Annotated in this window: 92 protein-coding genes (1 of these 92 running past the window's edge); 44 read left to right on the top strand and 48 right to left on the bottom strand. The window is 70.2% G+C overall.

Annotated elements, in window-relative coordinates:
* Positions 1–63, bottom strand: partial view of a CDP-diacylglycerol--serine O-phosphatidyltransferase gene (gene pssA / locus FL344_RS05620; RefSeq protein ID WP_141593433.1) — the 5' portion only. 804 nt of this gene lie to the left of the window's left edge; only the first 63 of its 867 coding nucleotides appear in the window; the start codon lies at positions 61–63; its stop codon lies off the left edge, out of view.
* Between the two features lie 93 nt (positions 64–156).
* Here pssA and FL344_RS05615 point away from each other — a divergent pair, with 93 nt between their 5' ends.
* Positions 157–1320, top strand: coding sequence for an alpha/beta fold hydrolase (locus FL344_RS05615; protein ID WP_141617796.1), 1164 nt, complete (start codon positions 157–159; stop codon positions 1318–1320).
* A 40-nt stretch (positions 1321–1360) separates the two neighbouring features.
* On the opposite strand, the gene FL344_RS05610 is transcribed toward FL344_RS05615, so the two are convergent.
* On the bottom strand, positions 1361–2977 hold the full coding sequence (locus FL344_RS05610) for a hypothetical protein (protein WP_228564803.1): 1617 nt from the start codon (positions 2975–2977) through the stop codon (positions 1361–1363).
* Positions 2978–3302: 325 nt separating this feature from the next.
* On the opposite strand from FL344_RS05610, the gene FL344_RS05605 reads away from it, so the two are divergent.
* Positions 3303–3572 (top strand): HU family DNA-binding protein, encoded by a 270-nt coding sequence (locus FL344_RS05605; protein ID WP_002635502.1) that lies wholly within the window; start codon positions 3303–3305, stop codon positions 3570–3572.
* 66 nt (positions 3573–3638) lie between these two features.
* Here the strand turns inward: FL344_RS05605 and FL344_RS05600 are convergent, their stop codons facing one another.
* Positions 3639–4601 (bottom strand): M23 family metallopeptidase, encoded by a 963-nt coding sequence (locus FL344_RS05600; RefSeq protein WP_141617794.1) that lies wholly within the window; start codon positions 4599–4601, stop codon positions 3639–3641.
* A gap of 101 nt (positions 4602–4702) precedes the next feature.
* A complete protein-coding gene (gene ltaE, locus FL344_RS05595) occupies positions 4703–5728 on the bottom strand; it encodes a low-specificity L-threonine aldolase (RefSeq protein ID WP_141617793.1) in 1026 nt (341 codons plus the stop codon).
* 68 nt (positions 5729–5796) lie between these two features.
* Here ltaE and nth point away from each other — a divergent pair, with 68 nt between their 5' ends.
* On the top strand, positions 5797–6513 hold the full coding sequence (gene nth / locus FL344_RS05590; protein ID WP_255508170.1) for an endonuclease III: 717 nt from the start codon (positions 5797–5799) through the stop codon (positions 6511–6513).
* Here the strand turns inward: nth and def are convergent.
* The 6 genes from def to galU form a co-directional block, all read right to left on the bottom strand.
* Positions 6467–7000 carry a peptide deformylase gene (gene def / locus FL344_RS05585; RefSeq protein WP_140873620.1) on the bottom strand — a complete coding sequence of 178 codons (534 nt, stop codon included), beginning with the start codon at positions 6998–7000 and terminating at the stop codon, positions 6467–6469. The genes nth and def overlap by 47 nt on opposite strands.
* Before the next feature lie 89 nt (positions 7001–7089).
* Entirely contained in the window at positions 7090–12582 is a 5493-nt protein-coding gene (locus FL344_RS05580) for a DnaJ domain-containing protein (RefSeq protein ID WP_141617791.1), read from the bottom strand.
* Between the two features lie 15 nt (positions 12583–12597).
* Positions 12598–14985: a primosomal protein N' gene (gene priA / locus FL344_RS05575; RefSeq protein ID WP_141617790.1), complete on the bottom strand. Its 2388-nt coding sequence runs from the start codon at positions 14983–14985 to the stop codon at positions 12598–12600.
* 134 nt (positions 14986–15119) lie between these two features.
* On the bottom strand, positions 15120–15746 hold the full coding sequence (locus tag FL344_RS05570; protein ID WP_011551544.1) for a glutathione S-transferase family protein: 627 nt from the start codon (positions 15744–15746) through the stop codon (positions 15120–15122).
* Positions 15747–15854: 108 nt separating this feature from the next.
* Positions 15855–16610, bottom strand: coding sequence for a hypothetical protein (locus FL344_RS05565; protein WP_090484501.1), 756 nt, complete (start codon positions 16608–16610; stop codon positions 15855–15857).
* A complete protein-coding gene (galU, locus tag FL344_RS05560) occupies positions 16607–17509 on the bottom strand; it encodes a UTP--glucose-1-phosphate uridylyltransferase GalU (RefSeq protein ID WP_141591695.1) in 903 nt (300 codons plus the stop codon). Before galU ends, FL344_RS05565 begins: the two co-directional genes overlap by 4 nt.
* Positions 17510–17569: 60 nt before the next feature.
* Here galU and FL344_RS05555 point away from each other — a divergent pair, with 60 nt between their 5' ends.
* Positions 17570–18418, top strand: a complete 849-nt coding sequence (locus FL344_RS05555; protein WP_141617789.1) for a hypothetical protein — start codon at positions 17570–17572, stop codon at positions 18416–18418.
* A 1-nt stretch (position 18419) separates the two neighbouring features.
* Here the strand turns inward: FL344_RS05555 and FL344_RS05550 are convergent, their stop codons facing one another.
* Positions 18420–22943 carry a hypothetical protein gene (locus tag FL344_RS05550; protein ID WP_141617788.1) on the bottom strand — a complete coding sequence of 1508 codons (4524 nt, stop codon included), beginning with the start codon at positions 22941–22943 and terminating at the stop codon, positions 18420–18422.
* 24 nt (positions 22944–22967) lie between these two features.
* On the opposite strand from FL344_RS05550, the gene FL344_RS05545 reads away from it, so the two are divergent.
* Positions 22968–23987, top strand: a complete 1020-nt coding sequence (locus FL344_RS05545; RefSeq protein WP_141617787.1) for a glycosyltransferase family 2 protein — start codon at positions 22968–22970, stop codon at positions 23985–23987.
* A 4-nt stretch (positions 23988–23991) separates the two neighbouring features.
* On the opposite strand, the gene FL344_RS05540 is transcribed toward FL344_RS05545, so the two are convergent.
* The gene (locus tag FL344_RS05540) at positions 23992–24924 is read right to left on the bottom strand and encodes an RluA family pseudouridine synthase (RefSeq protein ID WP_141617786.1); all 933 of its coding nucleotides are present in this window, start codon (positions 24922–24924) and stop codon (positions 23992–23994) included.
* 173 nt (positions 24925–25097) lie between these two features.
* On the opposite strand from FL344_RS05540, the gene FL344_RS05535 reads away from it, so the two are divergent.
* Entirely contained in the window at positions 25098–26618 is a 1521-nt protein-coding gene (locus FL344_RS05535; RefSeq protein WP_194863000.1) for a peptidase M3, read from the top strand.
* An 18-nt stretch (positions 26619–26636) separates the two neighbouring features.
* Here the strand turns inward: FL344_RS05535 and FL344_RS05530 are convergent, their stop codons facing one another.
* Both FL344_RS05530 and FL344_RS05525 read right to left on the bottom strand, forming a co-directional pair.
* Positions 26637–26984 (bottom strand): hypothetical protein, encoded by a 348-nt coding sequence (locus tag FL344_RS05530; protein ID WP_020477748.1) that lies wholly within the window; start codon positions 26982–26984, stop codon positions 26637–26639.
* Between the two features lie 227 nt (positions 26985–27211).
* On the bottom strand, positions 27212–28246 hold the full coding sequence (locus FL344_RS05525; RefSeq protein WP_194862999.1) for a hypothetical protein: 1035 nt from the start codon (positions 28244–28246) through the stop codon (positions 27212–27214).
* Positions 28247–28351: 105 nt separating this feature from the next.
* Between FL344_RS05525 and FL344_RS05520 the strand changes: the two genes are divergently transcribed.
* The 3 genes from FL344_RS05520 (at position 28352) to FL344_RS05510 (ending at position 31807) form a co-directional block, all read left to right on the top strand.
* A complete protein-coding gene (locus tag FL344_RS05520; protein ID WP_141617783.1) occupies positions 28352–29209 on the top strand; it encodes a DUF2058 family protein in 858 nt (285 codons plus the stop codon).
* A gap of 137 nt (positions 29210–29346) precedes the next feature.
* Positions 29347–30108: an SDR family NAD(P)-dependent oxidoreductase gene (locus FL344_RS05515; RefSeq protein ID WP_141617782.1), complete on the top strand. Its 762-nt coding sequence runs from the start codon at positions 29347–29349 to the stop codon at positions 30106–30108.
* A gap of 139 nt (positions 30109–30247) precedes the next feature.
* Positions 30248–31807 (top strand): PQQ-binding-like beta-propeller repeat protein, encoded by a 1560-nt coding sequence (locus FL344_RS05510; RefSeq protein ID WP_228564802.1) that lies wholly within the window; start codon positions 30248–30250, stop codon positions 31805–31807.
* A gap of 5 nt (positions 31808–31812) precedes the next feature.
* On the opposite strand, the gene FL344_RS05505 is transcribed toward FL344_RS05510, so the two are convergent.
* Complete coding sequence (locus tag FL344_RS05505) at positions 31813–33642, bottom strand: methyl-accepting chemotaxis protein (RefSeq protein WP_141617780.1); 1830 nt, start codon at positions 33640–33642, stop codon at positions 31813–31815.
* 251 nt (positions 33643–33893) lie between these two features.
* Between FL344_RS05505 and FL344_RS05500 the strand changes: the two genes are divergently transcribed.
* Entirely contained in the window at positions 33894–34493 is a 600-nt protein-coding gene (locus tag FL344_RS05500; protein WP_228558098.1) for a hypothetical protein, read from the top strand.
* 6 nt (positions 34494–34499) lie between these two features.
* Here the strand turns inward: FL344_RS05500 and FL344_RS05495 are convergent, their stop codons facing one another.
* Positions 34500–35243, bottom strand: coding sequence for a PP2C family serine/threonine-protein phosphatase (locus FL344_RS05495; protein WP_141617779.1), 744 nt, complete (start codon positions 35241–35243; stop codon positions 34500–34502).
* A 399-nt stretch (positions 35244–35642) separates the two neighbouring features.
* On the opposite strand from FL344_RS05495, the gene FL344_RS05490 reads away from it, so the two are divergent.
* Positions 35643–36788: a hypothetical protein gene (locus tag FL344_RS05490; RefSeq protein WP_141617778.1), complete on the top strand. Its 1146-nt coding sequence runs from the start codon at positions 35643–35645 to the stop codon at positions 36786–36788.
* Between the two features lie 5 nt (positions 36789–36793).
* Here the strand turns inward: FL344_RS05490 and FL344_RS05485 are convergent, their stop codons facing one another.
* From FL344_RS05485 to FL344_RS05475, 3 genes are all read right to left on the bottom strand, one after another.
* Positions 36794–38086, bottom strand: coding sequence for a choice-of-anchor X domain-containing protein (locus FL344_RS05485; protein WP_141617777.1), 1293 nt, complete (start codon positions 38084–38086; stop codon positions 36794–36796).
* A 24-nt stretch (positions 38087–38110) separates the two neighbouring features.
* Positions 38111–38998: a hypothetical protein gene (locus tag FL344_RS05480; RefSeq protein ID WP_194858453.1), complete on the bottom strand. Its 888-nt coding sequence runs from the start codon at positions 38996–38998 to the stop codon at positions 38111–38113.
* A 183-nt stretch (positions 38999–39181) separates the two neighbouring features.
* On the bottom strand, positions 39182–40303 hold the full coding sequence (locus FL344_RS05475) for an aminotransferase class I/II-fold pyridoxal phosphate-dependent enzyme (protein WP_141591680.1): 1122 nt from the start codon (positions 40301–40303) through the stop codon (positions 39182–39184).
* Between the two features lie 112 nt (positions 40304–40415).
* Here FL344_RS05475 and FL344_RS05470 point away from each other — a divergent pair, with 112 nt between their 5' ends.
* Positions 40416–40889, top strand: a complete 474-nt coding sequence (locus tag FL344_RS05470) for a peroxiredoxin (RefSeq protein ID WP_141591679.1) — start codon at positions 40416–40418, stop codon at positions 40887–40889.
* Between the two features lie 15 nt (positions 40890–40904).
* Positions 40905–41951, top strand: a complete 1047-nt coding sequence (locus FL344_RS05465) for an SDR family oxidoreductase (RefSeq protein WP_141617776.1) — start codon at positions 40905–40907, stop codon at positions 41949–41951.
* 25 nt (positions 41952–41976) lie between these two features.
* On the opposite strand, the gene FL344_RS05460 is transcribed toward FL344_RS05465, so the two are convergent.
* Positions 41977–43074, bottom strand: coding sequence for an MJ1255/VC2487 family glycosyltransferase (locus FL344_RS05460; protein WP_011551521.1), 1098 nt, complete (start codon positions 43072–43074; stop codon positions 41977–41979).
* 69 nt (positions 43075–43143) lie between these two features.
* Here FL344_RS05460 and FL344_RS05455 point away from each other — a divergent pair, with 69 nt between their 5' ends.
* Together FL344_RS05455 and FL344_RS05450 are read left to right on the top strand one after the other, a co-directional pair.
* Positions 43144–43452 (top strand): hypothetical protein, encoded by a 309-nt coding sequence (locus FL344_RS05455; RefSeq protein WP_141591676.1) that lies wholly within the window; start codon positions 43144–43146, stop codon positions 43450–43452.
* A gap of 136 nt (positions 43453–43588) precedes the next feature.
* Positions 43589–44503 carry a LysR family transcriptional regulator gene (locus FL344_RS05450; protein WP_141617775.1) on the top strand — a complete coding sequence of 305 codons (915 nt, stop codon included), beginning with the start codon at positions 43589–43591 and terminating at the stop codon, positions 44501–44503.
* Here the strand turns inward: FL344_RS05450 and rsmB are convergent.
* The 4 genes from rsmB to FL344_RS05430 are packed head-to-tail and all read right to left on the bottom strand — an operon-like array spanning position 44497 to position 48305.
* Complete coding sequence (gene rsmB / locus FL344_RS05445; RefSeq protein ID WP_141617774.1) at positions 44497–45813, bottom strand: 16S rRNA (cytosine(967)-C(5))-methyltransferase RsmB; 1317 nt, start codon at positions 45811–45813, stop codon at positions 44497–44499. The genes FL344_RS05450 and rsmB overlap by 7 nt on opposite strands.
* Positions 45810–46733, bottom strand: coding sequence for a type II 3-dehydroquinate dehydratase (locus FL344_RS05440; protein WP_141591675.1), 924 nt, complete (start codon positions 46731–46733; stop codon positions 45810–45812). Before FL344_RS05440 ends, rsmB begins: the two co-directional genes overlap by 4 nt.
* Before the next feature lie 22 nt (positions 46734–46755).
* Complete coding sequence (gene fmt / locus FL344_RS05435) at positions 46756–47694, bottom strand: methionyl-tRNA formyltransferase (protein WP_141591674.1); 939 nt, start codon at positions 47692–47694, stop codon at positions 46756–46758.
* A 29-nt stretch (positions 47695–47723) separates the two neighbouring features.
* The gene (locus FL344_RS05430; RefSeq protein WP_043611740.1) at positions 47724–48305 is read right to left on the bottom strand and encodes a HAMP domain-containing protein; all 582 of its coding nucleotides are present in this window, start codon (positions 48303–48305) and stop codon (positions 47724–47726) included.
* Between the two features lie 103 nt (positions 48306–48408).
* Here FL344_RS05430 and FL344_RS05425 point away from each other — a divergent pair, with 103 nt between their 5' ends.
* The gene (locus tag FL344_RS05425; RefSeq protein ID WP_141617773.1) at positions 48409–50004 is read left to right on the top strand and encodes a HEAT repeat domain-containing protein; all 1596 of its coding nucleotides are present in this window, start codon (positions 48409–48411) and stop codon (positions 50002–50004) included.
* Here the strand turns inward: FL344_RS05425 and FL344_RS05420 are convergent.
* The 3 genes from FL344_RS05420 to FL344_RS05410 all read right to left on the bottom strand — a co-directional run bounded on the left by FL344_RS05420 (position 49958) and on the right by FL344_RS05410 (position 54673).
* Positions 49958–52135 (bottom strand): FUSC family protein, encoded by a 2178-nt coding sequence (locus tag FL344_RS05420; RefSeq protein WP_141617772.1) that lies wholly within the window; start codon positions 52133–52135, stop codon positions 49958–49960. The genes FL344_RS05425 and FL344_RS05420 overlap by 47 nt on opposite strands.
* A gap of 155 nt (positions 52136–52290) precedes the next feature.
* Complete coding sequence (locus FL344_RS05415) at positions 52291–53736, bottom strand: LETM1 domain-containing protein (protein ID WP_228564801.1); 1446 nt, start codon at positions 53734–53736, stop codon at positions 52291–52293.
* A 97-nt stretch (positions 53737–53833) separates the two neighbouring features.
* Positions 53834–54673: a metal-dependent hydrolase gene (locus tag FL344_RS05410; protein ID WP_141617770.1), complete on the bottom strand. Its 840-nt coding sequence runs from the start codon at positions 54671–54673 to the stop codon at positions 53834–53836.
* Between the two features lie 186 nt (positions 54674–54859).
* On the opposite strand from FL344_RS05410, the gene FL344_RS05405 reads away from it, so the two are divergent.
* Positions 54860–56716, top strand: a complete 1857-nt coding sequence (locus FL344_RS05405) for an HSP90 family protein (protein WP_141591668.1) — start codon at positions 54860–54862, stop codon at positions 56714–56716.
* The gene (locus FL344_RS05400) at positions 56716–57840 is read left to right on the top strand and encodes a hypothetical protein (protein WP_141617769.1); all 1125 of its coding nucleotides are present in this window, start codon (positions 56716–56718) and stop codon (positions 57838–57840) included. The genes FL344_RS05405 and FL344_RS05400 overlap by 1 nt, the downstream gene beginning before the upstream one ends.
* Before the next feature lie 12 nt (positions 57841–57852).
* On the opposite strand, the gene FL344_RS05395 is transcribed toward FL344_RS05400, so the two are convergent.
* From FL344_RS05395 to FL344_RS05360, 8 genes are all read right to left on the bottom strand, one after another.
* Positions 57853–60204: a Tex family protein gene (locus FL344_RS05395; protein WP_141617768.1), complete on the bottom strand. Its 2352-nt coding sequence runs from the start codon at positions 60202–60204 to the stop codon at positions 57853–57855.
* 59 nt (positions 60205–60263) lie between these two features.
* On the bottom strand, positions 60264–60821 hold the full coding sequence (locus FL344_RS05390; protein WP_141617767.1) for a GNAT family N-acetyltransferase: 558 nt from the start codon (positions 60819–60821) through the stop codon (positions 60264–60266).
* A gap of 154 nt (positions 60822–60975) precedes the next feature.
* Entirely contained in the window at positions 60976–63201 is a 2226-nt protein-coding gene (locus tag FL344_RS05385) for an alkaline phosphatase (RefSeq protein WP_141617766.1), read from the bottom strand.
* Positions 63202–63365: 164 nt separating this feature from the next.
* Positions 63366–64457, bottom strand: a complete 1092-nt coding sequence (gene recA / locus FL344_RS05380) for a recombinase RecA (protein WP_090484573.1) — start codon at positions 64455–64457, stop codon at positions 63366–63368.
* Between the two features lie 112 nt (positions 64458–64569).
* Entirely contained in the window at positions 64570–65373 is an 804-nt protein-coding gene (locus tag FL344_RS05375; protein ID WP_141617765.1) for a hypothetical protein, read from the bottom strand.
* Between the two features lie 215 nt (positions 65374–65588).
* Positions 65589–67424 (bottom strand): glutamine--fructose-6-phosphate transaminase (isomerizing), encoded by a 1836-nt coding sequence (glmS, locus tag FL344_RS05370; RefSeq protein WP_141617764.1) that lies wholly within the window; start codon positions 67422–67424, stop codon positions 65589–65591.
* 107 nt (positions 67425–67531) lie between these two features.
* On the bottom strand, positions 67532–68932 hold the full coding sequence (gene glmU, locus FL344_RS05365; RefSeq protein WP_141617763.1) for a bifunctional UDP-N-acetylglucosamine diphosphorylase/glucosamine-1-phosphate N-acetyltransferase GlmU: 1401 nt from the start codon (positions 68930–68932) through the stop codon (positions 67532–67534).
* An 11-nt stretch (positions 68933–68943) separates the two neighbouring features.
* Complete coding sequence (locus tag FL344_RS05360; protein WP_011551501.1) at positions 68944–69150, bottom strand: hypothetical protein; 207 nt, start codon at positions 69148–69150, stop codon at positions 68944–68946.
* A gap of 214 nt (positions 69151–69364) precedes the next feature.
* Here FL344_RS05360 and ggt point away from each other — a divergent pair, with 214 nt between their 5' ends.
* The 3 genes from ggt (at position 69365) to FL344_RS05345 (ending at position 74194) form a co-directional block, all read left to right on the top strand.
* On the top strand, positions 69365–71173 hold the full coding sequence (ggt, locus tag FL344_RS05355; protein WP_141617762.1) for a gamma-glutamyltransferase: 1809 nt from the start codon (positions 69365–69367) through the stop codon (positions 71171–71173).
* Between the two features lie 3 nt (positions 71174–71176).
* A complete protein-coding gene (locus FL344_RS05350) occupies positions 71177–71959 on the top strand; it encodes a TatD family hydrolase (RefSeq protein ID WP_141617761.1) in 783 nt (260 codons plus the stop codon).
* Positions 71960–72136: 177 nt separating this feature from the next.
* Complete coding sequence (locus FL344_RS05345) at positions 72137–74194, top strand: M3 family metallopeptidase (RefSeq protein WP_141617760.1); 2058 nt, start codon at positions 72137–72139, stop codon at positions 74192–74194.
* Positions 74195–74305: 111 nt separating this feature from the next.
* Here the strand turns inward: FL344_RS05345 and FL344_RS05340 are convergent, their stop codons facing one another.
* On the bottom strand, positions 74306–74584 hold the full coding sequence (locus FL344_RS05340; RefSeq protein ID WP_090484585.1) for a hypothetical protein: 279 nt from the start codon (positions 74582–74584) through the stop codon (positions 74306–74308).
* Positions 74585–74833: 249 nt separating this feature from the next.
* On the opposite strand from FL344_RS05340, the gene FL344_RS05335 reads away from it, so the two are divergent.
* The 6 genes from FL344_RS05335 (at position 74834) to FL344_RS05310 (ending at position 79947) form a co-directional block, all read left to right on the top strand.
* Positions 74834–75061, top strand: a complete 228-nt coding sequence (locus FL344_RS05335) for a hypothetical protein (protein ID WP_141591657.1) — start codon at positions 74834–74836, stop codon at positions 75059–75061.
* Between the two features lie 14 nt (positions 75062–75075).
* On the top strand, positions 75076–76023 hold the full coding sequence (locus FL344_RS05330; protein ID WP_141617759.1) for an amidohydrolase family protein: 948 nt from the start codon (positions 75076–75078) through the stop codon (positions 76021–76023).
* 159 nt (positions 76024–76182) lie between these two features.
* On the top strand, positions 76183–76560 hold the full coding sequence (locus FL344_RS05325; protein ID WP_011551495.1) for a response regulator: 378 nt from the start codon (positions 76183–76185) through the stop codon (positions 76558–76560).
* An 89-nt stretch (positions 76561–76649) separates the two neighbouring features.
* On the top strand, positions 76650–77471 hold the full coding sequence (locus FL344_RS05320) for an ABC transporter ATP-binding protein (protein WP_020477755.1): 822 nt from the start codon (positions 76650–76652) through the stop codon (positions 77469–77471).
* A complete protein-coding gene (locus tag FL344_RS05315) occupies positions 77468–79123 on the top strand; it encodes a hypothetical protein (RefSeq protein ID WP_141617758.1) in 1656 nt (551 codons plus the stop codon). Before FL344_RS05320 ends, FL344_RS05315 begins: the two co-directional genes overlap by 4 nt.
* Positions 79124–79161: 38 nt before the next feature.
* Positions 79162–79947 (top strand): alpha/beta fold hydrolase, encoded by a 786-nt coding sequence (locus tag FL344_RS05310; RefSeq protein WP_141617757.1) that lies wholly within the window; start codon positions 79162–79164, stop codon positions 79945–79947.
* A 64-nt stretch (positions 79948–80011) separates the two neighbouring features.
* Here FL344_RS05310 and FL344_RS05305 read toward each other — a convergent pair whose 3' ends face one another.
* Positions 80012–81274: a VWA domain-containing protein gene (locus FL344_RS05305; RefSeq protein ID WP_194862998.1), complete on the bottom strand. Its 1263-nt coding sequence runs from the start codon at positions 81272–81274 to the stop codon at positions 80012–80014.
* A 133-nt stretch (positions 81275–81407) separates the two neighbouring features.
* Between FL344_RS05305 and FL344_RS05300 the strand changes: the two genes are divergently transcribed.
* The 10 genes from FL344_RS05300 to FL344_RS05255 all read left to right on the top strand — a co-directional run bounded on the left by FL344_RS05300 (position 81408) and on the right by FL344_RS05255 (position 92304).
* Complete coding sequence (locus tag FL344_RS05300; protein ID WP_090484597.1) at positions 81408–82307, top strand: histone deacetylase; 900 nt, start codon at positions 81408–81410, stop codon at positions 82305–82307.
* Positions 82308–82382: 75 nt separating this feature from the next.
* The gene (locus FL344_RS05295; protein WP_228558094.1) at positions 82383–83099 is read left to right on the top strand and encodes a hypothetical protein; all 717 of its coding nucleotides are present in this window, start codon (positions 82383–82385) and stop codon (positions 83097–83099) included.
* Positions 83100–83335: 236 nt separating this feature from the next.
* Entirely contained in the window at positions 83336–83713 is a 378-nt protein-coding gene (locus FL344_RS05290; protein ID WP_026113834.1) for a peptide chain release factor-like protein, read from the top strand.
* Positions 83714–83953: 240 nt separating this feature from the next.
* Complete coding sequence (locus FL344_RS05285) at positions 83954–84361, top strand: pilus assembly protein N-terminal domain-containing protein (RefSeq protein WP_141617755.1); 408 nt, start codon at positions 83954–83956, stop codon at positions 84359–84361.
* Positions 84358–85065, top strand: a complete 708-nt coding sequence (locus tag FL344_RS05280; protein ID WP_141617754.1) for a prepilin-type N-terminal cleavage/methylation domain-containing protein — start codon at positions 84358–84360, stop codon at positions 85063–85065. Before FL344_RS05285 ends, FL344_RS05280 begins: the two co-directional genes overlap by 4 nt.
* A complete protein-coding gene (locus FL344_RS05275) occupies positions 85062–85616 on the top strand; it encodes a prepilin cleavage protein (protein ID WP_141617753.1) in 555 nt (184 codons plus the stop codon). Before FL344_RS05280 ends, FL344_RS05275 begins: the two co-directional genes overlap by 4 nt.
* Entirely contained in the window at positions 85613–86800 is a 1188-nt protein-coding gene (locus tag FL344_RS05270) for a PilW family protein (protein ID WP_141617752.1), read from the top strand. Before FL344_RS05275 ends, FL344_RS05270 begins: the two co-directional genes overlap by 4 nt.
* 5 nt (positions 86801–86805) lie before the next feature.
* Positions 86806–87303 carry a hypothetical protein gene (locus FL344_RS05265; RefSeq protein WP_141617751.1) on the top strand — a complete coding sequence of 166 codons (498 nt, stop codon included), beginning with the start codon at positions 86806–86808 and terminating at the stop codon, positions 87301–87303.
* 32 nt (positions 87304–87335) lie between these two features.
* Complete coding sequence (locus FL344_RS05260; protein WP_141617750.1) at positions 87336–91820, top strand: PilC/PilY family type IV pilus protein; 4485 nt, start codon at positions 87336–87338, stop codon at positions 91818–91820.
* Positions 91821–91881: 61 nt separating this feature from the next.
* On the top strand, positions 91882–92304 hold the full coding sequence (locus FL344_RS05255) for an HD domain-containing protein (protein ID WP_140788353.1): 423 nt from the start codon (positions 91882–91884) through the stop codon (positions 92302–92304).
* Between the two features lie 98 nt (positions 92305–92402).
* Here FL344_RS05255 and acnA read toward each other — a convergent pair whose 3' ends face one another.
* The 5 genes from acnA to FL344_RS05230 all read right to left on the bottom strand — a co-directional run bounded on the left by acnA (position 92403) and on the right by FL344_RS05230 (position 100227).
* Positions 92403–95132 (bottom strand): aconitate hydratase AcnA, encoded by a 2730-nt coding sequence (gene acnA, locus FL344_RS05250; RefSeq protein WP_141617749.1) that lies wholly within the window; start codon positions 95130–95132, stop codon positions 92403–92405.
* A 167-nt stretch (positions 95133–95299) separates the two neighbouring features.
* Positions 95300–96562, bottom strand: a complete 1263-nt coding sequence (gene clsB, locus FL344_RS05245; RefSeq protein ID WP_228564800.1) for a cardiolipin synthase ClsB — start codon at positions 96560–96562, stop codon at positions 95300–95302.
* Between the two features lie 138 nt (positions 96563–96700).
* On the bottom strand, positions 96701–98272 hold the full coding sequence (locus FL344_RS05240; RefSeq protein ID WP_141617747.1) for an FHA domain-containing protein: 1572 nt from the start codon (positions 98270–98272) through the stop codon (positions 96701–96703).
* 6 nt (positions 98273–98278) lie between these two features.
* Positions 98279–99208 (bottom strand): YafY family protein, encoded by a 930-nt coding sequence (locus FL344_RS05235; protein ID WP_141617746.1) that lies wholly within the window; start codon positions 99206–99208, stop codon positions 98279–98281.
* The gene (locus tag FL344_RS05230) at positions 99205–100227 is read right to left on the bottom strand and encodes a YafY family protein (RefSeq protein ID WP_141617745.1); all 1023 of its coding nucleotides are present in this window, start codon (positions 100225–100227) and stop codon (positions 99205–99207) included. Before FL344_RS05230 ends, FL344_RS05235 begins: the two co-directional genes overlap by 4 nt.
* A 312-nt stretch (positions 100228–100539) precedes the next feature.
* On the opposite strand from FL344_RS05230, the gene FL344_RS05225 reads away from it, so the two are divergent.
* Positions 100540–101010 carry a hypothetical protein gene (locus FL344_RS05225; protein ID WP_225888583.1) on the top strand — a complete coding sequence of 157 codons (471 nt, stop codon included), beginning with the start codon at positions 100540–100542 and terminating at the stop codon, positions 101008–101010.
* Positions 101011–101026: 16 nt separating this feature from the next.
* On the opposite strand, the gene proB is transcribed toward FL344_RS05225, so the two are convergent.
* Positions 101027–102160 (bottom strand): glutamate 5-kinase, encoded by a 1134-nt coding sequence (proB, locus tag FL344_RS05220; RefSeq protein WP_141617743.1) that lies wholly within the window; start codon positions 102158–102160, stop codon positions 101027–101029.
* Positions 102161–102282: 122 nt separating this feature from the next.
* Here proB and hflX point away from each other — a divergent pair, with 122 nt between their 5' ends.
* Positions 102283–103935, top strand: coding sequence for a GTPase HflX (gene hflX / locus FL344_RS05215; protein WP_194858388.1), 1653 nt, complete (start codon positions 102283–102285; stop codon positions 103933–103935).
* A gap of 47 nt (positions 103936–103982) precedes the next feature.
* Complete coding sequence (locus tag FL344_RS05210) at positions 103983–104408, top strand: hypothetical protein (protein WP_011551472.1); 426 nt, start codon at positions 103983–103985, stop codon at positions 104406–104408.
* Positions 104409–104415: 7 nt separating this feature from the next.
* On the opposite strand, the gene FL344_RS05205 is transcribed toward FL344_RS05210, so the two are convergent.
* Complete coding sequence (locus tag FL344_RS05205; RefSeq protein WP_141590345.1) at positions 104416–105423, bottom strand: NAD(P)H-dependent glycerol-3-phosphate dehydrogenase; 1008 nt, start codon at positions 105421–105423, stop codon at positions 104416–104418.
* Positions 105424–105434: 11 nt separating this feature from the next.
* Complete coding sequence (locus FL344_RS05200; RefSeq protein ID WP_141590346.1) at positions 105435–106343, bottom strand: hypothetical protein; 909 nt, start codon at positions 106341–106343, stop codon at positions 105435–105437.
* A gap of 401 nt (positions 106344–106744) precedes the next feature.
* Between FL344_RS05200 and FL344_RS05195 the strand changes: the two genes are divergently transcribed.
* Positions 106745–107329, top strand: a complete 585-nt coding sequence (locus tag FL344_RS05195; RefSeq protein ID WP_141617742.1) for a hypothetical protein — start codon at positions 106745–106747, stop codon at positions 107327–107329.
* Between the two features lie 24 nt (positions 107330–107353).
* On the opposite strand, the gene FL344_RS05190 is transcribed toward FL344_RS05195, so the two are convergent.
* Positions 107354–109363, bottom strand: a complete 2010-nt coding sequence (locus FL344_RS05190; protein ID WP_141617741.1) for a c-type cytochrome — start codon at positions 109361–109363, stop codon at positions 107354–107356.
* A 249-nt stretch (positions 109364–109612) separates the two neighbouring features.
* Here FL344_RS05190 and FL344_RS05185 point away from each other — a divergent pair, with 249 nt between their 5' ends.
* Entirely contained in the window at positions 109613–111142 is a 1530-nt protein-coding gene (locus FL344_RS05185; protein WP_141590349.1) for a cell wall metabolism sensor histidine kinase WalK, read from the top strand.
* Positions 111139–111837, top strand: coding sequence for a response regulator transcription factor (locus FL344_RS05180; protein ID WP_011551466.1), 699 nt, complete (start codon positions 111139–111141; stop codon positions 111835–111837). Before FL344_RS05185 ends, FL344_RS05180 begins: the two co-directional genes overlap by 4 nt.
* 7 nt (positions 111838–111844) lie before the next feature.
* Here FL344_RS05180 and FL344_RS05175 read toward each other — a convergent pair whose 3' ends face one another.
* Positions 111845–112543 (bottom strand): bifunctional 2-polyprenyl-6-hydroxyphenol methylase/3-demethylubiquinol 3-O-methyltransferase UbiG, encoded by a 699-nt coding sequence (locus FL344_RS05175; RefSeq protein WP_194862997.1) that lies wholly within the window; start codon positions 112541–112543, stop codon positions 111845–111847.
* A gap of 209 nt (positions 112544–112752) precedes the next feature.
* Between FL344_RS05175 and FL344_RS05170 the strand changes: the two genes are divergently transcribed.
* A complete protein-coding gene (locus tag FL344_RS05170) occupies positions 112753–114393 on the top strand; it encodes a hypothetical protein (RefSeq protein WP_228564799.1) in 1641 nt (546 codons plus the stop codon).
* Between the two features lie 78 nt (positions 114394–114471).
* On the opposite strand, the gene FL344_RS05165 is transcribed toward FL344_RS05170, so the two are convergent.
* A complete protein-coding gene (locus FL344_RS05165; protein WP_141617738.1) occupies positions 114472–115053 on the bottom strand; it encodes a hypothetical protein in 582 nt (193 codons plus the stop codon).
* Between the last annotated feature and the right edge of the window lie 290 nt (positions 115054–115343).

Here is a 115343-nt window from a genome sequence, read left to right as displayed (position 1 = left end):
GAAAATGGACGTGACGGTGAAGAGATTCGGCAGCACGAACATCAGTTTCCGCAACTTCATCATTCCCTCGACTTCCTCTGATGGCCGTGACTTCCCGGCGGCAGGACGGCGGGTGAACCGACCTTAGCAGGGTTTTATTTTTGAAGAGGAGGATGCATGGATGCTTCGCGGTGGGTGGTGTGGGTACTGGTCGCCGGGGTCGCACTCGTTCTGTGGAACGTCCTTTGGGTCGTGGCCGTGCGACGATGGTACCGACCCAGGGCGGAGTTGCCCCAGGTCCTCCGCGCCCGCTGCGAGGACGGATGGGAGCTGGTGATTCACGCGCGACGCGCGGCCGTGCGCCGATTCGAGGAGCCCGTGCTGCTGTGTCACGGGCTCGCGGCGAACCGTTTCACCTTCGACTTCGAGCCCCCCTATTCCGTCGCGCACTACCTGACCGAAGCGGGCTTCGACTGCTTCAGCGTCGAGTGGCGCGGCACCGGGCACTCACGCAGGCCGCCTCGAGGTCGGAGGTACACGGACTTCACCATCGACGACCACATCCTCCAGGATGGACCCGCGCTGCTGGAGCTGGCGTTGAAGGAGACGGGTGCGAAATGCGCCTTCTGGCTCGGCCATTCCCTGGGCGGGCTGGTGGGCTACGGCGTCGCGCAAGGCCCGCACGGGGAGAAGCTTGCGGGGTTGCTCGCGCTGGGCGCTCCCGTGCACTTCAAGTCGGAGCCCTTCCTGCGCACGCTCATCTCCATGGGCGTCCGTGCCGCCTGGCCCGCACGCTTCCGGCAGGAGTGGATGAGCGCCAGCCTCGCGCCGTTCCTGGGCTACATCACCCTGCCCCTGTCGGACCTGCTGGTGAACCCCAAGCACATCCCCCCGCGCATCCAGCGGCAGGTCTACGCGAACATGATGTCGTCGATGAGCCGCAAGGTGCTGCTTCAGTTCCAGGACTGGATTGAGCACGACATGTTCCGCTCCTTCGACCGCACAAAGGACTGGCGCGCTGGCATCGCACAGCTCCAGCTTCCGCTGCTCATCATGGGTGGCAGTTCGGACCGGCTGGCCACACCGGCCAACGTGGAGTCGCAGTTCGCGCTCGCCACCGCGCCCGACCGCACACTGCATATCTTCGGCACGGACCATGGCGACAAGATGAACTACGGGCACGGGGACCTCATCTTCGGCACCGGCGCGCCGTCGGAGGTCTATCCCGTCATCCGCGAGTGGCTGGAGCGCCATGCCTCCGCCCTGCCCGCCGCCATCACCGCCCCCGCTCTCAACCCAGTGGAAGAAGAGCCTCGCGAGCCGGAGCGCTCCGTCCCGTAAGCATCTAGCGGGAGGGAGTAACCGTGGCTGTCGTGCCGGTTCACTTCGGACTGGCGTGGACACAGCGCGCCGAGAGGCCCCGCGTGTCCTCAGAGCGAAATTTCTTCAGGTACACCTGCGTGGCGCCTTCGCACTCGGCATGGACGAACCCCGTCTCCAGGCCACTCGCGGAGAGGGATTCCACACGCAGCTCTCCGTCTCCCAGAGCGCCCAGCGCCGTCGCCGCCCCTTGAATGTCCACGTTGACGGCGTTCATACGCGCCAGGGTGTCCGATAGCAGGCCCACGTACCCGCAGGTCTCCAGCTTCGCGCCCCGCAGTGACACGCGGGCATTCTGCGCCGCGAGGACACACGCCCCCTGTGCATCTCGCACCACGACGCCCTCCACGTCCGCTTCGACCTGACGCAGGTGCAGGCCATCCCCGGTGACACCGTCCGCCGTGTGCACCCGGCGGATGTCCACGTCACGAAGCCGCAGCTTCCCACGCAGCACCATCACCCCGTACTCGGCGGCGCCGTCCACCCGAACGCCCTGGACGTCCAGGTCCCCGCCCGAGAACTGAAGCCCGCCATAGGCGCCGCTGTCCCGCACCACGATGTCCCGGAGCCGGACGCGTGACATCAGCAGCCCCATTCCGGCCCGAATGGCCCGCACCGACGTGAAGCGGTGCACATCGAGCCTGCGTGCTTGCATGGCGGACACGCCGTACTCGTGCCCCGTCACGGAGACCTCATCCAGGATGAGGGTGCCGTCCATCACCGAGAAAGCCGCCGCCTGCCCGCCTTCCGCAGTGGAGCGCCGCACCTCAGCGTACGCACCGTCCACGCCGACTGCTGTCGCGGCACCCGTGAACTGGAGGTCCTCCAACGTGGCCCGCACGTCCGCGCCGCGCAGCCGCACGGCTCGACGGTAGGGGCCGGTGAAGGAGCTTCCTCGGATGTGCGCCTCCACGGTGGCTCCGGCATGTCTCGGGCCTTCCTGCTGCGCTCCAGCATCCGTGGCGGCCTCGCTGTCGTGAGGTACGTGCATGGATCCGTCCGTGTTCGACAGCACCTCGGGCTTGGACGAGGCGCCGCGCGGTGCCGATTGCTCGCCACCCTCCGAAGACGAGGCCCGTCCGCTTTCCAGCAATACCCCCACCATGGCCGCTGGCGCCGCCTCGAACCGGCTGTCCTCCACATCCAGCCGCCCGGCCTCCACACGCACCGCTCCCGTCACCTGCCCGCTGAAGCCCACCCGCGCCAGCCGGACGTGGCCGCCGTCCGTGACCTCCATTCCCCACAACCCACCCTGGACGACCAAATCCGACAATCCCACACCCTCACCCACCAGAAGGACCGTGCGAGCAGCGCCCTCTGCTTGCAGCACCACCCCGGGCCCCTGCCCCTCCACCCGAACTCCGGATGGGATCAGGAAGGGCCCTGTGTAGCGCCCAGGGGCTACCCGCACGGTCAGGACTCCGGGCCGCGCCAGTGCCTCGCCGAGCTGGCGCAGCGGGCGCTCACGCGAGCCGTCGCCAGGCTCCACGCCAGCCGCGTCCACCCAGAGGGTGCCAGAGGCCGGGGACGACGCGGCTGGTTGCGCCCCGCGATGCGGAGTGCTCCGGCAGGCGCTGGCGAGCAGCAGGATCAAAGGCAGGAAGGTTCGAAAACGCACGCAAGCGAGCATCCTAGCGCCTTCCCGCCGGGGCTCACGCGACCGCGATCAGCCCCCCTTCGCAAGTGATCAATATTCCAAAGACTTTCTCCAAAACACGATCACACACAGCCTTTTTCCAATTCACTGCGGATGGGTCGTGATGATGTATCGGAAGCGACTCTCCACCCTCTTCCTACGCCCGGTGTTTCAGAGGGCCAACTTTTCGTCTGGAGGCCGATTTTCCGGCCTCAAACCGCGGCCGGCATTGACAGGGAAAAGAGCGATTTGTTACCACCAGCCGGGTTAAAGCACTTCAAGGCCAGACAACGGACGGAGGGGCGTAATGACCAAGGCAGAACTCGTCGAGGTGGTGGCGGCGCAGACACGTCTCACCAAGAAGTCGGCGGCGCAGATCCTCGACATCGTCTTCACCAATATCGGTAAAGCGGTGAAGAAAGACGCCCGCTTCAGCTATCCCGGCTTTGGAACCTGGTCGGTTCGGTCGCGCAAGGCTCGCAAGATTCGCAACCCCCAGACCAACGAGATGATGAAGCTCAAGGCGTCGAAGACGATCGGCTTCCGGCCCGCCAAGGAGCTGAAGAACTCCCTCTAGGCCATCGCCGAGGGATTTCGCTCAGGGGCGCTCACCTGGAAGGGGGCGCCCCTGTTGCATTGCGGGCTAGCGGCTTACGGGCCCACGGGCCACCGACGGCACGGGCTCCGGAGGCGGCTCCGCGTCCACCAGCGCCTCCAGCGGGTCCATGGGCTGGCCGTCACGCCACAGCTCGAAGTGGAGGTGGACGCCGGTGGCCAGCCCTGTCTCCCCGGCGAGCCCCACGGCGTTGCCTCGCTCCAGCACCTCGCCAGGGTCCACCAGCACGCGGGACAGGTGGCTGTAGCGCGTCACCCAGCGCCCCTCATGCTGGACCTCCACCTGGAGGCCATGGTCGCCATTGTGGCCCGCACGCAGCACCACGCCCTTGTCCGCCGTGTAGATGGGCTGGCCCTGCGTCGCGGCCAGATCGACGCCCAGGTGGCGCCGGTGCACGCCTGTCACGGGGTGCCAGCGGTAGCCGAAGAGACTGGTGACGGACACCGGATCCACCGGCCAGGAGAAGCGCGGAAGCGACTCCTCGGCAGGCTCGGGCGGCTGCTCCAGGCGGCGCAGCTCGGCGGTGCGCAGCGCCAGCCGGCCCACACGCAACACCACCGCCTCGGCCAGCGGGGCCGGCATGTCGCCATAGGTGAAGCCGTCCCGCTCCAGCTCGGCCTCCAGGACGCTCTGGGCCTGCAGCAAATCACCCGAGCCGACGCGCGGCGCCGCGGGACGCGACAGGAAGCCGTCCAATGCGAAGGTCACCTGCTCCCAATTCTCCACCTGGGCGGCGGGCATCGTCCCGCCTCGCGCCACCTGCTGACGAAGGCCCTGTGCTCGCGACGCGAAGGCGGCGAGCACGGCATGCAGCTCCGGAGCCGTCTCCGGCGCGGGCGGGCGCACTCGGAGGGGCGCAGGCGCTGCATCTGGCGCGCGTGATTGCGAAGCCGAGGTGGCGTAGAGCTCCTCGAAACTCATCTTCGGCTCCGCGCCACGGGTAGCGCAGGCACAAGCTGTAACGAAGGCGAGGAGGCTGAGGCGGCGCACGGCGGTGCGAGCCTACCATGGCCCGCCCGGAGCGCTCCTTCCCCACCCCGTGTGCGCGCCCAGGGATGTCCACGGACGCGCGTTTCACCCCAAGGGTGTGCTCAACCCACGGCGCGGCGGATGCGCTGCAGGGCTTCATCGATGTCTGCAGTGGACACATCCAGGTGGGTGACGAGGCGCAGCGTCCGAGGAGCCCCCGCGGGGTTCGTCAGGACCCCGTGCTGCTCCAGCCGCGCCACCATCTCCAGAGCGGACCGGGAGAACTCCGCGAAGACCATGTTGGTCTCCACCCGCGAAGCCTCCACCTTCACGCCGGGCAGCTCCGCCAGCCCCGCGGCCAGCCTGCGGGCGTTCGCATGGTCATCCGCCAGCCGCTCGACATGGTGCTCCAGTGCATGCAGCGCGGCCGCCGCCAGGATGCCTGCCTGCCGCATGCCACCGCCCAGCCGCTTGCGCAGCCGGCGCGCCTCGCGAATGACGTCCGCGCGCCCCGCCAGGGCCGAGCCCACCGGAGCGCCCAGGCCCTTCGAGAAACACACGGACGTCGTGTCCGTCAGCGCGGCCCAGGCGGACACCGGCACGCCCAGGGCGACACCGGCGTTGAAGAGCCTGGCTCCATCCAGGTGGACAGCCAGCCCCGCCTTGCGCGCCGCTTCCACGACGGCTCGGAAGCGCTCCACCGGCCATACCGAACCACCACCCCGGTTGTGCGTGTTCTCCAGCGACAGCAGGCGCGTGCGCGGGTTGTGGATGTTGTCCTCGCGCACGGCCGCGCTCACGTCCTCCGGCGACAGCAGACCGCGCTGTCCTGGCAGCGGCTGCGGCTGCACGCCCCACAAGGCGGGCACCGCGCCCCCTTCGTAGTGGAGGATGTGGCTGCCTGCTTCGGTGAGCACCTCGTCGCCCGCCCGGCAATGCGCGCCGATGGCCAACTGGTTGGCCTGCGTCCCCGAGGGCACGAAGACGGCGGCCTCCAGGCCGAGCCGCTCGGCCACTCGTGCCTCCAGACGGAGCACGGTGGGGTCTTCACCGTAAACGTCATCCCCCACTTCGGCTTCGGCGATGGCGCGCCGCATGGCGGCCGTTGGCTGAGTGACGGTGTCGGAACGGAAGTCGATGCGCTTCATGAATCTCCCCGAATGGGTGCGTCCAACCGGTGCTTGGGCTCGCAGCCGGTGTGACATACAACGGCGCCGTGCCTGGACGTGAGACAGTCGCCGAGAAGCGAAAGCGCGCGTTGCTGGTGATGGACCGCCTGGCTGCGGACATGCCGGATGCCCGCATCGAGCTGGACTATCGGACGCCCCTGGAACTGCTGGTGGCTGTCATCCTCTCCGCGCAGTGCACGGACAAGCGCGTCAACATGGTGACGCCGGCCCTCTTCCAGCGCTTCTCCAACGCCCTGGCCTATGCGGAAGCAGAACCGTCGGACGTGGAGCCCTTCATCCGCACCTGCGGCTTGTACCGCGCCAAGGCGAAGAACATCGTCGCGGCCGCGCGGTCGCTGGTGCAGGAGCACGCCGGGCAGGTTCCCTTGAAACGGGACGCGCTGGAGAAGCTGCCAGGCGTGGGCCGCAAGACGGCGGGCGTGGTGTGCATCCACCTGGGAGGCGACGTGGCCTTCCCCGTGGACACGCACGTGAAGCGGCTCGCCTTCCGGCTCGGGTTCACCACGAAGGCGGACCCGGACAAGGTGGAAGCTGACATGCAGTCCGTGCTGCCGTCGGAGCGGTGGGCCCTGGGCCACCAGCTCCTGGTGTGGCACGGGCGGCGGACCTGCTTTGCCCGCTCGCCCGCGTGTGAGCGCTGCGTCGTCGCGGACCTGTGCCCGAAGAAGGGCGTGAAGGTCCAGAAGGACGCCGGCGCTACGGAGACGCCGGCGCGCTCGCCTCGCGCTCGCGCGAAGTCTTGAGGCGCTTCATCCGCTTGCGGATGAACTCACGCTTCAGGGACGAGATGTGGTCCACGAAGACGGTGCCGTTGAGGTGGTCCGTCTCGTGCTGCACCGCGATGGACAGCAGCCCGTCACAGCGCAGCGTCTGCTCCTGACCGTCCGGGTCCAGGAACTTCACGGTGACCACGGCGGCCCGGTCGACATCCGCGGCCTCGCCAGGGATGGACAGGCAACCCTCGTTGTAGGTCGTGTCGCCTTCCATGGCGATGATCTCCGGATTGATCATCGCAATGGGCTTCAGCTCCGGCTGGCTGTGCGTGGTGTCCAGCACAATGACGCGCTGGAGCACGCCGATTTGCGGGGCGGCCAGGCCCACGCCTTCAGCGGAGTACATCGTTTCGAACATGTCCTTCACCAGCGTGCGGGTGGAGTCATCCACCTTCGCCACCGGCTTGGCCTTCTGCTTCAGGACAGGGTCGGGCCAGATGAGGATCTCACGGACCATGGACGCCGTCTTAATCTCACCGGAGCGGACGGGCAACCGCCCCGGGTGGGCCGCCCTGCACTCCCGGGAGGCCGTCCGTCCGACGGGCGTCAGTCGAGCAGGCTCCGGGCGTACTCCGCGCGCAGCCGGTCGTCTCCCAGGGCCTGGGCGGCCTCGGCGAGCACGGTGCGAATCTGCTGCGCACGGTGCTGGAGCGCCGGGTCGGGATGCCCCGCGAAGCGCAGCGGGTGGAACTCGGCGGCCAGCAGCTCGTAGGCGCGTTTGACCTCCTCGCCCCCCGCCGAGCGGGCCAGCCCCAGCACCGCGAAGTAGTCCGCGTCCTGGATCTCCTCGAACTTGGCTTCCAGGCGCCGGACGTCCAGCTCCGGCGGCAGGTCACCCGCGTCTTCATCCGTGGCGGGCTCCAGCGAGACGAGCCCCAGCGTCCGCGCCACCGCGAGCGACTTCAAGGCCGAGTCCTGCGGCAGCCCCGCGCCCAGGAGCAGCGCCTCCAGCGTGTGCTCTCCGTCCACCTGGGACAGGAGCTGGAGGTCCCGCGAAGGCAGGCCGAAGTCATCCGGGGCCAGGTGGATGTCGCCGCGCGTGACGCGCGCGCGCAGGCTCCCGGCGGCCTCCAGCAGGGATTCGGAGGTGAGGGTGTTGCGCAGGGCCTCGGCCAACAGGTGCAGCGGCGGACGCGTGGCGGCGGCGAGCGCCACCTCGTGCGGCGCCGGCTCCGGCACCAGGCGGTAGAGCGTCGAGGGCTCCGCCAGCGCGTCCAGGAAGACCTGCTCGGTGTAGCGCTGGACCAGGGGCACGGCTTCGGACTCCCGCAGGTAGCCCCGGCCCCGCAGTGCGTCCAGCAGCGCGGCCGTGGTGGCGCTGCGCACCAGCCGCAGCTCGCCTTCCTGCCGCGCGTCGATGAGCCCGTCCGCGCGGGCCCGGTCGACCAACGTCTCCCCCTGCGCGGAGGAGACGGCCCCCACAAGCGCCCCGTCCCGCAGCCAGAGGACGCGCAGGGCGTTCATCACCTTCAGCTCCAACCGCATCTCCATGCGGGCCTCACAGAGCCGGAGCACCAGCTTCGTCAGGCCATCCTGGGTGACGCTGCCACTGCGGGCCACGGCCAGCTCGGGTCTGCCGGGAGGTGCTTCCAGGGGCAGCATGGATGCCCGGGCCTGGGCGGCGGCTTCCTCCGCGTCTCGGAGCGCGCGCTCCTCCAGCTCCAGGCGCTCGCGTTCGGAGCGGGCCCGCTGTTCGGCGGACTCGGTGCGCAGTGCCTCCAGGGATTGCTCGAGGGACTCGCGTGCTTCACGCTCTTTCGCCAGGTTCTCTCGGGACTGCTGGTACTCCAGGCGGAGCTCGGCGAGCTCCTCGGAGATTCTGGTGTTCTCCGCGAGGAGCCGGGACTCGGACTCGCTGCGGGCGCGGGACTCTTCTTCGAGCCGGGATTCCAGGGTCGTGCGCTGCGTTGCCTCCGCGTCCAGGCGGACTTCGAGGGCCGTTCGGTGGCGGCCTTCGGCCTTCGCGCGGGCGGTCGCTTCGGCTTCGGCCTGGGCGGATTGCTGGACGCGAGCTTCGGCCTCGGCACGGCGCTTCGCCTCGGCTTCGGCTCGGGCTTCCGCCTCCTCGGCGGACTTCAGGGCAGCTTCGGCGCGGGCTTCCGCTTCGCGCCGTGCCTGGGACTCGGCTTCGGCTTGGGCGGCGGCGGTGACGCGGTGTTCTTCTTCCGTTCGGGCGCGGGCCTTCTCGGCGGCGAGGGACTCTCCTTCTCGCCGGGCCTGTGCCTCTGCTTCGGCGCGCTGCTGGGCCTCCTGCTCGGCGCGAGCTTCCGCTTCGGCACGGGCCTGCGCTTCGCGCTCGGCGCGGGCTTCGGCTTCGGCGCGGGCCTGCGCTTCACGTTCGGCTCGGGCTTCGGCTTCGGCGCGGGCCTGCGCTTCACGTTCGGCTCGGGCTTCGGCTTCGGCGCGGCGCTCCGCCTCCGCGGTAGCCTGTGCTTCCGCCTTCTCGCGAGCCTGGGTCTCCGCCTTCGCGAGCACCTCGGCTTCGGCGCGCAACGTGGCCTCGTGCTCGGCACGCGCCTCGGCTGCGGCTCGGGCCTCGGACTCACGAGAAGCACGCGTGTCCGCATCAGTTCGCGAGGACGCCTCGCTCTCCGCACGGACCTCGATTGCCGCACGCAACTTCGCCTCGCGCTCGGCGCGGGCCTCTATTTCGGACCGTGCGGCGACCTCTGCTTCGGCGCGGGCCTCGGCTGCGGCTCGTGCCTCGGCCTCGACTGCCGCGCGGGCTTCGGCTTCTTTCAGCGCAGCCGTCGCGCTCTCAGCTCGGGCTTCGGCTTCTTTCAGCGCAGCCGTCGCGCTCTCAGCTCGGGCTTCGGCTTCTTGCAATGCGGCTTCTGCGCCCTCAACTCGGGCCTCGGCTTCTTTCAGCGCAGCTGTCGCGCGCTCAGCTCGGGCTTCGGCCTCAAGTCGTGCAGCGGCGTCTTGCTCCGCTCGAGCTTCGGCCTCCGCCCGGGCCGCAGCCTCGCGGTCAGCCTGTGCCTCTGCGTTTGCACGTAGCTCCGCTTCTTGCTGAGCCCAGGCTTCCGCCTTCTCCGCGCGGGCCTCTGCGTTCGCACGGGCCTCCGCTTCCTGTCCGGTGCGCGCATCAGACTCGGAGGTGACGCGGGCTTCCGCCGCCTGGCGAGCCAACGCCTCGGCTTCAGCACGCGCCTCAGCTTCCACGCGCGCCGTGGCCTCAACCTCGGCCCGGGCTTCAGCTTCCACGCGCGCCGTGGCCTCAACCTCGGCCCGGGCTTCTGCCTCGGCACGCGCCGTTGCTTCAATCTCGGCTCGGGCCTCGGCCTCGGCACGCGCCGTGGCGATGGACTCCAGACGCGCCTCGGCGTCCACGCGAGCCGCGGACTCCATCTCCGCCCGGGCATCCGCCTCAGCCAGAGCCGTCGCGACCGATTCCAACCGGGCGTCGGCTTCGGCGCGCGCCGTGGCCTCAATCTCCGCTCGCGCGGAGGCCTCGGCAAGCGCCGCCTCCGCTGACGCCAGCCGTGCTTCGGCATCCACACGGGCCGCGGATTCAATCTCGGCTCGGGCCTCGGCCTCGGCCAGCGCCGTGGCCACGGACTCCACACGGGCGCCCGCACCGAGCTCCGCCTGCACACGCGCCTCGGCGTCTGCCAGGGCCCGTGCAATCAGTTCCGATTGGGCTTCCGCCTCTGCCAACGCACGCGCCGCCAGCTCCGCGCGAGCCTCTGCCTCCGCCTGGGCACGCGCCGCCAGCTCCGCGCGGGCCTCTACTTCCTCAAGGGCTCGCGACAGGCGCTGCGCACGCGTGTCCGCTTCGAGCCGCGACTGGGCCTCCACCTCGGCGCGGGCCTCCGCGGCCTCGCGGGCACGGGCCTCCGCGTCGATGCGCGCTTCCGACACCGAGGTCAGGTCCTCGGCGGACTCGACCCGGCGCTCCGCGGCCTGACGCGCCTTGGACTCCGACTCGGCGCGAACCTCCGAAACGACGCGCCCCGCGGCCTCCGACTCCAGGCGCGCTTCGAGCGCCTGCAAGGCCTGCGTGCTCGCCGCAGCGCGAAGCTCCGCTGCCTCACGGGCCTGCGTCTCGGCCTCCGCGCGGGCCTCCGCGTCGATGGCCCGCAGCTCCGCCTCGGCGCAGGCATCCTCGAACCGGCGGACCTGGGCCTCGACCTCGGCGGTGAGCGTCTCGGCTTCCTCGCGGAGCCGGACTTGCGCTTCCAGTTCCTCGCGCAGCGCCGCGAGGTCGCCAGTCTCCTGCGCATCGCCCGCCAGGGCCGCCCTGGCGGCGCCCCTGGACGAAGGCGACTCCCGCTGACGGAGCCCTTCCAGCGCCGCTTCGGCTTCCGCCCGCAGCAAGGACTCCCGCGAGCGCTCCTCTTCTTCCGCCGCGAGCCGCTCCTGGAGCCCCTGGACCTGCCGCTCGAGTTCGCGGCGCAGCGCGGCTTCCCGCTCCAGCGCCTCGGTGACAGAGCTCACACGCGCGTGAGCTTCCTCGAGCTGGCGCTCCGCCTCCTCCTGCTGGGCTTGCCACTGCGCCATCAGCGCGGGGACCGCGAAGCCTCCGGCGCCTGGGGCAGGCGTCTCGGCGACGGGCGGCGCCTCTGGCGCGGGGCTCGACGCCTCCGCATCCGAGTCGAACCAATCCTCCCCGATGCTGCGAGGCTCCTCCTTCGGCGTCTCGGTGGACTCCTCGTCGAACCAGTCATCCCCCACGCCCGACGCCTGCGGCTCCTTGTCATCCCGGGACTGGGCTGACGCGGCTTGCAGCTCCGCCTCCAGCAACTCCCAGTTGGACGCGGAGACCGCCGCCGCGTCCGGCTCCTCAGCGGCCTGTTCCGGCTCCGGCGTGCCCGCGGGCTCACCGAGCGCCGCCTCCGTACCCCACGTGTCTTCCGTCTCCGATGACGGCGCTTGCAGCTCGGCGTCCGCCGCCTGCTCGGGCTCCGTGGACGGCGCCTCACCGGATACATCGCCCGCGCCATCCGCCCCCGAGCCCACGCGCCCCGCGTGCTCCATCTCGGGGTCCGGAGCCAGCTCCGTCCAGGGCGAGCCCTCCGTGCTCACGGAGTCGAAGGAAGGCCCGCCGCGCATGGCGGCCAGCTCCGCCTCCGCCGCGGAGAGGGCATCCCCCGCCGGGGCCACGGGCGTGTCGACGTCGAAGAACCCCTCATCGCCCAACCGAGGCGCCAGGGCCGCCGTGCGCATCGAAGGCTGAGAAACAGCCTCCTCCGTCCAGGCCAGTTGTCCCACCGGCGGAGCATCCTCGGTCGGCGCGGCGTCTTCTCCCTCAAGCCCCGCGGACGCGCCCTGCGCGTCGTCTCCGGCCGGCTCACCGTCCACCGACGAGCCCCAGTCCTGCCCCGGCGAAGACTCACCCCACCCATCCGCAGAGTCCGGAGCCAGCGCCGAGTCGATGGAGGCCATCGCCTGGGCTTCCACCTCCAGGTGCGCCCGCTCCATGGCGGTATCCAGGTCGCGCGTGCTCTGACGCTCGCGTTGCTGCGCCGCCTCGTGGGCGGAGCGCTCCGCGTCCGTCATGGCCGCCAGCTCCCAGTCCGTCTGGTGCAGCGGCGCCAGGTCCCCGAAGAGCGCATTCGCCAGCGCGGGGTCGCCCGCCACCGAGGGCGGCGGGGTCGCGTGCCAGGACTCCATCTCCGACCCCGTGGCCTCCGAGACACCACCACCCGACGGAGGCAGCTCCCGGTTCTCCACCACGTGCCAGGCGTCCGCATCCGCGGGGGCCTTGACCAGCGAATCCACCAGCTCGACGAAGGCCGCCCCCTCCAGGGGCAGCTGGGCCACGGGGGCGCTGAAGCCAGGGATGGACTCGCCCAGGAGCAGCACCCGGGCCGACTTGCCATCCGGATGCTGGAGCAACTCCTCCAGCACGAGGTGGCCCCGGCCACTCTCCACGCCGGGCGCGAGCACGAGCAGCACGGGCAGGTGGTGCCCGTACGCAATGAGGGCATCCGCGGCGGAGGTGGCGAGGATGACCTCGTACCCTTCACGCGTGAGCAGGCGCCGCACGGCGGCGATATTGGCGATGTCGTCGTGGACGAGAAGAACCGGTGCGCCCATGGGGGGGCACCGAGTCTACAGCATGGCCCCCGGATCCACGTCGATCACGACCTTCACCGCGGAAGGAACATCGACCAGGGCCGCTTCCAGCCGGGCGAGCAGCGGGGCGAGCGCCGTATGCGTTGGCCCCTTCAAGAGGAGCTGCCAGCGCGTCTTGCCACGGATGCGGGAGATGGGGGCCAGGGCCGGCCCCAGCATGCGGACCCCGGCGGACGCAGGGGGCATGTGCCGGGAGACGATGTTCCCCAGGGAGCGCGCCACACTGGCCGTCTGTTCGGGGTGCTCCCCCTCCAGGCGGACGGCGGCCATGCGTGAATAGGGAGGGTAGGCCAGCGCCTTGCGCCACTCCAGTTCTTGATTGGCGAAGCCGTCGAAGTCGTGGGCCAGCACGCGCCGTACCGGCTCCGCGTCCGGATTGTAGGTCTGCACCAGCACCCGGCCCGGGTCCTTGCCCCGGCCCGCGCGGCCGGACACCTGGGTGAGCAAATGGAAGGTGCGCTCGGCGGCACGGAAGTCCGGGATGGAGAGGGATGTGTCCGCCATGACGACACACACCAGCGTCACGCCTGGAAAGTCGTGCCCCTTGGCCACCATCTGCGTGCCCACCAGGACATCCAGCTCCCGGCGCGCGAACGAGGCCAGCATCTCCGTCAGCCGCTCGGCGCTGCTGGCCGAGTCCCGGTCCAACCGGGCGACGCGCGCGGCGGGGATGCGCTCCAGCACCTCCGCCTCCACACGCTCGGTGCCGATGCCCAGCTTGAGCATGGGGCCCGTGCACTCCAGACACTGCTCCGGCACCGGCATGGCCAGGCCGCAGTAGTGGCACACCACCCGGTTCTGCGAGCGGTGGTGCGTGAGGCACACGTCACACTCGCTGCACTTGAGCGACAGGCCGCACACCTCGCACAGGAGGACGGTGCTGTGGCCCCGGCGGTTGAGGAAGAGGATGACCTGCTGACCGCGGCCAATCGTCTCCGCCATCGCCTCCAGCAACGGAGGACTGAGGATGGGCGCCTCTTCCGTCACCACGCCCTCGCGCGGACGCTCCACGCGCAGGTCCACCAACTCGATGGTGGGCATGGGCCGATCATCCACGCGGTGCTTCAGCTCCAGGAGCTGGTAGCGCCCGCGCTTCACGTTCTCCAGCGTCTCCAGCGCGGGCGTGGCCGACCCCAGCACCACCACCGCGCCGGCCTGCTTGCCGCGCACGACGGCCAGGTCGCGCGCCTGGTAGCGCAGCTTCTCCTCCTGCTTGAAGGACGGGTCGTGCTCCTCGTCCACGACAATGAGCCCCAGGTTGTCCACCGGCGCGAACACCGCCGAGCGCACGCCCACGGCAATCTTTACGTCGCCGCGGCGCAGCGCCTGCCAGTGGAAGAGCCGCTCCCGGTCCTTCAGCGCCGAGTGCAGCACCGCCACCTCCGCGCCGAAGCGGCTGCGGAAGCGGCCCACCAACTGCGGCGTCAGCGCGATTTCCGGCACCAAGATGAGGCTGCCCTTCCCCAGCGACAGCGCATGCTCGGCCGCGCGCAGGTACACCTCTGTCTTCCCGCTGCCGGTGACGCCGTGCAGGAGGAAGGGCTGGAAGGTGGCCGCGTCCAGGGCCGCGCGCAGCACCACGCCCGCCGCGTCCTGCTCCGGCGTGAGGTGGTCCGGACGGCCCTGAATCAGGCCCTCCTTCACGCTGGCCTCCACCGTCTTCTCCTCCAGCCGGGCGAAGCCGCGCGTGGCCAGCTTCTTCAGCGTCTCTCGCGCGCCTGGAATCGCGTGGGCGACCTCTTCCAGCGGCGCGCTGCCTCCCACGGCCAGCAGATACGCGAGCGCGGCGGACTGGGCGGGCGCGCGCGACAGCTCCGGCGGCACCTCGTTGACGAGCGCCACCGCGAAGTGCTGCACGTCCGGCCTGGCTTCCTTCTCATCCACGGCCTTCGACAGGCCGGGCGGCAGCGCGCCGCGAATCACCTCACCCAGCGGATAGCGGTAGTGCACGGCCGCGAAGCGCAGCAGCGCGATGAGGTCCTTGGGCAAGGACGGCGAGTCCTCCAGCACGCGCTGGACGGCCTTGAGCCGCACCTTCTCGCTAGTCGGCGGAGATGCGGGCCCCAGGTAGAAGCCCAGCGCCGTACCCCGGCCGAAGGGCACCAGCACGCGCTGCCCCGGCTCCAGGCGGCCCGCCAGCTCGTCCGGCAGGGTGTAGGTGAACTCGCCCCGGACGGGGCGGCCAACGGCGATGGAGGCCAGGACGGGAGTGCTCACTTCGGCGCGCACTGTAGCGGCGACGGCGGGCTCGGACAGTTCCCGGCGGCTTTTCACACCGGAGGTGCGCACCGCCCTGGAACCCCGCGTCGTGGGGGCCTTCGCGGGCGCCGCGTCCGCCCCGCTCCACAAGGGTCGCTGTTCCATGACACTCCCTTCAACCACCACCCCGGCCCCATCCGTCCTGCTACCGGGGTCCACAGTGCGCGAAGGGTCTGACATTCCCCGCCGGGTCCCGCCCGTGAGACGAAACCCGGCGTGTCAGGAGGCTACTTCGGGGCTCAGGCCCCGGTGACCTTCTTCCACGAAGGACGGCTCCGGACGCGCTCCCACCAGGCCGCCACGTTCGGGTATTTGCCGACGAGCTCCGCGCCGCCCGCGGCGACGAAGAAATCCATGTAGGGCATCCACGTCACCTCGGCGAGCGAGAAGCCGTCTCCCGCCAGGTACTGCTGCTTGCCCAGCACCGGCTCGATGATGCCGAAGACGCGCTCGACGCCCTGCAGGCCCTCGCTGATGCGCGCCTCGTCCGGCGTGCCGCCGCCCATCACCTTCTTGAAGAGGCGCTCCCAGATGACCTTCATCGCGGAGGGCGAGAAGTAACACTGCTCCACGCTGATGAACTGCTCCATGCGCGCGTACGCATGCACGTCGGACGGCGTCAGCGAGGGCCCCGGCAGCTTGCGGTCCAGATAGCGGATGATGGCGCGCGACTCGTAGAGCTTGAAGCCGTCATCGTCCTCGAAGGCGGGGATGACGCCGAAGGGGTGGTGCTCCATGTACGCGGGGCTCTTCTGCTCCCCCTTCGTGAGGTCGACGACGACAAGCTCCGCCTCCTGGCCCTTCTCCGCCAGGGTGGTGAGGACCGAACGCGTGGCAGTGCTCATCGGGAGGCCGTACACCTTCATGGGACATTCCTCTGCGTGGCGAGCCGGGGAAAGTCCCGGCCAGGCGGGGCCAGACTCTTCATGGCCGCCGCCAGCGCCGCAAGGAATTCAGGAAAGTGGCGGCATTGACTACAGGGTGAAGAGCGAGTCGGGCAGGCTGGCCCGGTTGTCCCCCTTCAAGGCGGTGAAGCGCAGGTTGCGCTGACCGCCGCGCCACACCTCGATGGTGCGGGGCAGCCACTCTCCCGTGGCGGGCGAGTTGTAGTCCAGGAAGCGGACGTCCCAGGCCGTCCCCGACGCGTCCGAGTAACGCAACCGGGCCGGGCGGAAGGAGTCCTTGTAGACCCAGAACTGCGGGCGGCCCTCGGCCATGTCGCCGATGACGTAGGCCACCTCGCCGCCGAAGCGCGCCAGTCCGGTCCGCCCCGTCTCGATGCCCAGGTTCTGGAGGTGGCGAATCACCGCTTCCTTCAGCTCCTGCACGTTGCCGCTGCCCGTGGCGAGCAGCGGGCACACCTGCGCGACGAGCGCCGACATGGAGGGAATCTCGGTCCCCTGCACGCGACGGCGGCCACCCGACTGGACCACCGCGGATTGGGCGTTGCCGTCGGGCACGGAGGCCTCGAAGCGGCAGCGGCCGGGCACGCGGATGGACAGCACGCCGTCACCCTGCACCTCCGGGCGGTCCGTGGGCGTCCCCAGCGCTGCGCCGGCCTCCTTGACGGCCGGACCTCCGAAGCTGAGGGAGCCTTCCACGCGCAACGTGGACAGCCTCAGCTCGGCGCGCTCCGCCGACATGCGGCGGATGATGGAGCTGCCGGGCAGCACGTAGGCCGCCGCGGCGAAGGAGACCAGGACAGCGAGGAGTGCAACGGTGCGCTTCACGGCTTCTCCGTCTTCACGACTTCACGCATGTACTCGAGCAGCCCGGCACGCAGGTCCGGACGCTTGAGCGCGTAGGCGATGTTGGCCTTCAGGTACCCCACCTTGTCGCCCGCGTCATAGCGCTGACCCTTGAAGCGGTAGCCGAGCAGCCCCTTCGACTGCTGGAGCGTGGCCAGGCCATCGGTGAGCTGGATTTCACCGCCCACACCCGGCGTCTGGTTCTCCAGAATGGGGAAGATGTCGGGCGGCAGCACGTAGCGGCCGATGACGGCGAGGTTGGAGGGCGCGGTGCCCTTCTTCGGCTTCTCCACGATGCGGTCGATGCGCATGACACCATCACCCAGGTCCGTGCCCGCGGCGATGCCGTACATGTGCGTCTCACTCTCCGGCACTTCCATGAGCGCGATGACCGCCTGGTTGTACTGGCGATACACCCGAGCGAGCTGGCGGATTCCCGGCTCCTCGGCGTCAATCATGTCGTCGCCCAGCAGCACGCCGAAGGGCTCGTCGCCGATGACGCTCTTGGCGCACAGCACCGCGTGGCCCAGTCCCTTGGGCTCCTTCTGACGGATGCTGACGACGCGCACGAGGTCCGCGATGGCGCGCAGCTTGTCGGCCTCGGACTCCTTGCCGCGCGCACGCAGCGTCGTCTCCAGTTCGAAGCCGATGTCGAAGTGGTCCTCGATGGCGCCCTTGCCGCGGCCATTGATGAGGACGACATCCTCGATGCCGGCGGATACCGCCTCTTCCACGATGTACTGGAGCGTCGGAGTATCGACGATAGGCAGCATCTCCTTGGGAACCGCCTTGGTCGCCGGCAGGAAGCGCGTGCCCAGGCCGGCTGCCGGGATGACACACTTGCGGATGAGGGGCTCTACCTTCGAGGTTTTGGAGGCCATGAGGGCTGGGAATCTATTGATGGCCCCTGACCCCATCAAGCTGGATAGGATGGACTTGTCATGTTGCTTCGCGCCTTGGTGCTGATTGCCCTTTGTGTGTCCACTACCGCTCTGGCGCAGCCCGCCGAGGACCTTCGCGATGTCATGAGCGCACGCGCCTATGGCATGGGCGGCGCCTACCGGGCCCTGGGGCTGGGCACGGATGCCATCATGGGCAATCCCGCGGCGATGGTCCTCTACCCGTCCTACCGGGTCGAAGGCACCGGCGCGTGGGATACGCGGCGGAAGGAAGGGTTGCTGGGCGTCTCCGTCGTCGACGCCGCCACGAGCCGCCTGGGGATGGGCGTGGACTACCACTGGGTGAGCGTGGGGCGCGGCGGCGCGCGCGCCAGCGCCCACCTCAGCTCGATGGGCGTGGGACTGCCCATCAGTCAGGCGCTCATGCTCGGCGCCACGGTGCGTTATCTGCGCATGAGCGGCCAGTCGCGGTTCGCCAACTCCGTCACCGGCGACGCGGGCCTGATACTCCGGCTGTCGCCGTCACTGATGGCGGGCTTCTCCGCGCACAACATCGTGGACACTGGCAATGAGGAGCTGACGCGCTACTACTCGGCGCACGTCGGGGTGATGACGGGGCTGCTGACGCTCGCAGGCGACGTGCGCGCGGACTTCACGACGAACGACACCAGGACGTTCACGTACCACGGCGGTCTGGAGTACATCCTGGGCGAGCTGTTCCCGGTGCGCATGGGCTACTCCTACGACGGCTTCACGCGGACGTCGCAAATCAGCACGGGGCTCGGCTTCATGTCCGAGGGCGGAGGCGGCCTGGACTTCGGCTACCGCCACGACCTGGGCGGCCCCAAGGGGCGCATGCTGGCGCTCACCATCAAGCTGAACATGAACTGAGTCAGCGCGGCGCCCGGAGCGGCAGGTAGCGCTCCGACGCGGCGAAGCGCAGCAGCTCCACCAGCTCCGCCTCGTTGCCCCGGCGCGTCCGCAGGACGGACAGCGCGGGGCCAATGCTTCCGCAGGCCACCAGGCCCGCGCGGTTGGCGGAATCCCGCGCGGCGTCTGCGAGCGCCGAAGCCTTGAAGTTCTGGGTGCCGGGCTCCAGCAAGGCCATGGCGCGCTCCAGGGCGCGCGGCGACAGGGACTCGCGCACCACGCGGGCCTCGGCTCCGGAGGCACGCGGGTCCTTCAGCACGGTGGCCAGCAGCGCCAGGGCGCGGAGGAGCTGGCCCCCCTTGAGGGCCCGGAGCGCGAGCAGGTCCGGCGACAGGGACAGCAAGGCGCGGCCCACGTGGAAGCGCAGCTCCGGGAGCGGCATGGGCTCACGCAGCAGGAGCCGGCCCACGAGGAGGCGCGGGTGGCCCGCGTGCACGGCGGTGAAGGGCGGGCCGTCGTCCTCTGCGAGCACGAGTTCGGGCAGGTGGACGTCCAGCATCCGCGCGGCGGTGTGCAGCGCGTCGAGCACGGCGGGCGCGCAGGGGCCCGCGGTGGCGCGCAGCAGCTCCGAGGAACCGGCGGCGCGGCCCTCCGCTGGGAACAGGCGGCAGAGCGCGATTCCGGTGCAGGCCAGCAGTTCGCCCGAGGGCGTGCGCAGACCAGGGTGACGCAGGCCAGCGCGCTCGTCGGAGGTCAGCGGTGGACGCTGGCCGCGCGGCGCGGGAGTTTCGAGCCCGTCGAGCGCATCGGCGATTTCGCGCATGAGCGAGGCACGCGCCGGGTCTCCTCGCTGGTCGAAGTACTCGGCGAGGAGTCGATAGGGCTTCGCGTCGAGCGGGCGCTCTCGGATGTGCCGGAAGGCATCGGGCTCGGTGTCCGGTGGCGGCACATAGGCGGGCGCGGGTGATTCGCGCGGGTCCATGACGCCGGGGACCGGCCGCGGAGGCTCGGGCGCCGCGGGTGGCTTCGCGATGAACGTGCGGCCCGGCGCCGGGGCGGAAACCGTGCCCTCCGGGCGCGCGCGGACGACGCGGCGCACCGGGTCCATCCGGCCGGGCGGCGCTTCCCAGGAGATGACGCGGGTCTCCGGGACGGGGGCATCACCGAGGTCCATGACCTCGCCTGTGATGAGGTCGGTGGCCCGAGGACGCTGGGCTCGGGCCTCCGCGTCGCGAGAAGCGGGCCCTTGCTCCGCTTCACTTCCGGACGCGGCGGCGCGTGGCGCGGCCTTGTCTCCGCGCGAGGACGCGGGGGAGCGTTGAGCAGCCGGCGCCTTGGGGGAGACGGCGGCGTCCGCGGACTCGGCGGGAGCGCGTGGCGGCGGGGCTGCTGTGTTGCCTGGGGATGAAGGCGGGTTGCGGGCCTCGCCCCTGGGAGGCGACGCGGCTGCACGTGCTTCTGCCTTGGGTGGCGATGCGGCGAAAGCTTCCACGGGAACGCGCGGTTCGCCTTGCGCTGGCGAGACGGTGGCACGCGCCGCGCCCTTGGGAAGCGGCGCATCCGCGGCCAGCGCACGCGGTTCACCTCGCGCCCCAGCGTCCACTTCAGACGGGGCCTCGCGGCCGGAACGGGCCTCCCGCCTCCCCTTCCGCCCCGAAGAGGCGGGCTCCGGCGAAGCCTTGCGGCCCTGCTCCACCGCGGCGCCCGGAGGATTTCTCCCGACTTCATCGCGGGGTGGCTCCACGCTTTCGGACGCGGGTGGAGCAACCCCGATGTCCGTGGTGGACGCCTCCTCGTTGGCGAGGCGCTGGAGGTTTCCGGACGATTGCGTCAGCACCGGGGGCGCCGCGATGAGTGACGCACGAGGGCCGCTCGACTCACGGCGAGGAGCCGCGGAGCGTGGCGGCTCGGGAGGCGGCACTTCACGCTCTACGCGGGCCTGGCGGATTCCCTCCGCCCGGCGGGCGTAGACCTGCGCGCGCTCGGGATTGCCCATCACCTCGCGCCACAGACGCGCGAGCCGGTCCCAGGTGCGCTCCCGCTCCTCCTCGTCCTCCATGGCGGTGGCCGCGTGCTCCAGGGCCCAAGCCGCCTCGCCCAGGTGGTCGCGTTCGAGGAGACGCTCCACGAGCATCAGCCACGCTTCCTTGTGGCCCGGCTCGTAGCGCACGGCCTGACGCAACTCCTCGAGCGCGGCATCGGCGTCACCCTGGGCATCCAACGTGGCGACCAGCTCCAGCCGGGCCTGACGCGCGGCGGGCCCTCGGGCTTCACGGGCGAGCTGCGCACGCAGAAGCCGGCTGAGCACCGTCGTGTCGCCGAGCTTTCGCGTCAGCGTCGTGAGCTGCACGCGCGCCTGCTCGCTGTCGGGACTCTCCGTGAGCACCTCGCTCCAGGCCCACTGCGCGAGCCGCAAATCGCTCAGCGACTCCTCCGCGACCTGGGCCAGGACGCGCAGCGCTTCCACGCGGTCCAGCGCACGGCGTGGTGCCGCCGCCAGTGCCACCCGGAGCCGTTCCGCGATGGACGGACGTTCCGCGTCCGACACGCAGCGGAGCATCCCCGCGAGCACGGGAAGCAGTCCGGGCGCGGAGGACTCCGCCGCCTCGAAGTCCGCGCGAGCCTTCTTCAGCTCGCCCATGTGGAGCCAGCGCTCGCCCCGCGTGAGCAGAGCCCCCGCGCGTGCGCGGCCAGCGGGCGCGCGCCGGATGGCCTCGTCCAGCGCACGGCGCACGAGGGACGCGTCCCCTCTCGCGGCGAGCAACCGCACCTGATCTCGAAGCGCCGCGCGGTCCCCCGTCAGCTCCACGATTTCCCGGTACATGCGCGCGGCGCCCGCGGGGTCGTGGAGCTCGTTCTCCATCACCTCCGCGAGGCGCGCCAACGCATCGGCGCGCAGGGACGCGTCCTTCGCCCGGTCCGCCCGCTTGAGGTAGAGCTGAGCCAGCTCGGCCCAGGCCCGTCGAGCGATGAGCTGGGCCTCGACCTTCCGCGAGCGGGTCAGCTCCTCGGTGTCTTCTTCCCGAGGCCCCGCGCTCGCCTCGGAAGCGCGGCCTTTCTTGTTCGGTGCATCGCCAGAAGCCGAGGCGAGCGCGGCCTCCAGCTCCGCCAACGACACCTCCATGGTGCCTGAGCGGGCATCCGGCTCGGGTGCGGCACTGGACGTGATGGGCGGAGGCAGCGCCTCGGACGGGGGCGGGGTCTTCCGCCGCTCGCGCTTCGAAGAGGAAGGAGTCTGCTGGCGCGGTGGAGGACTCGATACGTCAGCGCCGACGAGAAAGGGCTGTGCCTCCGAAGTGACTTCACCTTCGTCGTCGAAGCGAGCGACCCGCGCGGGCACGGGCGCGTCGTCGTCTGGGGCATCGGCCCAAGGCACGGGCAGTGGCGCGCGCCCCGGAACAAACGTCTTGGCCACACCTGGAGACGGGGGCACGGCGACGTCCCCTAGCGCGGGCATCTCCACTTCCGTTTTGCGCGCCTCGAAGTCAAATGCCCTCGGTGGCACAACCACCGCCGGCATTTCCACGACAGTCTTGGGTGCTTCGGCAGCAGAGGTGCCACGGGGAGTCACCGAGGGGAGTTCCACCGCCGGCATCTCCAACACCGTCTTGAGCGATTCAGTGAGTGGCGCCTTCACGGGCGATGGACGCGCATCGGCATCGGGCAGCGCTTCGCCCCCCTTGGACGAGGCCGTCGCGCGCACATCAGGCCCAGGCGGCGAGAGCGAACTCGACACAGGCTCACGTTGTTCCGAGACGGGCGGAGCTTCCGCCTGAAGCCCCTCCGCGCCGCGCTCAGGTAACGCGGTCGCAGGCGCTCCTCCACCAGCCTCTGGGCGCTGCGACACCGAAGGCTGCGAACGTGCCTCCGCCGCACCGACCGTGGAAGCTGACGCCGAGGGCGCCCTCGCGGAGAGCGGCGGCCCCACCACGGTTTCGATGAGGTAGACGGCGTCGTCGTTCTCCCAAGAGGCCGCTGCCTGCGTGCCTTCTTTCCGCGCTGGGAGCTTCGCCAACACACCCTGCCCATCCTCATCCACCTTCGGCACGCTCGCACCAGCGTCAGGCACCGCCTTGCCCTCGATGCGCGCACGCAGCACCTGGAGCACGCGCTGGGCACGCCGGTCATCGGGCCATTCCACCAGGAGGGCTTCGAGCGCGGCGGCGGCACGCGGCAGTTGGTCCACCCGTCGCAGTACCCGCGCGAGCTGACGCCGGACCGCGCGCCTGCTGGAGACCACCGTGGGCGCCACCTCCAGCAGGGTGATGGCCGCCGCCTCGGTGCCCGCCAGCAGCGCCATGCGCACAATCCCGGCGGCCAGGCGCGGCGTCATCGGAAGGGTCCGGCTGGCGCGCGCAAGCTCTCCGAACGCGCGCGCGGCGGAGCCCTCTCGCAACTGCCGAGCCGCGGACCGGAAGTGCCGGTCCACCCCTTCGCTGACATCCTCCGCGGGCTTGACGTCGGACGCGCCGGGCTGCAGCGCCTCCTGTCGGACCGCTGCGGGCTCCGGCGTGCCGGCGTTCCTGCCGTTTCTCACGCCACCCATGGGTGCGGCAGTCTACACACAACGATGCCCGTTCCGGCTGTTACTGTCCTCCTCCCCGCGCGAAACGCCGAAGCCACCGTGGCCCGCGCCGTCCGCAGCCTCTTGACGGGCACCTTCCGCGACCTCCGAGTGTTCGCGGTGGACGACGGCTCCACGGACGGTACGCGTGAAGTGCTGACCGACCTGGCGGCGAGCGACTCCCGCGTGGAAGTCCTTGACGGCCGAGGCCGTGGCCTGGTGGCGGCGCTGAACCTGGCGCTGCGTGAAGCCACCTCCCCCTACGTCGCCCGGATGGACGCGGATGACGAAGCCCTTCCCAAACGCCTGGAGGCAAGCCTCACCGCCCTGGAGGCGGAACCCGGGTTGGCCGGCGTGGGCACAGCCGTGGAGCTGTTCCGGGATGACAAACCCGTGAGCCCCTCGCTCCAGGCCTATGCCACGTGGCTCAGCGGGCTGACCACCGCAGAGCGACTCGACCGGGAGCGCTTCATCGAAAGCCCCCTGTGCCACCCTTCCGTCTGCCTGCGCCGGGACGCCCTGGTGGCCGCGGGAGGCTGGCAGGACGGCGACTTCCCGGAGGACTACGCGCTGTGGCTGGAGCTGCTGGACCGGGGCTTCGGGCTGCGCAACCTGCCCGAGGTATTGCTTCGCTGGCGCGACAGCGACGGGCGGATGACACGCACGGACCCGCGCTATGCCGTCAAGCGCTTCTTGTGGACGAAGGCGCGCTACCTGATGCGAGGCCGTGGCCCCCTGGCGGACGGGCGCCCCTGCACGGTGTGGGGCGCGGGCCCGAGCGGCAAGACGCTGACGCACTTCCTCCACCAGGAAGGCGTCCGCGTGCGGCGCTACGTGGAGGTCCACCCTCGCAAGGTGGGCACGCGCATCCATGGCATCCCGGTCATCTCCCCCCAGGAGCTCGGCGCCCCCGGGGATGGACACCTGCTGGTGTGCGTGGGCGTCCGCTGGGCCCGCGCGGAGATTCGCGAGGACCTCATCGGACGGGGCTGGGTGGAGGGCCGCGACTTCACCTGCGCGGCGTGAGGACTCAGTCGGCGCCACGAATGGCGCCCGAGGGCGCCGGCACGCCAGCGGCCAGGAAGAACCGCATCAGGTCCTCCGGCACCGGCGCCTCGATGCGCAGCAGCTTGCCCGTGCGCGGATGTCCCAGCTCCAGCGCCTGGGCATGCAGCAAGCACCGCGCTACCTCCACGCCTTCCGCCCGGGCCGCGCCGCCGTAGCGTGAGTCCCCCAGAATCGGAGCGCCCAGCGCCGTCAGGTGCGCGCGGAGCTGATGCGTCCGGCCCGTGTGCGGCAGCAGCTCGACGACGCAGAACGCCGGCCCCGATGACAGCGTGTGGAAGTCCGTCAGCGCGGGGACACCATTGGCCGCCCGGGTCGCCCGCCAGCGGCCAGGGCGCGACGGGTCCTTGGACAGCGGCAGGTCCACCGTGCCCGACGGGGGCAAACCCGGCCCGGTGGCCGCGACATAGCGCTTTCGCGCCCGTCCCTCCCGGAACTCGGCCGCCAGCGCCGACGTGGCCTCCGCCGTCTTCCCGAACACCGTCACGCCGGACGTCTCCCGGTCCAGGCGGTGCACCAACCCCGCGGGGCGTCCCAGCTTCGCCCCCACCAGGTCCACCAGGCTGTCCCCCACGCGCCCCTCGGTGGGCTGCGCGGACACGCCGGCCGGCTTGTCTACCGCGATGACGTCCGCGTCCTCGTACAGCACACGCAGCTCGGGGGCGGGGGGCGCCTCGGACAGGGGGCTCTGCCCGCCCTCCTCCAACACCACCGTCACCACCTGCCCAGCCGTCAGCCGCGCATTCGCATCCCGGCTCCGCTTGCCCGCCACGTAGACGGCGCCCACCTCCACCAGCCCCCGTGCCCCCGGTTCGGGCAGTCCCAATTCATCCGCGACCGCGCGGGCCACGGCCTTCCCCACCAACGCCCCTTCCACCCGGAACGTCCGGCGCTTCATGCCGCCACCTCACCCACCGGGCGGACAGCCTCAGCGTACGAGCCCGCGCCATGCGCCACGTGCCCCGGCACGCCGCCCCCCATCCCTGTGTCCACCGCAGATGTCATGCGGCGGCACTCTACGCGCGCATGGCCCTTTCGCGCCGCCCGCTTCCTGTTACCTTCCGCGCCCCCATGGACCGTCCCCTGCACTCCGTCCGTACGCGGCTGGACGACTTCCTCGCCGAGCTCGCCACGCTGAACTACCGGCAAGGCGCCGGGCTCGCGCTGGATGTTTCCCCCAGCCAGCTCCACGCCTCCTTCCCCGAACTGTCGTCTCCGGACACCTTCGCCGCCGCCAACGAGGCGCTCGCCAAGGCCCAATCGAAGAACGAGCCCCTCACCGTCCGCCGCATCCGACTGGTGCGTGAGCTGGTGGCCTCGCACGTCGAGGACGCGCTCGCCGCCCGTCACGTGGAGGCCATTGCCTCGCTGGAGGCCGAGGCCCGGCTGATGGCGGACGACCAGACCTGCTCCTTCGGCGAGGCGCTGGGCCGCATTCCCCACGAGTCCGCCCGGGGCCGCCGCGCCCTGCTGGAGCGCGCCACCGGCGAGTTCCTCTGGCAGAACCGCACCCGTTACGGGGACCGGCGCGATGCGGCCCTGCACACCGCGGAGCAGCTGGGCGCGAAGAACTACCCCGCCCTGCGCCAGGACGTCACCGGCATCGACTTCGCCAGGCTGGCCGAGTCCGCCGCGACGTTGCTCGCGCGCACGGAGGACGCGTACCGCGACGTGCTCGCCTACGTCCTCAAGAAGGTGGACCCGCTGCTGCGTCCACTGCCCGGCGGAGAGGCCCGCAGGCATGACCTGCAGGCCGCGCTCCAGGCCCCGTGGATGGACGGCCTCTTCCGGCGCGAGGACGCCTTCCCCGCCGTGGTGCGCTGGCTGGGCGAGTGGGGCCTGACGCCCAACGCCGGAGGCCGCATCCGCATCGACGACGAGGCCCGGCCCGGCAAATCACCGCGCCCCTTCGTCGCCGTGGTGCGCGTGCCGGACGACATCCGCCTGGTGCTCCAGCCTCGCGGCGGCATCGACGGGCTGGCCAGCCTGCTCCATGAGATGGGCCACGCGCAGCACCGCGCCCACGTCTCCGACACGCTGCCCATGGAGCTGCGCCGGCTGGGCGACGCATCCGTGACGGAGGCCCACGCCGCCGTCTTCGAACGGCTGCTCCTGTCCCCCGAGTGGCTCAAGCGCTACCTCGGGCTGCCCACCGTGGCCGCGCGGGACACGGTGCGACTGGCCGCCTTCCAGGCCCTCACGCTGCTGCGGCGTCACGCGGCCAAGCTGACCTACGAGCTGTCCCTCACGCAGCGGGGCGCCTCCACGGAACGCGCGGACGAATACGCCGACGGGCAGCGCCGTGCGCTCTTCGTCGAGCCACACCCTGGCTTCTTCCTCCACGACGTGGACCCGCAGCTGTACGTGGCGCACTACCTTCGGTCCTGGGCCCTGGAGACCCAGCTCACCGCGCGCATCACGGAGCAGTTCAACGAGGACTATTGGAGGAACCCCGCGGCCGCCGCCTGGTTGAAGGGGCTGTACGCGCGTGGGGGCACTGACGATGCGGAAGGACTGGCCACGGAGACGTCAGGCACGCCATTGGCGTTGCCCGAGGCCGGGGAGCGCCTCGTGGCCATCCTCAACCGGTAGGGGACACCCGCGAGACGACTACTTCTTCTTGCGGAGCGCCCGGACAATCTTGTCCTTGGTGGGATTGGCGGCGGCATCCCGCGCGCGCGTGGCGGCGACGGGCTTGCTGCTGGCGGTGGCCGCGGGCTTGCCACCCGCACGAGCGCGCATCGCCTTCATCAGCTGCATCTCGATGAGGAGCAGCTCGTCGCCCAGCTCCTGGTTGTCACCAGCGGCACGGGGCAGCGGTGCACGGGTGCTGGAAGCGCCAGCACCGTGGCGCATACGCAGAACCTTCTCCTCTTCGGCCGAAAGCGTGCGCGCCTTCTCCAGCGCCGCTTTGACCTCCTTGGCCGTCACCGTGCTACTTCCGACCTTGCGCTCCATCGCCGCTCCCTTGCTGTGAAGCCCCGCTGAACATCCGAGCATGTCGGACGCGTCCGGGCCGCAACCGTCGAGGATTCTAGAGGACGCAAGAGTCAGCGCAAATTTTCTTCCAACATCTCGCTGCCGAGATGTAGCGCCGCTCCCACCACCGCCGTCCGGGATACCCCGGAGTCCCGGCCAGCCGTTCACCAGGCAACGGCGCCCGGAAAGGGCGCCGGAACCACGTGTCAGGTGCCCTCTTCGTCCTCGGGCTCCGGGGCCGCCTCCGGGCTGGCCGAATCCGAGTCCGAGGGCTTCTTGCGCTGGATACCGAAGGCGTCGAGCGCGTCGGCGATGCCCTGGGGCTTGTCCGCGTCCGGGAGGAAATCCTCGGGCGGCTGGAGCCGTGGGTCCTTGCCTACCTCAGTGAGGGCGGCCTCCAGCGTCAGGCGCAGCTCGGCCGCCTCGGGCGTCTTGTCGCCGGGCACGCCCATGCGCCCGTCCAGCCGGGCCTTGAGGACCACGGAGGTGGCGGAATCCACCAGCACCTCGCCGTCCAGCGAGCGCGGCAGGCGGTGGGCGAAGAAGTTGGCCCGGCGGACCGTCGTCTCGTCCGCGCCCCCCTTCTTGGCCTGGGGCATGGGCGGCAGGGGCCGGGACGCGTCCGCCTGGGCGGCGGGGGCCAGCGTCACCACGTAGCGCCAGGCCGTGCGGCCCTCATGGGTGACGGTGCCCTCGGGCGTCAGCTTGATGCGCCCCTGGAAGAGGCTGTCGAAGTCGCGGATGGCGCCGGTCAGCTCCGCGCGGGTGCGCTCGGCCATGCCTCGGTCGCGCAGGCGCTGGCGGAAAGGGCCGTACCGATTGCGGGCGAACACCTGCCCACCCACCCGCATCACCTCCAGGCCCTGGTCCCGGGAGTTCTCCAGCACGCCGTGGAAATCCCCGCTGACCCCGCCCGGGCCGGCGCGGAAGGTGCGCGTCTCGGTGAGCTTCACGGGGATGGAGGCCTCGGAGGTCCACTCGTACCCCAGCGTCGCCTGGTAGCGGTGGGGGCCCAGACGCTCGGTCACCTCGGCGGCGTCCATGCCCAGGATGCGGCGCGCCACCTGGGGGTTGTCCGCGACGTCCTCGGGGGGCAGTTTTTCCTTCGCGGACGCCACCACCTTGGGCGGGTCCTCCGGCGAGAAGATGCGTGCCTTGGCCGCCTTGTCGACCGGGTCCGAGCAGCCGGCGGCGGCCAGCGCCACGGCAAGGGTGAAGGCGGACTTTTTCAGACGACTCACGACTCCTCCGGGAGGGTACGACAAGGCCGGCAAGTTACGTGGGGCATACACGAGCAGCAAGCAGTGGCTTGCGTGCGGCCGTGCAAGGGATAGAACGCCCAACTCATGCAGAACCTGCGCGACAAGCTATTGAAGGCGGGCCTCGTCACCGAGGACCAGGCCAAGAAGGTGGAGACGAAGCCCAGCCAGGCGGAAGCCCGGCGGCCCGGACCCCAGGAGGGCGGCCGTTCAGGCGGCAACCGTCCTCCCCCCCGCCGTGATGACAACCGGACACCAGGCGGCCCGCCCCGAGGCGAGGGTGGAGGCCGTCCGAGTGGCGGACGTCCTGGCGGTGGACGCCCTGGCGGCGGCTTCGGGGGTGCTCCCCGGCACGGCGGAGGTCCCCAGCACGGGCGGCCGGCCGCGGCGGCGGCGGAGCGGGCCATCCCCAAGCTTCCCCCCATGCCGGGCTCCAAGGCCTACCAGCGCGCCGAGTCCAAGCGGCAGGTGGAGCTGGACCGCGCCCTGCGCGAGCTGGTGCTGGGCTCCCAGGTCCCCGTCGAGGCGGGCGAGACGGCGTTCTACTTCATGACCCGCAAGGGCAAGCTGCGCCGGCTGGAGCTGAGCCCCGCGCAGGCGAAGCAGCTCGAGGAGGGCGAGCTGGGCGTGGTGGAGCGTCCCGAGCCCGCGCAGATCGAGCACTCGCTGGTGCCTTCGTCGGCGGCGGAGCAGATGTTCGCGCTGTCGAAGAAGTCGGTGCGCTTCCTCAACCGCAAGGAGAACCCCGTCGGCTTCATGAACGACGAGGAGCTCAAGGCCCAGCAGGCCGCCGAGGCGGCGGGCACCGCGCCCGAGCTGCCCGACGAGCCCGAAGGCGGGTCCGAGGCTGAGGCCGCGGCCGAGGCTTCGGCTGAGACTGCGCCCGAGGGCGAGGCGGCCCCGACCGAGCCGAAGGCCAGCAGCGAAGAAGCCCAGAACGGCTGAGCCGGACACCTGCGTTTTCCCACCCTCCCCGCCCCTCGTGGATGTGGGGAGGGTGGCGATGCCGCCCGTGACGGCAGCGCCACGCGGCCTCGGCACGTCCTGCTGCCAGCATGAGGGCCCGGCGCTAGGCTGGTCTCATGACGACGACCTCCAAGACGGTGGTGGTAACGGGCGCGAGCCGGGGCATTGGCCGCGCGGTGGCGCTGGCTTTCGCGAAGGCGGGCCATGACGTGTGGGCCCTGGCGCGTTCGACGGAAACGCTGGAGTCGCTCCGGCAGGAAGGCGGCGAGCGCATCCGGCCGCTCGCGGTGGACGTGGCCGACGAAGCGGCGCTGGTTGCCGCGAGCCAGCGAATCCTCGCCGAGGGTCCTCCGCGTGTGCTCGTGAACAACGCGGGCATCACCGTCTCCGCGCCCCTGACGAAGACGCGCACCGAGGACCTGGCCCGCGTCATGGCCGTCAACGTGACGGCGCCTTTCCTCCTCTGCCGCGAGCTGATGCCGGCCATGGCCCAGGCGGGCGGCGGACGCGTCATCAACATCGGCTCCATGGCCGCGGTGCGGGGCGTGAAGTACACGTCCGCGTATTGCGCGTCGAAGCATGCGCTGCTGGGCCTGACGCGCGCGCTCGCGGTGGAGTACGCGAAGAAGCAGGTCACGGTGAACATCGTGAATCCGGGCTGGGTGGAGACGGACATGTTCGCCGGTGCGACCTCGGCCATCAGCGCCTCCACGGGCCGCAGCGAGGAGCAGGCGCGCGAGGCCCTGGCGTCCATGAACGCCATGGGCCGCATCATCACGCCGGAGGAGGTCGCCGCGCTGTGCCTGTTCCTCGCGTCGGACGCGGCGGGCGGCATCACCGGCACGGCGTACGCCATCGACGGTGGCGAGCTGGGCTGAGACTTCACTCCGATTCCGCCTGACTGCCTGCCCGGCCGCCACCCGTGGCCGGGTGCGTTGCGCAGCGGGAATCCCATCCCCACTGTGCGCGACCACCCCGGCGACAAGCCGCGCGGTGGCCAGCAATCGGGAGGTGGGCGTGAGTGGACTGCGAAGCATGGTGCTGGGCGCGTGTCTGTGGGTGGGCTGTTCGTCGTCCGTGGAGGACGGAGCGGCGCCCACTCTCGAGACACCCGCGGATGTGACGCGAACGCCCACCCCCGGAGCCGAGACGCCCGCTCCGCAGGAGCCCACACCGGAGCCGCAGGTGCCGCCCCCGGCGACATCGGCGGCGTGCTCCGGACCGGATGGCACGGCGCGACTCGCGTGGAGCTACGACGCGGCGTGGAACCGCACAGTGGACTTCCGGGGGACCATGGACGGGGACGGGCACACCTACTGGACGGAGTGCGAGAGCAGCTATTGGGTGGACAAGGACCCGAGCCAGCTGGCGTGTCAGCTCGTCTCCTTCACCTCTGAAGGGACCGAGCGCTACCGGCGTGACCTTCCGCCCCCGGGAGCCTGGGGCGTTCACACGGTGGCGGGGGGACAGCTCTTCGTCACGGGCCGGCTGGCCCTGCTCTCCGCTCGGGACAGCGCCACCGGACAGGAGCGCTGGAGCGTGTCGCTGGGGGCCGTGAAGGACGAAGACCCGCAGGCGCACCATGGGCTTCGCATCGAATCGCTCGTGCTCAGCCCGCCCTATCTGATTGCGCTGGTACACGACACGTTTGGAGGCGCGGGCGCCGAGGACCTGCTCGTCGCGGTGCACGCGGAGACCGGCGCGGTGGCGTGGAAGGAGCCCGTGCCGCCCGTCCATGCGCCGCTGGTGGTGGATACGGAGGGCAACGTCTACGGCGGCGCCTCCGATGTCCTGGAGCAACGGACGGAGCTCTTCTCGTACGCGGCGGATGGGCAGCTCCGGTGGCGGACGCAGCGCACGGGCGTGCTCGAGCCCACGGCCGTGGACGGAGGGACATTGATGCTGGGCCGCGCGGAGCTGGTGGACGCGGCCACGGGAGCGCCGACTGCCACGCTGGCGACTGCTTCCGCTGAGTCCTTCTATTACTCGCTGGGCCGCTCCAGCTCGACCTTCGGCCGCACGGCGATGCAGGCGGACCGGCTCCTGGTCCTGCCCGACATGCGGTGCACCACCGAGGGCTGCCCCACCACCACGCATCCGGGTGGCACGTTCCTCTATGGGCTGGACCCATCGAGCGGCGCGGTGCGCTGGCACCGGGCCGTGGGCACCTGGCCGATGTCACCGCTCCTCACCCAGCGTGGCTCGCTGCTGCTGGTGGACCGGCCCGTGGCCGAGACGTGCGGCGAGCACGCCTGCACCGGTGAGGATGCCGCGCTCGGTTCGTTCCTGCGGGAGCTGGACCAGGACGGGAACGAGCTGTCCGCCTGCGCGCTGCTGGGAAAGGCGCCGTACATCACCCCGCCCGCGCTACACCGGGGACGCGTGGTGCTGGGGGCGTGGACGAACTGGAATGCCAGCAATGACTGGACGCAGCGGCTGAGCATCCGCGCCTTCGACATGACGGCGCCCGATGAGCCTGCCTCCAGCGGCTGGGTGAGCGCGGGCGGCGGCAATGCCCGCTCGGGCCAGACGAAGCCCACTGGCGCGGCGGCTCAGGCGCGAGCCCCAGGCCGATAAGCGGGCTAGAGCTGGTACCGGCCGACGATAGCGCTCAGCTCGGCGGACGCCGCGGAGAGCTGGATGGCGGACTGCTCGCTCGCGGCCATCCGGTCGACAATCTGGTCCGCCAGGTCGGCCATCGAGCTGAGCGCGGCAAACAGCTCCGCGATGCCCGCGTCCTGCTGACTCACGGCCTCGGCGATGCTGCGCACCGTCTTGCCGTTGCTCTGGATGATGCCCGCCAGCGAGCGAAGGCTCTCGCCCGCCGCGCGCACCTGCTCCAGGCCACCTTCCACCTCGCGCGCCCCGCCCTCACTGGTGCTCACCGTCTGCGAGATGGCCCGGCCGATGTCGCTCAGGATGGACTGCACGCGCGTGGTCGCCCCCGCGGACTGGTCCGCCAGCGACCTCATCTGCCGTGCCACCACCGCGAAGGAACGGCCCGAATCACCACTGCGCGCCGCCTCGATGGAAGCATTGAGCGCCAGCACGTTCGACTGGTCCGCCAGGTCCTTCACCGTGCGGGTGATGTCACCCACCTGCCGCGTGCGCTGGTGCAGCTCCGCGACGGTGCGGCCAATCTGCTCCACATGCGACCGGATGTGCGTGAGCCCACCCACGCTGCCGGACACCGCGGCCTCGCCCGCCTCGCCAAAGCCACTGGCCTTGTCCGCCTCCCGCAGAATGACCTCCACGCGCCGCGCCGCCGCGCGCGAGGCTTCCTGGAGCTGCTGCGCCGCAATCTGCGTCTCATGCAGCGCCACCGCCTGCTGCGACACCGCCTCGTTCTGGACGGACGCGGACTCGGTGAGGTGCGTGGACGCCGTTTCGAGCTGCTCGGCCGAATGGCGCAGCGCCATCAACAGCTCGCGCAGCTGCGACATCAACTCGGAGAACGAGCTGGCGAGCTGACCAATCTCATCCTTCGAGCGCACCGCCAGCGTCCCTCGGAAATCCCCCTCCGACACCATCCGCGTGGTGGCCACGGTCAGCTCGCGCAGAGGCTCCATCATCCGCCGCACCAGCAGGAAGATGGCCGTGCCCGCCGCCGCGGTGACGATGAGGCCCAGCAGCACCACGAGCAGCATCGACGCACGGAACTGCTCCGCTTCCTTCCCACCGTCACGCGTGAGCAGCAGCTCCACGCCCGACCCCATCTCCACCCGGCGCAGCCGCAACGACACGCCATTCACCGACACCTCGTCCGGCCGGCCCTTCCCCTCCAGCGCCGCGAGCAACGCATCATCAGGCACCGCGCTCAGCGCGTGCGCCACCGGCTTCCCGCCCACGTTCAACACGCCCTCCACACCGCGCTCGTCACGCAGCGCCTGGAGCTCCACCTCGCCCAGGACCCGCCCCAGCACCACGTACCCCACGGTGCGGCCCTCGGCCGTCATCACGGGCTGCGCCACGGCCTGATGGGGCACCGCATCCACCAGGATGATGCGCGCGCCGCCCTCCTTCACCAGGGCCTCCATCCCCGACAGTGCACCGGGTGGCGTGCCCACGCGCACACCCGCCGCGGTGTCCACCGCGAGCAGCAGGTCCACGCCCAGGAGCGACTGCTGCGCACGCAGCGAGGGCTCGAGATGCTCTCCTCCCTCGGAGCCGCTCGACAGCACGGTCTGCAAGGGCGTGCTGGCCGCGGCGACGCGGGCCAGGGCCGTCAGCGAGCGCACCTCCTGGGACAGGACGCGGCTCCACGCGGCTTCGTCTTGCGCCAGACGGGACGTGACGGCTTCGTGCGACCACGTCCGAAGCGACACGCCCGTGAGCGCGACGCTCAGCGTGGAGAGACAGAGGATGACAAGGGAGAGCGCTGCGGTCAGGCGCGCGGCAAGGCTGTGCGTCATTCGCGACAAGGCCAGGGGATGGGCGGGGGGCGCCCAGTGGGGGATGGCGAGCCTACCGCGACCGCGCCCTGCTGTTGAGCGAGGAACAACAGGTGGCAGGAATGACCCGGCAGCCTGTCTCGCATGACACAAATCGAGACCTACACCGATGCCATGCACCTACGTCCTCGGCGTCGACGCGCGCGGGGCCATGGACACTCACCCTGGCGTTGCATTGACCGGTGTGGAAGCGGCGCGATTGCGTGCGTGTCATGCGCTCGACCTCCATTCCAGCGGCACTGGCCCTGCTTACCCTCGCGCCCAGCGGACTTCGCGCGGAGGAGGCCGCCGGAGAGGCGCGCGCGAAGGCCGAGCCACCTCACACGACGCGCAACTTCGGCAACCTGCGCGTGGGTGGCTCCACGGCGAACGGCAATGGCCGGCCCGACCTGTGTCTGGAGTTGTCCCCCGTGGCGTTCCTGTCCGTGGAGAGCTGTGGCACGGGGAGCGGTTTCCTGCACGGCGACCCCGAGCCGGAGGTGGCGCACTTCCGCGCCAAGCTGCGGCTGGCCAGCTTCGACGTGGAGCGCTGGGGCACCTTCCAGCCCTTCCTCGCCGGGGGCTTCGCGGAGGCCCAGGTGGGCAGCGACGACCCAGGGTTCCAGTTCAAGGGGACCGACCGACGCCGCGTGGCCACGGCAGGGCCCGAGGGGGGCCTCGGGCTGCGCTTCCTCCGCCCGCTGGCCGCGGGCTTCGAGCTGGTGGGCGACTTCAACTTCAGCCTGGCGTGGATGCCCCACGCTCCCGAGCTCATCCAGCCCGGGAACACGTGGCTGCCGTCCGCCAGCCTCTCCTTCGGCGTGGGCTTCTGACGCGCCTCACGCCTCCGCGACGCGCAGCACCACCGCGGTGATGTTGTCCTTGCCGCCCGCCTCGTAGGCGTCCGCGACCAGCGCGTCACAGACCTCGCGCGCGGAGGACATCGTCAGGCGCTTCATCAGGCCCTCCACGCCCAGCGGCTCATAGAGCCCGTCCGAGCACAGCAGGAACACATCACCCGGCTCCGTCTGAAGCCGCTGCACGGTGGGCTCCGCGTTCTCCGTGCCCAGCGCGCGGGTGATGAGGTGACGCAAGTTGCCCGAGCCTCCCGGCGGCTCCATGCCCGCGTCCCGCAGCTCCTCGATGAGCGAGTGGTCGCGCGTGAGCGACTCCAGCTTTCCGCCACGCAGCCGGTACAGGCGGCTGTCGCCCACGTGCGCCACCGCCGCGCCGTGCTCGCTCACCGCCAACGCCACCACGGTGGACGCCATCTCCCGCAACCGGCCCACGCGCTGCGCCTGGAGGTTGCGCTGCGCCAGCGCCGAGCACGCCGCCAACAGGTTCTCTTCACGGCTGCGGCGAGGGTCCGGCACCGTGGGCCACGTCGAATCCCGGTCCTGTCCCAGGCGCAGGCCAAAGCCCACGAAGGTGTCCACGACACACCGGCTGGCGACTTCTCCCCCCTCTTGTCCGCCCAGCCCATCCGCCACGACGAACAGCCCCAGCTCCGGTGCGACGCAGAACGCATCCTCATTGTGCGTCCGCCGACCGATGTGGGTCTGTCCCGCGCTGTCCATTCTCATGACTGCCTCCTCGGGCCTCCCACCAGCAAGCGAGAGGCCAGCGTCCTTCCCCCCGACGGACGCAAGGAACGGATACTCCGGTTCTGGGGATTCCTGGGAAGGGACCGCCACGGCGCCGTGACAACCACCCCTCCCCCGTCCACTGGCAGACGCTGCAAGTGCCCTCCACCCGTCAACAGCCCCCACAGCGTGGGGTCACGACCCCACACCTCCGCCTGGCACCTGGGCCCCGTTCCCCGATGGGGCGCTTGTCCGCCAGGACGCTCCCGTCAGGGTGCGCGAATGCCATGACAACGAAATGAGGAACCCAGCCTGCCCGGGCCTGTTCCCTGGCAACTTCTCCGGTGACGAGGCGACAATTCCGATGCGGCCCGGAGTGTGCGCCGCAGGGAGCCCTTGATGTCGTCCATCCGCCGCATCACCGCGAGCATCTCCAGCGCCATCTCCCGCGCCCGGCTCGACACGAGCCTGGAGTCGGTGTCACCGCTCGCGCCCCGCGAGCCGCTGCAGCCGATCCCCGCGGTGCGGCGTGGCTATGCCGACGAGAGCGAGTTCCAGCCGGAGGTGGATGACCTGGACACGTCGCTCGCCGCGCATGCGCCGATGCTGGCGGGCGTGGACGCCGCGAATGCGGATGCGCCCGAGCACCTGCGCGTGTTCGCCGGCGAGAGCTCCTTCGAAGCGGCCCCGCCGCGGTATTCGCAACTGCTGGGCTCGCAGCTTCCCGCCGCGCTCGGCGCGCCCCGGGAGCCGGTGAGTGGCGCGGCGCAACGGCCCTCCTTCCGAGGGGCCAGCGCCCAGGACATGGGCAGCGACCTGCTCTCGCCGGAGGCCGCCGCGTGGGAGCTGCAGAACCGGGACACCTCCACCGCGCCCACGCCCATGGAAGCGGAGGACGTGCTGTTCATGCTGAATGGCCCCGGCGCCGCGGCTGACCTGGAGCCGCCGCTGGAGCTGGGACTCGAGGACATCTTCGAGGAAGCCCCGCGACTGCACGCCGCGGAAGACGCGCTCTTCATCGCGGGAGCCGATGAGGCTTCAGCGGCCATCTCCGACGCCGCGGAGACCCAGCAGCCGAGCCTCGCCGCCGCACGCTCTGGCGCGCCGGTGAACTTCGCGACCGAGGCCGCGGGCATCGATGCCGTTCCCGCCGACCTGGTGACGGCCGCGGCCGGTGACGCGCGCGTGGATGATGCGCCCGCGGGCTACGCGCTGGGCAGTGCCTACGCGGCCACCTACGGGCAGCAGTTCGCCGTGAGGCAGGCGCTGGACCCGGCGGTCAGCCCCGCGGGGCCGGACGAGTTCCTCGCGGACCCGAATGACTTGAACATGCTGCTGCCGGAGGAGCCGTCCCTGGACGATGCCGCCGTGGCAGGCGTCCTGGGCACCATCTCCGCCAACCCCGCGGCGGCCAGCGCGCCGGTGGCCGCTACCTTCGCCTCACAGGGCGTGGAAGTGGTCGCGGAGGCGTTGGAGCCGGAGCGGCGGCCCGAGGCGAACCCCAGCACCACCGAGGCACCTGCGCCCGAGAATCCGCGGGCCTGAGCCCCTCACGGCCTGGGCGGCGCTTCTTCCTGGTCGATGCCGTCGAGGTACGTCTGCGCCTCGATGACCTCCCGGTTCAGCTCGTCCAGATAGCGCTGCCGCTCCGGACTCTGCCACTCCGCGGCGGAGAAGGACGTAAAGGGATAGTCATTCGTGGTGTGCACGTACCCGCGCAAGCTCGTCATCAGCTCGCGATCCGGGTCTCCCCGCTCCTTGAGGAGGAAGCCCTCCACGTCGCGCAGCTTCAGGGGGAAGGTGGGCACTTCGTCCAGCACCAGGTTGCCGGCGATGGTGAGCTTCACCTCCTGCTCGCCGCGCTTCAGCTCCTCGTTGAAGGACACGTGCGCGAAGGGCATGCCGCTCTCGTCATCCACGCGGCCCGCCACCACGTACCGTCCGGCCTTCTGGACCTGAATCCCAAGGTAGAGCTGAAGCGAGTCTTGCTCCAGCACCTCCCGCACCCGGCCCGTGAAGACTGCCGGAGGCGACGGCGTGTACATGATGTCGAAGAACGCGGTGCCCTCCGCGCTCCCCGAGCGCACCTGCACGTCCACGCGCAGCGTGCCTGAATAGAGGGGGAACCCCTGCTTCGACGGCTGGAAGCGCCCGGTGAAGGTGCCGTCTCCGGAGAGCGCATCGCCCGCGGCGCCGTCGTCGGAGAAGTGGAGGGGGACCGCCGGCATGGCACCCGCGCCGGGCATGTGCTCGGCCTCGTGCGCGGAGGCGGACACCACCTGGCAGGGCCTGGGCATGCGGCGCGCGTCCTCGCAGCCGACGAAGAAGTGCACCACCTCGTCGCCGACGACGAAGACGCGGTCCTGCTTCAGCCGGAGCTGGATGTCGGAGCCGTCCTTGTTCAGCGGACGCGTGCGCTCCGGCTCCGCCATCTCCATCTGGTCCGGGTGCTCACTGGCGGGACGCGACTCCGGCGGATAGCGCGTCGCCTTCATGTACGACTCCAGCGCCTGCTTCGCGCGGGCCAGTCGCTGCTCCCACAACTGGCGCCGCGCGTCCCGCTCCGCTTCCTCCGGGCTGCGGGCCGGGGCCTTCACGGCCACTCCTGGCACGCTCCCCGTCGGCCCGCCCATGCCGCCTCCCGACTTCCGCGGCGCGGGGTTCGGCACTCCAGACGGCGAGGACGCTTCCCATGCACCGTCCTCGCCGGAGGACTCCGGGCCGGCACCTGCTTCCATCCACCACCACCCCACGCCCCCCAGCACCAGCGGGATGAGGGGAATGGCCCACAGGGCGCGGCGCATCCAGGACGCGGGGGCGGAAACGGTGCCAGTCGGAGTCATGTCGCTTCTTGCGGTGGAGGGGGCTCAGTACGCGTAGGTGACCACGTCCTGGCGAACCGGCGCGATGATGCCACCCCAGTTGCCTCCGGCGTAGTGGTTGTACGCCTCCCGGTCGTCGCGCAGCTCCACCGTGTGGTAGCTCCACTTCGCGCGCCCGTCGCTGGTCGCGGCCGTGCCCAGGTTCAGGGTGCCGCCACAGAACCAGTCACCGGGGTTGCACTGCGAGCTGCCCGCGCTGCCCGACACGCCCCCCGTCGAGTGGTACGACACCGCCTCATCGTCCTGGCCGGGGAGCACGCCGGAGTACAGCGTGCCCTTGGCACCCGCGAACATGTAGAACCACACGTTGCGCGTGGTGTTGTGGTTGTACATGGCGCGCGCGGTGGTGGTGACCAGGTCGCTCACCAGCGGCTCACTCACCGCCCACTCGCCAATGTCAGCCAGCTCGCTGCCGCCGCCCGCGCCCGACGCCACGTTCACCCAGCGGATGTTCCAGCCCGTCTGCTTCGCGCCGCTGCTCACGTTGCCACACACGCCGCTGGTGTTGGGGGACGCGTTCTTCACCTCGCGCTGCGAGCCGCCATACATCGACAGCGCGTAGCCAATCTGGAGGTTCCCCGCGCTGTGCGCGGCGACGTAGCACCAGTTGTCCCCCGTGCAGAAGCAGTCCAGCGCGTCGCGGATGCGGTAGTTCTGCGAGCCGATGCGCTGACGGCCGTCCCAGTTGACGGCCTTCTTGTTCACGCCCGCCTCGACGCTCGCCGAGCCCCAGTAACTGAAGTCATTGTAGTTGCCGGGCTGTGTCGTGCCGCCGTTGCGGCCATGAATCCACAGCGTGTAGTTGGCTGCGGCAGCTTCCGTGCCCGCCAGCATCGTTGCGGCGACAATGACCGTACCGAAGAACTTCTTCATGTTGAGCGCCTCCAGCGCTGCATAGGGGGTACCTGCCCGGCGGGGGACCAGGCGGCGGGGCGTACTGTAGAGGCGCGGTGTGTAAAAGGTCGAGGTCACGGAAACCTTGAAGTGCGCGCGAGGACTGACGCAACGCATCACCCGTGGATTCCCGCGAGGGAGATGACATTCGAGACGGCCGCGTCAACGCGATGTGTCGACCACGTAGCGCTCCAGTCGTTCCAGCGCGTCGGGCAGATTCGTGCGGCCCAGCCCCAGGCGGAAGTGGTTGCCGGGGAAGTCGTAGACGTCTCCGGGCAGCAGCAGGACGCCTTCGCGCTCGCGCAACTCCTCGGTGAAGCGGGCCACGGGCGTCTCACGCAGCAGCCTGGGAAAAGCCACGCTGCCCGCGCGCGGGCGCACCCACTGGAAGGTGTCCGGGTGCCGCGCGAAGAAGCCATCCAACAGGGAGAGGTTCGCCGCGAGCAACTCCCGGCTGCGCGCCAGCACCCGCGCCTTCGCGCGCAGCGCGATGAGTGACAGCACCTCGCTGGGCGCGCTGTTGCAGATGGTCGTGTAGTCCTTGTAGGCCGCGCAGCGCCGCAAGAGCTCCACGTCACGGCAGGCCAGCCACCCCACGCGCAGCCCCGCCAGTCCGAAGGCCTTGGACATCACCCCCAGGCTGATGCCGTGCGGCGTGTGGCTGGCCGCGGGCGGCAACGTGTCGCGCGTGTCGTACTCCAGCAGCCGGTACACCTCATCGGACAGCAGGTGGATGCCACGCTCGCGCGACAGCTCGCACAGCGCGTCGAAGGTGGCCCGGTCCAACAACGCGCCCGTGGGGTTGTGGGGGAAGTTCACCACCAGCAGCCGCGTCTGGGGCGTCAGCGCGCGGCGCAGCGCATCCAAATCCAATGCCCATCCGTCCTCCTCGCGCAGGCGCAGCAGCGTCACGTCCGCGCCCGTGGCGCGCGCCACCTCGTGCAAGGACTGGTAGCCCGGCCAGGTGACGACGGCGTGGTCCCCGGGGCCCAGCAGCACGTTGAGCAGGACGAAGAGCGCCTCCTCCGCGCCGGCGAAGGTGAGCACCTGCTCCGGAGAGAGCCCGGGGTACAGGGCGGCAATCTCCTCGCGCAGCGCGGGCAGTCCGGTGGATTCGGTGTAGCCCAGCGTCAGCCCCTCCCAGCGGGCCCGCTCGTCCGGGCCGGCGAGCGCCAGCAGGTCCGCCATCCGCCAGCCCTCGATGTCCGAGGAACACAGCAGGTACGGCGCCGCGAACTCCCAGCGCGCGAAGTACCGCTCCAGCTTGAAGTCGGGGATGCGCATGCCCTGAGTGTCTGCCTGCTTCGCGGCCTGCCGTCCAGCGACGCCCGGAAGCGGCCACGCGTGCCTAGCTTGAGTCGCGTCCTTTCCGAACCCAGGCCTTGTTGGAGCCCCTATGCCCACGCTCGACATTCCCATCACCCTGCTGGACCCGGACGGTGGGTGGATCAACACGCCCGTCCATGTCTCGGAGCTGGATGAGCTCCCCGTCCTCCTCCACTTCTTCTCCGTCAGGCAGCGGGGCGGAGACGAGGACATCGACGCGGTGAAGCGCATCATCGCGGAGTACGGTGCGCGGGGGCTGAAGGTCATCAGCGTGGATGTCACCCACTCCGACAAGGAGCTGCGGGACACCAACGCGGTGGAGGCCTTCGCGCGAAAGCACGGGCTCTACCACCCCATCGCCGTGGACGACGGCTCCATGGCGCGGGCCTACGACGTGGCGGACACGCCCGCGTGGCTCGTCTTCGACGCGGACTCTGGCCGGCTGCGCCACCACTTCTCCGGAAAGAACGCGTCCCCCCACGTGCGCCAGGTGCTGGAGCGCTTCATCCAGGCCAGCGCCGCGGCCCCCTCTCCCGCCCCCTGACTCCAGGAGTTCACCATGCCAGCTCACCGCAAGGATTCTGACTCGTCCCACATCTCGCTCGGCACCGTGGCCGCGGCCGGCATCGGCGCGGCGCTGGGACTGCGCCGCATCCTCCGCTCCCGATTCCAATTCAAGGACAGCACCGTCCTCATCACTGGCGGCTCTCGCGGCCTGGGGCTGGTGCTGGCGCGACAGCTCCTGAAGGAAGAGGCCCGCGTGGCCATCTGCGGCCGGGACGAGCAGACGCTGGAGCGGGCCCGCGAGGAACTGGAGCGCACCGGCGGCGAGGTCTACGCCATCCCCTGCGACGTGCGAAATCCGGTGCAGGTGGAGGCCATGGTCTCCGCCATCCACGAGCGCTGGGGCGCGGTGGACGTGCTCATCAACAACGCCGGTGTCATCCAGGTGGGGCCGCTGGAGTCCATGACACTGGAGGACTTTCAGGAGGCCATCGACACGCACCTGTGGGCGCCGCTGTACACCACGCTGGCCGTGCTGCCGGAGATGAAGCGGCGCGGAAAGGGGCGCATCGTCAACATCGCCTCCGTGGGCGGAAAGGTGAGCATCCCCCACCTGGTGCCGTATTCGGCCAGCAAGTTCGCGCTGGTGGGCCTGTCGGACGGCCTTCGCGCGGAGCTGCGCCAGGACGGCATCATCGTCACCACGGTGTGCCCGGGGCTGATGCGCACGGGCAGCCCACGCAACGCGTACTTCAAGGGCAACCACGAGGCGGAGTACGCGTGGTTCGCCACCGGGGACTCCCTGCCCCTCACCACGCTGAGCGCCGAACAGTCCGCGCGCAAGATTCTGGACGCGTGCCGGCGGGGCGACGCCGAGGCGCTGCTGGGCGCACCGGCGAAGCTGGCCGCCGTGGGCCGCGCGCTGGCCCCCAACCTGACGGCCACCCTCACCGCCTGGGCCAACCGCTTCATGCCCCAGGACAGCAGCCCGGACCGCTACAGCGGCAGCCAGAGCGAGACGCCGCTGACGCAGTCCTGGCTCACCGAGCTGACGCGGCGCGCGGCCGAGCGCAACAACGAGACCGAGGTGCCGCTGCACTGACGGCCCCCGGCGGCGAACGCGGGCGCTAGTCCTGCGCCCTCTCCATGGCCCAGTGGCCCCGGTGCTCGTAGGCCAGGGCCAGTTGTTCGCGCAGGGCGGCCAGCATCCGCGTGTTGCCGTCCTGCTCGTAGCCCTGGAGCGCCTGCTGGCAGCGGGGCACGCGCGTGAGGAACTCCTTCACCGCGTCCACCGTCAGCGCCTTCACGTACATGCCGTACCCCAGCTGCTCCAGGTACAGCGCGTTGATGACCTGCTCGAACTGTCCCTCCAGCGGCACGCTCAGCACCGGCTTGCGCAGGTACACCGCCTCGCTCATCAGCGTGAAGCCGCCGCTGGCCACCACGCCCCGCGCGGTGCGCAGGTCATCGATGAAGCCCTTTTCACTGAAGGGCCGGTACGTGAGGTTGCCGTCCACCAGGTCCTCGGTGATGTCGCGGCGCAGCCCGTACACGCGGCAGGGGATGCCCGCGGCCTTGAGGATGTCCGGCAGCGCCGTGTTCGTCGTCGACGTCTGGTACACGAGCAGGTGCTCACCGGGCTCGGACTTCGCCTCCAGGATTTCGGGGCGCAGAATCGACGGGGCCAACGTGGTGCGCCGCTTGCGGAGCTCCGGGTAGAAGAACGTCGTGACGAGGTAGTGGAAGGCCCCCGGCAGCTTCGCCTTCACGATGGCGCGCGACGTCTCGAAGCTGTCCTCGTGGCCCGCCAGCAGCGCCGGCTCGTGCTTGCACCGGTTGATGACCTGCATGTTGTCCACGCTGATGACGGGCAGCCGGTGATTCCGGGCGAACATGTAGCTGAACGACTCGAAGTCGCTCACCACCACGTCCGGGCGAAAGCCATCCACCAGTTCGAAATACTGGCGGATGTTCTGCGGCCAGCCCTTCACGGCGCCCGTGAGGTTCTGCAGCACCGTCTGCCACTTCTTCACCGAGTTGCCCTCGTACGCGAGCGTCAGCCCCCAGATGCCGTGCACGTTCTGGAAGCGTTTGGCCAGGTAGTCCTGGGCCCGGCCGGAGACGACGATGTGGACCTCGTGCTCCTTCGTCAGCTCCTCGAGGAGGACGCGGGAGCGCGTCGCATGGCCCATGCCTTCGCCGACGACACCGTAGAGGATTCGCATGCCCGGCAGCATACGCGCCCGCCACGCCCCCGTTGAGCCCGCCACGCCCTCGCGGCTATAGCTGCCCGCATGCCCTCCTCTCCGGAGCCCTCCTCCCCCCAGCGGCCGTCCCTGGGCCGCTCCGCGGCGACGGGCCTGCTGGGCGGCCTCCTCCTGGGCGGCCTGGGCCTGCTCGCCGTGGGCCTGAGCAACAGCTTCGCCGCCCCGAGCTGCGATGGCCTCACCGGCCCCGAATGCCAGCTGTTGACAGACGCCACGCGGGAGGTCGGTCGCACCCAGCTGCTCGCCGGGGGCGCCCTCACCGCGCTCGCCGCCTCCCTCTTCGTCCTGTTCCGCCCGCGCCCTCCGGCCCCACCCGAGGGGCCCGAGCAGTCCTGAGCCCCGTCCGCAATCCTCCTGTCGTCCGATGAGTGGCCGGTGGCCGCCCTGGCGGGTTAGGTAGTTTGGCGGCCAAGTAAAGGCATTCTAATTATCTCTGGCCTAATCATTGGATTTGAGGGTAGGAGATGACCTTATGCAGCTCGAATCCTTGAAGATGTTCTGCGACGTGGTCGAGACAGGCTCATTCTCCCGCGCCGCGCAGCTCAACCACGTCACGCAATCCGCGGTGAGCCAGCAGATTCGCGCGCTGGAGAACCGGTACGAGCAGAAGCTGCTGTCGCGCAGCGCGCGCCAGGTGACGCCGACGCCGGCCGGGGAGCGGCTGTTCCGCGGGTGCAAGGAAATCCTCGCCCGCTTCGCCGAAGTGGAGCAGGAGATTCGTGAGCAGGCCGCCGAGGTGGCGGGCACCACCACGGTCTCCACCATCTACTCGGTGGGACTGCACGAGCTGAACTCGGTGCAGAAGCAGCTGCTCAAGTCGCACCCCAAGGTGAACATGCGCCTGAACTACCGGCGCAACGACCAAGTGTACGACGACGTGATTCTGGGCGCGGCGGAGATTGGCATCGTCGCCTATCCGCAGCCCCGCGCGGGCGTGGACATCCTCCCCTTCCGCGACAACAAGCTGTCGGTCGTCTGCGCCCCCGGCCACCCCTTCGCCACGAAGCAGAAGGTGAGCCTCACCGCGCTGTCGGGCGTGCCCTTCATCGCGTTCGACCGCGAGGCGCCCACGCGCAAGGCGCTGGACCGGCTCTTCCGTGAGAAGAGCATCGACATCAACCCGGTGATGGAGATGGACAACGTGGAGACCATCAAGCGGGCGGTGGAGATGGGCCTGGGCGTGGCCATCCTCCCCATGTCCACGGCACAGGGCGAGGTGAAGGGCGGCACCCTGGTGGCCAAGCCCTTCGCGGAGGGGCCGGTGTCACGCCCCATTGGCCTGCTCATCCGCAAGGGCAAGTACCTGGACCGCGCGTCCGCCGCGGTGTTGGAGGCGTTCAAGGCCGCCTCCAACCTGCCGCCCGCCGACGAAGCCGAGCGTCAGTAGAGCTTCCGGAGGCGCGCGGCGAAGAACCCGTCGAAGCCCTCCGGTCCCGGCAGCGTGCGCAGGTACGCCTGGGACAACGGCAGCTTGAGGCCGGGCAGCACGGGTGGCTCGGCCGTCCACTCCGGGTGGCTGCGCAGGAACATCTCCACCTGGTCCTGCCCCTCCTGCGGCTCCATGGTGCACACCGCGTACACGAGCAGCCCCCCGGGCGGCACCGCATCCTGGCAGTTCTCCAGGATGCGCCGCTGGAGCGTGGCCAGCCGGGCGATGTCCTCCTCCTTGCGGCGGTAGCGCAGCTCCGGGTGGCGGCGCAGCGTGCCCAGCCCCGAACACGGCGCATCCACCAGGAACGCGTGGAACTCTCCCCACTCCTCCGGGAAGGGCTCCGCGGCGTCGTGCGCGTGGGCCTTCAGGCGCGACTGCAGACCCAGGCGCCGGGCCTCCGCTTCAATCTTCCGCAGCTTGTGCGCGTGGAGGTCCACCGCCACCACGTCATGGGACTGCGCCTGGTGGCAGGACTTGCCGCCCGGCGCGGCGCACGCGTCCAGCACGCGCGCCGTCTCCGGAATCGCCCCGTAGACGCCCACGAGTTGCGCGGCCTCGTCCTGCACCTGCCACAGACCCTCCGCGTAGCCGTACACGTCCTCCACGCGGCCCACGGACGGCAGCGTGATGCCCACCGGCGACACGGTGGTCGCCTTCGCGTCCACGCCCATCTCCTGGAGTTGGGCGAGCAGCGCGTCGCGTGTCACCTTCGCGGTGTTGGCGCGCACCACCACCGCGGGCGCCTGGTTGTCGGCCACCAGCATCGCTTCGGCGCGCTCGCGGCCGAACTGGCGCAGCCAACGCTCCACCAGCCACTGGGGATGGCTCTCCCGCACCGACAGGTGCAGCGCCACGTCCGACGCGGGCGGCAGCGGCGGCGCGGGCAGGGCCGCCAGCTTGCGGAGGATGGCGTTGGTGAAGCCCGCCGCGCGCGTCAGCCCCACTTCCTTCAGGGCCTGCACCGTCTCCGCCACCGCGGCGCGGGCCGGAACGCGGGTGTGGAATATCTGGTAGGCGCCGATGCGGAGGGCCGCCAGCACCTTGTCCTCCAGCGCGTCCAGCTTGCGGTCGGCGAAGCGGGTAATCGCGTAGTCCAGCGCGAGCTGCCGCCGGGTGGCGCCGTAGGTCAGCTCGGTGACGAGCGCCGCGTCGCGCGGGTCCTTCGGCGGCGACTCGGACAACTGCGTGTCCAATACGACGTTGAGGTAGGCATCCGTCGCGCGGACACGCGCGAGGACCTGGATGGCGAGTGCGCGGGCGTTCATCCTTCGTCGAGCCGGGTCAAGAGGTCCACGAGCTGCTCATCCGAGAGCCGCGTCGCGGGCAGGTTGGAGAGGGTGAGGCTCTGGAGGCTCTCCTCCAGCAGCTCACGGTGGCCATTCTCCGCCGGAGCGCCACGCTGCACCGCCTGATACTGGGAACGCGCCCAGGCGGCCAGCTCGGCAGAGGAGAGCCGTCCCGAAAGCCGGTCTGAAATCTTCTGGCGCACCAGCGCGCGCGTGAGCAGGTCCGCCGCGGGGGTGAGCCCCTTGCCGCCGCCGCGCCCCAGCGTCTTCGCCTGACGGGCCGCGCGCAGGTCCTCCACGGGCGCCAGCTTGCGGCCCAGCGTCTTCGTGGGCCCCGCCGTCTTCACCGCGCGGGCCAGGGACTTCGCCGTCTCCGACGAGCCGTCCTTGCGCGCGGCGCGCTTGAGCACCGTGATGGGCGTCACCTTCGCGCCCTTGGAGGCGCTCCCCTTCTTCTTCCCCAGGGGCTTCTTCGACTCCGGCTTCTCCGTGGTGAAGACGCCGCTGCCGAAGGTCTCCAGGGCCTGGAGGTAGGGCTCGAAGCCGGGCCCGCCATGAATCTGGAGCACGCAGGCCTCACCCACCACGGACTCGCGGGCCGGGGGCTTGAGCAGCACCTCGATGGCGGGCAGCCCGGCGGCCTCCAGCCCCTCCTTGAGGCAATAGGAGCCGAACAGCCCGGCCGGGTTGATGATGATGCCGTCCAGCTCCTCCAGCTCCGCGCCGAGCGTGTCCAGCAGGTCGCCTTCGTGGTTGGACTGCACCACCGTCAGCGCCTGCCCCAGCTCCTCCGCCCGCGCGTGCAGCGCCGCGTCCAGGTCCTCCAGCCGCCCTCCGGACGAGCCATCCCGCACGCCCAGCAGGTTCAGGTTGGGTCCGTGCAGTACCAGCAGTCTCATATGGCCATCACCCGTTCTCCCATCAGCCCGCGACGAAGGGCTGGCTGCCCGGCGCCAGCTTGTGCCCCTGCAGGAAGTCCGCGGCGCGCATCACCCGCTTGCCTTCTGGCTGGAGGTCCAGCAGCACCAGCGAGCCTTCGCCGCATGCCACCTCGATGCCGTCCGGGCCGGACGCCAGCACCGTGCCGGGAGCCCCACTACCACCACTGGCCTGCGCGCGGTGGACCTTCAGCAGCTTTCCGCCCAGCGTGGTGAAGGCCCCGGGCCACGGCGTGAAGGCCCGCAGGCGCCGCTCCAGTTCCACTGCGGGCTTCGTGAAATCCAACCGGCCCTGCTCCTTCTCGATGATGGGGGCCAGCACCATGCCCTCGGAAGGCTGCGGCACCGGCTTCAGCTCCCCGCTCAGGTAGGCCGGCAGGAACTCGCGCAGCACCTCGCCGCCCAGCGCGGCCAGCTTCGGGTACAGCGAGGCGCTCGTCTCGTCCGGGGCAATGGCCATGCGCTTCATCGCCAACACCGGACCGGTGTCCAATCCTTCATCCATCACCATCAGCGACACACCCGTCTCCGTGTCGCCGTGGGCAATGGCCCACTGGATGGGCGCGGCGCCCCGAAAGCGCGGCAGCAGCGAGCCGTGCACGTTGACGCAGCCGTGGGTGGGCAGCTCCAGCAAATCCTTGGGGAGGATGCGGCCATAAGCCGTCACCACACAGACGTCGGGCGCGTACTGGCGCAGCTCCTCCGCGAAGGGCGGCGTGCGCAGCTTGGTGGGCTGGAGCACGGGCACGCCGCGCGACAGGGCCAGCTCCTTCACCGGCGGCGCCGTCACCGTGTTGCCGCGGCCCTTCGGCTTGTCGGGTTGGGTGACGACGGCCACCACGTCTCCCAGTTCGAAGCAGGCGGCCAGTGAGGACACCGCGAACTCGGGGGTGCCCATGAAAACGATGCGGGGTCTGCTCATGGTGTTGCGCTTCTCCTGCGCCGGGCGACTCAGGCCACGGACTTGAAGGTGCTCCCGGTGGGAGTGTCCACCGCCTGACGTTTACGCGTGTGCAGGGCGCTCAGGGTGCCCAACGCCTCCAGGGCCTCAGGTGTGGTGGCCACCGGCCGCAGGGCCTCCAGCACGGTCTCCAGCGCGTAGGCCTCATCCGCCTCACGCTCCCGGATGCGCGTCACCGCCTCGGTGAAGCGGTCGAAGAACTGCTTGAGCTCGTCCCCGCGCCGCAGCGGTCGCATCCGGGGATAGCGGCCGGCCGCCAGCGCCGCGACATACAGGCTCATGACGTGGACGGGGCCCGCCACCCGGTGGGTGAAGACGAGGCCGAAGAGGCCCATCGCCACCGCCGTGCCCAGCGCGCCCACCGCCGTCAGCCACAGCAGCGTCTGCCCGCCGTCCAACCCCAGGGCCGTGGACGACACGTGGACGCGGTGCGCCAACAGCCCGAACACGAGGATGCTGCCGGCACCAATCCCCGCCAGCAGCAGGATGTATTTGAGCTGGAAAGGGCGGTCCAGGATGTACGTCCGGCGGACGTGGCTCGGGCGCACCGTCTTTTGATTGCCATCGGACATGTCGTTGACCAGCGTACCCCAGGTGCCTGGGGCGGTTTGCTTCCTTCCTTGCGCGAGGTTTACACGGAAGACAGGACAACCTCGCAGACGCAATGGAGACCGCATGACCCGCTCTCTGACCGCGTTGTGTATTGCGCTCTCGTTCCTGATGTTGGCTGGGTGCAAGGGGGACCCAGCGACCCCGGAGTACTGGGAGTCAGGCATTCAGCAGAGCCGCAGAGCGGAGGACCGCATCCGCATGGTGGAGGCCATGCGTTCTTCCGGGAAGATGGACGAGCGATTCCTGCCCATGCTCCACGGGCAGCTCGGCACCGAGCGCAAGCCGGAGGTGCGCGCCGCGCTGGCCCGCGCGTTGGGAGACTTGAAGCATGCCTCTTCGGTGGAGCCGCTGACGAAGGCCCTGGACCCGGCGGCGGGCGACATGCCCGCGCAGCTGGCGAACAAGGCCATTGTCGCGACGCTGGGAGCCATTGGTGACCGCAGCGCCATCCCCGCGCTGGTGCCGCTGCTGCGCGCGAAGGACAACTACACGCGCATCGAGGCGGTGCAGGTGCTGGGCGACATGAAGGCGAAGGAAGCGGTGGAGCCGCTCATCACCCTGGCCACGGACGACACCGTGGAGCCTTTCCTCAACAAGAAGGCCATTGAGGCCCTGGGTGACATCGGTGACGGCCGCGCGGCGCCCGCGTTGGTGCGGATGCTGACCAAGGAGCGCAAGGGCAAGTCCTTCTACATGGAGAGCTCCTTCGCGCTGTACCAACTGGGCGCGCCCGCGGCGGACGCGCTGCTTCAAGCGTTGGAGGGCCAGGACGCGGACCTGCTGAAGTGGGCGAAGTCGAACGGCGTCAACCCCGCCAGCTACGCCATGAAGGCGGCGACGGTGCTGGGCGACCTGCGGGAGAAGCGGGCGGTGGCCACGCTGTTGAAGCAACTAGCCTTCACCAACACGGACCCGCAGATTCAGGCGCTGGTGCGGATGCAGGCCGCGGACGCGCTGGCGCGCATGCGCGCACAGGAGGCGGTGAAGCCGCTGGCCGGGCTCGTGTCGGAGACGGACGCCACCGTGAGGGATTCCTACGTGAGCGCCCTAGTGCGCCTGGGCGGACGCGACGCGCTGCCCGCGCTGGAGAAGGCCGCGGGCACCGGAGACTGGTACGCGCGCGAGCTGGCGGTGAAGGGCATCGCCATGCTGGGCGACGCGCGCGAGCTGCCCTTGCTGCAGAAGCTCGCCGCGGCCGAGCCGGCGCGGACGGCGGCGGACTGCAAGCAGGCGGAGGACGAAGGCTGCGATGACGCGGCCGCGCTGGGCAAGCAGCGCGCGGACCAGATTGCGGGCCAGTCCAAGCTGCTGGAGGCGGCGCAGGCGTGCGCGGACAACGCGGGCTGCTGGGTGCAGCGCATGGAGAAGGCGGAGCCGCGGATGCTGGAGCGCGCGGCACTGGAGGTCGGCCGTTCGGGCGCGGCCGAGCACGCGGGTGCGCTGGCCTCGCGGCTGGGAGAGCGCGACACCGAGGCCCGTCTCGCGCTCGTCCTCGCGGTGGGCTGGCTGGTGGAAGGCTCGCAGGACGCCGCGAAGAAGCTGCGCAAGGCGTCCCTGCCCACGATGCGAAAGCAGCTCGCGGACGAGCAGGGCAATACCCGGTTCGTCAGCGTCAACGAGGACCTGCGGCGCCTGGTGACGACGCTCGACCGGCCCTGACGCCCTCCTTGAGCCGCAGCGGTGGGACACGCTCCGCCGCGTGGTGCAGCACGGTGAGCTGTCGCACGAGCCGCTCCACGTGCGCGCGCGACAGCGCATCCGCCCCACCCGCCGGAACCGTGGCGGGTATGGGCGCGGGCCGGCGTTGCTGTTCCATGGCCGCCGCCAGTTCGTCCAACACGCCCCCGGCGAAGCGCACCACCTCGGAGAGTTCCCGGGGGGACTCCGGGTCCGCGCGGCTGGCGGCCAACGTCGTCACCGCCGACGTGAAGCGCCGCGCGTAGACGAGCAGCGCCATCACCGGCTCCAGGTCCTTGGCGGGTCCGGTCCACTCACTCAGCAGTCGCTGGAAGGACGCCTCCGCCGCCAGCAGCGCCAGGCCTATCTTCCGCCGGGCCTCGCGCACCGCGGGCTCCGCGTCCGAGTGCGCGGCGGCCACCGCCATCAGGTATTCGCGGTCCGCGCGCAACGCGAAGGCCACCTGCTCCGGCAGGCGCAGGTGCTCCGGGCTGGGCCACAAGAGCCGCATCCCCGTCAGCGCAATCAGTCCGCCCAGCAGCGTGTTGACGATGCGCACCCCGGCCAACTCCCAGTCCCCGGACTGGAGCTCCGCCAGCAGCACCAGCGCCGGAGTCAGCAGCACCTGGAACGCGGACAGGCTGAGCGGCTGGATGCTCATCGCCACCGCGAACAGCACCCCGATGGCCAGCAGGATGATGGCCGGGTCCCTCACCACCGCCACCAGTCCCGCGGCCAGCGCCGCGCCCAGCAACGTGCCCGCGATGCGCTGCAGGCTCCGCTGGAACGTGAGGCCCGCGTAGGGCTGCAGGACAACGGTGACGGTGATGATGACCCAATAGCCGTGATTCAGTCCCAGCGCCCCGACGAGCGCGGTGGCCAACGCGGCCGCGACGCCGAGCCGCAGCGCGTGACGGAAGATGACGGAGCGGACGTTGAGATTCTCCCGCAGCGGCTCCAGGAGGGCCTGCCGCGGCGCCGCCTCCACCCGCCGCGCGGGCAGCGCCAGGGCGTCCGGCACGGGCGCGCGGCCCTCCAGCCGCGCCGCCACCTCCACCGTCGCGTGCGAATAGTCCCGCAGGCGGTCCAGCAGCGTGTGCACGTATTGATAGCCGGCGCGCACCGGCTCCGGCACGTCACCCGCCGTGTCCAGCGCCGCCAGGGCCCGCTTCACCCGCTCGGCGTTCCACACCGGCTGGGCGCTCACCTCCGTCCCCTTCTCCAGGGCAAACCGGACGCGGCGCAGGTCCGCGGACAGCTCCGCCAGCGAGCGCTGCACCTCCGCCCGGAGCGCGTGATAGCGGGGCACGGCGGGCGCCACCTCCAGCATCTCCGTCAGCGCGATGAGCGTCACCATCATCGAATCCGCGCCTTCGACCAGCACCAGCAGTTGTTCGCCCCGGCCGCTCTCCCCCGCCCGGCCCATGCGCGTGGAGGCCAGCACGGCGCGCGCCTGTTCGATGAGCTGACGCATGCGGGCCTGCCAGGGCGCCTCCGGCAGGACACCCGCGGCGGTGGACGTCCCCCCTTCGAGCGGCCAGCGCCCCACCTCTTCCGCGTGGTCCGCCAGCGCGTCGTAACACCGCGCGATGGCCAGGCGCGCGGGCCGGTAGGGCACCAGCGGCCACAGCATCAGCGCGAGGAACATGGCCCACGCGCCGCCCACCAGGAACAAGCCGGAGCGCAGCAATGCATCAGCCACGTCGTCGGCGGGGAGCGCGAGCGACACCACGAAGTAGTTGGCGAGCACCACGCCCATCAACCCGGGCGTGTCCCCATACGAGCGGGCGAAGCCACACGCCGTCACCCAGAACAGCGTGGCGATGACGGCGGCCCACGCGGGCAGGTGCAGCGCCGCGGCCAGCCCCACCACGGAGCCCAGGAGCGTCATGGCGCCCATGGCGAGCGCGCGGTCCCAGTAGGGCCCGCCCCGGTCCACCAGGGCAACGAAGAGGGCGGCCATACCGACCCACGTGGCCGCGGGAAGGTGCAGCAGGGCCGCGACGGCCATGGGGCCCCCCACCGCGAGCGCGGCGCGCACTCCCGCGCCATACGCGGGACGGCCCGGCTCCACGCGGAGGAAGGCCTGGAGGTGATGACGGAACGGACTCATCGCGCGAGCAATCCCAAACCACTCCGTCCTATGTCACAGGTCCGCGCGCGCATCGACGCATCCATGGAGCCACCCCACGAAGGTGGTGTCCAGGCGTGAACGCGGCCGGGCCCGTTCCACCGGATGGATGGAGGGCGAGCAGCCAGGGGCCCGCGTCAGCCGGCCTCTCGCTCCGGGCCCACGCCCTCGACGTCCTCCTCCACGAGCGCGGCCTCCTGGAAGGCGCTGGGCAGCAGGCTGAAGGGCAGCACCTTCCCCAACGCCGCGAGCAACAGGATGCCGCCGGGCGCCGCGAAGATGGCCAGCGCGGGAATCGCCTTGGCCACGTCGACGAGCTGCGCGCGCATGCGCCGGCGCTCGTCGCCCGTGAGCGCCTGACGCCGGGCCGCCTTCGTCAGCAGCACCGCCAGGTCGCCCGTCTCGCGGACCTCCTGCATCAGCCGGTAGAAGTTCTTCTCCAGCGTCTCCTGGATGCCGGCCACCAGGTCCTCACCCATGGCGCCCGCGGCGTCCGACACGGTGAAGACATCCACGATGGCGCGGTGGCGGGCGTAGAACTCCGCCATCTCCAGCTCCAGCCGGTGCAGCTCCGCGTCCGGGACCTGGAGCGCCTGCGCCAGCTCGCGGATGAAGACGCGCTCGCGCCGCGTCTTGCGGCCATCCACCAGCGCCGCCAGCAACGTCTGCTCCAGCAGGAAGTGGCGCACGTCCACGCTGCGCACCTGGCGCACCACGTCCCGCACCGGGCGGCGGCGGGCGAAGGACTGCTTCACCGCGGCCTTGAGCTCGGACGTCATCGCCGCTGGCAGCCGAAGGGACTCCACCTGCCGCAGGATGGCGCGGCGCGCGGGCAGGCCCGGCACCCGGTCCACACACGCAAGCCCCGTCAGCACGTCCACCAGCAGCGCCTTCTGCCGCGCCGCGAAGTCCAGCCGCCGCTGCGCCCGCTCGCGGTGCAGCGTGCCACGCGAGAAGTAGTCAATGGCCTGCCGGCAGAACAGCTGCGCGTCCGCGTACTGCGCGCCGTTGTGCAGCACCAGCCCGTACACCGGGTCCCCCGCCAGCACGGGCGAGCGCTTCACCAGCGACGCTTCCACCTTCGCCGTCAGCCGCCGGGACACCGGACGCCCCGAGGCAATCGCCGCGTCCACCGTCTCCGCCAGCTCCAGCTCTCCGGTGAGCACCGCGAACAGGACCAGGAGATGCTCGGTGCGAGCGGCCGTTGGGGCCCCCACGAGCCGGCCCAATTCCAGCGCCATCAGCGCCAGCGTCCGCACCACGGCGTGGAAGAGCTGGTCCTCCAGCACGCGCGCCTGGAGCTCGGTGGGCTGCGCCACGTCCGCCGCGGAGGGTGCGTCCGCGGGCGTGCCGTACAGCAGGCCACTGGCGCGCAGCGTCCGCCGCAGGTACGCGCGGGCCCGGGCCCGCCCGGAGCCCAGCGGCGGCGCGGACGGAGCCGGCGCGCCCGCCTCGAAGGCGACCGTCTCCGTCAGGAGTGGCAAGAGCCACCCCGCCTTGGTGAAGTCCAGCACCGGAACACTCCTGGAGCGCCAGGCAAGGCCCATGTGCGGCGCGAAGAATGAGATGTAACCCAGGGGCATCCCGGTTTCCACTCGGCCACGGGACAGGGTCAAGGCCCGGAAGTCAGCGGGCGTAGAACCGCCACTTCTACCGGACCCAACCATCCGCGCCCGGCGCCTACAGCGCGGTCGTCGCGCCGGGCTCCGGGACCACCACCTTGGCCGTGTTGCGCAGCTTCTTCAGCTCGCCGGTCAGCGCGTCCGGGGTGCCCTGGAGCAGCGGGAAGGTGCCGTAGTGCATGGGAATCACGCTCTTGACCTTCAGGAGCCGCACCGCCTGCGCCGCCTCCGCGGGGCCCATGGTGAAGTGGCCGCCAATGGGGAGCAGGGCCACGATGGGCTTGAACTGGGTGGCGATGAGCGACATGCCCTCGAAGGGTCCGGTGTCACCCGCGTGGTACAGCGTGGGGCCCTTGTCGATTTCCAGCACGTAGCCCAGGGGCGCGCCCGCGTACTGCGCCGGCGACTTCGGGTCCGCGGCGTAGCTGCTGGAGTGGACCGCCTCCACCAGGTGGAATGTGACGTCCTTCACCTGGAAGGTGCCGCCCGCGTTGGCGCCCACGGCCTGGGCCTCCGGGAGCCCCAGCAGGTTGATGAGCTCGAAGGAGCCATAGACCTTGGCGCCCGTCTTCTCGGCCAGCGCCTTGGCCTCGCCCACGTGGTCGAAGTGGCCGTGGGTGAGGAGGATGGCGTCCAGCGCCTCCGGCTGCGCGGCGCCCTTCGGGGCCTTGGGGTTGGAGAGCCAGGGGTCGATGGCAATCACCGCGCCGCCCGGGCTGCGAATCACGAAGGCCGCGTGCCCCCACCACGTCACCTCCGTCTTGCCGCGGGGGGTCGCCGCCGGGGCCTTGGTGGCCGCGACCTTCGCGGGCGCCGGGGTGCCCTGCGCCGCTGCCGTTCCGCCGAAGGCCATTGCCGCGCCCGCCACCACTGCCATGAGCTTCGTCCGCATATCCATCCACTCCTGCTTACGAGGTGAAGACCTGCCGCCACCGTGGTGACACGCTCCCCACGGCCGGATTGCCACCTGACACTGACCGGGCGGCCATTCAAGGGCCTGCCATGGATGCCCAAGTGCGCGCCACGTCTCAAGCTCGATTCGGCTGTCGATACGACGGAGGGCGTGCGCTAACGTCGGCTGCACGTGGACCACCGATTTCAAGTCAGCCTCCGCGGGGTCATCGACCTCCTGTCTCATCACCTGTACAGCTCCCCGGGCGTCTACGTACGCGAGCTGCTCCAGAACGCGACCGATGCCATCCGCGCCCGCCAGCTCCTGGAGCCCGGCCACGCGGGCACCGTCCGGCTGGAGCTGATGGAGAAGCAGGACGGCAGCCCGCCCACCCTGCTCTTCAGCGACGACGGCGTGGGGCTGACCGAGGACGAAATCCACCGCTTCCTGGCCACCATCGGTGAGTCCTCCAAGCGCGAGGCCCTGGAGGCCCGCCGCAACGACTTCATCGGCCAGTTCGGCATCGGCCTGCTGTCCTGCTTCATGGTGTGTGACGAGCTGCTGGTGGTGACGCGCTCGGCGCGCGGCGATGGGCGCACGTTGGAGTGGCGGGGCCGGCACGACGGCACGTACGCCGTGCGGCCCTCCGAGCACCCGCTCGCCCAGCCCGGCACCCAGGTGTTCCTGGTGGCCCGTCCGGACATGGCGCACTGGTTCACCGCCACGCGGCTGCGAAACCTCGCCAGCCACTATGGCGGCCTGCTGCCCTTCCCCATCCACCTCACCACGGACCAGGGCACCGAACGGCTGGACACCTCCGGCGTCCCCTGGCGCCGCGAGTACGACAGCGCCTCGGAGCGGCGCAAGGCGCTGCTCGCCTACGGGCGCGAGCTGTTCGACACGGACTTCGTCGACTGCATCCCCCTGCGCTCCACCGCGGGAGACGTGGACGGGGTGGCCTACGTGCTGCCCGCGTCGCCGCACTTCAACTCACGGCAGAAGCACCGCGTGTACCTCAAGCACATGCTGCTGTCGGAGAGCGCGGAGAACCTGCTGCCGGACTGGGCCTTCTTCGTGAAGTGCGTGGTGAACGCCAACGCGCTGCGGCCCACCGCCAGCCGGGAGTCCTTCTACGAGGACGACGCGCTCGCCGCGGCGCGCGAGTCCCTGGGGCAGTCCCTGCGCGGCTACCTGATGGAGCTGGCGCGTGAGGACCCACGCGCGCTCCAGCGGCTGATTGCCCTGCACGGGCTGAGCGTGAAGGCGCTGGCGCTGGATGACGATGACTTCTACCGCCTCATCATCCACTGGCTGCCCTTCGAGACGTCGATGGGGATGATGACGCTGGCGGACTACCGGCGCGCGCACCCCGTGGTGCGCTACACGTCCACGCTGGACGGCTTCCGGCAGATTGCCCAGGTGGCTGGTGCCCAAGGCCTGTGCATCATCAACGCGGCGTACACGCACGACACGTCGCTGCTGGAGAAGCTGCCACACGCGGTGCCGGACGTGCAGGTGGAGCCCTTCTCCTCCGCGGACCTGCCGCAGAGCTTCGAGGAGCTCACCCTGGACGAGCGCGAGGCCACCTTCCCGCTGCTGCGCATGGCGGAGAACGTGCTGGCACCGTTCCGCTGCGGCGCGGTGGTGAAGAAGTTCTACCCGGCGGAGGTGCCCACGCTCTACAGCTCGGATGCGGAGGGCGCGTTCCGGCGCGACGCCGAGCGGGCCCGCGAAGAGTCGGATGACCTGTACGCGGGTGTGCTGGACAGCGTCATGGCGGCCTCGGGCAGCGAGCCGGCACAGCTGTGCTTCAACCTCCACAACCCGGTGGTGCGGCGGCTGGCCGCCGTGGCGGACCGGGACATGCTGAAGCTGTCGGTGGAGATGCTCTACGTGCAAGCACTGCTCTTGGGACACCACCCGTTGAACGCACAGGAGATGGTGCTGCTGAACCAGGGCCTGTTGGGCCTCATCTCCGCGCAACTGGGCGGGGATGGCGGGCGCGGCGGCGAAGGCAGCGGCGGCGCGGGTCCCCGGGGGCTGCACTGATGAGTGGTGACTGGCGCGAGCAGGTGGAGTCGCTCTTCGCCCAGGCGGACGGCTTGGCTGAAGGCGAGAGCAAGGTGCGGCTCCTGGAAGAGGCGGTGCGCCTGGCGGACACGCACAAGGACGTGGGCATGGGCTACCGGATGCGGGATGCCCTCATCGACGCGGCGACCTTCGGCGGCTTCCCGGACAAGGCGCTGGTGGCCTTCGCGTGGTGCCGGGGACAGCAGAAGAAGGACCCGAAGCGCTTCGACCCGGAGGAGATGTTCTGGAAGCAGAAGTGGGTGGTGGGGCGCATCAAGGAGTTCCCTCACATCACCCGCAAGCAGATTCAGGACGCGCTGGACGACGTGGAGCAGTGCTTCAAGGCCACGGACTCCGGGGTGCGCGCGGTGCTGAAGATGCGCTACCAGGCCGCTCGGGAGATGGGTGACGCCGCCGAGGAAGTGGAGCGGCTGTGGAACGCGTGGCTGGAGGCGCGCCGCGACCACCTCACCGACTGCCGCGTGTGCGAGCTGGACGACGAACTGGACCACCACGCCGACAAGGGTGAATGGCAGCAGGTGCTGCGCAAGGCGAAGCCCATCCTGGACGGCCGCAAGTCCTGCGCGGAGATTCCGCACCTGACGCTGGGCACGGTGCTCTACCCGCTGTTCAAGCTGGGTGAGCTGGAGCACGCGCGCGAAATCCACCGCCGCGGCTACGCCATGGTGACGAAGAACCGCGAGTTCCTCTCCACCGTGGGCGAGCACATGGAGTTCCTCGCCCTGACGGACAACCTGTCGCGCGGGCTGACGCTGTTGGAGAAGCACCTGGGCTGGGCGCTGGACCACCCGAGCTACCGGGACCGTTTCACCTTCTACGCCGCCGCCGCCTTCCTGCTGGAGCGGGTGCTGGCCGCTGGAGACAGAGACGTGGTGAGCCTGCGGCTGCCGAAGACGTTCCCCAATCACCAGGCGGATGGCGGCTACGACGTCCGGGCCCTGCACACCTGGACGATGGGGCAGGCCCGGGACATCGCGAACCGCTTCGACACGCGCAACGGGACGGACCGGTTCGCGAAGCTGCTGGCGCGCAACCAGGTGCTGGCGTGGGAAGTCCGTCCCTTCCCCATCGACGCGAAGTGAGGCGGCGCCCCGTCAGCGCTTGAGCTTGCTGAACGGGTTGTTGAACGGCTCCGGGCCCTTCTTCTCACCGGGCCCTGAAGCCGGCTTCGGCCCCGGGCCGGAGACAGGCCGGGCACCCTGACGAGGCCCGCCGCTTCCGCCACCGCGCTCCGTCATGCGGCCCGGCCCCGTGGCACCGCCGACCTGGGGGCGGCCCGACGGCTGCGGCGCTCCACCCTCCTGCACCGCGCGCACGGAGAGCGCCAGCCGCTTGCGCGCCAGGTCCACGGTGAGCACGCGCACCGTCAGCCGGTCGCCCACCTTCACCACTTCGGAGGGGTCCTTCACGAAGCGCGTGGAGATTTGCGACACGTGGACGAGGCCGTCCTGGTGCACGCCCACGTCCACGAAGGCGCCGAACGCGGTGACGTTCGTCACCACGCCCTGGAGCACCATGCCCTCCTTCACGTCCTCCAGCGAGCGCAGGTCCTCGCGGTGCTGGGGCGCGGTGAAGTCGCCGCGCGGGTCGCGGCTGGGCTTCTCCAGCTCCGCCAGGATGTCCTTGAGCGTCATCTCGCCCAGGTCCGGCCCCAGGTAGCGCTTCGGGTCAATCTTGCGGACCAGCTCGGCATTGCCCACCAGCGCGCTCACGGCCACGCCCAAATCCTTGGCCATGCGCTCCACGACGCCGTAGCGCTCCGGATGGACGGCGCTGGCGTCCAGCGGCTCCGTCCCACGCACGCGCAGGAAGCCCGCCGCCTGTTCGAACGTCTTGGGCCCCAGGCCGCTCACCTTCAGCAGCTCGCGCCGCGTGGTGAAGCGGCCCTTCGACGCGCGGTGCGCCACCAGCTTCTTCGCCAGGGACGGCCCCACGCCGGACACGTGCTCCAACAACTGCGGAGACGCGGTGTTGACGTCCACGCCCACCGCGTTGACGCACGAGTCCACCACCTCGCCCAGCTTCTTCTTGAGCAGCCCCTGGTCCACGTCGTGCTGGTACTGCCCCACGCCGATGCTCTTGGGGTCGATTTTCACCAGCTCCGCCAGCGGGTCCTGGAGGCGCCGGCCAATGGACACCGCGCCGCGCAGGCTGACGTCCAGGTCGGGGAATTCGTCGCGGGCCACCTCGGAGGCGGAGTAGATGGACGCGCCCTGTTCGCTCACCGACACCACGGGGATTTGCGAGCCCATCGCCTTCAGCGTGTCACGCACGAAGGCTTCCGCCTCGCGGCTGCCCGTGCCGTTGCCCACGGCGACGAGCTCCGGCTTGTGCTTCTGCACCACCGCGGCCAGCAGCTTCGCCGCGCGGGCGCGCTCGTCCGCGCCGCGCTCCGAATAGAGCGTCAGCGTCTCCACCACCTTGCCGGTGACGTCCATCATCGCCAGCTTGGTGCCCGTGCGCAGGCCGGGGTCCAGGGCCAGCACCGCGCGGGCGCCCGCGGGCGGCGTGAGCAGCAGGTGGCGCAGGTTCTCCCCGAAGACGCCAATGGCCTGCCGGTCCGCGCGCTCCTTCAGCTCCGCGCGCAGCTCCGCCTCCAGCGACGGGCCCATCAGCCGGTCCCAGCTGTCCTCCACGGCGGCGCGCAGCTCCTGCGCGAAGAGGGACTGCGGCTTCGTCACCACGCGCCCGGCCAGCAGGCCCTTCACCTCGTCGTCGGGCAGGGAGAGCTTCACCTTCAGCACGCCCTCTTCCTCGCCGCGCAGCAGCGCCAGCACGCGGTGCGAGGGGGCCTGGGACAGGGGCTCCTCGTGGCCGTAGTAGTTCTCGAACTTGGTCGTCTCGCCCTTCTTCGCGGGCACCACGTTCGAGCACAGCGTGCCCCGGCGCGCGCTCACCTCGCGGGCCTCGCGGCGCAGGCCGGCGTCCTCGGCCACGCGCTCGGCGCAGATGTCGCGCGCGCCCGCGAGCGCCGCGGCCTGGTCCGGCACGTCCTTCTCCGGGTTGACGTAGGGGCGCACACGCGCGGCCACGTCCTCGCCGCGGCGGCCGTCCTGCTTCCACACCAGGTCCGCCAGCGGCTCCAGCCCGCGCTCCCGGGCAATGGCGGCGCGCGTGCGGCGCTTGGGCTTGTAGGGAAGGTAGAGGTCCTCCAGCTCCGTGCGCGTCCTGGCGGACTTGAGCGCCTTCGCCAGCTCCGGCGTCAACTTCCCCTGCTCCTCAACGGAGCGGAGGATGGTGTCGCGCCGGGAGTCCAGCTCGGCGCGCTCGGTGGCCCGGTCGAAGAGGGTTTGAATCTGGACCTCGTCCAGGCCGCCCGTGACTTCCTTGCGGTAGCGCGCGATGAAGGGGACCGTGGCTCCGTCCTCTTGCAGCGCGAGGGTCCGGTCCACCTGCTCGGGCCTGATGCCCAGCTCCTGGGAAAGCTCAGCGGCGTAGGGATGCATGACGCCGCTTCTATAACCCGGGCCCCACACTGCTCCCAGAGACCGGTCGTCCGAAGCGCTCAGCCCGCGACGAACGCCGCGCGCCGGGCGTCCCACTCCGGGCGCAGCAGGCCCCAGAGTTGCTGGTCCCGGCGTTGCCCCTGAAACAGACAGTGCCCGCGCAGGGTGCCTTCCATCGTGAAGCCCAGCTTGCGCGCCACGCCCTGAGAGCCCGTGTTCTCCGCCAGCGTCGTCAGCCACACCCGCTGGAGGTAGGGCAGCGTGAACAACTGCTCCAGCATCAACCCCACCGCGCGGGAGCCCAGGCCCCGGCCGTGGTGCGCATCCGCCATCATGTAGCCCAGCTCGATGCGGCCATGCACGCGCGACAAATCCCGCGCGGACACCGTCCCCACGAGCTGCCCGTCCGCCTCCACGAACCACCGGAAGCTCCGCGCGCGGGGCTCACCCAACGCGCCCGATTCCAGGATGCGCCGCAGGAGCAGCTCCCGCGTGTCGTCCTCCGTGTCCACGAAGCGCCGCGCGCCGGGGGCCGCCCGCATGGCCAGCCAGAAGTCCACGTGCTCCGGCCGGGCGGGAACGAGTCGGACATCGGAAACGGGCGCACCGGGCAACATGCCTCGCTTCTAGCGCGCCCCACGCCGCGGCGCAGCAATCAAGGAGGTCCGCGCAAACGAGGAGCGGACCTGAAACGGCCGAGGGCCGCGGCCTGGAGCACGTGGCTCCCGGCGCGGCCCTCGCTCCTCACCGAACAGGTGAGGCCTTCTCTCCTCAGGCGGAGGTGATGGTGCCGTCCTTGATGATGAAGTCGCGGCGGGTGAACTTCGCCGTCAGCTCGGAGGGCTGGCGCAGCGAGTAGTCCTTGGTGATTTCCGTGCTCGGGATGAGGTGGAAGGCCGCCTTCGCCTCGGTGCCGCCGACCTCCAGCACCACGAAGCCGTGGGCATCACCGTTCACGAACGCCATGCCGGGGTGCGCCTCCTTCAGCGACTTGTCCAGCTCCGTCACGATGTACCGGTACACCGTGCTGCCGGTGGAGAAGCCCGCGCCGATGACGGCCAGGCCCGCCAGCTCCTTGATGGACCCGGAGGAGATGGCCGGCGTCGTCAGCGCGGGGATGCCGGACTCCACGGACGCGAAGGACGCGTGGATGTCGCCGGAGATGAACAGCGCGTTCTTCACCTGGCTGTCGCGCAGGAACTTCAGGAACTCCTGCTTCTTCGTGGGGAAGCCGTCCCACTGGTCCACGTTGAAGTAGAAGTCCTGGCGCAGCGTGGGGTCCGGGACGTCCGCCTTCTCGCTCAGCTTGAACACCATGGAGGTGAGCGAAATCGAGGAGACGATGATCTTCCACGCGTTGTCCGCCTGCACGGACTCCTGGAGCCACGCCTGCTGCTCGTTGCCGAAGATGCCCTCCGAGGCTCCCGCGCTGCCCATGTACTTGATGGCCGCGAACAGGTCGAAGATGGGCTTCACCACGACGTAGCGCGAGCCCTGGATGCCGAAGAGGCCCGTCTTGCCCATGTGCGCATAGGCCAGACCGCGCGGCGTGCCCGCCGTGGGGATGAGCGGAATGGCCGAATCGCCCGCCGCCACACGCGCCTGGTTGACGGCGTTGAGCACCTGGTTGACGTAGAACAGCGACAGCCCACCGGAGACCCAGGAGCCCGCCTTCTCGGTCGCCTCTCCCAGCGTGAGCCCGGCGGCGACGGCCTGCTGCACGTACACGCCCGTGAGGATGTCCTTGTAGGGCTTCAGCTCCTCGGCGTCGATGTTCACGTACGCGAACATGTCGGACTGCAGCTGCGCCTGCGTGGCCTCCGGCAGCGACGGCAGCACCAGGGCCAACTGGTCGGCCGGCACCGCCACCTTGCCCGGGTACGCGTCCTCGGGGATGAGGTGGTCCGGGCGGTACGTGCGCGTGTCCGTCACCAGCAGCTTCAGGTTCCGGCCGAACTCGAAGTCGCGGTAGATGCGCGTCGGCTGGGCCACCACGGCGTTGATGTCGATGGCGCCCGCGTCGCTCGCGCCGTGGTCCATGGGGATGTACTCGAAGAAGGCCTGCTCCGCGTTGCGGCGGCGCTCGGTCTGCTTCTCGTTGGTGCGCTCGTCCGTGTACGTGGCGACGTCGCCCCAGCAGTCGTCGGAGAACTCGTGGTCATCCCACGTGATGATGAACGGGTAGCGCTCGTGCACCTGCTGGATGACCTTGTCCGTGCGCAGGGTCTTGTAGAGGTCGCGGTAGTTGGACAGCGAGTTGGCCGCGTAGAACGCCGTCAGGCCCGTGCCCTGGCGGAGCGCCTTCTCCGGCTCGCTGAAGACGATGCCGCGCCCGTCCACGGACTGGAACGACGCGTCGCCCGTCGTCTCGTAGACGTAGTCGCCCAGGAACACGACGAAGTCGAGGTCCTCGTTGAGCTGCAGCAGGTGCTGCCACGCGTTGTAGTAACGGCCGATGTAGTCCTGGCAGCTGGCGAAGACGAACTTCACCGGCACGTCGTCACCCGCGGCCGGCGCGGTGCGGGTACGGCCCGTCACCGTGGAGTACTTCTGACCGTTCGCGTCGATGGTGAAGCGGTAGTAGTACGTCGTGCGCGCCGACAGGTTGGTGACCTTCACCTTCAACGCATGGTCGAACTGCGCCAGCGCGGTGAACTGCTGGTCCAGCACCACGCTGCTGAACGACTCGCTGGTGGACACCTCCAGCCGCACCTGCGTGTTCGCCCCCGCGTTGTCCGGGTCCACCGCCCGCACCCACAACACCACGCTGTCCGGACGCGGGTCACCCGAGCACACGGACTGCGGGAAGTACTTCTCGCCAGCATCCGACGACGTCTCGTCGTCGGAACATCCGAACGCAGTGGTCGCGGCAACGGCGACGACGGCCTGGAGGAAACTGCGGCGTTTGAATCGATCGAACAAGGCGGGACTCCGGGTTGCGCGGGTTAGGAGACAGGGGCGCGAGTCTAGAGCGCTCTTCCACTCAGCAGGAAACATCCCCACGGAATGAAACGACAACGCATCGTGTCACCCACGCCCGGTGCGAACCCACGCGAAGGACGCCGGACACCAAGCAAAAGGGCCGCCCACCTCGCGGCGGACGGCCCTCTGGCTTTCATGGTGATTTGCCACCATCCGGGGAAAACGCCCCGGGGACGGGACTACTTCACGGCCTTCACGCGGCCGCGCTTCTCGCTGCCACCTTCGGCCGGCGCGGACTCGTCCGGCGCCGCGGCGACGGGCGCACCCGACTTGCCGATGCCGTACTTCTCCAGCACGCGGCCTTCGATGTCCTTCGCGATCTCCGGGTGCTCGCGCAGGTAGTCCTTCACGTTCTCCCGGCCCTGGCCGATGCGCTCACCATTGAAGGAGAACCAGCTGCCGCTCTTCTCCACGATGTTCTCGTTGGAGGCGAGGTCGATGAGGTCGCCCTCACGGGAGATGCCCGTGCCGTACATGATGTCGAACTCGACTTCCTTGAACGGCGGCGCGACCTTGTTCTTCACCACCTTCACGCGGGTGCGGCTGCCCACCACGTTGTCGCCATTCTTGATGGCGCCGATGCGGCGGATGTCCAGGCGCTGCGACGCGTAGAACTTCAGCGCGTTACCGCCCGTCGTCGTCTCCGGGTTGCCGAACATCACGCCAATCTTCATGCGAATCTGGTTGATGAAGATGACGCACGTCTGGCTCTTGGAGATGGTGCCCGTCAGCTTGCGGAGCGCCTGGCTCATGAGGCGGGCCTGCACACCCATGTGCGCGTCGCCCATCTCACCCTCGAGCTCCGCCTTCGGCACGAGCGCGGCCACCGAGTCCACCACCAGCACGTCGATGGCGCCCGAGCGCACCAGCATCTCCGCGATTTCCAGCGCCTGCTCACCCGTGTCCGGCTGGCTCAGCAGCAGGTCATCGGTGCGCACGCCCAGCTTGCGCGCGTAGCCCACGTCCAGCGCGTGCTCCGCGTCCACGTAACCGCAGATGCCGCCGCGCTTCTGCGCTTCGGCGACGATGTGGAGACACAGCGTCGTCTTACCGGACGACTCCGGCCCGAAGATTTCGATGATGCGGCCCTTGGGCACGCCACCCACGCCCAGGGCGATGTCCAGCGAGATGGAGCCCGTCGGGATGGCCTGAACGTCTCGCATCAGCGGCTCGTCGTTGCCGAGCCGCATGATGGACCCCTTGCCGAACTGGCGCTCCACCGCGGACATCGCCAGTTCGATCGCCTTTTCCTTCTCCTGATTCACGGCCATTGCTCGTAGCTCCTTGTATTGGCGAGCCACCCCGGCTCACCTGAACGCGCTTTTAGTACGCGATGGGTAGACCCTAGTCCACCCCTCTGACATCCGTGCTGCATCCTGCCGGTCAGCCCTCGCGGAGGGCAGCCAGGAAGGCGGCCACCAGCCCCGCCAATCCCACCCACAGCCCCATATGGGCCACGCCCAGGACCGAAAACACCGCCCCGGCCAGGGACACCAGGGTCAGCATCAGCAACCCCACGCGGTACACGGGCGTCCGGGGCGGAGCAAGCCACAAGGCGGCCATCGCCAGCAGGGAAAGGCCCACCTGGGAGGTGAGCAGGCTGGCGTCCCCTTGGTGGACCAGCGCTTCATGGACGACTTGCGCCCCGATGCCTCCCACCAACACCGCCACGGACGTACCTGGCTTCAGGCGGTGCGCCTTCCGCTGCAGGGTGTTGGCGCGCAGGTGCGCCAGGTCCTCGGGCTGGACTTCCAGGGCGTAGGGGAAGCCCAGGGACAACAGAGCCTCCACGGCGGCCGCGCGGCAGGTGCGTCCCTTCGCATCCACCAGTCCGGTGAGCCGCCCGCTCTCCAACAGCCGCAGGAAGGTGTCCGCCACCAGCCGATCTCCGCCCGTCCTGGCCATCCGGGACAGCTGGAGGTTCAGCCGCGCCGCCACCAGGGGACGCTCCGCCTCCGGCACCCGCCGGGCCTGCTCGGTCAACACCAGCACCGGCAGGGGGAGGTCCAACGGCGGCGTGGGCGTCCCCCGGAGCAGAGGAACCGGCGTGGCGTCCAGCGACGCGGGCTCGGGCGGCGCCTCCCACGGCGCGACCTCCCCCAGTGGCGCCTCGTCCTCGTCCTCCATGGACCGCTGCGTGAGCGGATGTATGCGAGGCGCGTCGGGCACGGAGGAAACTGTAGCCACGGCCCCCGGAGAGGTTCAAAGCGACGTGCCCCCGCAACTTTCACCGGACAACGGGCGAGCCGGAGCGAGCGGTGAACGCGGCCTTGTCGGACATGCGCGCCCGGGAGCGCGCGGCCTTCGCCATGTGCCGCTCCCTCTCGTGGAAACGACGAAGCCCGAGCCCCCTTCGCGGGAGCCCGGGCTTCTGGCGCTTCAGGTCCGAAGGCGCGCGGCGGCTACTCCACCGTCACGCTCTTGGCCAGGTTGCGCGGCTGGTCCACGTCGTTCCCGCGCAGGTCCGCCACGTGGTAGGCGAGCAGCTGCAGGGGGATGGTGGCCACCACCGGCGCCAGCAGCGCGCAGGCGGCCGGAATCCGGATGACCTGGTCGGCCAGCGTGGCCACGTGCTCGTCGTCCTCGTCGATGATGGCAATCACCTTGCCACCGCGCGCGCGGACCTCCTCGATGTTGCCGATGATTTTCTCGTACGCGACGTGCGGCTGCTTCGGCGCGATGACCACCACCGGCATCTTCTCGTCGATGAGCGCGATGGGGCCGTGCTTCATCTCACCGCCCGCGTAGCCCTCCGCGTGGATGTACGAGATTTCCTTCAGCTTGAGCGCGCCCTCCAGCGCCACCGGGTGCATGGGGCCACGGCCGAGGAAGAGGAAGTCCTGCGCGTTCATGTACTCGCGCGACACGCGCGTCACGGCCGGCTCGCACTTGAGGACGTCCTCAATCATCTTCGGCACCTTCGTCAGCTGCGTCAGGTGCTCCTGCGCCGCCGGCACGGACAGGGTGCCACGCATGCGGCCCAGCTTGACGGCCAGCAGGTACAGGGCCACCAGCTGCGTGGTGAACGCCTTGGTGGACGCCACGCCAATCTCCGGGCCCGCGTTGGTGAGCACGGAGAAGTCGGCCTCGCGCGTCATCGCGCTGCCAATGACGTTGCAGATGGCCATGGCCGTGGCGCCGCGGGCCTTGGCCTCCTTGAAGGCCGCCAGCGTGTCCGCCGTCTCGCCCGACTGGCTGATGGCGATGGCCAGGTGCGTGCCGTCGACGATGGGGTCGCGGTAGCGGAACTCGCTCGCCAGCTCCACCTCGACCGGCAGGCGCGCCAGCGACTCAATCATGTGCTTGCCCGCGACACCGGAGTGCCACGACGTGCCGCACGCGAGGATGGTGACCTTGGTCAGCGAGCGGACCTTCTCCGCCGACAGGTTCCAGCCCTCGAAGTGGACGTCGCCTTCCGACAGGAGCATCCGGCCGCGCAGCGTGTCCGCGACGGCGCGGGGCTGCTCCCAGATTTCCTTGTGCATGAAGTGCTTGTGGCCGCCCTTCTCCGCCATCATCGGCGTCCAGTCGATGCGGCGGGTGGGCCGGTTCACCTTCTGGCCCTGGCGATTGAAGATGTCCACGGCCGCCGCGGTGATGACGGCCATGTCCCCCTCTTCCATGTAGACGAAGTCGCGCGTGTGCTCGAGCAGCGCCGGCACGTCGCTGGCCAGGAAGTTCTGCCCCTGGCCCAGGCCCAGCACCATGGGCGAGGCGTCCTTGGTGCAGACGATGCGGCTGGGGTCGCTGGCCGTCAGCACGGCCAGCGCGTAGGTGCCCTTCACCTGGGCAATGGCCGCGCGCACCGCGTCCGGCAGCTCCAGGCCGCGCTCCAGCTCTTCGGAGATGAGGTGCGCGAACACCTCCGAGTCCGTCTCCGAGGAGAAGACGTGCCCACGCGAGCGCAGCTGCTCCTTGAGCGACAGGTGGTTCTCGATGATGCCGTTGTGCACCACCGCCACGTCCTTGTACGTGTGCGGGTGCGCGTTCTCGTCGGAGGGACGCCCGTGGGTCGCCCAGCGGGTGTGCCCGATGCCGATGTTGCCTGGTGGCTGGTCCGCCACCACCCGGTTCTCCAGGTTGCGGAGCTTGCCCGTGGCCCGCACGACGTTGAGCTTGCGCTGATTCAGCACCGCAACGCCCGCCGAGTCATAGCCACGGTATTCGAGCCGCTTCAGACCCGACACCAGGATGGGGGCTGATTCCTTGTCACCGACGTATCCAACAATCCCGCACATAGTTGCACCTCTCTCTCACGCCCACGCCCGCCGGAGCAATCCGCGGGATTCCCCTACATCCCTGCCGGGCAGCGCTCTGCCTGGTACCCAAGCAAGAGCCGCGCCGACTATCCCGCCCGCGCCTTCGCCTGCCGCGCCTTCTTGGTGGCCACCCAACCCTCCTTGGTCACCTGTGGCGTCCGGGACACAGCGAGGCTCCCGGGAGGCACATTTTTCGTCACCGTGGTGCCCGCGCCGACATACGAGCCGTCACCAACCTTCACGGGCGCGACGAGCTGGGTGTCGGAGCCGATGAACACCCCATCCCCCAGTTCAGTCAGGTGCTTGTTCACCCCGTCATAGTTACAGGTGATGGTGCCCGCCCCCACGTTGCACCCGGAACCAATGACAGCGTCTCCCAGGTACGTGAGATGGTTGGCCTTCGAACCTTTTCCGATGCGGGCCTTCTTCGTCTCCACGAAGTTGCCCAGATGCACGTCCTCGGCCAGCTCCGTCCCGGGGCGCAGCCGCGAGAAGGGGCCAATGACGTTGCGCTCCCCCACCCGGGCCTCTTCCAGCACGGAGTAAGGCTTGATGACGGTGCCGTCCGCCACGGTGGAGGCGTGCAGCACGCTGCCCTGACCAATGGTGCAGCCCTTGCCCACCACGGTGCCGGCGGCCAGCGTGACGGAGGGACCGATTTCGGTGTCGGGCCCCACGGTGACGCCTTCCTCGATGTAGGCGGTGGCGGGGTCCTGTAGCGAGACGCCGGCGCGCATGTGCGCCTCGTTGATGCGCTGCTGCAGCACGCGCGCGCGGGCGGCCAGCTCCACCCGGTCATTCACGCCGGCCGTCTCCGTGGCGTCCGCCTCCACCGAGCCCACCGGGCCCTGCTTCGCGGCCATCTCCACCAGGTCGGTGAGGTAGTACTCGCCCTGGGCGTTCTGCGGCTTGATTTCAGCCAGCGCCTTCCAGAGGAAGTCCGCGTCCACGGAGTAGATGCCGGCGTTGCACTCGCGCACCGCGCGCTGCTCCGGGGTGCAGTCCTTGTGCTCCACGATGCGCGTCACCTTGCCACCGTCGCGGATGACCCGGCCGTAGCCCGTGGGGTCCTCCAGGGTGGTGGTCACCATGGCCAGCTTGCCGCCCGCCTGGTCATGGGCGGCCAGCAGCGCCTCCAGCGTCTCGCGGCGCAGCAACGGCACATCGCCGTAAAGAATGAGGACCCGTCCGGAGTACCCCTTCAGGGCCTCCTCCGCGGAGCGCACCGCGTCCGCCGTCCCGCGTTGCTCGCGCTGGAGCGCGAAGCGCAGGGGGGCATCCGGGAAGAGGCCTCGGACGGCCTTCTCCACCGCTTCCGCCTGGTGGCCCACCACGGGGACCACCGACGTGGCGCCCAGTTCAAGGGCCCGCTTGAGGGGATACGCGCAAAGGGGCCGACCGAGGATGGGGTGAAGGACCTTCGCCTTCTCCGACTTCATCCGCGTGCCCTTGCCCGCGCACAGCACCACCGCCGCCAGAACGCTCATGCGGCGGAGAATTAGGGACAGCCAATCGAGTCGTCAACCGCGCGAGGATCAGAAGGCGTGACGGTGTCCACCGGCCGTGCCTTCGCACTGACCGAGACGCACAGGGTGTTGCGCTGAATCGTGATGCCGAAGCTGGGCTTCAAGAAGACCGTCACCTCGGCCGCGGTGGGCGCGGCGCCAGGTAGGGCCTTTTTCTCGGGTATGGCTTGCGTGCTCATACGCTCCCCCGGACGCGATTCATGATGGGACCAGGATGCACGCCGCCGGAGAACAATCCAAGAGGAAAAATGCTGTCAGGCTGAAATCCTGGTCCTGACCATACGGTTCGTGCATACCGGGACACATGTAGTCCGTCTGGTCCCCTGGCGTCGCCGGACTGGAGGGTAGGCTTTTGTCGCCCGGGTAACACATCACCCAGGACGAAAGCCAGCGATGGACTGTTCAGACAGCGCGAGGAGGGCTGAACCCGTGAAGGACACGAGCTTCCGCGGTGCGGTGCTGAAGCGAGGACTGCTGGCCGCGGTGATGATGGTGGCGTGTGTGGCACAGGCGGCGCGGCCCTACCGGGGCGGCGCGGTGGCCACGGCCTACCCGCAGGCGAGCGCTGCGGCGTTGGAGATGCTGGAGAAGGGCGGCAACGCCACGGACGCGGCGGTGGCGGCGGCCTTCGTGGCGGCGGTGGTGGGGCCCTACCACTCCGGCGTTGGCGGCGGCGGCTTCGCGCTGGTGCACGACGCCAAGAGCGGCGACACGAAGGTGTTGGATTTCCGCGAGGTGGCCCCCAAGGCGGCCACGCGTGACATGTACGTGAAGGACGGCAAGGTGGTGCCGGGCCTGTCCACGGACGGCGCGCTGAGCGTGGCGGTACCGGGCGCCGTCGCGGGCTACCTGGAGCTGCTCAAGGCGCACGGAAAGCTGAAGCCGGCGGTGGTGCTGGCGCCGGCCATCGCGGCGGCGCGCAAGGGCGTGTGGGTGACGCCGCGCTACCGCACCATGGCGGAGGGCCGGCTGGCCTGCCTGAGCCGGGACGCGGAGGCCTCACGCGTGTTCCTGGTGAAGAACGCCCAGGGCCAGTGGGAAGCCCCGCCCGTGGGGCACGTCATCCGCCAGCCCGACCTGGCGCGCACGCTGACCTCCATTGCGAAGGGTGGCGCCAAGGCCTTCTATGCGGGGCCGGTGGCGAAGGCCATCGCCACGTCGGTCCAGGCTGGCGGCGGCATCCTCACCCTGGAGGACCTCGCGGCCTACAAGACGCGGAGCGCCACGCCCCTGGAGGGCACGTACCGCGGCCACCGCATCCTCACCATGCCGCCGCCGAGCGCGGGGGGCGTGGCCGTCATCCAGGTGCTGACCGCGATGGAGCAACTGCGTCCCCAGGGCGTGACGTTCCGCGACGCGGAGGCGCTGCACCTCTACGCGGAAGCCGTGCGGCGGGCCTATGTGGACCGCGCGAAGTACCTGGGGGACCCGGCCTTCGTGGACGTGCCCCTGGCGCGGCTGGTGTCGCCCGGCCACGTCGCGAACCTGGCGGGCTCCATCGACCCGAAGAAGGCCACGCCCAGCGCGTCGCTGCTGGCGCCGAAGGAAGGCGTGCGGGGCTCCACGCTGACGGACGAGCCCACCACCCTGACGCCCGAACCGGAGAAGAAGAACACCACGCACATCTCCGTCATCGACAAGGACGGCAACGCGGTGGCGATGACGACCACGGTGAACTACGGCTTCGGCTCGTGCATGGTGGCCAAGGGCACCGGCGTGCTACTCAACGATGAGATGGATGACTTCGCCGCGCAGCCAGGCGTGCCCAACGCATACGGCCTGGTAACGGGCGAGCCCAACGCCATCGCACCGGGCAAGGTGCCGCTGTCCTCCATGGCCCCCACGCTGGTGTTCTCCAAGGAAGACCCCCGGCGCGTCATGCTCGCGGTGGGCAGCCCTGGCGGCTCCACCATCCCCACCACCGTCATCCAGGTCATCAGCAACGTGGTGGACCACGGCATGGACGTGGCGCGCGCGGTGAATGAAGGCCGCTTGCATCACCAGTACCTGCCCGACGAGCTGTGGGTGGACAAGTGGGGCCTGGAGCCGGCGACGCTGTCCGTGCTGGAGGCCAAGGGCCACAAGGTGCGCCGCGTGGAGCAGTGGGGCGACGCGGAGGCCGTCTACAGCGACCCGAAGACGGGGCTGCGCTTCTCCGCGAGCGACCCGCGCAACGAGGGCGCCGCCCTGGGACAGGATTGAGCAGTGCCCACCCCACCGCCCATCTTCGACGCCCACCTCCATCCGGAGAGCCTGAGCGACCAGGATTTGGAGTCCATGCGCTTCTTCGGCGTGGAGCGGGCGCTGGTGGTGGCGCACCACTTCCCGGAGCCCACGTCCAAGGCGTTGCTGCGGCACTTCGATGACCTGGTGGAACGCCAGCTCCCCCGGTTGGAGCGCCTGGGCATCCGCGCCTACGCGGCCCTGGGCGTCCACCCACGCTGCATCCCCCGGCGCGGCTTGAGCGAGGTGCTGTCCGCGCTGCCTGACTACTTCCAGGGCGGGCGCGTGGTGGCCCTGGGCGAGACGGGCCTGCACACGGGCGGCGAGGAGGAAGAAGAAGCCTTCCTGGAGCAGCTCGCGCTGGCCCGCAGCCTCAAGCTGCGCGTGGTGGTGCACACCCCCACCACGGACAAGGAGCGCCACACGCGGCGCATCCTCACGCTCCTGCGGCAGTCGGGCCTGCTGCCCTCGCGCGCGCTGGTGGACCACGCCAACGCCCGGACGGTGCGCACCATCCTGGAGGTAGGCCACTGGGCCGGGCTGACGCTGCACCCCGAGGCGCTCAAGGCCGAGCGCGCGGTGGTGCTGGTGCGGCGGCTGGGCAGTGAGCGGCTGATGCTCAACTCCGACGCGGGCGACGGCGCCGGGGACATCCTCGGCCTGGCGCGCGCCGCCAACCTGCTGACGAAGGCCAATCTGTCCACGCGCATCGTCCGCCGCATCACCCACGAGAACGCCGCTCGCTTCTTCCAGGTGGGCGGCTGACGCTCGCGCGGCGCCGTACCGCCACCGTGGCCGGCGCCCGTTGACCCGGGTCCGCCATCCTCCATGGCGGAATCTTGCGATGAAACGGCGCGCTCTTCGTCATTCCCATCAGGAGCACGCAGCGGAAATAGGCCGGTCCCCCGCACGTTGCCCCCTCACCCGCGCTGGGAGTGGCATTTGCACCGCTTGGTCGTCTTCGTCGTCAGCCTCGCGCTCGCAGGCTGCGCTGGCTCGTCATCCGCCCAGCGCCCTGCGTCATCCACCGAACCTCCGGTGCCTTCCGCGCCGAGCCCCCTGGAGCCTGACGCAGGACGCCAACTGACCGCCACACCCGGGCGCTTCCTGGCGGCCTGCCTGTGCGATGTGCAACGGGCCTCGGCGCGCATCAACGCCTTGCTGTCACTGCCCGAGCCCCGGAACGTGGAGGCGGCCCTCACCGCCTACGACGACGCCATCGCCCTGCTGGATGACGCCAACGGCCGCGCGGGCATCGGTGCCAACACCCACCCGGACGCCGCGTTCCGCGCGGCGGCGGCGCGCTGCGCCCAGGCCGCAGATGGCATGCGCACGGACGTGTCGCTCAATCCCCACGTCTACGCGGCCCTGGCCGCGCTGGACCTGAGCGGGCAGGACACCGCCACCCAGCGATGGGTGGACCTGGTGCTGCGGAACTTCCGGCGCGCGGGGGTGAACCGGGACGAGGCCACCCGCGCGCGGCTGCGCGAGCTGAACGACGCCCTCACCCGGCTGGGACAGGCGTTCAGCCAGCACATCCGCGAAGACGTCCGGCACGTGGACGTGGCACCCGAAGCGCTGGAGGGCCTGCCCGACGATTACATCCGGGACCATCCGCCCGGGCCCGACGGCCGGGTGCGCGTCACCACCGACGCTTCCGACGCCCTGCCCGTCCTGACCTACGCGCGCGACAGCAGCGCCCGCGAGGCGCTCTGGCGCGCGGGCCAGCAGCGCGGCCATCCCCGCAATCTGGAGACGCTGACACGCCTGCTCCAGACGCGTCACGACCTGGCCACGCTCCTGGGCTATCCGAGCTGGGCCGCCTACGCGTCCGAGGACAAGATGGTCCGGCACCAGCACGTGGCCGAGGACTTCATCGAACAGCTCGCCACCGCCACCACCACGCGCGTGCAGGACGACTACACCGCGCTGCTGGAGCGCAAGCGGCGCGACGTGCCCGGCGCGTCCCGCGTGGAGCCGTGGGAGCAGACGTACCTCAAGGAACAGGTGCGCGCGGAGCGCTACCGCTTCGACTCGCGCGAGCTGCGGCCCTACTTCGAATACACGCGGGTGAAGCAGGGCGTGCTGGACATCACCTCGCGGCTCTTCGGGCTCACCTACCGCCGCGTCCGGGATGCGCAGGTGTGGCACCCAGACATCGAGGCCTGGGACATCTACGAGGGCCCCACGCGCCTGGGGCGCTTCTACCTGGACATGCACCCGCGCCCGAACAAGTACGCCCACCCGGCGCAGTGGGACCTGGCCACCGGCCGCGCGGGGAGGACGCTTCCCGAGGGCGTGCTGACGGGCAACTTCCCGCGTCCTGGCGCCCACCCCGCGCTGCTCCAGCACTCCCAGGTGCAGACGTTCTTCCACGAGTTCGGCCACCTGCTGCACCACGTCCTCGGCGGCCGGGCGCGCTGGGCCGGCCTGTCCGGCTCGCGCACGGAGCGCGACTTCGTGGAAGCGCCCGCCCAGGTGCTGGAGGAGTGGGCCTGGCGCCCGGAGTCACTCCAGACGTTCGCCCGGCACGTCGTCACCGGCGAGCCGCTGCCCACGGAGACCATCCTCCGGATGCGGCGCGCGGACGCCTTCGGCAAGGGACTGTGGCTGCGCCAACAGCTCTTCTACGCGGCCGTCAGCCTCCAGCTCCACGCGAGCGACCCCGCGGGCGTGGACACCACCGCGCGGGTGAACGCGCTCCAGGAGCGCTACATGCCCTTCCCCGCAGTGGACGACACCTACGCCCATCTCTCCTTCGTCCAGCTCGACGGCTACTACTCCTCCGCGTACTACGCCTACCTCTGGTCGCTCGTCATCGCCCGGGACCTGCTCACACCGTTCCTGGAGCACGGGCTGATGGACACCTCCACCGCCCAGCGCTACCGGGACACCGTGCTGGGTCCGGGCGGCTCCCGTGACGCGGCGGACCTGGTCCGGTCATTCCTGGGCAGGGACTACGGCTTCGAGGCGTATACCCGTTGGCTGGACGACGCCTGACGCTGCTCGTCAGGGCCTGTAAAAACCAAGGGCCCCGCGATGTGAATCGCGAGGCCCCTTGGGTTGTGAATCCGTCAACCCGTTGACACTCCGCTCACGCGGCGTCAGCGCTCAGTGCACCGCGGGTGCGGACACCGCCTGCTCGGGCTGCAGGGTGATCCCCTGGGAGCCCGAATCGAAACGGACCTGCACGGGGACGCCCTGATAGCGGTACTGGGCCAGGGAGTCAGCCGCCTCGTCGAGCTGGCGCTGATAGCGCTCCTCGAGCTCCACGGCGATCAACAGCATCGTCTCGCCCGCGTCCTCGACGCCCGGGCGGTACACCTGGCACCGCTGGAACCGCGCCCAGCGACCGTTCTCCATCTTCACCAGCTCGCCGTCGTAAGCCATGCGCAGCTCCTCTGCCGTAAATCCGACGGAATCCAATGTAGGGCCGGATTAACTCCCTGTCATCCCCCCACTTGAAAATTCGTCAAAAGCCTGGAAGACCAAGGGGTTACAAGCACAACTGGCAGGCATCCAGGCGGGCAGCCAGGGCAACTGCTCAAAAATGTAAATTGAGCGGGCCGTCAACGTGGTTAAGGCCGGCCTCGCGGGGCGGTGGCACGGGGGCAGTGCGTCACCTATGCTTTGGGGGAGATGAAGCTGCCCGGACTGTTCCGCAAAGAGCGCACCACCATCCAGGCTGCCGACGCGCAGGACCACGCCGAGCGGCTCCTCGCCGAGTCGCTGCGCATGCTGGGCCAGGTCTGCGCCAAGGTCGCGGACGCCATCGAGGCGCAGCGGCTGTCCCGCCAGGGGTATACGCACAACACCTACCTGCGACGGACCGACGGCGACGAGGACGACACCGCCAAGAAGGCGTAGACGGGTGGCTCGCCATGGCCACCGACTCCGACGCTGACGTGCCCGTCCCCTGCCTGGCCTCCGCGCCCACGTGGCGGGACGCTGGCATCCGCATGCCCATGCCCGCCCTCCAGGACACGGAGGGCCCCCGCCTGCCCGAAGGACTGCCGCCCGTGGTGGACGCGCACGTCCACCTCTTCCCGGACCGGGTGTTCGACGCGGTGTGGCGCTGGTTCGACCAGTACGGCTGGCCCATCCGCTACAAGCTGCACACGCGGCAGGTCGTGTCCTTCCTCCTGTCGCGAGGTGTCCACCGGGTGGTGGCGCTGCATTACGCCCACCGGCCAGGCATGGCCCGCGCGCTCAACGCCTACGTGGCGGAGGTGGCCCGGGAAGAGCCTCGGGTGCTGGGGCTCGCCACCGTGCTCCCGGGCGAACCCGATGCCACGGCCGTGTTGGAAGAGGCGTTCGACGCGGGCCTGCGTGGGGTGAAGATTCACTGCCACGTTCAATGCTTCTCACCTGACGCGCCGCACCTTCACGAGGTGTATGCCGCGTGCGCGAAGGCGGGCCGTCCGCTCGTCATGCACGCGGGGCGGGAGCCCTCCAGTCCCCATTACAACTGCGACACCTACGCGCTCTGCGCCGCGGAGCGGGTGGAGCGTGTGCTGAAGGACCATCCCACGCTGAAACTGTGCGTGCCCCACCTGGGGGCGGACGAGTTCGACGCCTACGCGCGGCTGCTCGAGCGGCACGACAACCTCTGGCTGGACACCACCATGGCCCTGGCCGGGTACTTCCCCGTCCCCATCCCCCGCCGCGCGCTGGAGGTCCGGCCCGAGCGCATCCTCTACGGCACGGACTTTCCCAACATCCCCTACGCCTGGGACCGTGAGCTGCGGACGATGCTGGGGATGAAGTTGGATGACGCGGTACTCGCGGGAATCCTGGGGCAGAATGCGCTCCAGCTGTACGGAGCGTGAGCCCCGTGGACACCCGGCCCCGGATGCAAGCCTCGTCCTCCCGGGCCGTTCGCTGTTGAAAAGCATCGGGGCCCCTTCCGGAATGGAAGAGGAGTTCCCATCATCCTGCCCATAGAATTTCGCGGCGCCACACCCAGCCGCAGCTTCCGAGGCCCTGCCATGTCCCACATCCTGGTCGTCGATGACGACGCGAGCCACCGCACGCTCATCTGCGATGCACTCGAGGAAATGGGCTATCCCACGGTTCAAGCGGCCAACGGTCGTGAGGCGCTGGACCTGCTGGAGGGAGACATGCCCTCCGCCGTGCTGCTCGACTTGCGGATGCCAGTCATGAGCGGCTGGGGATTGCTCGACGCACTCAAGAAGATGCCCCGTGCGCGGGGTCTGCCCATCATCATCATCTCCGGCTACGGCTTCGAATGGGAGGCCGAGCTCGTGGGCGCCGCGGGCTACATCTCCAAGCCCGTGGACCTGGACAAGGTGCGGATGACGGTGCAGCAGATTGCCGGTCCGCCGGAGATGTCGCTCGTCCACTGAGACGGCACCGTAGGGCCAGCGGGCATCCCCCTGTTGACGGGTGGGGATTGTCCCCCGGTGCCGGGCTCGGGTGAGATGGAGGACATTCCATGATGCCCTCTCCCACTGATGACCTGGCGGTCGACGCCCGCGGACTGCAGAAGCGCTTTGGCGGCTTCAGCGCGCTCAACGGCCTGGACCTGCAGATTCCCCGCGGCGCCTTCTACGCGTACCTGGGCCCCAACGGGGCCGGGAAGTCCACCAGCATCGCCTTGCTGACCGGGGTGTACGGTCCCGACGCGGGCTCCATCCGCATGCTCGGGGTGGATGCGGTGGCCAGGCCCATGGAAGTGAAGCGCCGCGTCGGCGTGGTGCCGGAGGAGCTGAGCCTCTTCGAGCGGCTCACCGGCCGGCAGTACCTCACCTTCTGCGCGCGCATGTACGGGCTGGACGGCGACGAGGCCGCCGCGCGCGCCACCGAGCTGCTGGAGCTGACGGAGCTCACCTACAAGGCGGGCGCGTTGGTGGCGGAGTACTCCAAGGGCATGCGCCGGAGGCTCGCCATCGCCGCGGCGCTGATCCACGCGCCGGAGCTGGTGCTGCTGGACGAGCCCTTCGAGGGCATCGACGTGCTGGCCGCCGGCGTCATCCGCGAGCTCCTGCGCGAGCTGAGCCGCCGAGGGGTGACGCTGCTGCTCACCACGCACGTGCTGGAAATCGCCGAGCGGCTGGCCACGCACGCGGGCATCATCCGCGGCGGCCGCATGCTGGACCAGGGGCCGGTGGGCTCGCTGCTGTCGCGTTACGAGTGCCCGTCACTGGAGGCGGTGTTCGAGAAGCTCATCTCCGTGCCGGCCTCGCGCAACGCGCGCCTGTCCTTCTACGGTGAGGCGCCCGCGTCCGTGACGCCGCTGCGCCAGGAGACCGCATGAGCCGCCCCGCCGTGCCCGGCTTCTTCCGGCACCTGTGGCTGCTGTGGGGGCTGCGCTTCGACATCGGGTTGAATCAGGGCCCCGGACGCAGCCGGCTGCTCGCGGTGGCCGCCTTCGCCGCGTCGAGCGCGCCGGGCCTCTTCCTGGGCCTGACGTTCTTCGCGCTGATGCGGCTGCGGCCCATCGCGGAGAGCGACGTGTGGCCCTACTTCATCCTCAACCTGCTGTGCTTCGTCACCTTCTCGGTGTGGGTGACGTGGCCGCTGTTGTCCGCGGGCGTGGATGACCACTCCGAGCTGAGCCGCTACGCCGCCTTCCCCATCTCCCCCTTCCGGCTGCTCATCGCGTCGACGGTGGCCAGCCTCTTCGAGCCGCGCGCGCTCGTCTTCTACGCGCCGCTCACCGGGGCCGCGCTGGGCTTCGCGTCCGTCTACGTGCTGTACATGCCGTGGCTGGCGGTGGTCCTCTACGTCCTCTTCGCGCTCCTGTGCGCGGCCTGGAGCCGGGTGGCGCTGTACGCCGTCATCAACGTGCTGAGGGAGAAGCACAGCGCGGAAATCATGGGCGGAGGACTGGCGCTCTTCCTCCTGGGCGCGTCGTTCATTCCGCCCATCGACACCTCGTGGCTGACGGCGGTGGGCGAGGCGGGCGTGGACGCGCTGGACATGTCCCTCATCATCAACGCGGCGGTGGCGCTGGGCCGCGTGCCCCCGGGGCTCTTCGGAGACGCGCTGGCGCAGCTCGCCTGGCACCGGCCCCGGGTGGCCATGCTCGAGGCGGCAGCGCTGCTCTTCTTCGCGGGCGTGGGCATGGCGGTGGCCTACGCGCTCCTCATGCGCTTCCACCGGCAGGCGGGCCGCGCGGGGGGCTCGCGCAAGGACTCGGGGGACAGCAACCCGTTCGCCACCACGCGGACGCGCTACACCACGCTGGTGACGCGCGAGGCCCTGGACCTGTGGCGCAACCCGCGCGCGCGGCTGCTGGCGTCGGTGCCCTTCATCCTGGCCATCCTGCTGAAGCTGCTGTCCGGAAGGGACTTGTTCGTGTTCATTCTGGGCGGCTCGGCGGATGCGTGGCTGATGGGGGGCCTGTGCATCTACGGCGCGGTGGTGATTGCGTCCACGTTCTCCCAGAACACCTTCGCGTACGACGGACAGGGCTTCGCGGCCTTCCTGGCGGCGCCCCTGGACCTGGCGGACGTGCTGCGCGCGAAGAATCAGGTGCAGGGCGCGGCGGCGCTGGGGATGGCGGCGCTGGTGGCGCTCTTCTACCGGGTGTACTTCGGCTTCGGCACCGGGCTGGACATGCTGTGCGCCATGGCGGCCGTGGGAGCCGTGGTGCCCATGCTGCTGGCCGCGGGCAACTTCCTGTCGCTGTACTTCCCGGTGAAGTTCCACGCGAGCCTCAAGCGGCGGGACAAGGTTCCGCTGACGGCCTCCATGCTGGGCATCCTCGCGGCCAGCGCTGGCTGCATGCCCTTCGGCTGGGCGCTCAAGCTGGCGGGCAAGGAAGGGCCCACGTGGCACACGGCGGCGATGATTCTCCTGGCCGCCGCGTTGAACGTGGCGCTGTATCGCGGGGTGCTTCCCCTGGCGCTGCGGCTGCTGGAGCGGCGGCGTGAAGTGGTGCTCCAGGCGGTGACGCGGGAGTAGCGCGCGCGGCCTTCCCGGGGGTGATAGACGGAGGGGCCATGCCCATCGCCGAGCTGAACGGACAGGGAATCTACTTCGAGGACTCCGGTGGAAACGGCCGGCCCATCATCCTGGGCCATGGCTTCCTCATGGACCACCGGATGTTCGACGCGCAGGTGGCGGCGCTCGCTCCCGAGTTCCGCGTCATCCGCTGGGATGCCCGCGGCTTCGGGCAGACACGCTGGGACGGCAAGCCCTTCACGCCGTGGGACTCGGCCGCGGACTGCGTGGCGCTGCTGGACCACCTGGGCATCGAGCGGGCCGTCGTGGGCGGCATGTCCCAGGGAGGCTACAGCGCGCTGCGCGTGGCGCTGAAGCACCCCGGGCGCGTCCGGGCGCTGGTGCTGATGAGCACCCGGGGCACCAACGACGACGCGCCCACCCGCGCCGCCTACCAGCAGTCCGCCGACATCTGGGAGACGCAGGGCCCCATCGACCCGCTGGTGCAGGGGCTGGCGCAGGCCATCATCGGGGACACGCGCTACTTCGACACCTGGCTGCCGCGCTGGCGGCAAATCCCCGGCGGACACTTCGCCAACGCCATCCGCTCGCTCATCGACCGGGACGACATCTCCGGGCGGCTGACGGAGATTCGCTGCCCCGCCATCGTCTTCCACGGGCTGGAGGACCACGGCATGCCCCCGGCCCACGGCGAGCACCTGCACCAGACGCTGCCCGGCAGCGTGCGCTTCATCCCGGTTCCCGGCGCCGCGCACGCGGCGAACATGACGCACCCGGAAGCCGTCAATCCGGCGCTGCTGGAGTTCCTGCGCGCCCACGCCTGACACGCGAAAGCCGCGGACGCCTCCAAGCGCGCCCGCGGCTTCCTGTCCCCCGCTTCGCTGACGCTCAGTAGGTGATGTTGTAGCGGGCGGCCTGCGCCTTCACGCCCTTCATCACGTTGGCGTCGAAGGCGTCCTCCTTCTCGGGGGCGTTCTTCGTCAGCCACGCCTCGCGCTCCGCGGCCAGCGTCTCCGCCTTCTTCTCCAGCGCCTTCTTCTCCTCGGAGAGCGCCTTCACCTTCGCGACCTGCGCCTCCTTCGACATGCCCTTGAGTTCGGAGGGGAGCTCGTCCGCTTTCACGCCATCCAGCGCGGACGGCGCCTCCACCAGGTCCACCGCGCCGCCCACCGCCTTGGGCGCGCTGCTCGCGGGGGCGCCCGCGGCCCCACCGCCGCGCGTCTTCTTCATGTAGCTGATGCGCTCGGCCGCAGCCTCCGGCGCCAGCGCCCCCATGGAAGCGGCGCGCGCCATGTTCTCCGCCTGGACCTCCCTGCGGCCCGTGTAGAGCGTCTTGGTGGCCAGCTCCGCGTTCACCTTCGCCAGCTCCGCGTCATACGGCGTGGCGACGGCGACCATGCCACCGCCCTGGTCAATGGAGTCGAAGGTGCCGTCCGTCAGCTTCGCCACGAACCGCCACGACACCTCCGTCTCGGCATCCCCACCGCACCGCACGGTGTTCACGACGATGTGCTTCTCCCGGGCCTTCTTCGCCCAGTGCTTGAAGTCCCAGTCGTCGTTGCGCTGCGCCGGGGGCGCGTCCCCCACCAGGAAGATGGCCTTCATCACCTCGCGGTTCTTGCTCCAGGACAGCTTGGACACAGCCTCGCCCAGCCCGCGCCCCACGTGCTCGGGCGTATCCCCGCCGCCCCCCGCCTCGAACTTGCGCAGGTTGGCGAACACCGTGTCCAGGTCGTCGCTCAGGTCGAAGCGCTTCGTGACGTAGTCGTCGCCCACGTCGCGGTAGGCCACCAGCCCCACCTTCAGGTGCGGCGTCGGACGGCCCTGCGCGATGCGCGATGCGATGGAGTAGATTTTCCGCTTCGCCCCCTCCAGCAGCCCGCTCATCGAGCCCGTCGTATCCAGCACGAACACCACTTCAATCTCCGGCCGGGCGGCGGCGGGGACCTGCGGCTGCTGGGACGGCGCTGGCTGCGCGGGCTTCTGGTTCGGAGCGGGCTTCGCCTGAGCGGCCGGCGTCGCCGTCTTGGCGGGCGCGGGCTGCTCCACGGGCTTGAAAACCGGGCTCTCCTCGGCCAGGGACAGGGCAGCGGACAGAGCGGTGACGAGCGCGGCCGACAGCGCGGCGCGCGACAGGGACTTGCGGTCCATGGCGTTCTCCAAGGGGAAGGACGACGGCGAGGTTCGAAACGAATGACCTCGCCCCCGGGTCTACGCCCCGGTCGATTTCTCACACGCGCCGCGGGTTGCACCCGCCCGGCCCTGGCGTTAGGGCACCTTCCGCGTGCGCGTCTTCCATTCGGACAGCTACGAAGTCCCGTTGCCTCCCGGTCACCGCTTCCCCATGGAGAAGTACCGACTGCTGCGCGAGGCGCTCCTGGAGCGGGGCGTTCTCTCCCCGGAGTCCCTCACCGAATCCACGCCCTGCCCACGCCAGGACCTCGCGCGCGTCCACACGCCCCGCTACCTCGACGCGCTGTCCCAGGGCACCCTCACCGACGCCGAGCAACGGCGCCTCGGCTTCCCCTGGTCCCCCGAGCTGGTGCGGCGCTTCTCCGCCGCGGTGGCGGGCACCCTCGACGCCGCCCGCGCGGCGCTCCAGGACGGCATCGGCGGCAACCTCTCCGGCGGCACGCACCACGGCTTTCCGGACCACGGCGAGGGCTTCTGCGTCTTCAATGACATCGCGGTGGCCATCCGCGCGCTCCAGGCCTCGCGCGACATCCGCCGGGCCGTGGTGGTGGACCTGGACGTCCACCAGGGCAACGGCACCGCCGCCGTCTTCACCGGCGACGACTCCGTCTTCACCTTCTCCATGCACGGGGAGAACAACTTCCCCTTCCGCAAGCAGCCCTCCCACCTCGACGTGGGCCTGCCGGACGGAACGGGAGACGCGGCCTACCTGGACGCGCTCGCCCTGCACCTGCCCGAAGTGCTCGACAGCGCGGGCGCCTGCATCCTCTTCTTCCAGGCGGGCGTGGACCCACTCACGGAAGACGCGCTGGGACGGCTGTCCCTCACTCACGCCGGACTGAGAGCGCGCGACAGGCTGGTGCTGGAGGCGGCACGCCAGCGAGGCATCCCCGCGGTGCTCACCCTGGGCGGCGGCTACGCGAAACCCCTGTCCGCCACGATTGATGCGCACGTGGGCACCTATGAAGTGGCCCGTGCGCTGTTCCGCTGAGCCCGCCTGCTCTGGAGCGGCTTGCCCGGGTGCCACGGTGGACGGATGCTGGCACGCACCAGGAGATTCAAGAACATGACCCCATCCCTCCGCCGGTCCCTCATCGGGGGCCTGTTCCTCGTCGGCAGCGCGCTCGCATTGTCCTGCGGCAGCGACGGGCCCTTCTTCCGCATCGCCTTCGACCTCCCCGACACCCTCACCGCCATTCCGGGCGAGAGCCTTCCGGTGGACATCACCGTGCGGCGCGAGGGCGACGACCAGAGCGCGTTCCGCCTCAACCTCCAGAATGCGCCCGAGGGCGTGACGCTCACGCCGGAAATCGTCCTGCCCGAAGGCGAGCCCAGCGTCACTGCGACCGCCACCTATTCAGTGGCGCAGGACACGCAGGCCCGGGGCATGATGCGCGCCCTGCTGATGGCCACCAACGCCACGGAGACGTTCGCGGCCAGCGCCAACATCTTCCTCGTCATCCTTCCGCCGCCCGTGGCCCAGCCGGACTTCTCCGTCACCATCGAGCCGCGCCAGCTGGACCTGTTCGCCGGTCAGAACGAGAAGGTGCGCATCACCGTGACGCGGGCGGAGGGCTTCACCGGCCCCGTCACCGTCGCCCTGGAGTCGCCCACCCGCCGAATCAGCATGCCCACGGTCACCATCCCCGCGGACCAGACGTTCGTGGAGCCCTACATCGACACCGACCGCGGCATGACCCGCGTGCCCGTCGCCGCCTCCATCACTGCCACCAGCGAGGACGGACGGCAGGCCAGCACGGGCACCACCATCAACGTGCGCTAGCACCGCCTCGCGAGGCGCACGCCGCAGCCCTCCAGAGCGGCCCACGGACCAGGGGCCAACCCACTGGCCTCAGGGGGCTTCGTCCCGGAGGCCGCCTCATGCCGGCTTCAATTTGAGCCCCCCGGTGAACTTGAAATCCCCCGTCAGACGGACGACGGGGCCCCGTCCAGCGCCGGAGCCTGCACGCACGACAGCGGTGCACGAAGGGGCCTGGGAGGGATACCTTGAAGACAGCCATGAGCATTTCACCCACCCGCCGGCAGGCCGCGCTGGACGCCCTCAAGCTGGACGACGAGTCCCTCCTGAAGGCGTGTGAGGTGGACTACTTCATCGCCTCGGGCCCGGGGGGCCAGCACCGCAACACCACCGCCAGCGGCGTGCGCCTCACGCATGCCCCCACCGAGCTGTCCGTCAGCGCCACCGAGCGCCGCAGCCAGGTGCAGAACAAGGGCGTGGCGCTGGAGCGTCTGCGTGAGGGACTCAAGGTCCTCACCTTCGTGCCCAAGGTGCGGCGGGCCACCAAGCCCACCGCCGGCTCCAAGCGGCGGCGCCTGGAAGGCAAGAAGCGCACCTCCGAAAAGAAGGCCCTGAGAAACAGCAAGTCTGGCTGGTAACCCAGGGTCCATTCGGACTCCAGTCACCCTGTCGCCGGACAGTCAGGGTGCGCCTAAAGTTTGCGGGCTCGCAGACGTTGCGAGGTCATTTACTGCTCGCAGGGACCTCCTCCTGGGAATTTGCCATGGAGTGTCGGGGACTTGGCTCACCAGGCGGGGAGGCACGAGGTGTGCAAAGACACCCGCGTGTCTCCATTGCCCCAGCCCCCAGGGGTCATTGTGCCCGCAGGACATCCCCCCATGCCCTTGCTCACGGTTTTTCCGACGCCGTCCCAGAAGTACCGTGCCCGCGCGCCCCGCTGGAAGCTGTGGGCGCCCCTGGCGCTGACGCTGGCCGCCTCCGCCGCGTGGGCCCAGGACGCCGCCACCGCCCCCTCCGCCGCCGCGCCCGAGCCGGACTACGCCGTCGAGGCGAAGAACGCGCAGCCGTCCGGCCTGGTGGTGAAGGTGGAGCCCCTTCATCAGACGCAGTTCATCGTGGAGAACGCCGAGCGCGTGAGGGTCCAGTCCTCCGCGGTGGTCGAGGCGTCGCTCGGTGAGCCGAATCAAATCATGGTCCAGGGGCTGAGCCTGGGCGCGTCCGAGGTGCTCGTGTGGCGCCAGGGCAGCAAGCAGCCCCTGAGCGTGCGCGTGGAGGTCGCCAAGTGAGCCGGCGCGACGCACGCGGAATGACGCTGCTGGAGGTCAGCATCGTCCTCGCCATCATCGCGGTGCTGGCCGCGCTGGCCTACGCGGGCTACGCGCAGCTCAGCGCGAGGGCGGGTCCGCAGAACGCGGCCGCCGACCTGTCCGGCGCGCTCGCCGAGGCCCGGGCCCGCGCCGTGGACCGTCAGGCCGACGTGTGGCTCATCATCTACCCGGACATCAATCCCGAAGGTCAGGCCGGCGCGGGCAATGGCGCCTGGTTCCTGCTGGAGGACCGCCTGCGCGACTTCGGGGCCCCCGCGGGCGCCGGCGGACAGCTGAGCTTCGACACCTTCTCGCCCCCGCTGGCCATCCAGCCTTCCGCGGACCAGGGCCGGTTGATGGACTCCATGTACCTGGATCGCTACTCGCAGCGCACCGTGCGCTTCGGCGCCAGCGGCAACCTGGAGTGGACCGGCATCTTCGAGGGTCTGGCCCCCACGGACTGCAGCTTCTGCAGCGGCGCGCCGCGGCGGGGCGCCATCGTCTTCCGCAGTGACGGCTCCGCGCGCTTCGTGAACGGCGCGGGCCAGCCCGTCATCCCCGCCGGCAACGGCGCCGTGAATCGGGCCGCGTCGCTGGCCCTTCTCTCCACCGACGGGCAGCGCGAATACCTCTTCGCCGTCTCCGCGCCCGTTGGCTTCGTCGACATGAGGGTCAACAAGTGAGGCGCCTGAATCCCGCATCCCGCCGAGCCCACGTGCGAGGCGCCACGCTCATCGAAGGCATGGCGGCCGCCGCCATCCTCGCCATGGGCATCAGCGGCATCTTCGGCGGGCTCATCTTCGCCAGCCAGCAGAACGCCGCCGCCAACCGCCTGTCGCAGGCCAGCGCCATCGCCTCGCAGGTGCGCTCCGGCATCCAGCTCCAGGGGCGCGCCCGCCTCTTCGCGGACGTCGGGCCGCTGTCCAGCGCGCGCTGCGCCGGCGCCGCGGAGACGCTCGAGCTGGCCGGCGGCCTCGCCACCCTGCCCGACGCCTGCGTCGTGGACCTGGACGCCTTTGAGGCCGCGGCCGGAGACCCGCTGCTCCGCGTGGTGCCCGGCTACTCGCCGGAGGAGAGCGAGCACTACCGCCGCGTCCTCGTCTGGACGCCGGCGCAGGCCATCGACTCGGTCGCGGTGGTGGTGTCCTTCCGCAGCGCCGGCCAGCGCCGCTACGTCAAGCAGTTCGTCGCGCTCTACAACCCGGCGGAGAACGGCGCGGGGGTGGAGCTGTGAACAACCCCAGGACGCACGCGCGCCGCGGCTTCACGCTCATCGAGTTGCTGGTCGGCATCACCGTCTCCTCGGTGGTGCTGCTGGCGGTGGCGGGGACCATCATCGCCGTCAACAACATCTTCCAGAACAACACCGTCTCCAAGACGGCCGTCGAAGGCAGCCGCGTCGGCACCGACTTCCTCAACCGCACGCTGCGCTACGCGGGCTACGGGCTGGACCCCGCCATCGCCTTCGACTTCGACACGCTAGGCCTGCCGGAGGCCCGCAAGGACAACTACACGCAGGAAGTGGCGGACTGGGGCAACTTCGTCACCGACGACCTGGCTTTCCGCTACCGCGACCCGATGTTCCTGCGCCGCGGCCAGCTCGCCGACATCGGCGCGGAGCCCTTCCAACTGGCGCTGGAGCCCGCCGCGACCTTCGGCCAGCCGCTGCGCCAGGGGCAGGCCATGCTCATCGCCTGTCCAGGCGGTCAGGACTACTTCCTCGGGCGGCTGGCGGCGGACGTTGCCGCGGATGGCACCAGCGCCACGCTGAACATCGCGCTCGCCGCGGGCCTCCCGGGTGATGTGCCCAGGTCCTGCATGACGGACACCGGCCGCATGCCCTTCGTCATGCTGGTGCATGAGAAGCGGCTGCGCGTGGAGGCGCACGGTGGGCGCCCGTACCTGGTGGTGAAGCACGGCTGGGCGGAGAACGCCGACTTCGACCCCATCGCCGTGGACGTGGAGTCCTTCCAGGTCAGCTACCAGATGAACCGGCCGCCCGCGAACTCCGCGTGCTGCGCCGGCCTGCCCGCGCCCGACGGCGCCGTGGGCAGCGGCATGGCCTGGGTGCTGGGTGACGAGGACGCCGTCGTGCTGCCCAAATACGACGACCAGGTTCCCGCGCCCACGTACAGCACGCCGTACGACGCGCCCCTCCGCTACAACATGAACCCGGCCAACATCCGTTCGGTGGGCGTGGGCCTCACGGTGCGCTCGGCGCGCCCGCTGCCCTCCGGCACGAAGAACCAGGGCCGCAGGCTCTTCAACGCGGACCCCGTGAATCCCGAGGACATGTTCTTCCGCACCACCGTGGAGACGTCCGTCCGCATTCCCAACATGACGTCCCGCGCCTTCTTCATCCCCGAGCTGCGCGCCGAAGGCGTCGCCGGTGACCTCAAGAACGTCTGGGGAGGCTAGCCATCATGACCCACTTCGCCTCACGCCGGGGCAGCGCCCTGGCCATCACCCTGATTGCCCTGACGGTGCTGCTGCTGCTCGTCGTGGGCGCCATCACCTTCACCGGCCGCAACCAGTCCGCCGCCGTGGCCAAGACGCGCAGCGACCGCGTGGAGGCCTGCGCGGAGACGGCGCGGCGCTACCTGCTGTCGCGGCTGAAGGTCTTCGGCACCGGCGCCGTGCCCGTCACCAGCATCAGCCTGGAGCAGGTGCTGCAAGACGACCAGGTCATCGCCGACAGCAGCGTCATGCGCACCGCCCACCTGGGTGACACCGCGTCGGCGCCCACCGCGGCGGTGCTCGCCTCGTCCTCGTTCAGCAGCGGCAAGGACCAGGTGAGCGACGCGGCCAACACCCTTCGAGAAGGCACGGCCGGCGGCAGCTACTACCGCGTGGTCGTCATGTGTGACGAACCCGGAGGCCGCCAGGCCGAGACCGAGTTCGTCTTCCGCTTCGGCATCTGACCCCTTCCGCCCCGCCCTTCCCCGAGCCCCCCATGAAGGCACTCTTCTCCACCCTGACGGCCCTGTCCGTGCTGCTGGCCGCTCCTGGCGCGCTCGCGCAGGACCCGGCGTCTTGCAGCCTGCAGTCCACCTCTCGCCTGGACGCGCTGCTCAACCCCGCGCGCGGCAGCGACGAGCGCTTCTTCACCAGCCCCAGCGGCCCGCCCAACATCCTGCTCATCCTGGATACGTCGGGCTCCATGGCGTACTGGCCCATCGCCTGGAGCAACAACGACTACCAGAGCTATTCCAAAAACAGCTCCGGCACCTTCCCCGGCTGCCGTCAGGCCAACATCGACGAGCTGAACTACGACGCCAACGTCGAGTACCCGCGGATGTGGCTGTCGCTGACCAACCAGGACTCGCCCTGGTTCGTGCCTACCAGCTACTACCGCTTCGATGGCAACGGCAGCACCTCGCAGTCCAGCTTCGGGATGACCCGCAACCCGGTGAAATTCAACGAGCCGCCGCCCAACACGGTCATCAGTGGCACCGCGGCAGAGGCGTGCGCCCAGGTGGTGGACTCCGGCAACAACACCACCCAGGCCGCCGCGCGCGCCGCGTGCGCGCAGTGCCTCGCGACGAAGGGCTACTTCCAATACACGCAAGAGAAGCGCGTGGCTTCCGGCAACTTCCTCAACTTCTATTCGCCGCGCGGCCACTCCGCCGTCAACGTCATCAGCCAGGTGCTCAAGGACTCGGAGCGCACGCGCTTCGGCGTGGTGACGTTCTCCGCGAGCAGCGAAGCCACCGACACGGCGAAGTGGAGCGGCCAGGACGTGGTGCGCTTCGAGCGCTTTGGTCCCAGCTGCGGCGACTCGCTCAGCGGCGCGAAGCGTGAAGATCACCGCAACAACCTGCTCATCAAGATGCGGAACGGGCTGCGCTTCAACACGGGCACGCCCCTGACACAGGCCATGTGGGGGGCCAGCACCTACTTCCGCTCCGCCGGCAGCGACCCGTTCCCCGGCTGGTTCGGCAGCGACTACCTGCGCGACTCGGGCTTCAACGACGAGGCCGCGCCCGGACGAGCCGCCACCTGCTTCACCTGCGGCTTCAACGCCATGATTCTGCTCACGGACGGGGAGCCCAACGAGCCCGGCGGTGACTCCGCCCAGGTTCCGGCCAAGGTGCGCAACCTGGAAGTCCCCTGCACCAACTGCGCCGCGGCCGGCCAGGGCAGCAACAGCGGCGGCTCCAGCAGCCACATCCACCGCATCGCCAAGTGGATGTGGACGAACGACCTGCGGCCGGAACTGGATGGGACGCAGCAGGTGGCCACCTACACCGTGGGCTTCGCGCTGACGAACACGCAGGCCATCAACCTGCTGCGCGTCACCGCGGACGCGGGCGGCGGACGCTTCTACGCGGCCACCAACTCCAGCCAGCTGAAGACGGCGCTCCAGGCCATCGTCGACGACGTGCAGAACCGGAACATCGCGTTCGCCGCCGCGGCCATCTCCTCGTTCCAGACGGGCAGCTCCACGCTCAGCGCGCTGATGCCGCGCATGTCGCCCGCCTCCGGTGACAGCGCCTGGCGCGGCGACTTGTGGCGCTTCAACCAGTTCAACGAGTTCGTGGAAGGTGTCGACAAGAACGGCGACGGCGACATGGACGACATCTTCGTCGTGGACCGGGACGGGGACATCGTCGTCGAGGACACCTCCGGCAACTTCATCAAGGACGGAGGCAGCACCCCGGCCAACCAGTTCTGGGAGGCGCGCCGCGCGCTGCTGGCCCGGGCGCTGAACAGCCGGAAGATCTACACGGTGACGGACAGCAACCAGGACGGGCGCATCACCGCCGCTGACAACACGGCGACGCCCATCGAGTTCACCGTGGAGAACCGCGAGGTGCTGAAGAGCTACTTCGGCATCCTCGGCACCCCCGTCTGCCCGAAGGTGCTGTCGCTCAGCCCCCTGGAGATCGACCCGGGCACGTTGATGACGGGCCTCCGGCTGACGCCCCAGCAGGCCGCCGCGGCCATGAGCGTCGCGGTACCCGGCTTCGGCAACCTGACGCAGGCGCAGACCTGGGTGAACGACATCTGCGTGCGCACGCTCATCCAATACGTGCGCGGCCAGGACCTGGCGGACGAGGACGGCAACGGCAACCGCACCGAGGTGCGCCGCTCCGTGCTGGGCGACATCTTCCACTCCGCGCCGGTGCTGGTGGACCCGCCCATGGACAAGTTCCTGTGCAACCTGGGCATGAGCAACCAGTGCACGCGCACCCTCTACAGCCAGCAACTGGGCGTGTCGCCCACACCGCTCGCCACGGAGAGCATCAGCCGCTGCGGCAACACCGTGGAGGTGGACGCGTATGACGCGTACCTGCACCGCTACCGCCGCCGCGACAAGCTGGTGCTGGTGGGCGCCAACGACGGCATGCTGCACGCCTTCCGCGACAGCACCGCGAGCAACGACAACTGCGAGGGTGGCCTGCCCATGATTGAGTACTCGCCCAGCAACGGCGAGGAGGAGTGGGCCTTCATCCCGCCCGACCTGCTGTCGCGCCTGCACGAGATGGCGGGCGGCCACCAGTACTACGTGGACGGCGACATCATGGTGCGCGACGTGTGGGCGGACGGCTCGGACGGCTCGCAGCCGGACGGCATCAAGCAGTCCACCGAGTACCACACGATGGCGGTGATTTCGGAAGGACGCGGCGGCGTGCACTACCTGGCGCTGGAGCTGCGCGCGGACTCGGGCACCGGCCGCTTCGGCGCGCCCCGGATGCAGTGGATGTACCCGCAGCCGGACTCCCCGGAGGCCGCCCTCTTCGGCAAGACGCTCTTCTCGCTCAGCCCCAAGCCGCCGCCCATTGGCCCCGTGCTGGTGGAGGCGGGCACCTCGGCCGGTCCCGTGTCCCGCTACAACGTGGAGACCCAGGAGCGGTGGATGGTTGCCCTGTCGGGCGGCTGGTCCCCCGGCCAGGAGAAGGGCCGCGGCATCTACATGGTGGACGCGTGGTCCCCCGAGGTGAATGGCCGCACCGACAACCTGTGGTGGAAGTTCGAATACGACCCGAACGCCACCGGCGAACAGCACGGGCCCGCGCGGCACCTCACGCACAGCGTGGCGGCGCCCGTGGCGCTGGTGGACTACGGCGTGGCGGGCAACGTGCAGCAGGACGGCTTCTTCGACACGGCCGTCTTCGGTGACATGCGCGGCCAGCTGTGGGTGGCGCGCATGTCCGTGCCCGGTGCGCTGGACCCGAGCACCCGGCTCATCCGCAACTGGAGCGCCGCGCGCGCCTTCCAGATGGACCGGGACGCCGTGGGTCCGTCGGGCAGCCAGGGCGACAGCCTCACGCGCACGTGGCCCTTCTATTACGTGCCCTCCATTGGCATCCAGCCGGGCACGGGCGCCATGCGCGCGCTCGTCGGCACGGGTGACCGCTACGCGCTGCTGGATGACCAGGCCGGCATCTGCCGCTTCGACAACCCGCAGGCCTGCGCGCGCTACGGGTGCGGCAACGTGGAGGTGGACTACCGCGTGGACCGCATCGGCGAGAACATCACCCAGTCGCGGCACCAGTGGACGCAGCGGGGACTGGCACAGTCCACGCTGACGCGTGGGACGGCCTCGCAGCCCGCCTGTGGCGACCCGGGCCAGACGGTGGTGTCGGCCCGGTTCACCCGGCACGAGGCCCGCTCCTGCCCGGGAGCCCCCCAGGACTACACCTCCATGAGCCCCGCGCGCGTGGAGTGCGGCAAGGACGCCGAGGGCAACTTCCGCTGCCTCGACGTGAGCAACGTGGCGCCCAACTTCGCGGACCTGGAGCTGACCCGCACCGTCAACGCCATTGGGAAGAATCGCTTCTACGGCGTGCGCGTGTACGGCGTGGCCGGGCAGACGTTCGCCGAGGATGCCACCGCTGTTTCCGCGGAGGGCCCCATGACGGCGAGCCAGTTCGACGCGGAACGCCTGAGCGACCGCACCAGCGACAACGACACCAGCGGTGACCTGGTGGACGTGACGAACATCACCTGCGACGCGTCCGGGGCCTGCTCCGCGACGGGCGCCACGCCCGAAGGCAATGGGTGGATGCTGGAGTACACGGACAACCACACCCACAAGACGGCGGGCGGCGCGGCCACGGTGGCCAGCTGCACGCTGTGGAACGTCATCTACCCGTCGCAGGACGGCGAGGTGTGCAGCAGCACCGCCGCCCGGGCCCGCTTCTACCAGGCGGACTTCCTCAGCGGCCTGCCCAACTGCGCCGCGTCCTTCGAGAACGCGCGCTACCAGGAGCGCGCGGTGCTGTCACCGCCGCCCGAGCCCGCCACCGCGGTGATGATTTCGCCCACGGGCAGCGTGAAATACAGCGCCGTCATGCAGGAGCCCGGACAGCGCCAGGCCACCTCGGTGGACGTGTCGGAGAACAGCGAGGTGCTCCAGAACGTGTACGAGCTGCCCCTCACCCAGGAACAGCACGCCTGCCGCCACGAGAACGCGGCCAGCTGCCAGCCGTGACGGCGTGAAGGCCCGCCCTCCCCGCTCGCCTGGGGAGGGCGTCTGGCGTTAGAAGACGGGCATGCCCGCACTCGAAGACGCCATCGCGCTCGCGGTGGCCGCGCATCACGGCCAGCGAGACAAGGCCGGCCAGACGTACATCCTCCACCCGCTGCGGGTGATGATGCGGTTGGACACGGATGAAGAGCGCACCGTGGCCATCCTCCACGACGTGGTAGAGGACACGCCCTACACGCTCGAGCGCCTGCGCGAGCTGGGCTACCCGGAAAACGTCCTGGGCGCGCTGGACGCCCTCACCCGCCGCCAGGACGAGACGTACGAGGCCTTCATCGAACGGCTGCGTCCGCTGGCGCTCGCCCGCCGCGTGAAGCTGGCGGACCTGGAGGACAACATGGACGTGCGGCGGCTGGCCGCGGTGACGCCCAAGGACGCCGAGCGCCTGGCCCGCTACCGCGCCGCCTGGGCCCGCCTGCGCGAGCCCTAGAAGACACGACGGCCCGGAGCGCCACGGGGGCGACTCCGGGCCGTAGTGCTACCAGCGCCCGCCGAGGAAAGCAGGGCGCCGGTTCCTTCCTCTCCGCGCTAGCCCTTGGCGAGCTGGCGGAGCACGTACTGCAAGATGCCGCCGTGACGGTAGTAGTCGAGCTCGTTCGGCGTGTCGATGCGGCACACCACCGTGAACTCCTTGGTGCCGCTCTCGCCCGTGGCCTTCACGGTGAGCTTCTTCTGCGGCGCCAGGTCCTGCGCCACGCCGGTGATGTCGAACTTCTCGTGGCCGGTGAGGCCCAGCGACTGCGCGTCCTGGCCCGCCTCGAACTGGAGCGGCAGCACGCCCATGCCCACCAGGTTGGAGCGGTGGATGCGCTCGAAGCTCTTGGCGATGACGGCCTTCACGCCCAGGAGCATGGTGCCCTTGGCCGCCCAGTCACGGCTGGAGCCGGTGCCGTACTCCGCGCCCGCCAGCACCACCAGCGGCGTGCCCTCCGCCTGGTACTTCATGGACGCGTCGTAGATGCTCATCCGCTCGCGCGTGGGGATGTGGACGGTGACGCCGCCCTCCACGCCCGGGACCAGCAGGTTCTTCAGGCGGATGTTGGCGAAGGTGCCGCGCACCATCACCTCGTGGTTGCCGCGGCGCGCGCCGTAGGAGTTGAAGTCCTTGGGCTCCACGCCGTTGGCCATGAGGTACTTGGCCGCCGGGCTCGTCTTGGCGATGTTGCCCGCGGGGGAGATGTGGTCCGTGGTGACGGAGTCCCCCAGCAGCGCCATCACGTGCGCGCCATGGATGTCCTGCGTCGCCTTGGGCTCCTTCGGCAGGTTGTCGAAGAAGGGCGGCTTGCGCACGTAGGTGGACGTGTCGTCCCACTGGAACGTGGAGCCCTTGCCCACCGGCAGCTGCTGCCAGAGCGCGTCGCCCTCCATGGCGTTGGCGTACTGGCTGCGGAACTGCTCCGGCTTCACGGAGGTGCGGATGACCTCCTGAATCTCCTCGTTGGTGGGCCAGATGTCCTTGAGGAACACGGGACGCCCGTTGGGGTCGTTGCCCAGCGGCTCGTTGTCCAGGTCCATGCCCACTTCGCCCGCCAGCGCGTAGGCCACCACCAGCGGCGGGCTGGCCAGGTAGTTCATGCGCACGTGCGGGTTGATGCGGCCTTCGAAGTTGCGGTTGCCGGACAGCACCGCGGCGACAACCAGGTCACCCTCGGTGACGGCGTTGGCCACGGGCTCCGTCAGCGGACCAGAGTTGCCGATGCACGTCGTGCAGCCGTAGCCCACGATGTGGAAGCCCACGGCCTCCAGGTACGGCAGCAGGCCGGCGTCGCGCAGGTACTCGCTGACGACGCGGCTACCCGGGGCCAGGGACGTCTTCACCCACGGCTTCGGGTTGAGGCCGCGCTCCACGGCCTTCTTGGCCAGGATGCCCGCGCCCACCAGCACCGCCGGGTTGGAGGTGTTGGTGCAGGACGTAATCGACGCAATCACCACCGCGCCGTGGCCCATCTGGTAGCTCTGGCGGCCGTTCTTCACCGTGACAGTCTGAGCCAGACGCTCGGGAGGCACCGCGGCGGCGGCGGCCTTGCCCTTGCCACCCTCCTCGTCCTCGCCCTTGCTCTTGCCGGCCGACAGCATCTCCACCAGCGACTTCTCGTAGCCGGACTTCATGTCCTTGAGGGGCACGCGGTCCTGCGGGCGCTTGGGGCCGGCGAGGCTGGGCACCACGGTGGACAGGTCCAGCTCCAGCGTGTCGCTGAAGATGGGGTCCTCGGCGTCGTCACGCCGCCACAGGCCCTGCTCCTTGGCGTAGGCCTCGGTGAGGGCCACCAGGTCGTCCGGACGGCCCGTGAAGCGCAGGTAGTTGAGGCTCTCCTCGTCCACCGGGAAGAAGCCGATGGTGGCGCCGTACTCGGGCGCCATGTTCGCGATGGTGGCGCGGTCCGGCAGGGACAGGTTCTTCAGGCCGCTGCCGTAGAACTCCACGAACTTGCCCACCACGCCCTTCTTGCGAAGCATCTGCGTGACGGTGAGCACCAGGTCCGTGGCGGTGGCACCCGCGGGCAGCTTGCCGGAGAGCTTGAAGCCCACCACCTGCGGAATCAGCATCGTAATCGGCTGGCCCAGCAGCGCGGCCTCGGCCTCGATGCCGCCCACGCCCCAGCCCACCACGCCCAGGCCGTTGATCATCGTGGTGTGGCTGTCGGTGCCCACCAGCGTGTCCGGGTACACGGTGCTGCCCTGGCGGAACGTCACGTGCGCCAGGAACTCCAGGTTGACCTGGTGGCAGATGCCGATGTCCGGCGGAACCACGCCAAAGCCCTTGAACGCGCTCTGGCCCCAGCGGAGGAACGCGTACCGCTCACGGTTGCGCTCGAACTCCAGCTCGGCGTTCTCCTTGAACGCGGCGGACGTCGCGAAGGAGTCAATCTGCACCGAGTGGTCGATGACCAGGTCGGCCGGGTTGCGCGGGTTGATCTTGTCCGGGTTGCCGCCCATGGAGGCCAGCGCCTCACGCATGGCCGCCAGGTCCACCACCGCGGGCACGCCCGTGAAGTCCTGGAGCAGCACGCGGGCGGGGTGGAAGGAGATTTCCACGTCCGGGGTGGCCTTGGGGTCCCACGCCAGCATCTTCTCCACATGCTCGCGCTTCACCACACGACCGTCCTCGTGGCGCAGCAGGTTCTCCAGCAGGACCTTCAGCGAGAACGGCAGGCGGTTCACCGCCGGGTGGGTTTTCGCCAGCTTGCCCAGGCTGAAGAGGTCATAGGTGGCAGAGCCCACCTTGAGCTGGGACTTCGTGCCGAAACTGTCGGTCATGTGTGTTGCCGTCCTTCCTTGCGCGGGATGCGGGAACTTCTAGGCCCCCCGTTGACGCGTTGCAAAGGGTTCCTGCGAGCGCATTGAGGGCCGGACGCTTCGAGCCGCGGATGTGCAGCCCCGCTCATCGGAACCATGCGGCCCGCTGAGGGGAGGACAGGTGTGGCTCAAATGATTTTGCGAAGCAGAGACAGGGCCCGCTCCAGCAGCTTCTGCCACAGGGGACGGCGGCGGAACTCCGCCAGCGTCACCTCGCGGCAGTCCCCGCAGTCACCGCGGAAGGAGTCCTCCAGTTGCTGTCCCAAGCGACGGTCGGCAAAGACTGCGTTCACCTCGTGATTGAAGGCCAGGCTGAGGCGCTCCAGGTTGAAAGAACCGATGGTGCCCCACACCCCGTCCACCACGGCCGTCTTGGCGTGCAGCACGCCGCGCTGCCACTCGAAGATGCGGACGCCCGCGCTCAGCAACCGCTCGTAGAAGGCCCGGGCCATGAACTCCAGGATGGGGTGGTCACTGCGAGCGTTGAGCAGCAGATGGACCTCCACCCCGCGCCGGGCCGCCTCGCGCAGCGCCATCACCATGCGCCGATCTGGAATGAAGTAGGCGGCGGCCACCAGCACGCTGCGCCGGGCCCGGCGGATGGCGTGCAGGTAGGCCCGGTGGATGCTTCGCCGACTGGACAACACCGCCAGCCCCACCGTGCCGCGCCGGGGCGGTGGGTTGCGCAGGCGCTCCAGCCGCCGGGTCAGCCGGTGGAAGCGGCCCTGGAACATCATCCGCCACGTGGCGGAGAAGCACCGCTCCAGTTCGTGGACGGCCGGCCCTTCGATGCGCAGCACGTCATCCCGCCACGCCGCGCCAATCTCCGCGGGCGCCCAGTGGGCGGAGATGTTCACCCCACCGGTGAAGGCCACCTCACCGTCCACCACCAGGATTTTGCGGTGGTCCCTCCGCAGCAGGTGCCGCAGCCCGCGTGACAGGCTGAAGGGCTTGAAGGCGCGGATGTCCACGCCCCGCGCGCGCAGCCCGGCGAAGAAGCTCCGGCGGCTCGTCCAGGAGCCCACCGCGTCGTACAACACCTTCACGTGCACGCCGCGCTCGGCCGCTTCCGCCAGCGCCTCGCCGAACAGCTCGCCGACGGCGTCGGAGACGAACATGTACGTCTCCATGCGGACATAACGGCGCGCCCCGCGGATGGCCTCCAGCATCGCCGGGTAGGCCTCCACGCCGTCGCGCAGCAACTGGCATGCGTTGCCCTGCACCACCCCGTGGCGGCGCGGCAGGTAGTAGCGCGACAGGAGCGGCCCGGAGACGTTGGGGCTCCACACCGGCCCATGCTCCGGCACGGGCCCTGGGGGCGTGGGCGCACGCCGCGGCGCGCCCGTGTCCGCTTCCCCCGACTGCTCGGTCAACGCCTCCTGGTCACGCATGGCCTCCCAACGGTGCGGATGCCCGCGCGACCCGGCAACCCGAGCCGCATCGCAGCCTGTCTTCCAGTGCCAGCCGGTGTCCGGAAGCCGACGGAACAACCCCGCGACTTCACGGACACCGGAAAGCCGTGGCGCGGCCTAGAGGCCGTACTCCGCGCGCTTGGCGTCCGCGCGGGTGGCGCACGGCTGGTCGAACTCCGGGAAGTACTCCTTCACGTGGTCCAGGGTGGCGGAGGCGCTCTTGTAGTTGCCCTGGTTGTAGTAGCCCTCCACCTCCAGCAGCAGCTTGGAGCAGGTGCGGTCCAGTTCCTGCTGCGCCGCCTTCATGCGCTCCTGGGCGTCGTAATAGAGGTCGGGCTTCGGCTCCGGGTGGGCCTCCAGCATCAGCCACGACACGCGGAAGGACTTCCAGGCCTCGTAGCGGTTGCGAGCGCCGATGTCCGGCGTCTGGAAGTGCTTCAAGCCACGCTTGTGGTACTCGGTGGCCTCGCGCACCAGTTCCTCCGGCAGCAGGTCCGGCAGCAGCGCGCGCTCCACCCAGATGTTCCAGATGACCCACGGGTCTTCGCCCGGCGGATTCTTCACGTTGTCGAAGATGATGCGGTTGGGCTCGCCCTTCTTCAGGTGCTGCGCCGGAATCATCAGTTCGATGGAGCGGTCCTGGCTGGCCAGCGTATCGGGCGGCACCTTGCCCACGTCCACGCCGTTGACGCTCACCACGACCTCGTCCTTGGAGATGCCCTGGGCCTGGTAGTGGAGGATGACCACCGCGCGCGTGGCGGCGGTGTACTCCCACTCGAAGACCTTCATGTCCGGGCGCTCCCACGTCACACCCGGCCCCAGGCCGAACGAGTCGCGGATGGGCGCGCCGGTCAACATCGAGGGCTCCTCGCCCACTGGCTGACCGTCCTCGCCGCTCAGCACCAACCAGTAGAGGACGCCGAACAGCGCGAGCACCATGGCCACGCCGCCACCGATGATGCCGGTGCGCACGCCCTGGCTGGCGTCCGCCCAGAAGAGCTTCGCGCTGGACACCACGCCGGGGGACTCACGCCGGATGCGCGCGCGCTCCGCCGCGGACAGGCCACCACCGCCCGACGCGGACGGCGACGGACGGGCCCGGGCCGGCGGGGGCGAACTGGACGGCCGCTTCGCGGGCGGTGCCGCTGGCGCCGAGCGCTCCATGGCCGCCGACCGTGAGCCGCTCTGCCCCTGGGACACGGGGCGCAGGGCCTGCAGGTTGGAGCGGGTGGCGCCCTCGCGGATTTCGTTCAGCTCCTCCTGGTCCGCACCTTCCGGGGCCAGCGCGACGCCCTTGTTGCGCTGCCGCTTCAGGGAATCCAGGGAGACGATGCGCGTGCTGCCATCGCCGTCCTGAGCGCCGGCGGGGAGCTCTTCTTCACCCGTGGCCGGCTCGTCCGTCAGCATGGCGAAGATGAACGTCACCGGCCCCAGGGTCAGCTTGTCGCCGTCCTCAAGCACCTGCGTCTTCACCGGACTGCCGTTGACGAGCGACCCGTTGGCGCTGCCCTGGTCCTCGACGGCGTAGACATCACCGTCGAGGAAGATGCGGCAGTGGCGCCGGGACACACCCGGGTCGAACAGCGCGACGTCGCAATCCGTCGAACGGCCGATGAGAACGGAGTCCTGGTCGAAGACGAACTCCTTACCGGCTTCTCTACCCTCGGAGATCGTCAGCTGGAAAGGCATGGGGGGTTACAATCCTACAGAGGCCCGCGCCGCTCGGGCAACGGCCGCGCGCGCGGAGGCCGGTTCCATGACCTGCGCCTCGCCACCGAAGGACAGGACCCACTGGGTGAGCCAGCGTTCGCTGTCCCCCGCCACCAGCACCTCCACGCCCCCGTCGGCAAGCGGGCGGGCGTCCTGGCCGAAGCGCTCCTTCACATAGGGTGCGGCCACGGGGGAGAAGCGCACGCGCACCGAGGAATCCTTCAGCCCCCGCGCCGGGTTGGGCACGTCCGCCCGGGCATCCGCGGGCGGCTGGAAGGACACGTCCGTGACGAGGATGTCCTCCATCCGGTCCAGGCGGAACAGGCGCGCGTCCTGCCGGGTGTGACAGTAGCCCTGCAGATACCACTGCCCCCGGTGGCTGAGCAGCTCGTAGGGGCGCACGGTGCGCGGCTCCGGCGACCGGCCGGGGCTGGCATAGCCGAACGTCACCTCCAGGCGCTCGATGATGGCCCGGGTGAGCGGCCCCAGGGCCTGGGGCGCCTCGGTGGACGCATCAATCTTCCGGTACATCTCCCGGTAGCGCTCGCGGGTGGCGGGCGGCAGCACGCGCTCCAGCTTCTGGAGGGCGCTCTGCAACGCGTCCCCCGTGGCCGGCCGCAGCAGCTCCGCAGACGCGGCCAGCGCCGCGGCCTCGCCGGGCGTCAACCGAGGCGGCGCGAAGAGGCGCTGATCCAGGTCCACGTAGACGCGGTCGTTGTCCACGTAGATGTCGATGTAGTCGTCCGGGTTGAAGGGCGGCCGGCCCACGCAGGTGAGCAGGTCCAGCTCCTCCAGCAGGTCCTCGCGGCTGATGTTGAGGGCGCGCGCGAGCGCGTCCACCGTGACGCCGGGGTGCTTGGAGACGTAGGGAACCAGGAACAGCAGGCGGCGGAGCCGCTCGTGGACGTTGCTCATGCGCTCACCTTGTCCAGCGAATCGTCGTGGCACGACACGATGCGCGAGGCCATCTCGCGCAGACGCGCCTGCGCCCGCTCGGGGCCCTCCACGCGGCAGTCCGGCCCCAGCGCCAGGCAGAAGCGCATCAGGCCGTCCACGAACGTGACCGGCAGCCGCGCCCGCACCGCCCCCTCCTCCGCCGGCTCCAGCATGGCGCCGGGCAACAGGCTCGCGGCCCGCGAGGCGAGCGTGCCCGACAGGTGGAGCGCCACCTCCACCTGCTCATGGAAGCGGTGCTGCCACGGGAAGTACGGCACGTGGGCCTCCAGCGAGAAGTCCGCCGGCACCTGGAAGTCCGGTGTGCGCGGGCGCGCCGTGTTCACCTTGAGTTCGCGAATCCGGTGGACGTGGAAGGTCCGCAAGTCCTTGCGCAGGTGGCAGTACCCCACCAGCGTCCAGGCGCCGCGGCGCAGCGCCAGGCCATACGGGTCCACCCGCCGCTGCGTGGTGCCGGCCTGCTTGGGACTGGCATACGTCAGGTCCACCCACTTGCGGGCCGCGCACGCATCCCAGAGCTGCTCCAGGCGCGCGGAAATCTCCTTCTCCTGGCCCTCATGCACGGAGCCCAGCTCCATGCGCACCCGGGGTGTGGGTAGGGATTGACCGGCGAAGAAGCCAATCTTCCGCAGCGCGTGCGCCAGGTCATCCCGGCCCGGAAAGGCCCCCGACGCCAGCGCCGCGGAGCCGGCGGCGTAGAGCACGGCCAGCTCCTCCTTGGAGAGGTCCGCCTCCGGGAGGTAGTAGGCGTCCCGGTCGACGATGTAGCCGTCCCGGCGCTCGTCGTCTCCCTGCACGTACGTCAGCGGAAAGCCCAGCTCCACCAGCTCCGCCTTGTCGCGCTCGAACTTGCGCTCGGCGGCATCATCGGAGCCGCCGTAGTCACCAGGGAAGTGCTCGCGCAGCTCGGCCCAGGAGATGGGCTCGCGTGCGTCGAGCAGAAGGGCCACGAGGTCGAGGATGCGTTCAGTGCGGTCCATTGGAGAGGTCGGCGACGATGCCGGGCGGACCCGAGAGGGTCAAGAAGTGGACGTGTGGGTGGGAAACAGGTGAGAGGGCCGCTCGCGTCCGGCGAGATAGCCGGACACGCCTGAACAAACAAGCAGGTAATCACCTGTACGCATGGTTGTACTCATTGCGGCTGGCAAGGACTTGGGCGGGGGGCTCGCACTGCGGGCATGATCTGGGTTATTGCTGCTCCATTCCGTGGAAGTGGAAGCGACGTGGACGGGCCTGCCTGTCCGGATGCCGCACGGCCGAAGCGGCGAGCGGAGCCTCCGAAGGGACTCACGATGAGCGGCATCACCCTCGTCCGTAATGTGGTGGCCGGGTTGGCGATGTTCGTGGGCTTCACGAGCATGGCCGCGCCTGCGCCCGTGCGCGCGGAGCCCCTCTACTTCGCCGTCGAGGTCCGTCGTGACGGGCGGCTGGTGGCCCAGCCCAAGCTGCTGGGCGAGACGGGCCGCACCCTTCGCGCCGAGCGCCGCCGTCCGGGAGCGCCCCTGCCCGACTACCGGCTGGTCCTCACGCCCAAGGCCGAAGGCCAGTCCTTCCTCCTCCAGCTCGACCTGCTCCTGCCCGAGGCGAAGGGCCACTCTGAGCTGGCGCTCCTCCACGGCCAGGAGCGCAAGCTCCAGCTTGGCCGCGTCCCCGGAGAGCTCGAGGTCTCCCTGCTGCTGATGAAGGTGGACTCGCCGGAGTTCCGCGCGCTCATGCAGCTGGGCGAAAGCGGCGGCAAGTCGCTGTCCACCTCGTCCATCTGACCGGCGCCCTGCCCGGCTACAGCACGGCCAGGTCGTCGCGGTGCACGGCCTCGTCGAGGTAGCGGTAGCCCAGCACCGCTTCGATGTCCGCCGTGCGATGTCCGGCGATGCGGCGCAGCTCGTTGGCGTCGTAGGCCGCCAGCCCGCGCGCGAACACGGCTCCCCCCGCGTCCACCAGGTCCACCGGATCTCCGCGCCCGAAGTCCCCCTCCACGCCGCGCACGCCGCTGGGCAGCAGGCTGCGCTTGCCGGTGACAATGGCCTCGCGCGCGCCGGCATCCACCGTGAGCGTCCCGCGTGCGCGCAGGGCATGGGCAATCCACGCGGCGCGGGCACTGCGGCGGCTGCCGGCGGGCTCGAAGTGGGTCCCCACGTCCGCGCCTTCCAGGACGGCGCGTAGGCGGCCGGGCACGGCGCCGGACGTAATCACGCAGTGGATGCCGGAATCGGACGCGCGCGCGGCCGCCCGCACCTTGGTGCTCATGCCGCCCGTCCCCACCCCGCTGCTCGTGCCGGTGGCGAGCGCCAGGACCTCGGGCGTCACCTGCATCACTGTGGCCAGCAGCTCCGCGCCCGCGTCGCGCCGAGGGTCTCCGGTGTAGAGGCCCTCCACATCCGACAGCAGGACGAGCGCGTCGGCATCCACCACGCCGGCCACCAACCCCGCCAGCGTGTCGTTGTCACCGAACTTGAGTTCGTCCACGGAGACGGTGTCATTCTCGTTGATGACGGGGACGACGCCCGCCGTCAGCAACCGCTCCAGGGTGTGCTTCACGTTGAGGTAGCGGCGGCGCTCCTGCACGTCCTCGTGGGTGAGCAGCACCTGGGCCACCGCCTTCCCATGCGCGGCGAAGGCCTCTTCGTAGGCCTGCATCAGCCGGCTCTGCCCCACCGCCGCGCACGCCTGCTTGCCTGGGATGTCGCGAGGGCGCGAGGGCAGGCCCAGCCGCTCGACCCCCAGGGCAATGGCCCCGCTGGACACCACCAGCAGCTCGCGGCCCTGCGCGGCCCACAACAAATCCTGGCCCAGCGCATCGAAGTGCTGACGGTTGAAACGTCCGGTGGCGTTCGTCAGCGCGTTGGTGCCGATTTTCACCACCACCCGCCGGGCGGAGCGTAGGGCGGTGCGTCCCGCGGAAATCGAACTCACGGGGCGTCAGCGTAGGTCAGAAATGGAAGACGCGCGCGTCCGGCGTGTTTTCCCCACAGCGGCAGTCATAAAGTCGTACCACAAAGGTGGGGGCCCCAATGCCTCCGCCAGGAGAGCACGGTTTGAAGGAAATCTACGGCAACACCCTGGGCCTCAAGTCGAGCGAACAGCACCGGTTGCGCAACACCTTCCGCCGGCGCGTCCCACCGCACGAAATCGTGTCGCCCGAGCTTGCCCGGCACCTCACCGAGCTGTCGCGTGAGCTGAACCGGCAGGTGGGTGTGCTCATCAACCGGAAGGGAGAAATCGAGCACGTCATCGTGGGCAACGCCCACAAGCTCGAGCTGCCGGACATCGGCCGCGCCCGCGCGGGCCAGGTGCGTCTGCGTGGCCTCCGCCTGATCCACACCCACTTGAAGAGCGAGCCGCTCACCAAGGACGACCTCACGGACCTCGCGCTGCTGCGCCTGGATTGCGTGGCGGCCGTTGGCGTGGGCCACGAGGGCCTGCCCGGCGTCCTGCACTACGCCTACCTCATCCCGGAGAACGGCTCCGGCGACTTCTGGCACGTCGAGACGCTGCCCTCCGTCCACGTGGCGCAGCCGGACCTCATGGACACGCTGGGCGCGCTGGAGGAGGAGTTCAACCGCAAGGCGGCGTCGCGCAAGGTGGGCGGCCGGGAGAAGGCCATCCTCGTGGCGGTGTGCCTGGACGGCAACCGCGCCCTGGCCGAGTCCAGCCTGGCGGAGCTGAAGGAGCTGGCGCGCACCGCGGGCGTGGAGGTCATCGACTCCGTGCTCCAGGTGAAGCGCGAGGCGGACCCGCGCTACCTCATCGGCCGCGGAAAGCTGGAGGATCTCAACCTGCGCTCCATGCAGTCCATGGTGGACCTGCTCATCTTCGACAAGGACCTCACCCCGTCCCAGGGTCGCCACATCGGCGAGGCCACCAGCCTCAAGGTGCTGGACCGCTCACAGCTCATCCTCGACATCTTCGCGCAGCGCGCACAGAGCGCCGAGGGCAAGCTCCAGGTGGAGCTGGCACAGTTGAAGTACCGGCTGCCGCGGCTGGTGCAGAGCGACGATTCGCTCAGCCGGCTCATGGGCGGCATTGGCGGACGTGGCCCAGGCGAGACGAAGCTGGAGATCGACCGCCGCCGCGTGCGCGAGCGAATCACCCACCTGGAGAAGCGCATCGACGCGATTGGCCGGGAGCGCAGCGTGCGCCGGGCCCAGCGCAACCGGCGCGAGCTGCCCGTCATCTCCATTGTCGGCTACACCAACGCCGGCAAGTCCACGCTCCTCAACGCGATTACGAACGCCGAGGTGCTGGCGGAGAACAAGCTGTTCGCCACGCTGGACCCCACCAGCCGGCGGCTGCGCTTCCCGCAGGAGCGGGAGGTCATCATCACCGACACGGTGGGCTTCATCCGGGACCTGCCCAAGGACCTGGTCGCCGCCTTCCGCGCCACGCTGGAGGAACTGTACGACGCCAGCCTGCTGCTCCACGTCGTGGACGCGGCGGACCCCGCCCGCGACGAGCAGGTGGAGGCGGTGGAGAACATCCTCGAGTCGCTCGACTTGATGGAGAAGCCGCGCCTCATGGTGTGGAACAAGGCGGACCTGCTTCCGCCGGACGAAGTGGCGGCGCTGCTGCGCACCCGGGGCGGCGTGGCCATCAGCGCCGCGACGCGCGAGGGCCTGGCGACGCTGCTGGCCAAGGCGGACACCACGCTGTTCGCCGAAGGCGCCACCGAGGCCATCGGCGCCGTCTGAGCCCGCGGTTGCCGCGCAGGCACGGCTCCCCGTAGAGTCGGGGAGCCGTGTCGACTCCATCGCTCACACCCCTGCTGCTGGCCCAGGCTGACTACGCGAAGCCTGTGTCCTCTCTGTCTCCGAAGTACTTCGAGCTGCTGGAGCAGAACAGCCACATCATCTACCCCGTCCTGGCGATTCTGACGCTGGTCATCATCGCCGCGGGCGTCCTCCAGGCGTGGCGCACGCAGGACCTGGACGGCCTCCAGAAGAACGAGTTCAAGCGCGCCATCGTCAACGAGCTGCGCCGCAACATCAGCGGCATGCCCGGTGACTTGCTGGCGAAGTCCGTGGGGCTGGACCGGCTCAAGACGAACCGCCTGCTGGAGCAGATGCAGCAGGAGGGCCTGGTGGTGAGCCACACCAACTCCCAGCGGCTCACCGTGTGGCGCGTCCGCGGCGCCACGCCGGACGCCGCGCCGCGCCGCTACTGAAGGCCGCTCAGACGCCCGCCAGCTCCGACTTCGGCTGGCGCGTCATCAGGTCCACCACCGCCGTGCGCGCGCTCTTGCCCTCATGGGCAATCAGGTACACTTGGTGGCAGATGGGCAACTCCACGCCCGTCTTGAGCTCCAGCTCGTGCGCGCTGCGGGCCGTCTTCACGCCTTCGGCCACTTCCTTCATGTCCGCGAGGATGTCCGGCAGCTTGCGGCCCTTGCCAAGCTCCATCCCCACGTGCCGGTTGCGGCTCAGCTCGCCGGTGCACGTCAGCACCAGGTCGCCCATGCCGGACAGACCGGAGAGCGTCAGCGGGTTGGCGCCCTTGCGCACCGCCAGGCGCGTAATCTCCGCCAGGCCGCGGGTGATGATGGCCGCGCGCGCGTTGTGGCCCATGCCCAGGCCGTCCGCCATGCCGGCGGCAATCGCGATGACGTTCTTCAGCGCGCCGCCGTACTGCACGCCCACCACGTCCGTGGAGGTGTAGCTGCGGAACGTCTCCGTCTGAAGCGCCTTCTGACAGCGCAGCGCCACCTTGTCCCAGTGGGAGGCGATGGTCACCACCGTGGGCATGCGCCGCGCCAGCTCCTTGGCGAAGCTGGGGCCGGACAGCACCGCGAGGTACGGATGGAACTCCTCCGGCAGGCAGTCCTCCAGGAGCTCCGTCATCGTCAGCAACGTCCCGTTCTCGATGCCCTTCGACACCGTGACGATGGGGACATGGCGCGGCAGGTACGCCTGGGCCTTCGCCACCACCTCGCGCGTGGCGTGGCTGGGCGTGGCCAGCACCACCAACTCCGAGCCCGCGAGCGCTTCCTGGAGGTCATTCGTGGCGCGCACGCGCTCCGAGATGGGGATGCCCTTCAGGTAGGTGGGGTTCTCGTGCTGCGTGTTGATGGCCTCCACGACGGAGGACTCACGACCCCACAGACGAACCTCCTCGCAATTGACCGCGAGCACGTTCGCCAGGGCGGTACCGAAGGAGCCGGAGCCGATGACACTGCCACGCATGAAAGACCTCGCTAGAAACCAGTCACGACGCCAAAGGTGATGACGGGCATGAAGTCCGTCTCGTCAGGCCGGGTCCGGATGTCCCCGCCAATCGTCAGAGCGTAGGACGTTTTCTCACTCACGGGGATTTCCGCGCCCAGCCGCACCGGAAAGGCGCCGGACAGCTCGACGTCAGGGGGCAGGCCGCCCAGCGGCACCCCTTGAATGGGCTCGGTGTCCAGCGCCATCAGGTAGCGGACGTCCAGGAACAGTCGCGGCGAGCGGGCGCCCGGGAGCTGGAGATTGCCAACGATGCCGGGCAGCACGTTCCAGTTGCGGCGCCCGCTGTAGTAGCGCGCGCCCCGGTCCTCCACGCTCGCGGGCCGCAGGAAGAAGGCGTGGCTGCCCTCCACCGCCACGCCCACGCTCCACCGGGGCCCGCCGTCGAGCACCATCCACCGCGCGCCCACGCGCAGCTCGTTCATCAACCCGTAGGCGCTGTCCACGCCGGCCAGCACGTCCACGCGGCGATGGACGCCCACGGCGACTCGCGCGGACACGATGGGAAAGCCCAGGGCCAGGCCCACGGCCATGCCCCCTGCCCCCACCGTCTGGGCGCCGAGCAGGCTCACGCGGTTGGGGACGAGCGGCGGCCTGATGGGAGCCGGCGGCGGCCGGGGCGCGGGGATGGCGGCCTCGTCGATGGGCACCAGCGGCGGAACTTCAGGCAACCGGGGCAGCGTGGCCGCCTCCTCTGCCTCGGGGACAGCGGTGGCGCCCGGGAAGGACTCCCAGGCCGCGTCGTCCGGAGCTTCGTTGTGAGCAGGCGCGGGGACCTGCCCCGGTTGTGCCCAGGAGGTGTCCGGCGCCGGGTTGCGCGGAGGCGCCCCAGGAGACTCCGCTGGCGCAGAAGCCGCCGCGGGCGCGGTTCCCGAGGACACACCTGCCGGTGCCCCACCTCCAGACGCAGGCGGCCCTGGCTGGGACGGCGCGGATGCTTTCGACGAGCCCGCCGATGGGACACGCGCCTTCGAAGCCTCGGCGCCCGACACCCTCGACTGAGACGGCACGACCGCCGGGGGAGCGCCCTCCGCCGGACGAGCCTGGACGTCTCCCACCAGGGCAAACACGAGCAAGGGCAAAGAGGGGGCGGAGCGCATGGTGGGAAGCCTCAGCTTAGTCCGACGGGCGTATAAGGCACGAGGCATGCCCGCTCGCTCGGAGGCCAGACCGGGCCGGCGTCCGGAAGCGGTCAGCGACATGCGGGAAACGTCGCCGCGCAAGGCATCCTCCGGTCTACCATCCGCGCCGCTTCGGCAGGCGCACACGGGAGTCACACGGGATGAGGGCTGGAGGGCGCGCGGCATTGTTCATGGCACTGGCACTGGCGGCATGCCGGAGCCGACCTTCCGACACCCCCGCGGTGGACGCGGGCACCCCAGCGCCCCCTGCCGAGCGCGCGGCGCTCCCCGACTGCGAGGTGCTGCTGCCCGCGGACGACCGCGAGCTGATGCTCCCCGGCTTCACCATGAAGCAGGAGCGCGCCTGCCCGACGTGTGGCCCGCTGTGCAGCTTCCGCTCGGACGCGGAGCCCGGCCTCGCCGTCTCCATCACCTGGGACTGCAACGCCCGCTACGCCCAGTCGGACATCCACGAGTTGATGGCCCCCACCCTCCAGGCCGGCGGCGTGGAGGTGCCCGCGCTGGGCCGTGCCGCGGTGCGGCGCGCGCCCGCCCAGGGCATGTCCCAGGTGCTGGCCTGGGATGACGACACGGACTGCGCGGTCGTCGTCACCTGGCTGGGCGGTGAGACGGAGCGGGCCGTGGAGGTGGCGCGCTCGGCGCTCACCGCCACCAGGCCCGCCGTGCTCGACGCGGGGACACCCGGTGCCCCCAAAGAGGACGCGGGGGACTCCGGCGAGCCCTGAGGCCCACCGGACGGCCCCCGGCCCCTACAGTGTGAGCAGGTACTCCACCAGGTCGTCGACCTCGGCGTCGGTGAGCTGCGCCGTCATGCCGTGCCGGTTCGACTCGCGGCCCTGCATCAGCCGGTCCTTCAGCGACACGGCGCTGCCGTCATGCAGGTACGGCGCGGTGCGGGCCAGCCCCAACAGCGACGGCGTGTTGAGCCCCTGCTTGCGCACCACCGGGTCATCCTGGAGCGCCCCCGAGGTGACGAAGGTGCCCACGTCGGCCTGCGTGTTGAGGGTGAAGTGCGCCCCTCCGTGGCAGGTGTCACACGCGGCCTTGCGGAACACGGCCTCGCCGCGTCTCTGCGCGTCGGTGAGGACGTCGACCCTGTGCGGGTTGTCCGGCGTGGGCAGCACGTCGATGAAGTCGGACAACTGCGCCACCATGACGCCGTCCAGCACCGTCCCACCCATGCGGTGGCGCACCGTCGCGTCGAGGAAGTCCCGCATGGTGGAGAACTCGCCGCTCCAGTGGAACGGCCCCGTCTTCGTCATGCTCCGGCCCGCGAGGCTGGGCGTCTGACGAGGCCCGTCCGGGAAGCCCCAGACGTGGCCGTCCTCGCGGCCATCGGGATGGCAGCTCGCGCACGACGCGCCCACCGACGTACTGGCCATGCGCGAGTCCAGCGCGCTGAAGAACAGCTTGCGGCCCGCCACCTCGTTGGGCGCCAGCACGTCCCCGGCGATGGGCAGCGGCGCGCCGTCCGTGCGGATGTTGGCGGTGCCACCCGCGCCGTCGCTCACCAGCGTCGTCACCGTGTGGTCGAACGCGTTGTAGACGTAGGCCTTGCGCCCATCCCGCGTCATCGCGATGCCGGTGGGGCCGGAGCCCACGCGCACCAACTGGCGCACCGTGCTGCCCAGGCCCGACCTCAGGTCCGAGCCCGAACGGCGCCCCGTGGGGATGATGGCGACGTTGTCCGTCTCCCGGTTCACCACGAAGGCCCACAGGCCCGTCGGGTCCACCACCGCCGCCACCGGCCCCTGGATGGGGTGCGTCGACTCCGGGCTGATGATGGTGGAGGGCGGGAAGTCCGGTGACAGGTCCGGCGGCGGACGGCACCGGTCCATGTCATCCACCCGGGGCGAGCCCGTGTCCGTGTCGAAGGTGACCAGCCCTGGCGCCACCACGCCGCCCGTGTTGCAGGGCCCACCACCGCCGTAGAGCGAGCCCCCGCTCGGCTGAGTGGGCGTCCCGTCTGGAGACAGCGGGTCCTCCCGCGCCCACATCACCGTCGCCAGCGCGCGCTCTCCATCCGGCGTCACCGCGACGCTCGACATGCTGCGCGGCTGAAAGCGGATGTCCGCGGGCGGAAGCCGCGGCGACAGCCCGTCCGGGGACGCGGCCACGTTGTCCCGGACGTTGGCGCGCGCGTACAGGTCCGTCTGCTCACGCACCACGCGGGGCCGGTCCACGTCCGTCAGGTCCACGGAGACCAGGTCGCCCTGGCGGAAGCGGGTGATGAGCGCGCGCTTGCCGCCCTGCGCCAGCGCGATGCCCCGGGGCTCATCCCCCACCGGCAATTCCCAGCGCACCGACAGCGAGCGCGTGTCCACCGCCATCAACGAGCCGTGGCTCGACGTCGCCAGCGCGGTGCTGTTCACCACGTACAGCGTGTCCCCGGCGGGCGACACCGACAGGCCCACGGGCTCCACCCCCACCGCGATGCGGGCCGCCTCGTTCCAGTCCCCCCGGCGGATGACGGACACGCTGCGCGAGCCGCGGTTGGAGACGTAGACGGTGTCGTCCGGCCCCACCGCCACGCGCTCGGGGAGGAGGCCCACCTTCACCTCGCCCACCTTTTCACGACGCGCCGTGTCCACCACGGCGAGGACGCCGTTGTCCGAGTCCACCACGTAGAGAAAGGCGTCATCCCGGCTGAGCGCCACCGAGCCCGACGCCTGGGTCCAGGTCGCCTGGGCGTCGCGGTCTTCACACGCCGGAAGCGCGAGCATCGAGGCCATCACCGTGGCCAGGAGCGTCCGTCTCATGGAGGGGTTCCCTTCCTCGCGGCGGCCCGTCCCACCCACCAGGCACCGGGCGGCCGCGTCCTGAGCGGGGAAGAAGGCGGCCGGCCCACGTCGCACGCCTGCCCCGCGGCCGCCCATGCTTGCACCAGAACACCCCCGAAGTCGATGACGTCCGCACACACTCCGGGTGAGTGGTGGACACTCCCTGTCGCGGGCGCGGATGAAACGCCACGAGCGTGTAGCGCCGGGTAGGGGTAAAGGAGAGGGGCCGTGTCCCGCACTCCGCCCCGATTCCTCAACTTCCGGCGCACGTTCGCGCTGCTCATCGTCCTGGTGGTGGTGCCATCCGCCGGCCTGTCCGGCTTCGGGGTGGTGGCCATCATCAACGAGCGCGCGGCCGTGGAGAAACGGCTGGAGGCCGCCTGGCGCGGCACGCTGGAGTCGCTGTCGGAGGAACTGCCGGGCATCCTCGCCTCGGCGAGCCTGGAGCCGGTGAATGGCCAACTCCAGTTCATCCTCCCCGACGGGCAGCCCGTGTCGGAGCCGGACGGCGCCTTCCAGTTGGAGGACGGACAGGTCCGCACCCGGGACCCCCAACTGGCGGAGGCGCTCACCACCGTGGTGCCCGAGGCGGGCGGACTGCCCACCGAGCCCACCGTCTTCTCGCTCACCGCGGGCGGGCGGGCGGTGCTGGTGGCCGCCGAGCGACGCGGCAGCGTGGTGCACGGCGTGCGGCTGTCGGTGCAGCAGCTGGAGGCCCTGCTGGCCGAGCGCGTGGACCCCCGGGCCGTGTCCAGCGAACCGGTGCGCTTCGCCCTGCTGCCCGTGCCCCGGGAGCCCTCCGATGGCGGACTGATGGGGCGGCTGGTGTCCGAGGTGGCGCAGGCGCGCGCCAGCGCCCTGGGGCCCACGGGGCTCGCTGAGCGCGTGCTGTCCTCGCCCCTCCAGGACTTCCGGCTGGTAGTGCTGCCCACCGGCGAGGACCCGGTGGCGCGCGCGTCCACGCGCAACCGCGTGCTGTACGGCGTGCTGCTGGGCGTGTTCTACCTGACGCTCACCTTCGGCGTCGTCTACACCGGCCGCGCGCTCTACCGTGAGGCGCAGCTGTCGCGGATGAAGACGGACTTCGTGTCGCTGGTGAGCCACGAGCTGCGCACGCCCCTCACGTCCATCCGCATGTTCATCGAGACCCTGGCCCTGGGGCGGCTGAAGGACCCGGCGCAGATGCAGGAGGTGCTCACCCTGCTGATGCGCGAAACGGAACGCCTGTCCATCTTCGTCGAGCGCGTGCTGGACTGGGCGCGCATCGAAGGCGGGCGCAAGGTGTACCAGCGCGAAATCGTGCCGGTGTCGGAGCTCGTGAACGCGGCGGTGGAGGCCTTCCGCACCCAGCGCATGGAGGACGGCGTGGACCTGACGGTGGAGGTGTCAGACGGCTTGCCCGCGCTGGACGTGGACCGGGCCGCGGTGGCCGGCGCGCTGCTCAACCTGCTGCAGAATGCCTACAAGTACAGTGGGCCGGACAACCGCCGCATCACCCTCCAGGTCCGGGGCAGCGGCAAGGGCGTGGACCTGACGGTGGAGGACAATGGCGTGGGCATCGCTCCGCAGGAGCGCACTCGCATCTTCGAGCGCTTCTATCGCGTGGACAACCTGCTGACGCGCAGGACGGAAGGCAGCGGGCTGGGGCTGGCCATCACCCGGCGCATCATCGAAACCCACGGAGGCCGCATCTCCGTGCAGAGCGAGCCAGGCAAGGGAAGCCGGTTCACCATCCACCTGCCGGCGGGGAAGGCATGAGCGACAAGACGCGGAGCATCCTGGTCGTGGAGGACGACCTGTCCATCCTCACGGGCCTGTCCATGAACCTGCGCTTCGAGGGCTACGAGGTGCTCCAGGCCCAGGATGGCCGCACCGGGCTGGCGCGCGCGCTGGACGAGTCGCCGGACCTGGTGGTGCTGGACGTCATGCTGCCGGAGCTCAATGGCTTCGAGGTCCTCAAGGAGCTGCGCCAGCGCGGACGGGACACGCCCGTCGTCGTGCTCTCCGCCAAGGGCATGGAGACGGACAAGATTGTCGGCCTCAACCTGGGCGCGGACGACTACGTGGTGAAGCCGTTCGGCCTCCAGGAGCTGCTGGCCCGTATCAAGGCCGTGCTGCGCCGGCGCTACCCGTCCGCGGGGGCGGGCTCGCCGCCGCCGGTGACCTTCGGCGACGTGAGCGTGGACATGGCCGCCCGCACGGTGGCACGCGCGAGGACGCCGGTGGAGCTCACCGCGCAGGAGTTCAAGCTGCTGGCGCACTTCCTCGCGCACCCGGGACGCACCTTCACCCGCGAGGAGCTGCTGTCCGGCGCGTGGGGCTACCACTACGAAGGCAGCGCCCGCACCGTGGACAACTTCATGCGCCAGCTGCGCTTGAAGTTCGAGCCCGACCCGGAAGCCCCCCGCCACTTCCTCACCGTGCGCGGACTGGGCTACCGCTTCGAGCGCTGACGGGCGCTCACGGTCCGGCGATGCCGATGTGGCGCGAGTCCTCCAGGTCGAAGGGCTTGCCGTCGAAGCGGCCGTAGCGCTCGCGCGGCACCAATCCCGCCGCGGTGAGCGCCGCGTCCAGCTCCTCCGGCGTGAAGTGCCGCAGCCTGAGGCGGCGGATGGGGCTGGGCCCACCGGGCGCACGCCGCTCGCGCAGGTGGAGGGTGAAGAGCGGGCGGCGAGGCTCCAGGCCGGCGCTGGGCGCCTCGTCGTCTCGGGGGAGCACGGGCTCGCGGGGCGTGTTGAGCACGTCGTAGACGAAGGAGCCACCCGGCGTGAGGTGGTGACGCACCGTGGCCAGCAACGCCTCCAGGTCGTCCTTTCCCGGCATCAGCCCCAATGCGTGCTGGGGCGCGAGCACCAGTGGGAAGCGCTCGTCCAGGCGCAGCGAGCGGAGGTCCGCCACCAGGAAGCGCGCCCTGCGTGAGACGTCCTCGGGTTCCGAGTGCCGCCGTTCCTCCGCGGAGCGAATCATCACCCCCGAGGGGTCCACGCCCACGGCGTCATAGCCATCCCCTGCCAGCGCCCACACCACCCGGCCATTGGCGGCGCCCAACACCAGCACGGGCCCGCCATGCTCGGCCGCCTGGCGTGTGTAGAACAGGAGGTCCGGCTCCTGAGCGACAAGAGAAAGTGGCATCCGGCCCCGCGCGTCATGACCACGCATTCGAGGAAGGAAGTAGCACGAATCCGGCCTCGCCCGGGACAGGCACGTACACACGCTGGGAAGCGGATTACCCACATCGTGTCCGGCGCCCGACGGACACATCACGCTTCAAGGCTGCTCGTGCTGGCACCGTCCTTGCGAATGAACGGGGATTGAACACGACGACCCACTTCGGGCCAGTCGGCTTTTCAGCGGGGAACGGTGACGAGATGAAGCGCGGATGGGGATGGGCGGGCGCGCTCTTCGTGGCGGGTTGGGTGTGGACGGGCTGTGGCTCGGGGAGTGACACGAGAGGCACCGAGGGCTTGGACGTCCCGCCCTCGGAATTCCCCCAAGCCCCGGAAGGCGATGCAGGCACGCCGGACGCGGGCACGCTGGACTCAGGGACACCGGGCGAGCCCGACGCGGGAGAACCGGATTCGGGCACGCCGGATGACGACGGTGGCACGCCGGATTCGGGTACGCCGGATGACGACGGTGGCACGCCGGACGGGGGCCCCGTGGAAGTGCCCCTGCCCACGCCTTCCGCGGCGAACTGGGAGTTCTTCGGCCGCGATGCGGGCGGCCCTCGCTTCATCCACGGCGTGAGCGCGGACGCATCCGGTAACATCTGGGTGGCGGGCGGCGAAGAAGGGCTCTTCCTGATGAAGAAGGGTGAGCGCACCTTCCGGCGTTACACGATGGCGGAGGGCCTGCGCCCGTACGGCTACATGCCGGACGGCAGCGCGCCGCCGGGACCGAAGTACCTCAAGGTCATCTCTGTCGCGGGCGCTTGGAACGACACTGTCTTCGTCGGCTACGAAGGCATGCCGGGCGATGGCGCGCTCCACTGCGAGAACAACTGGGACAGCAACGTGCCGGACCCCGCGCGATACAAGAGCGGTGACGCCGACCGTGTCTCACTGCGCGCGGACGGCACGCTCGACGTCGTGCACTACGACATCTTCTCGGGGCCGAACGTCGTCGACGCCGAGCTGCGAGGCCGCGAGAAGCTCTGCAACATCTGGCGCATCGCCTATGACGCGAAGACCAACAGCGTCTGGTTTGGCGCCAACCACGGCTTCGCCCGCGGTGATGCGGACTACCGGGGCGACCCGACGTGCAACGGGCAGTTCCACTGCTGGGGCGTGGAGGAGCACTCGCACCCGGGCATCAACGCGTACATCTACACGAACCCCACGGCGGACCGGGCCCAGTACGGAGAGGACCGGAGCCGGTGGAGGGTTCAGCCCGCGCTGCTCACGGATGCGTACTGGGGCCTGGGCGTGCGTCCGGACGGCGACGTCTGGGTCGGCGGCGCCAACCGGACGACGCGCTACTTCTACGGCACCGTCGCGAACGATTTCTGGGAGGGCCAGACGCGTACGGAGTCCCGGGCCTACGCATGGAACCGCATCGACATCTGGGCGGACGCGGTGGGCGAGGAGCGCTACTCCCGTCCGGAGCAGCGCACGGATGACCTGGTCTCCGGCATCGCCGTCGTGGGCACCTCCGCGTGGGTGGGCTCCTTCGGTCACGGCCTCGCGGAGCTGAACGACAGCGGCCAGGTGGTGCGCACGCTGAAGAACGAGCTGGCCGCGCCGCACGTGGCCAGCGTGGCGGCGGACCCGACCAACGGCAGCATCTGGGCCGGTCACAGCTGGGGCGGCGGCCTCTCCCGTGTCCGGGGCGGCTCCGTCTCCCACTACGGCCTCTCCGTGCTCGGGCGGGAGCTGTCCAGCATGCGCGTGCCGGACATCCAGGTGGACCGCTCCGGCCCGCGGCGCCGCATGCTGGTGGCCTTCCAGGGCGCCACGCTGAGCGACGGCACCGTGATGCCGGGCACCATCGGCATCTACTCCGGGGAGTGAGCGGTCCCTCGAATGGAGCGTGGGCGGCGGCTGGGCTTCTTCACGGGAGCCCGGTCGTCGCCTAGTCGCGGTTCGTGGCTACTTGTACCAGGGGTACGTCAGGTTGGCCGGGAGCAGGAAGCCCCACCCCGCATCGATGACGATGGGCGCTTGGCCGGGCTTGCCATACACCTGCACCGGTACTTGGGTGACACCGTCCTTGTATGGGTACTGCAGCGGTTTGTCCCCCTGGCGGAAATGCACGTTCCGGAGCACCACGCGCTGTTGCTCCGGGCTGTACAGGGTGGCGACGAACAGGAAGTGCTCGTCATCTCCCGGCACTCGCTTGCGCTCCACCGTCATCAGCAACGACGTCCGTTCATCCGACTCCACGCTTCTCACCAACCTCCGCGTGTAGCGGGGCGCCAGCCAGAAGGCGGTCAGACCGATGACAATCAAGAGACTCCCCCAGATGGGGAGCTGGGCGCTGAACGGCCATCGGAACCTTCCGGAATCGAGCGCCCGCTGGAACGATGACGCGCCGTAAAGCACCGCCAACGTCCCCAACGCCACGCCCACGCTGGCCCAGCGGAAGGAGCCCGTGAGGCGCTGTCGCAGCGCATCAATCAATTCGTCACGATTCCCCTGCACGGGCTTCACCTTGGGACGCGCATCCGTCACCACAGAGGACCTCCAGGTTCACTGCCCCGTGTCCTAAACCGCTCCGCTTCGTGCCGATAGCCTCCGTCGACCGCGCGCCGGCCCTGCCGGGCGTGCAAATTCCGCCCGTCGCGGGCCAGTGGACTTCCATGAGCCGCCGTGCGGCGACGCCGGGCTGCCCCGCTCGCCTTCGTCACGCCCCGGGAGCCCGCCCCGCCCTCCTCGCGACCGGTCCCCGCCTGGCCGGCTGCTGGGCGGGCATCATCCTGAGGGACAGGAAGTCACCACGAGGCGCGAAGCCGTCCTAGAAT

This window comes from Myxococcus sp. AB036A (assembly GCF_006547355.1).
Taxonomy (GTDB): Bacteria; Myxococcota; Myxococcia; order Myxococcales; family Myxococcaceae; genus Myxococcus; species Myxococcus virescens.
The sequence above is the reverse complement of the archived record's forward strand: the minus strand, read 5'-3'. Positions and strand labels throughout refer to the sequence as shown.

Coding starts and splice junctions, on each gene's coding strand:
- FL344_RS05465 (WP_141617776.1), top strand. CDS start 40,905: ATGCCAGCTCACCGCAAGGATTCTGACTCGTCCCACATCTCGCTCGGC.
- FL344_RS05240 (WP_141617747.1), bottom strand. CDS start 98,272: ATGCCTTTCCAGCTGACGATCTCCGAGGGTAGAGAAGCCGGTAAGGAG.
- FL344_RS05420 (WP_141617772.1), bottom strand. CDS start 52,135: ATGAGTCCGTTCCGTCATCACCTCCAGGCCTTCCTCCGCGTGGAGCCG.
- FL344_RS05260 (WP_141617750.1), top strand. CDS start 87,336: ATGAAGGCACTCTTCTCCACCCTGACGGCCCTGTCCGTGCTGCTGGCC.
- glmS (WP_141617764.1), bottom strand. CDS start 67,424: ATGTGCGGGATTGTTGGATACGTCGGTGACAAGGAATCAGCCCCCATC.
- FL344_RS05515 (WP_141617782.1), top strand. CDS start 29,347: ATGACGACGACCTCCAAGACGGTGGTGGTAACGGGCGCGAGCCGGGGC.
- FL344_RS05425 (WP_141617773.1), top strand. CDS start 48,409: ATGACCCGCTCTCTGACCGCGTTGTGTATTGCGCTCTCGTTCCTGATG.
- FL344_RS05450 (WP_141617775.1), top strand. CDS start 43,589: ATGCAGCTCGAATCCTTGAAGATGTTCTGCGACGTGGTCGAGACAGGC.
- FL344_RS05390 (WP_141617767.1), bottom strand. CDS start 60,821: ATGTTGCCCGGTGCGCCCGTTTCCGATGTCCGACTCGTTCCCGCCCGG.
- FL344_RS05285 (WP_141617755.1), top strand. CDS start 83,954: ATGCCCTTGCTCACGGTTTTTCCGACGCCGTCCCAGAAGTACCGTGCC.
- FL344_RS05615 (WP_141617796.1), top strand. CDS start 157: ATGGATGCTTCGCGGTGGGTGGTGTGGGTACTGGTCGCCGGGGTCGCA.
- FL344_RS05195 (WP_141617742.1), top strand. CDS start 106,745: ATGAGGGCTGGAGGGCGCGCGGCATTGTTCATGGCACTGGCACTGGCG.
- FL344_RS05175 (WP_194862997.1), bottom strand. CDS start 112,543: ATGCGTGGTCATGACGCGCGGGGCCGGATGCCACTTTCTCTTGTCGCT.
- fmt (WP_141591674.1), bottom strand. CDS start 47,694: ATGAGCAGACCCCGCATCGTTTTCATGGGCACCCCCGAGTTCGCGGTG.
- FL344_RS05530 (WP_020477748.1), bottom strand. CDS start 26,984: ATGGAGCGCAAGGTCGGAAGTAGCACGGTGACGGCCAAGGAGGTCAAA.
- priA (WP_141617790.1), bottom strand. CDS start 14,985: ATGGAACAGCGACCCTTGTGGAGCGGGGCGGACGCGGCGCCCGCGAAG.
- FL344_RS05205 (WP_141590345.1), bottom strand. CDS start 105,423: ATGCGTGGCAGTGTCATCGGCTCCGGCTCCTTCGGTACCGCCCTGGCG.
- FL344_RS05495 (WP_141617779.1), bottom strand. CDS start 35,243: ATGAGAATGGACAGCGCGGGACAGACCCACATCGGTCGGCGGACGCAC.
- recA (WP_090484573.1), bottom strand. CDS start 64,457: ATGGCCGTGAATCAGGAGAAGGAAAAGGCGATCGAACTGGCGATGTCC.
- FL344_RS05180 (WP_011551466.1), top strand. CDS start 111,139: ATGAGCGACAAGACGCGGAGCATCCTGGTCGTGGAGGACGACCTGTCC.
- FL344_RS05410 (WP_141617770.1), bottom strand. CDS start 54,673: ATGGATATGCGGACGAAGCTCATGGCAGTGGTGGCGGGCGCGGCAATG.
- FL344_RS05550 (WP_141617788.1), bottom strand. CDS start 22,943: ATGGGTGGCGTGAGAAACGGCAGGAACGCCGGCACGCCGGAGCCCGCA.
- FL344_RS05580 (WP_141617791.1), bottom strand. CDS start 12,582: ATGGGCGCACCGGTTCTTCTCGTCCACGACGACATCGCCAATATCGCC.
- FL344_RS05335 (WP_141591657.1), top strand. CDS start 74,834: ATGAAGCTGCCCGGACTGTTCCGCAAAGAGCGCACCACCATCCAGGCT.
- FL344_RS05460 (WP_011551521.1), bottom strand. CDS start 43,074: ATGCGAATCCTCTACGGTGTCGTCGGCGAAGGCATGGGCCATGCGACG.
- FL344_RS05455 (WP_141591676.1), top strand. CDS start 43,144: ATGCCCTCCTCTCCGGAGCCCTCCTCCCCCCAGCGGCCGTCCCTGGGC.
- FL344_RS05255 (WP_140788353.1), top strand. CDS start 91,882: ATGCCCGCACTCGAAGACGCCATCGCGCTCGCGGTGGCCGCGCATCAC.
- FL344_RS05170 (WP_228564799.1), top strand. CDS start 112,753: ATGAAGCGCGGATGGGGATGGGCGGGCGCGCTCTTCGTGGCGGGTTGG.
- FL344_RS05360 (WP_011551501.1), bottom strand. CDS start 69,150: ATGAGCACGCAAGCCATACCCGAGAAAAAGGCCCTACCTGGCGCCGCG.
- ltaE (WP_141617793.1), bottom strand. CDS start 5,728: ATGAAGCGCATCGACTTCCGTTCCGACACCGTCACTCAGCCAACGGCC.
- FL344_RS05315 (WP_141617758.1), top strand. CDS start 77,468: ATGAGCCGCCCCGCCGTGCCCGGCTTCTTCCGGCACCTGTGGCTGCTG.
- FL344_RS05385 (WP_141617766.1), bottom strand. CDS start 63,201: ATGTTTCCTGCTGAGTGGAAGAGCGCTCTAGACTCGCGCCCCTGTCTC.
- FL344_RS05440 (WP_141591675.1), bottom strand. CDS start 46,733: ATGAGACTGCTGGTACTGCACGGACCCAACCTGAACCTGCTGGGCGTG.
- FL344_RS05505 (WP_141617780.1), bottom strand. CDS start 33,642: ATGACGCACAGCCTTGCCGCGCGCCTGACCGCAGCGCTCTCCCTTGTC.
- FL344_RS05500 (WP_228558098.1), top strand. CDS start 33,894: ATGCGCTCGACCTCCATTCCAGCGGCACTGGCCCTGCTTACCCTCGCG.
- FL344_RS05430 (WP_043611740.1), bottom strand. CDS start 48,305: ATGTCCGATGGCAATCAAAAGACGGTGCGCCCGAGCCACGTCCGCCGG.
- FL344_RS05320 (WP_020477755.1), top strand. CDS start 76,650: ATGATGCCCTCTCCCACTGATGACCTGGCGGTCGACGCCCGCGGACTG.
- FL344_RS05485 (WP_141617777.1), bottom strand. CDS start 38,086: ATGACTCCGACTGGCACCGTTTCCGCCCCCGCGTCCTGGATGCGCCGC.
- clsB (WP_228564800.1), bottom strand. CDS start 96,562: ATGCGTGACCAGGAGGCGTTGACCGAGCAGTCGGGGGAAGCGGACACG.
- FL344_RS05490 (WP_141617778.1), top strand. CDS start 35,643: ATGTCGTCCATCCGCCGCATCACCGCGAGCATCTCCAGCGCCATCTCC.
- FL344_RS05555 (WP_141617789.1), top strand. CDS start 17,570: ATGTTGCTTCGCGCCTTGGTGCTGATTGCCCTTTGTGTGTCCACTACC.
- FL344_RS05470 (WP_141591679.1), top strand. CDS start 40,416: ATGCCCACGCTCGACATTCCCATCACCCTGCTGGACCCGGACGGTGGG.
- ggt (WP_141617762.1), top strand. CDS start 69,365: ATGGACTGTTCAGACAGCGCGAGGAGGGCTGAACCCGTGAAGGACACG.
- glmU (WP_141617763.1), bottom strand. CDS start 68,932: ATGAGCGTTCTGGCGGCGGTGGTGCTGTGCGCGGGCAAGGGCACGCGG.
- acnA (WP_141617749.1), bottom strand. CDS start 95,132: ATGACCGACAGTTTCGGCACGAAGTCCCAGCTCAAGGTGGGCTCTGCC.
- FL344_RS05225 (WP_225888583.1), top strand. CDS start 100,540: ATGAGCGGCATCACCCTCGTCCGTAATGTGGTGGCCGGGTTGGCGATG.
- FL344_RS05235 (WP_141617746.1), bottom strand. CDS start 99,208: ATGAGCAACGTCCACGAGCGGCTCCGCCGCCTGCTGTTCCTGGTTCCC.
- FL344_RS05340 (WP_090484585.1), bottom strand. CDS start 74,584: ATGGCTTACGACGGCGAGCTGGTGAAGATGGAGAACGGTCGCTGGGCG.
- FL344_RS05330 (WP_141617759.1), top strand. CDS start 75,076: ATGGCCACCGACTCCGACGCTGACGTGCCCGTCCCCTGCCTGGCCTCC.
- FL344_RS05475 (WP_141591680.1), bottom strand. CDS start 40,303: ATGCGCATCCCCGACTTCAAGCTGGAGCGGTACTTCGCGCGCTGGGAG.
- FL344_RS05520 (WP_141617783.1), top strand. CDS start 28,352: ATGCAGAACCTGCGCGACAAGCTATTGAAGGCGGGCCTCGTCACCGAG.
- FL344_RS05295 (WP_228558094.1), top strand. CDS start 82,383: ATGACCCCATCCCTCCGCCGGTCCCTCATCGGGGGCCTGTTCCTCGTC.
- FL344_RS05540 (WP_141617786.1), bottom strand. CDS start 24,924: ATGAAGCGCCGGACGTTCCGGGTGGAAGGGGCGTTGGTGGGGAAGGCC.
- FL344_RS05305 (WP_194862998.1), bottom strand. CDS start 81,274: ATGGACCGCAAGTCCCTGTCGCGCGCCGCGCTGTCGGCCGCGCTCGTC.
- galU (WP_141591695.1), bottom strand. CDS start 17,509: ATGGCCTCCAAAACCTCGAAGGTAGAGCCCCTCATCCGCAAGTGTGTC.
- rsmB (WP_141617774.1), bottom strand. CDS start 45,813: ATGAACGCCCGCGCACTCGCCATCCAGGTCCTCGCGCGTGTCCGCGCG.
- def (WP_140873620.1), bottom strand. CDS start 7,000: ATGGTCCGTGAGATCCTCATCTGGCCCGACCCTGTCCTGAAGCAGAAG.
- FL344_RS05325 (WP_011551495.1), top strand. CDS start 76,183: ATGTCCCACATCCTGGTCGTCGATGACGACGCGAGCCACCGCACGCTC.
- FL344_RS05400 (WP_141617769.1), top strand. CDS start 56,716: ATGAGTGGTGACTGGCGCGAGCAGGTGGAGTCGCTCTTCGCCCAGGCG.
- FL344_RS05535 (WP_194863000.1), top strand. CDS start 25,098: ATGGACCGTCCCCTGCACTCCGTCCGTACGCGGCTGGACGACTTCCTC.
- FL344_RS05265 (WP_141617751.1), top strand. CDS start 86,806: ATGACCCACTTCGCCTCACGCCGGGGCAGCGCCCTGGCCATCACCCTG.
- FL344_RS05395 (WP_141617768.1), bottom strand. CDS start 60,204: ATGCATCCCTACGCCGCTGAGCTTTCCCAGGAGCTGGGCATCAGGCCC.
- FL344_RS05605 (WP_002635502.1), top strand. CDS start 3,303: ATGACCAAGGCAGAACTCGTCGAGGTGGTGGCGGCGCAGACACGTCTC.
- FL344_RS05310 (WP_141617757.1), top strand. CDS start 79,162: ATGCCCATCGCCGAGCTGAACGGACAGGGAATCTACTTCGAGGACTCC.
- FL344_RS05190 (WP_141617741.1), bottom strand. CDS start 109,363: ATGAGACGGACGCTCCTGGCCACGGTGATGGCCTCGATGCTCGCGCTT.
- FL344_RS05415 (WP_228564801.1), bottom strand. CDS start 53,736: ATGCCCCTGGGTTACATCTCATTCTTCGCGCCGCACATGGGCCTTGCC.
- FL344_RS05570 (WP_011551544.1), bottom strand. CDS start 15,746: ATGAAGGTGTACGGCCTCCCGATGAGCACTGCCACGCGTTCGGTCCTC.
- FL344_RS05290 (WP_026113834.1), top strand. CDS start 83,336: ATGAGCATTTCACCCACCCGCCGGCAGGCCGCGCTGGACGCCCTCAAG.
- FL344_RS05480 (WP_194858453.1), bottom strand. CDS start 38,998: ATGAAGAAGTTCTTCGGTACGGTCATTGTCGCCGCAACGATGCTGGCG.
- FL344_RS05230 (WP_141617745.1), bottom strand. CDS start 100,227: ATGGACCGCACTGAACGCATCCTCGACCTCGTGGCCCTTCTGCTCGAC.
- FL344_RS05545 (WP_141617787.1), top strand. CDS start 22,968: ATGCCCGTTCCGGCTGTTACTGTCCTCCTCCCCGCGCGAAACGCCGAA.